At 41.8% G+C, this 115,343-nt stretch carries 93 protein-coding genes and 2 pseudogenes (1 of these 95 running past the window's edge); 30 read left to right on the top strand and 65 right to left on the bottom strand.

Annotated elements, in window-relative coordinates; all coding sequences use genetic code 11:
* Positions 1 to 896 carry the 3' portion of an acyltransferase family protein gene (locus tag ACQY4U_RS04260; protein ID WP_428328150.1) on the top strand. Its footprint begins 193 nt before the window's first position, so only the last 896 of its 1,089 coding nucleotides appear in the window; its start codon lies off the left edge, out of view; its stop codon occupies positions 894 to 896.
* Positions 897 to 956: 60 nt separating this feature from the next.
* Here ACQY4U_RS04260 and ACQY4U_RS04265 read toward each other — a convergent pair whose 3' ends face one another.
* From ACQY4U_RS04265 to ACQY4U_RS04285, 5 genes are all read right to left on the bottom strand, one after another.
* Positions 957 to 1,721 (bottom strand): SDR family NAD(P)-dependent oxidoreductase, encoded by a 765-nt coding sequence (locus ACQY4U_RS04265; RefSeq protein ID WP_428328151.1) that lies wholly within the window; start codon positions 1,719 to 1,721, stop codon positions 957 to 959.
* Positions 1,722 to 1,801: 80 nt separating this feature from the next.
* The gene (locus tag ACQY4U_RS04270) at positions 1,802 to 2,704 is read right to left on the bottom strand and encodes a glycosyltransferase family 2 protein (RefSeq protein ID WP_428328152.1); all 903 of its coding nucleotides are present in this window, start codon (positions 2,702 to 2,704) and stop codon (positions 1,802 to 1,804) included.
* 10 nt (positions 2,705 to 2,714) lie between these two features.
* Entirely contained in the window at positions 2,715 to 3,617 is a 903-nt protein-coding gene (locus ACQY4U_RS04275; protein WP_428328153.1) for a glycosyltransferase family 8 protein, read from the bottom strand.
* A gap of 180 nt (positions 3,618 to 3,797) precedes the next feature.
* Positions 3,798 to 4,217, bottom strand: a complete 420-nt coding sequence (locus ACQY4U_RS04280; protein ID WP_428328154.1) for a hypothetical protein — start codon at positions 4,215 to 4,217, stop codon at positions 3,798 to 3,800.
* Positions 4,218 to 4,269: 52 nt separating this feature from the next.
* The gene (locus ACQY4U_RS04285) at positions 4,270 to 5,781 is read right to left on the bottom strand and encodes an LruC domain-containing protein (protein WP_428328155.1); all 1,512 of its coding nucleotides are present in this window, start codon (positions 5,779 to 5,781) and stop codon (positions 4,270 to 4,272) included.
* 787 nt (positions 5,782 to 6,568) lie between these two features.
* Between ACQY4U_RS04285 and ACQY4U_RS04290 the strand changes: the two genes are divergently transcribed.
* Positions 6,569 to 6,730 carry a hypothetical protein gene (locus ACQY4U_RS04290; RefSeq protein ID WP_428328156.1) on the top strand — a complete coding sequence of 54 codons (162 nt, stop codon included), beginning with the start codon at positions 6,569 to 6,571 and terminating at the stop codon, positions 6,728 to 6,730.
* A 66-nt stretch (positions 6,731 to 6,796) separates the two neighbouring features.
* Here ACQY4U_RS04290 and ACQY4U_RS04295 read toward each other — a convergent pair whose 3' ends face one another.
* The 3 genes from ACQY4U_RS04295 to ACQY4U_RS04305 all read right to left on the bottom strand — a co-directional run bounded on the left by ACQY4U_RS04295 (position 6,797) and on the right by ACQY4U_RS04305 (position 11,716).
* The gene (locus ACQY4U_RS04295; protein ID WP_428328157.1) at positions 6,797 to 9,538 is read right to left on the bottom strand and encodes a family 78 glycoside hydrolase catalytic domain; all 2,742 of its coding nucleotides are present in this window, start codon (positions 9,536 to 9,538) and stop codon (positions 6,797 to 6,799) included.
* A gap of 146 nt (positions 9,539 to 9,684) precedes the next feature.
* Positions 9,685 to 10,329 carry an START domain-containing protein gene (locus ACQY4U_RS04300; RefSeq protein WP_428328158.1) on the bottom strand — a complete coding sequence of 215 codons (645 nt, stop codon included), beginning with the start codon at positions 10,327 to 10,329 and terminating at the stop codon, positions 9,685 to 9,687.
* Between the two features lie 193 nt (positions 10,330 to 10,522).
* Entirely contained in the window at positions 10,523 to 11,716 is a 1,194-nt protein-coding gene (locus tag ACQY4U_RS04305; RefSeq protein WP_428328159.1) for an anhydro-N-acetylmuramic acid kinase, read from the bottom strand.
* Between the two features lie 185 nt (positions 11,717 to 11,901).
* Between ACQY4U_RS04305 and nagB the strand changes: the two genes are divergently transcribed.
* From nagB to ACQY4U_RS04325, 4 genes are all read left to right on the top strand, one after another.
* The gene (gene nagB, locus ACQY4U_RS04310) at positions 11,902 to 13,821 is read left to right on the top strand and encodes a glucosamine-6-phosphate deaminase (RefSeq protein WP_428328160.1); all 1,920 of its coding nucleotides are present in this window, start codon (positions 11,902 to 11,904) and stop codon (positions 13,819 to 13,821) included.
* A 211-nt stretch (positions 13,822 to 14,032) separates the two neighbouring features.
* The gene (locus tag ACQY4U_RS04315) at positions 14,033 to 16,900 is read left to right on the top strand and encodes a M16 family metallopeptidase (RefSeq protein ID WP_428328161.1); all 2,868 of its coding nucleotides are present in this window, start codon (positions 14,033 to 14,035) and stop codon (positions 16,898 to 16,900) included.
* 124 nt (positions 16,901 to 17,024) lie between these two features.
* Complete coding sequence (locus ACQY4U_RS04320) at positions 17,025 to 17,885, top strand: alpha/beta fold hydrolase (protein WP_428328162.1); 861 nt, start codon at positions 17,025 to 17,027, stop codon at positions 17,883 to 17,885.
* A 49-nt stretch (positions 17,886 to 17,934) separates the two neighbouring features.
* On the top strand, positions 17,935 to 20,499 hold the full coding sequence (locus tag ACQY4U_RS04325) for a ligase-associated DNA damage response DEXH box helicase (RefSeq protein WP_428328163.1): 2,565 nt from the start codon (positions 17,935 to 17,937) through the stop codon (positions 20,497 to 20,499).
* A gap of 20 nt (positions 20,500 to 20,519) precedes the next feature.
* Here ACQY4U_RS04325 and ACQY4U_RS04330 read toward each other — a convergent pair whose 3' ends face one another.
* From ACQY4U_RS04330 to ACQY4U_RS04345, 4 genes are all read right to left on the bottom strand, one after another.
* The gene (locus tag ACQY4U_RS04330) at positions 20,520 to 20,708 is read right to left on the bottom strand and encodes a hypothetical protein (protein ID WP_428328164.1); all 189 of its coding nucleotides are present in this window, start codon (positions 20,706 to 20,708) and stop codon (positions 20,520 to 20,522) included.
* Between the two features lie 8 nt (positions 20,709 to 20,716).
* Positions 20,717 to 20,911, bottom strand: a complete 195-nt coding sequence (locus ACQY4U_RS04335) for a hypothetical protein (protein ID WP_428328165.1) — start codon at positions 20,909 to 20,911, stop codon at positions 20,717 to 20,719.
* A 61-nt stretch (positions 20,912 to 20,972) separates the two neighbouring features.
* On the bottom strand, positions 20,973 to 22,184 hold the full coding sequence (locus tag ACQY4U_RS04340) for a hypothetical protein (protein WP_428328166.1): 1,212 nt from the start codon (positions 22,182 to 22,184) through the stop codon (positions 20,973 to 20,975).
* Positions 22,177 to 24,546 carry a DUF2339 domain-containing protein gene (locus tag ACQY4U_RS04345; RefSeq protein ID WP_428328167.1) on the bottom strand — a complete coding sequence of 790 codons (2,370 nt, stop codon included), beginning with the start codon at positions 24,544 to 24,546 and terminating at the stop codon, positions 22,177 to 22,179. Before ACQY4U_RS04345 ends, ACQY4U_RS04340 begins: the two co-directional genes overlap by 8 nt.
* A 131-nt stretch (positions 24,547 to 24,677) precedes the next feature.
* On the opposite strand from ACQY4U_RS04345, the gene ACQY4U_RS04350 reads away from it, so the two are divergent.
* Positions 24,678 to 27,053: an alpha-L-rhamnosidase C-terminal domain-containing protein gene (locus tag ACQY4U_RS04350; RefSeq protein WP_428328168.1), complete on the top strand. Its 2,376-nt coding sequence runs from the start codon at positions 24,678 to 24,680 to the stop codon at positions 27,051 to 27,053.
* A 154-nt stretch (positions 27,054 to 27,207) separates the two neighbouring features.
* Here the strand turns inward: ACQY4U_RS04350 and ACQY4U_RS04355 are convergent, their stop codons facing one another.
* Positions 27,208 to 27,888: a response regulator transcription factor gene (locus ACQY4U_RS04355; RefSeq protein ID WP_428328169.1), complete on the bottom strand. Its 681-nt coding sequence runs from the start codon at positions 27,886 to 27,888 to the stop codon at positions 27,208 to 27,210.
* Positions 27,860 to 29,362: a sensor histidine kinase gene (locus ACQY4U_RS04360; RefSeq protein WP_428328170.1), complete on the bottom strand. Its 1,503-nt coding sequence runs from the start codon at positions 29,360 to 29,362 to the stop codon at positions 27,860 to 27,862. Before ACQY4U_RS04360 ends, ACQY4U_RS04355 begins: the two co-directional genes overlap by 29 nt.
* Before the next feature lie 121 nt (positions 29,363 to 29,483).
* Here ACQY4U_RS04360 and ACQY4U_RS04365 point away from each other — a divergent pair, with 121 nt between their 5' ends.
* The 8 genes from ACQY4U_RS04365 (at position 29,484) to pgl (ending at position 39,312) form a co-directional block, all read left to right on the top strand.
* Positions 29,484 to 30,677: a TIGR03435 family protein gene (locus tag ACQY4U_RS04365; protein ID WP_428328171.1), complete on the top strand. Its 1,194-nt coding sequence runs from the start codon at positions 29,484 to 29,486 to the stop codon at positions 30,675 to 30,677.
* Between the two features lie 268 nt (positions 30,678 to 30,945).
* Positions 30,946 to 31,701 (top strand): ROK family protein, encoded by a 756-nt coding sequence (locus ACQY4U_RS04370; protein ID WP_428328172.1) that lies wholly within the window; start codon positions 30,946 to 30,948, stop codon positions 31,699 to 31,701.
* A gap of 13 nt (positions 31,702 to 31,714) precedes the next feature.
* The gene (gene tkt / locus ACQY4U_RS04375) at positions 31,715 to 33,721 is read left to right on the top strand and encodes a transketolase (RefSeq protein ID WP_428328173.1); all 2,007 of its coding nucleotides are present in this window, start codon (positions 31,715 to 31,717) and stop codon (positions 33,719 to 33,721) included.
* 84 nt (positions 33,722 to 33,805) lie between these two features.
* A complete protein-coding gene (tal, locus tag ACQY4U_RS04380; RefSeq protein ID WP_428328174.1) occupies positions 33,806 to 34,903 on the top strand; it encodes a transaldolase in 1,098 nt (365 codons plus the stop codon).
* Positions 34,904 to 34,908: 5 nt separating this feature from the next.
* Positions 34,909 to 35,541: an HAD family hydrolase gene (locus ACQY4U_RS04385; RefSeq protein ID WP_428328175.1), complete on the top strand. Its 633-nt coding sequence runs from the start codon at positions 34,909 to 34,911 to the stop codon at positions 35,539 to 35,541.
* Positions 35,538 to 36,965 carry an NADP-dependent phosphogluconate dehydrogenase gene (gndA, locus tag ACQY4U_RS04390; protein ID WP_428328176.1) on the top strand — a complete coding sequence of 476 codons (1,428 nt, stop codon included), beginning with the start codon at positions 35,538 to 35,540 and terminating at the stop codon, positions 36,963 to 36,965. Before ACQY4U_RS04385 ends, gndA begins: the two co-directional genes overlap by 4 nt.
* A gap of 25 nt (positions 36,966 to 36,990) precedes the next feature.
* Positions 36,991 to 38,505: a glucose-6-phosphate dehydrogenase gene (gene zwf, locus ACQY4U_RS04395; RefSeq protein WP_428328177.1), complete on the top strand. Its 1,515-nt coding sequence runs from the start codon at positions 36,991 to 36,993 to the stop codon at positions 38,503 to 38,505.
* Positions 38,506 to 38,589: 84 nt separating this feature from the next.
* The gene (gene pgl, locus ACQY4U_RS04400; protein WP_428328178.1) at positions 38,590 to 39,312 is read left to right on the top strand and encodes a 6-phosphogluconolactonase; all 723 of its coding nucleotides are present in this window, start codon (positions 38,590 to 38,592) and stop codon (positions 39,310 to 39,312) included.
* 38 nt (positions 39,313 to 39,350) lie between these two features.
* Here pgl and ACQY4U_RS04405 read toward each other — a convergent pair whose 3' ends face one another.
* The 13 genes from ACQY4U_RS04405 to ACQY4U_RS04465 all read right to left on the bottom strand — a co-directional run bounded on the left by ACQY4U_RS04405 (position 39,351) and on the right by ACQY4U_RS04465 (position 59,499).
* Entirely contained in the window at positions 39,351 to 40,145 is a 795-nt protein-coding gene (locus tag ACQY4U_RS04405; protein ID WP_428328179.1) for a DUF4350 domain-containing protein, read from the bottom strand.
* Positions 40,142 to 41,359 (bottom strand): glycoside hydrolase family 88 protein, encoded by a 1,218-nt coding sequence (locus ACQY4U_RS04410; RefSeq protein ID WP_428328180.1) that lies wholly within the window; start codon positions 41,357 to 41,359, stop codon positions 40,142 to 40,144. Before ACQY4U_RS04410 ends, ACQY4U_RS04405 begins: the two co-directional genes overlap by 4 nt.
* Before the next feature lie 106 nt (positions 41,360 to 41,465).
* Complete coding sequence (locus ACQY4U_RS04415; protein ID WP_428328181.1) at positions 41,466 to 43,841, bottom strand: hypothetical protein; 2,376 nt, start codon at positions 43,839 to 43,841, stop codon at positions 41,466 to 41,468.
* Positions 43,842 to 43,898: 57 nt separating this feature from the next.
* Positions 43,899 to 45,062, bottom strand: coding sequence for a DUF4249 domain-containing protein (locus ACQY4U_RS04420; protein WP_428328182.1), 1,164 nt, complete (start codon positions 45,060 to 45,062; stop codon positions 43,899 to 43,901).
* Positions 45,063 to 45,069: 7 nt separating this feature from the next.
* The gene (locus tag ACQY4U_RS04425) at positions 45,070 to 46,185 is read right to left on the bottom strand and encodes a DUF4249 domain-containing protein (RefSeq protein WP_428328183.1); all 1,116 of its coding nucleotides are present in this window, start codon (positions 46,183 to 46,185) and stop codon (positions 45,070 to 45,072) included.
* Positions 46,186 to 46,286: 101 nt separating this feature from the next.
* Complete coding sequence (locus ACQY4U_RS04430; RefSeq protein WP_428328184.1) at positions 46,287 to 49,052, bottom strand: carboxypeptidase-like regulatory domain-containing protein; 2,766 nt, start codon at positions 49,050 to 49,052, stop codon at positions 46,287 to 46,289.
* A 1-nt stretch (position 49,053) separates the two neighbouring features.
* Positions 49,054 to 49,806 (bottom strand): hypothetical protein, encoded by a 753-nt coding sequence (locus ACQY4U_RS04435; RefSeq protein ID WP_428328185.1) that lies wholly within the window; start codon positions 49,804 to 49,806, stop codon positions 49,054 to 49,056.
* 291 nt (positions 49,807 to 50,097) lie between these two features.
* Positions 50,098 to 53,184 (bottom strand): translation initiation factor IF-2, encoded by a 3,087-nt coding sequence (infB, locus tag ACQY4U_RS04440; protein ID WP_428328186.1) that lies wholly within the window; start codon positions 53,182 to 53,184, stop codon positions 50,098 to 50,100.
* 62 nt (positions 53,185 to 53,246) lie between these two features.
* Positions 53,247 to 54,482 (bottom strand): transcription termination factor NusA, encoded by a 1,236-nt coding sequence (gene nusA / locus ACQY4U_RS04445; protein ID WP_428328187.1) that lies wholly within the window; start codon positions 54,480 to 54,482, stop codon positions 53,247 to 53,249.
* Between the two features lie 4 nt (positions 54,483 to 54,486).
* Positions 54,487 to 54,951 carry a ribosome assembly cofactor RimP gene (rimP, locus tag ACQY4U_RS04450; RefSeq protein ID WP_428328188.1) on the bottom strand — a complete coding sequence of 155 codons (465 nt, stop codon included), beginning with the start codon at positions 54,949 to 54,951 and terminating at the stop codon, positions 54,487 to 54,489.
* Between the two features lie 167 nt (positions 54,952 to 55,118).
* Positions 55,119 to 55,538: a hypothetical protein gene (locus tag ACQY4U_RS04455; protein ID WP_428328189.1), complete on the bottom strand. Its 420-nt coding sequence runs from the start codon at positions 55,536 to 55,538 to the stop codon at positions 55,119 to 55,121.
* A gap of 10 nt (positions 55,539 to 55,548) precedes the next feature.
* Positions 55,549 to 57,951 (bottom strand): prolyl oligopeptidase family serine peptidase, encoded by a 2,403-nt coding sequence (locus ACQY4U_RS04460; RefSeq protein ID WP_428328190.1) that lies wholly within the window; start codon positions 57,949 to 57,951, stop codon positions 55,549 to 55,551.
* 207 nt (positions 57,952 to 58,158) lie between these two features.
* Complete coding sequence (locus tag ACQY4U_RS04465; protein WP_428328191.1) at positions 58,159 to 59,499, bottom strand: FAD-dependent oxidoreductase; 1,341 nt, start codon at positions 59,497 to 59,499, stop codon at positions 58,159 to 58,161.
* Positions 59,500 to 59,588: 89 nt separating this feature from the next.
* Between ACQY4U_RS04465 and ACQY4U_RS04470 the strand changes: the two genes are divergently transcribed.
* Positions 59,589 to 60,113 carry a YfiT family bacillithiol transferase gene (locus tag ACQY4U_RS04470; protein WP_428328192.1) on the top strand — a complete coding sequence of 175 codons (525 nt, stop codon included), beginning with the start codon at positions 59,589 to 59,591 and terminating at the stop codon, positions 60,111 to 60,113.
* Positions 60,114 to 60,214: 101 nt separating this feature from the next.
* Here ACQY4U_RS04470 and ACQY4U_RS04475 read toward each other — a convergent pair whose 3' ends face one another.
* The 18 genes from ACQY4U_RS04475 to ACQY4U_RS04560 all read right to left on the bottom strand — a co-directional run bounded on the left by ACQY4U_RS04475 (position 60,215) and on the right by ACQY4U_RS04560 (position 76,489).
* Entirely contained in the window at positions 60,215 to 61,015 is an 801-nt protein-coding gene (locus tag ACQY4U_RS04475) for a hypothetical protein (RefSeq protein ID WP_428328193.1), read from the bottom strand.
* A gap of 12 nt (positions 61,016 to 61,027) precedes the next feature.
* Positions 61,028 to 61,531, bottom strand: a complete 504-nt coding sequence (locus tag ACQY4U_RS04480; protein WP_428328194.1) for a heavy-metal-associated domain-containing protein — start codon at positions 61,529 to 61,531, stop codon at positions 61,028 to 61,030.
* Between the two features lie 74 nt (positions 61,532 to 61,605).
* Entirely contained in the window at positions 61,606 to 61,992 is a 387-nt protein-coding gene (locus tag ACQY4U_RS04485; RefSeq protein WP_428328195.1) for an HYC_CC_PP family protein, read from the bottom strand.
* Between the two features lie 152 nt (positions 61,993 to 62,144).
* Positions 62,145 to 62,822 carry an OmpA family protein gene (locus ACQY4U_RS04490; protein ID WP_428328196.1) on the bottom strand — a complete coding sequence of 226 codons (678 nt, stop codon included), beginning with the start codon at positions 62,820 to 62,822 and terminating at the stop codon, positions 62,145 to 62,147.
* Positions 62,823 to 63,088: 266 nt separating this feature from the next.
* Positions 63,089 to 63,919 carry a DUF6515 family protein gene (locus ACQY4U_RS04495; protein ID WP_428328197.1) on the bottom strand — a complete coding sequence of 277 codons (831 nt, stop codon included), beginning with the start codon at positions 63,917 to 63,919 and terminating at the stop codon, positions 63,089 to 63,091.
* Between the two features lie 268 nt (positions 63,920 to 64,187).
* The gene (locus tag ACQY4U_RS04500; RefSeq protein ID WP_428328198.1) at positions 64,188 to 65,522 is read right to left on the bottom strand and encodes a sensor histidine kinase; all 1,335 of its coding nucleotides are present in this window, start codon (positions 65,520 to 65,522) and stop codon (positions 64,188 to 64,190) included.
* Positions 65,523 to 65,526: 4 nt separating this feature from the next.
* Positions 65,527 to 66,210 (bottom strand): response regulator transcription factor, encoded by a 684-nt coding sequence (locus ACQY4U_RS04505; protein WP_428328199.1) that lies wholly within the window; start codon positions 66,208 to 66,210, stop codon positions 65,527 to 65,529.
* Positions 66,211 to 66,213: 3 nt separating this feature from the next.
* Positions 66,214 to 67,098, bottom strand: a complete 885-nt coding sequence (locus ACQY4U_RS04510; protein ID WP_428328200.1) for a hypothetical protein — start codon at positions 67,096 to 67,098, stop codon at positions 66,214 to 66,216.
* 30 nt (positions 67,099 to 67,128) lie between these two features.
* On the bottom strand, positions 67,129 to 67,473 hold the full coding sequence (locus tag ACQY4U_RS04515) for a hypothetical protein (protein ID WP_428328201.1): 345 nt from the start codon (positions 67,471 to 67,473) through the stop codon (positions 67,129 to 67,131).
* A gap of 235 nt (positions 67,474 to 67,708) precedes the next feature.
* On the bottom strand, positions 67,709 to 68,653 hold the full coding sequence (locus tag ACQY4U_RS04520; protein ID WP_428328202.1) for an FAD:protein FMN transferase: 945 nt from the start codon (positions 68,651 to 68,653) through the stop codon (positions 67,709 to 67,711).
* Positions 68,654 to 68,875: 222 nt separating this feature from the next.
* Entirely contained in the window at positions 68,876 to 69,949 is a 1,074-nt protein-coding gene (gene prfA, locus ACQY4U_RS04525; protein ID WP_428328203.1) for a peptide chain release factor 1, read from the bottom strand.
* A 192-nt stretch (positions 69,950 to 70,141) separates the two neighbouring features.
* Positions 70,142 to 71,725, bottom strand: coding sequence for a M1 family aminopeptidase (locus tag ACQY4U_RS04530; RefSeq protein ID WP_428328204.1), 1,584 nt, complete (start codon positions 71,723 to 71,725; stop codon positions 70,142 to 70,144).
* 54 nt (positions 71,726 to 71,779) lie between these two features.
* Entirely contained in the window at positions 71,780 to 72,376 is a 597-nt protein-coding gene (locus ACQY4U_RS04535; protein ID WP_428328205.1) for a gliding motility lipoprotein GldD, read from the bottom strand.
* Positions 72,373 to 73,173, bottom strand: coding sequence for a shikimate dehydrogenase family protein (locus tag ACQY4U_RS04540; protein WP_428328206.1), 801 nt, complete (start codon positions 73,171 to 73,173; stop codon positions 72,373 to 72,375). The genes ACQY4U_RS04535 and ACQY4U_RS04540 overlap by 4 nt, the downstream gene beginning before the upstream one ends.
* A gap of 180 nt (positions 73,174 to 73,353) precedes the next feature.
* Positions 73,354 to 73,779, bottom strand: a complete 426-nt coding sequence (locus ACQY4U_RS04545; RefSeq protein WP_428328207.1) for a PIN domain-containing protein — start codon at positions 73,777 to 73,779, stop codon at positions 73,354 to 73,356.
* A gap of 2 nt (positions 73,780 to 73,781) precedes the next feature.
* Positions 73,782 to 74,030, bottom strand: coding sequence for a DUF6364 family protein (locus tag ACQY4U_RS04550; RefSeq protein ID WP_428328208.1), 249 nt, complete (start codon positions 74,028 to 74,030; stop codon positions 73,782 to 73,784).
* A gap of 126 nt (positions 74,031 to 74,156) precedes the next feature.
* Entirely contained in the window at positions 74,157 to 74,912 is a 756-nt protein-coding gene (locus tag ACQY4U_RS04555) for a phosphosulfolactate synthase (RefSeq protein ID WP_428328209.1), read from the bottom strand.
* 173 nt (positions 74,913 to 75,085) lie between these two features.
* On the bottom strand, positions 75,086 to 76,489 hold the full coding sequence (locus ACQY4U_RS04560) for a tetratricopeptide repeat protein (protein ID WP_428328210.1): 1,404 nt from the start codon (positions 76,487 to 76,489) through the stop codon (positions 75,086 to 75,088).
* A 237-nt stretch (positions 76,490 to 76,726) separates the two neighbouring features.
* On the opposite strand from ACQY4U_RS04560, the gene amaB reads away from it, so the two are divergent.
* From amaB to ACQY4U_RS04585, 5 genes are all read left to right on the top strand, one after another.
* Positions 76,727 to 78,268, top strand: coding sequence for an L-piperidine-6-carboxylate dehydrogenase (gene amaB, locus ACQY4U_RS04565; RefSeq protein ID WP_428328211.1), 1,542 nt, complete (start codon positions 76,727 to 76,729; stop codon positions 78,266 to 78,268).
* 106 nt (positions 78,269 to 78,374) lie between these two features.
* Entirely contained in the window at positions 78,375 to 80,012 is a 1,638-nt protein-coding gene (locus ACQY4U_RS04570; RefSeq protein WP_428328212.1) for a S8 family serine peptidase, read from the top strand.
* Positions 80,013 to 80,263: 251 nt separating this feature from the next.
* Entirely contained in the window at positions 80,264 to 81,247 is a 984-nt protein-coding gene (locus ACQY4U_RS04575; protein ID WP_428328213.1) for a pyruvate dehydrogenase complex E1 component subunit beta, read from the top strand.
* Between the two features lie 83 nt (positions 81,248 to 81,330).
* A complete protein-coding gene (locus ACQY4U_RS04580) occupies positions 81,331 to 81,846 on the top strand; it encodes a hypothetical protein (RefSeq protein ID WP_428328214.1) in 516 nt (171 codons plus the stop codon).
* Positions 81,847 to 81,864: 18 nt separating this feature from the next.
* Positions 81,865 to 82,083 carry an alkylphosphonate utilization protein gene (locus ACQY4U_RS04585; RefSeq protein WP_428328215.1) on the top strand — a complete coding sequence of 73 codons (219 nt, stop codon included), beginning with the start codon at positions 81,865 to 81,867 and terminating at the stop codon, positions 82,081 to 82,083.
* 45 nt (positions 82,084 to 82,128) lie between these two features.
* On the opposite strand, the gene ACQY4U_RS04590 is transcribed toward ACQY4U_RS04585, so the two are convergent.
* The 4 genes from ACQY4U_RS04590 to fumC all read right to left on the bottom strand — a co-directional run bounded on the left by ACQY4U_RS04590 (position 82,129) and on the right by fumC (position 85,401).
* Positions 82,129 to 82,563, bottom strand: a complete 435-nt coding sequence (locus tag ACQY4U_RS04590; protein ID WP_428328216.1) for a low molecular weight protein-tyrosine-phosphatase — start codon at positions 82,561 to 82,563, stop codon at positions 82,129 to 82,131.
* Positions 82,564 to 82,637: 74 nt separating this feature from the next.
* Positions 82,638 to 83,432 carry a S1/P1 nuclease gene (locus ACQY4U_RS04595; protein WP_428328217.1) on the bottom strand — a complete coding sequence of 265 codons (795 nt, stop codon included), beginning with the start codon at positions 83,430 to 83,432 and terminating at the stop codon, positions 82,638 to 82,640.
* A gap of 1 nt (position 83,433) precedes the next feature.
* A complete protein-coding gene (locus tag ACQY4U_RS04600) occupies positions 83,434 to 83,943 on the bottom strand; it encodes a fumarate hydratase (protein ID WP_428328218.1) in 510 nt (169 codons plus the stop codon).
* Positions 83,944 to 84,003: 60 nt separating this feature from the next.
* Positions 84,004 to 85,401 (bottom strand): class II fumarate hydratase, encoded by a 1,398-nt coding sequence (fumC, locus tag ACQY4U_RS04605; protein WP_428328219.1) that lies wholly within the window; start codon positions 85,399 to 85,401, stop codon positions 84,004 to 84,006.
* 190 nt (positions 85,402 to 85,591) lie between these two features.
* On the opposite strand from fumC, the gene ACQY4U_RS04610 reads away from it, so the two are divergent.
* Positions 85,592 to 87,418, top strand: a complete 1,827-nt coding sequence (locus ACQY4U_RS04610; RefSeq protein ID WP_428328220.1) for a sensor histidine kinase — start codon at positions 85,592 to 85,594, stop codon at positions 87,416 to 87,418.
* A gap of 1 nt (position 87,419) precedes the next feature.
* A complete protein-coding gene (locus tag ACQY4U_RS04615) occupies positions 87,420 to 88,175 on the top strand; it encodes a LytR/AlgR family response regulator transcription factor (RefSeq protein ID WP_428328221.1) in 756 nt (251 codons plus the stop codon).
* Between the two features lie 197 nt (positions 88,176 to 88,372).
* On the opposite strand, the gene ACQY4U_RS04620 is transcribed toward ACQY4U_RS04615, so the two are convergent.
* The 3 genes from ACQY4U_RS04620 to pdhA form a co-directional block, all read right to left on the bottom strand.
* Positions 88,373 to 88,888, bottom strand: coding sequence for a hypothetical protein (locus ACQY4U_RS04620; protein ID WP_428328222.1), 516 nt, complete (start codon positions 88,886 to 88,888; stop codon positions 88,373 to 88,375).
* A 163-nt stretch (positions 88,889 to 89,051) separates the two neighbouring features.
* A complete protein-coding gene (locus ACQY4U_RS04625) occupies positions 89,052 to 90,731 on the bottom strand; it encodes a 2-oxo acid dehydrogenase subunit E2 (RefSeq protein WP_428328223.1) in 1,680 nt (559 codons plus the stop codon).
* 48 nt (positions 90,732 to 90,779) lie between these two features.
* On the bottom strand, positions 90,780 to 91,775 hold the full coding sequence (gene pdhA, locus ACQY4U_RS04630; protein ID WP_428328224.1) for a pyruvate dehydrogenase (acetyl-transferring) E1 component subunit alpha: 996 nt from the start codon (positions 91,773 to 91,775) through the stop codon (positions 90,780 to 90,782).
* Between the two features lie 414 nt (positions 91,776 to 92,189).
* Between pdhA and ACQY4U_RS04635 the strand changes: the two genes are divergently transcribed.
* Both ACQY4U_RS04635 and ACQY4U_RS04640 read left to right on the top strand, forming a co-directional pair.
* Positions 92,190 to 92,771 carry a C40 family peptidase gene (locus ACQY4U_RS04635; RefSeq protein WP_428328225.1) on the top strand — a complete coding sequence of 194 codons (582 nt, stop codon included), beginning with the start codon at positions 92,190 to 92,192 and terminating at the stop codon, positions 92,769 to 92,771.
* A 55-nt stretch (positions 92,772 to 92,826) separates the two neighbouring features.
* Complete coding sequence (locus ACQY4U_RS04640; RefSeq protein WP_428328226.1) at positions 92,827 to 93,954, top strand: CapA family protein; 1,128 nt, start codon at positions 92,827 to 92,829, stop codon at positions 93,952 to 93,954.
* A 105-nt stretch (positions 93,955 to 94,059) separates the two neighbouring features.
* On the opposite strand, the gene ACQY4U_RS04645 is transcribed toward ACQY4U_RS04640, so the two are convergent.
* Entirely contained in the window at positions 94,060 to 95,931 is a 1,872-nt protein-coding gene (locus ACQY4U_RS04645; RefSeq protein ID WP_428328227.1) for a DUF3857 domain-containing protein, read from the bottom strand.
* A gap of 118 nt (positions 95,932 to 96,049) precedes the next feature.
* On the opposite strand from ACQY4U_RS04645, the gene ACQY4U_RS04650 reads away from it, so the two are divergent.
* From ACQY4U_RS04650 to ACQY4U_RS04660, 3 genes and pseudogenes are all read left to right on the top strand, one after another.
* Positions 96,050 to 97,429: a DUF1800 domain-containing protein gene (locus ACQY4U_RS04650; RefSeq protein ID WP_428328228.1), complete on the top strand. Its 1,380-nt coding sequence runs from the start codon at positions 96,050 to 96,052 to the stop codon at positions 97,427 to 97,429.
* A gap of 65 nt (positions 97,430 to 97,494) precedes the next feature.
* Positions 97,495 to 98,879 (top strand): annotated as a pseudogene (locus ACQY4U_RS04655) (DUF1800 domain-containing protein).
* Positions 98,880 to 98,881: 2 nt separating this feature from the next.
* Positions 98,882 to 100,081: a DUF1501 domain-containing protein gene (locus ACQY4U_RS04660; protein ID WP_428328229.1), complete on the top strand. Its 1,200-nt coding sequence runs from the start codon at positions 98,882 to 98,884 to the stop codon at positions 100,079 to 100,081.
* 57 nt (positions 100,082 to 100,138) lie between these two features.
* Here the strand turns inward: ACQY4U_RS04660 and ffh are convergent, their stop codons facing one another.
* From ffh to ACQY4U_RS04680, 4 genes are all read right to left on the bottom strand, one after another.
* Complete coding sequence (gene ffh / locus ACQY4U_RS04665) at positions 100,139 to 101,464, bottom strand: signal recognition particle protein (RefSeq protein ID WP_428328230.1); 1,326 nt, start codon at positions 101,462 to 101,464, stop codon at positions 100,139 to 100,141.
* A gap of 254 nt (positions 101,465 to 101,718) precedes the next feature.
* Entirely contained in the window at positions 101,719 to 102,732 is a 1,014-nt protein-coding gene (locus tag ACQY4U_RS04670; RefSeq protein WP_428328231.1) for a DUF3078 domain-containing protein, read from the bottom strand.
* A gap of 202 nt (positions 102,733 to 102,934) precedes the next feature.
* Complete coding sequence (locus tag ACQY4U_RS04675) at positions 102,935 to 103,678, bottom strand: hypothetical protein (RefSeq protein ID WP_428328232.1); 744 nt, start codon at positions 103,676 to 103,678, stop codon at positions 102,935 to 102,937.
* Between the two features lie 65 nt (positions 103,679 to 103,743).
* Positions 103,744 to 104,574 carry a glucosaminidase domain-containing protein gene (locus ACQY4U_RS04680; RefSeq protein WP_428328233.1) on the bottom strand — a complete coding sequence of 277 codons (831 nt, stop codon included), beginning with the start codon at positions 104,572 to 104,574 and terminating at the stop codon, positions 103,744 to 103,746.
* Between the two features lie 229 nt (positions 104,575 to 104,803).
* Between ACQY4U_RS04680 and ACQY4U_RS04685 the strand changes: the two genes are divergently transcribed.
* Both ACQY4U_RS04685 and polA read left to right on the top strand, forming a co-directional pair.
* Positions 104,804 to 105,361 carry a DNA-3-methyladenine glycosylase I gene (locus ACQY4U_RS04685; RefSeq protein WP_428328234.1) on the top strand — a complete coding sequence of 186 codons (558 nt, stop codon included), beginning with the start codon at positions 104,804 to 104,806 and terminating at the stop codon, positions 105,359 to 105,361.
* A gap of 130 nt (positions 105,362 to 105,491) precedes the next feature.
* Positions 105,492 to 108,302 (top strand): DNA polymerase I, encoded by a 2,811-nt coding sequence (polA, locus tag ACQY4U_RS04690; protein WP_428328235.1) that lies wholly within the window; start codon positions 105,492 to 105,494, stop codon positions 108,300 to 108,302.
* A gap of 99 nt (positions 108,303 to 108,401) precedes the next feature.
* On the opposite strand, the gene ACQY4U_RS04695 is transcribed toward polA, so the two are convergent.
* The 8 genes and pseudogenes from ACQY4U_RS04695 to rpmB all read right to left on the bottom strand — a co-directional run bounded on the left by ACQY4U_RS04695 (position 108,402) and on the right by rpmB (position 115,017).
* Entirely contained in the window at positions 108,402 to 109,475 is a 1,074-nt protein-coding gene (locus ACQY4U_RS04695) for an Ldh family oxidoreductase (RefSeq protein ID WP_428328236.1), read from the bottom strand.
* Between the two features lie 21 nt (positions 109,476 to 109,496).
* Positions 109,497 to 110,033: an RBBP9/YdeN family alpha/beta hydrolase gene (locus ACQY4U_RS04700; protein ID WP_428328237.1), complete on the bottom strand. Its 537-nt coding sequence runs from the start codon at positions 110,031 to 110,033 to the stop codon at positions 109,497 to 109,499.
* A gap of 50 nt (positions 110,034 to 110,083) precedes the next feature.
* A complete protein-coding gene (gene bshC / locus ACQY4U_RS04705) occupies positions 110,084 to 111,700 on the bottom strand; it encodes a bacillithiol biosynthesis cysteine-adding enzyme BshC (protein ID WP_428328238.1) in 1,617 nt (538 codons plus the stop codon).
* Between the two features lie 46 nt (positions 111,701 to 111,746).
* Positions 111,747 to 113,081, bottom strand: coding sequence for a 30S ribosomal protein S12 methylthiotransferase RimO (gene rimO / locus ACQY4U_RS04710; RefSeq protein ID WP_428328239.1), 1,335 nt, complete (start codon positions 113,079 to 113,081; stop codon positions 111,747 to 111,749).
* A 78-nt stretch (positions 113,082 to 113,159) separates the two neighbouring features.
* Complete coding sequence (gene ftsY / locus ACQY4U_RS04715; RefSeq protein WP_428328240.1) at positions 113,160 to 114,125, bottom strand: signal recognition particle-docking protein FtsY; 966 nt, start codon at positions 114,123 to 114,125, stop codon at positions 113,160 to 113,162.
* 200 nt (positions 114,126 to 114,325) lie between these two features.
* On the bottom strand, positions 114,326 to 114,484 hold the full coding sequence (locus tag ACQY4U_RS04720; RefSeq protein WP_078348017.1) for a DUF4295 domain-containing protein: 159 nt from the start codon (positions 114,482 to 114,484) through the stop codon (positions 114,326 to 114,328).
* Between the two features lie 38 nt (positions 114,485 to 114,522).
* Positions 114,523 to 114,706, bottom strand: a pseudogene (gene rpmG, locus ACQY4U_RS04725) (50S ribosomal protein L33).
* 77 nt (positions 114,707 to 114,783) lie between these two features.
* Positions 114,784 to 115,017 (bottom strand): 50S ribosomal protein L28, encoded by a 234-nt coding sequence (gene rpmB, locus ACQY4U_RS04730; protein WP_428329721.1) that lies wholly within the window; start codon positions 115,015 to 115,017, stop codon positions 114,784 to 114,786.
* Positions 115,018 to 115,343 lie beyond the last annotated feature (326 nt).

Here is a 115,343-nt window from a genome sequence, read left to right on the forward strand (position 1 = left end):
TTGTTATTGGTTATGCTTATGACGACCGGATAGGGAAAATGGGGGTGATTGAATTCTTTAAATCAAGGATAATCAGGCTGCACCCATTGGTAATTTTAGGTTCGGTATTGGGGTTGTTTACTTTCTTGTTCGATCCGTTTGGGGGGCCTGCTGCATTATACAGCGCCGGGAAAATCGCATTGATATTTTTGAGCTCGATTTTGATGATTCCGTTACCCATAATGGCCGAGCGATCATTTAACCTGTTCAGTTTTAATGCGCCGGCATGGTCGTTATTTTGGGAGTATGTTGCCAATATTTTTTACGCCTTTATCCTTTACCGGGTTAGCCGCAACTACCTGCTTTTATTAACGTTGGTTGCAGCATTTGCCCTTTGTTTTGTTGCCTACAGGGCAAGTGGATTAATGGGTGGCTGGGGTGGTCCAAACTTTTGGGATGGCTGCGCCCGGATCTCCTATTCGTTTTTAGCAGGGCTGCTGGTTTACCGCTCCAAATGGATCATTAAAAATAGATTGGGCTTTTTGGGGATAGCCCTGTTGCTCGTATTATCGTTCCTAATGCCCTATTTTAAATGGAACTGGCTGGTAGAAACGGGGGTGGTAATCCTTTATTTCCCATTGCTGGTAGCCTTAGGCGCAGGGGCCACATTAACGCAAGGCTTCAAAAAACTCTGTGTATTCTCGGGGAAGATCTCTTATCCTCTTTACATGACGCATTATGCAGCCATCTGGATGTTTTCAAACTATTACATCAGCCATAAACCTGCTGGCAGCCAACTGTTTTTTATTGTAACAAGCGGCGTGATCCTGTTAGTAGGCTTAGCCTATTTAGCAATGGTTTTATACGATATACCCGTACGCAGGTATTTAACTGCCAAAAGGAAACAAGGGTTATAACATAAACGGGGCGTAGGCTAATCAATAACCCTGTGCCCCGTTATACAATAAAGTTTAGTGTTATAATTGCATCCCACCGGATACTTCTATGCGCTGGCCATTAACCCAGCGTGCATCCTCTGTACATAAAAAAGGAACGACGCCGCCAATATCTTCGGCTACGCCTGGCCTGCCTAAAGCGGTTACATTGCTTATATATTGTTTTAGCTGTTCATCGTTCCTGAGGTGGCCTCCGCCAAAATCTGTTAATACAGCCCCGGGAGCAATAACATTTGCCCTGATACCGCGCGCACCTAATTCTTTCGCCTGGTATCGGGTTAAAATTTCGGTTGCGCCTTTCATAGATGCATAAGCCGAAGACCCTGGTACCGCAATACGGGTGAGGCCCGACGATACATTAACAATACCACCGCCATTGTTCATCAACGGCAGCATTTTTTGCGTTAAAAAGTAAACGCCTTTAAAATGAATGTTCAGCAATTCGTCAAACATATCTTCGGTTACATCGGCAATGGGGGCATACCCGCCAATGCCTGCATTATTAACCAAAAAATCGAAATGAGTTGCTTCAAATGTGTGTTGTAATACACCCTGCAGCTGCGAAGCAAAAGAAACAAAGCTTTTTATATCGCCGGTATTAAGTTGAAGCGTTGCGGCTTTTTGGCCGCTTTGTTGTATTTGTGCCACTACGTTCTGTGCATCATCAGCCTGGCTATTGTAGGTAAGGATCACATCAAGTCCCTTTTCGGCAAGGCGGAGTGCCATATCTTTGCCCAAACCTCGGCTGCCGCCGGTAACAAGCGCTATTTTATTTATCTGTTCCATGTTGATTACTTTTTATAATGCAAAGATGAAGAGATTAACCCGGCTTTAGTTTGTAGTAATCAATCCGTTATTTGCAAAAATCAAATTATTAATGTGTTGCGTTTGCTGCTTTTTAAACTCTTTTTATATTGCTCGGCAGTGCTTTTATCATAAACTGCCGGTTTTTTAAGATAGGTGGTTATGTTTAGCAGCCCTTCAACAATTCGCAAAAATACAGCGTTAAACAATCCCTTATTCTTGATGATAGTGCGCGTGCCTGTCCATATTTTATATCTATCTTCTTTTACAGGTATAACACTGCCAAACTGCATTAGCGAAAGTGTCAGCATGCCATCTTCACCCCTTAAATTTTCCATTATGTAACCCACCTTTAAGGCATATAACCTTACAAAACCCATCGTCATTCCAAGGCTATTTAAAAAGGGGCGGTGCTGGTGCCTTACTACAGCTATAACATCTTTCATTTTTTCGTAAATTGATAATTTCCACCTTGGTGTTATTTTATTGCCGATAAAAGAGTAACGCCCGTAAACACAAACAACATCAGGGCTTTTTAGTGCAGCAAGCATCCCATCAATCCATCCTTCCGGATAAATGCAGTCAGCATCAGCAGTTAATATATATTTCCCTTTTGCTTGTTCTAAGCCCAATTGCCGGGCCGGGCCACAGCCCTGGATAGTTTGAATAAAGGTTTTTACGTGTAGTTTCTCTAAAACCTCCTGTGTTCTGTCTGTTGAATTATTGTTTACCACTATAAACTCAACTGGAACCGAGGTAGTGCTATCAACAAGCGAACGGATGGTCGACAATAAATCTACTTCTTCGTTCCAAACAGAAATTATAATACTTACTTCAGGTTGCTCACTCGTTAATCTGTCAAGTTTTAGATTAATAGCGTTGTATAGTGTATCTGGAATTTCATCGATACAGGAGTAAGTGTTCATGTATTTTTTGAGCCAGCCGGGATTATTTAAACCATTCATAAAATAAAATTTAGAGGGTATTATAAATTAGTCGGCGTTGAATTTTAAATGCGATGTTTTTTAACTTTTTAACATATCTATTCAACTCACTTATTGGTTTGAAATTGTGCCATAGGGTAAGATTGAGGTAGTGGTTAAACAATAGCTTATAGGCAGTATTGTGGGTATAGCTTTTATAAATTGGTTTTCGTGAAATAAAATGAATCAGGAAAGGGTTTTTTATGTTTTCTGAAGCAAAGCAGTTCCAGCGGCTATCAAGCTCAAGCCATTGGTTAGCAAGCACTATATTAAGGGCATACTGATCGGGGTAATTAGCGTATTTTTTATTATTTGCCACGCAATCAATTGTCCGTTGCGTTATATTTAACGCTACCCACCGGGGTATATCAATTAATAGTAGCCCGGTATTGAAGTATTTAGTATCGGCAGGAAAACCCAGTTCTTTGTAGTTGGCAACGCCACCCCAGCTATTGCTAAAGGTAAGCAAGCGTGGATCCTGCACGGCGGCTATTATTTTATCTCCTAAATTTATTTTCCAAACCTTGCTTATATCTTCCAAAACAATCATGTCAACATCTAAATACAAGGCTTTTTGAGTGCCGGGCGCAACAATGTTTGGGATAAACAAACGCATATATATATTTAGCGGAAACGATGAATGATCAATAGGTAAACTAACCTCTGGAGTTATCGCATCTTTCATGCTGATCCACGATAGATCAATCATATTGCTATCAATCGAATTTTTCAGTTTGGTTTTACTTTTTGTTTTTACACCATCTGCTATAATATATAAGTGAATCTTTTCGCTGGTTTTATGAGTTGTTTCTATAGATTTTATCAGCGCCGCCAATAAAACAATATAATGCTCATCAGTTACTACAATTATGGATATTACGTTTGATGCAGGCATGTGTAATTTAATACTACGTGAAGAAACACTCACTTTCAGTTTATATAATGTTATGCGGCAGTTTAAAAACCTTCAACATATAATTAAATAGCTAATAGCTTCAGCTTAAAGTCAATGGATAATAAATAATAAGATAGCCTGATAATTACCAGGCTATCTTATCAAGAAAAAGTCTGAAACTTAAATACCGATAGAGGTAGTTAAATCGGCAGTGCCTACCTGAGCTATTTGTGTAGTAGTTGATTTATCAGGCGCAGTTTTAACTATATATACCTGTTTTATTAAGTTAGATAAATATATTTTGCTCTTAAATGCGATACTATTGGTAGCTGATCCTTTGGCAAGCAGGCTCGAACCTGTTGCAGGGTCGCCGTTATATACCGAAACTAAGTAAATACTGGCCGCAAATCTGGTATCGGTTACGTTTACAGTGAAATTTACGTTTCTTGAATTTTGCCAGTTAAAGCCTGCCGGCACACTTATGTTAGCTGTTGCTTTTACAGCTGATGTGCCAGATGTTGGTGTTACCTCTTGTGTGGTTTTACAAGCGCCTAAAGCAAATATACAAACTACGGTAAGGCTATATAATATTATTTTCATGTGGTTATTTTTTATTTATAAGTATTTTAAATGTTTGGTTGGTAAGGTGGTTTTATTGTATGTAAATCAAAGATTGATTTCTGTAGCCATCAGCTACATTTGAATACCAGTCAAGATATAATGTACCGCCTGATTGTGCCCAGTCGCCAAAGTGTAAATAAGCTGCAGTAATATCAGCACCCTCTATCGGGTAGTTAAATGTTGATGTAGGTACACTGATTGCATACGGTAAGCCGGTTTTTGTTACATAATATTTTCCTGTAGCTAAACTGGTATTGTCATCAACTGTTCCAAACACGGTTTTATCAGCCAGGTCTGTTGGCAATTTGCCGGGTAAATGAACTTCAAGGCGGGATGTGCCTGCAAGGTGATAAATAAATGGATTGTAATCAGTACCAAACGCGCTTAGTGTAGGGCCATTAGCTACATTAAAGCTAACTATATAGCTTAATGCCGGCACCTTAACGGCAGTTGGGATGGTATTCCATCCTTTCATTTCTGATCGCATGTTTGTAAACACAACAACAACAGCATTGCTTTGCCCGGCTTCTAAGGTTCCTCCTGTCATCCCGCTCACGCTTGAAGCAGGTATTGGGAATTGAACACCAAATCCGTTTCCGTTGTTACCACCGGTAGCCATTAAAGTGAAATAGCCTATAACCTGTACAACTACATTTTGTGCGTTGGTTATTACATTGTATTTATAAGCCATAACTAAATCGTTCATATCAAAATCGCCTTTTTTAGGCCATTGATCTTCAAAAGCAACGGTTGAGCCAAGGGCAGAAGAGTAATTGTTGTATGCTTTAGTAGGATCATTAGGATAATCGTCCAGGTTATCGGCAACACCGTCACCGTCTGAATCTTTTATCTGTAGCGCTAATGCAAATGCTGTATTAGTATCCATTGTTACAGCACCATTTAGCGCAAAAAGGCGTCCTGTTGTGGTTGCACCGGTTGTCATGGTAATACTTGCGGTAGCAATTATATTTCCTAAAAAGGTAGTATAGGTGCCAATAGTACCTGATGAACCTAATTGCCAGTAAACGTTAGGGCCTTTGCCACCGCTGCTCATAACAACTTTCGAGTAGCTGGCAGTAGTAAGTGTTGATCCTGCTTTAAAAATAAAAACAGCGTTAGGGTCGCCACCGTCATTAAGTGTTAGCGTGCCTGTTAGCTGTGCTGATGAGCTAAAGTTATAAACACCTGGTTTTAATGTTTTACCGCCCAGATCCTGACCTGTTAAATCAGTAGTAGTAGCCTGACCGGCAAGATTTGTGTAGGCAGCCTGCGCACTTACCTGTGCCGGGCCGGCTAATGAGGGTGCGCCAGAATAGAATTGGCCTGCTAAGATAACTCCGGGAAGGAATCCTGTTAAGGCAGATCCCGGGCTAACGCCAATATTGCCTGTAACCACTGTAGGGCCGGTATTTGTTACCGTTGAATAACCGAGTACAGCAAAACTTTGCGCTGCACCTAAAGAAGGGGCAGTTTGCGCAAATGCCATGCGGGTTGAGGCTGTACTTAAAAGTACAGCTCCCATTAAAATTGTAGTAAATTTCATAAAAGAAATTAATTAAGGGGGGTTGAAAGTTATCAGGCCAATAAAGCCTGCATCGCTTAGTGCGGACTGTTACGGATATAAGATTTATATGTTTCATTTATATATGCTTATATATAAATATATATTTTTTAGTCATTATTTAACGCTTCAGGTTACATACTGTAACACTTAAGCAATAAATGAGCGACTAAACGAAAACATTGAAATTTAAATATATGTGGGTTGTATAACAGGTTGGATTTATAAAGTGGAAATGCAATTTGACACTACAGATTATTAATATCAATAATTATATATTTATTAATATTATATTTTTTTAATATTGTTATATTATTATTAATTGATAATAATAATTGAAGGCTTACCTAAATCCTCTACAAAGGAGAGGATTTTAAAAGCAGGATGGAGAAACCCCTACCTTCCTTTCTCCGAGGAGGGAATTGAATATAATTTGTGTTAAATAACAATCATCGTTCCGCTCATAGCCGCGGGGGCTTTTCACTTTCCCTTAGATGGAATTAACCAAAGATCAAGTCAGAAAAAAGCTTCCCCGCTGCAGGCCATACGCCCATGCCCGCTCTTTCTGACAGGCCTTTACCTGCTTTTTGATTTTCATGTTTTTTAAAAGTACAGGGCTGTGCTTTTGAAAAGTTGTAAGATTAAAGCAGGTATAGGAATGTCAAAAAAAATAATTTCCGGAGTAATAATACGATCAACATAAAATAAATTACGCTACCTAAAACTTATTTCACTATTTAGATATTATATCACTTAAAAAAAACTAATTATGAAAAAGTTATATTACCCCTCCGCATTTTTATTATTGTTATGCCTTAGCAGCTGTTCTGTTATCGGCGGAATTTTTAAGGCTGGTGCCGTTGTTGGTATAATTGCCGTTGTTGTGGTTATCGGGATCATTATATGGATAGCCTCCATGTTCAGAAAATAGTATATAGAAATTTAGCTGGATGATGTTGCTCGCGAAAAGCATTCAACATCATCCAGCTAAATCAAATTACTGCAAGGGTGCAGCTGTACTAAATTTATAGCTGCCTGAGCCGGCATTTACCACCACATAGCCTGTTACGGGTTCGGCCATTGTAATGCCTGTGGCGGATGCTAATGGCTTGCCATTTTCCATAACAGTGCTGCCACTATTAGCAGGGATATAAATGGTAGCAGTTGTATTAGCCGGGATCTCCACATCAAGATTAAAATTACCGGCATCTAAATTCCAATGCGAGCTGATCTTACCGTAATTGGTTTCATAATCTGCCGAGGCGTTTTGCAGTTTGCCGCCAATGGTTGGCTTTATGATTATCTGTTTATAGCCAGGGCCTTCGTCTTTAGTATCAATACCTGCAATAACGCGGTACATCCAGTCGCCAATGGCGCCGTAGGCGTAATGGTTATAGGAGTTCATGGTGGGTGTTTCAAATGTGCCATCGGGGCGTATGCCGTCCCATCTTTCCCAAATAGTAGTAGCCCCCATTTTTACAGGATATAACCAAGATGGGTAAGTATCCTGCAATAAAAGCCGGTATGCAATATTTGAATAGCCAAAACGGCTTAGTACATGGCAAATATATGGTGTGCCTAAAAAGCCGGTGGTAAGGTGATCGCCATAGCGCCTGATATTATTTACCAGCCTGGTGGCTGCCTGTTGCCTTAAGTTTTCGGGCAGCATATCAAATTCAAGCGCAAGCACGTAAGCCGTTTGCGTATCTGACGAGATCAAGCCGTTTGGCGTAACATATTCCCTCAAATAAGCATCCTTAATTTTAGCAAGCAAAGCTGTATAATAGTTTTCATCATCTGTTTTACCCAATACTTTTGCCGTATTGATCAGCAATTGTGTTGAGTAGGCATAAAAGCATTGGGCTATTAAGTACTTATTGGTAATGGCCGAGCTGCCGTCCGTATCATCATTAAGGCTATAAAAAAGCCAGTCGCCAAAGTGATTGCCGGTATTCCACAAATCATTTTTGCTGCGTTGCTGCATATAGTTAACCCATGCTTTCATGCTGGTATACTGATCTTCTAATATGCGTTTGTCGCCATAAGCCACATACATATTCCACGGAACAATGGTTGATACATCTGCCCACCCGGTGCTTCCGCCAAGTGAGCCCCCGGTTGGCCTTAAAACATCCGGAATAACAAAGGGAACACTTCCGCTTGGGTATTGATCGGCAGCAACATCTTTTAGCCATTTGGCAAAAAAGTTATGGGCGTTCATATTAAAGGTAGCCGTGCGCGAAAATACCTGCGCGTCGCCGGTCCAGCCTAAGCGCTCATCACGTTGAGGGCAGTCGGTAGGTACATCTAAAAAGTTACCTTTTTGCCCCCATTGTATGTTGTGCTGTAACTGGTTGATGAGCGCATTTGAGCAGGAGAAACTTCCCATTGGCTTCATGTCTGAATAAAGCGCAACAGCGGTAAAATCCTCAGGCTTGAGGTCACCGGGATAGCCTTCAACCTTTATAAAGCGGAAACCCTGCCAGGTAAACTGCGGCTCAAAGCTTTCTTCGCCGCCTCCTTTCAGTATATAGGTATCCTGTGAACGGGCCGTACGCAGGTTCTCGGTATAAAAATTACCTTCCTTGTCAATTACCTCCGCATGCGAAATGGTGATCTTATCGCCAGCATGGCCGCTTACTTTCATCTGCACCCAGCCTACCAGGTTTTGTCCAAAATCAATTACCTGCTCGCCTTTTGGTGTTTTAAATATTTTAACCGGCTTAAATGTTTCATGCTTTTTTACCGGCTCATTATAGGTGGCTATCAATATATTTTTAGGGAAATCCTTTACCGTTACACCCGACCAGCTTTTATCATCAAAGCTTGCAGCCGACCAGTTTTTTTGCTGCATCCGGTTATCAACCGTAGCGCCATAATAGATTTCGGCAAAACGAACGGGCCCGGTTGAAGATTTCCAGCTATTATCAGATACGATAGTTTCCTTTGTGCCATCGGTATAAGTAACTTCCATCTGGAATAGCAGGGCAATATCTTTTCCATAAAGATTAGGTTTAGGGTCATAACCAAAATAACCACGATACCAGCCGTTGCCTAAAGTTGCACCAACGGCATTTTTGCCGGGCTGTAAAAGGCTGGTAACATCATAAACCTGGTATTGCAGGCGTTTGTTGTAGCTGGTCCAGCCGGGGGTTAAATAAGCATCGCCAACGCGGTGGCCATTTATTTGCGCCTCGTACAAACCATGCGAAGTAATATATGCCAATGCCGAAGCTACCTTTTTGTTTAGCGCAAACCCTTTGCGAAACAAGGGGCTTGGCCGGGTAAGTGAATCCTCCACATAGCCGGGGGTTATCCATTGTGCTTTCCAGTCGGCAGAGGTAAGCAGCCCCATCCTGAAGGTGGCGGGTTCACTCCATTCACTTGCTTTACCGCTATTATCCCAAACCTTAACCTGCCAGTAATATTTTTGTGCGGGCAATAACGTTTCGCCTTTATAGGGTACGTAAGCAGATTGATCTGACGTGATCTTTCCACTGTTCCAAACATCATGCTTTCCTTTGTTAAGCCCTGTAAAAGTGCTTACCTTAATTTCATAGGCGATTTGCATTACACCGCGTTTATCGGCTGCAAATAGTTGCCAGCTAAAGCGTGGGGTTAATGCATCAATACTGATGGGGTTGGGTTGGTTTTCGGTAAGTAAATGCTGCACTTTTACCTGCGCAAAACAAAATGCGGCCATAAATAAGGCAAGCAATAAAAGAGTTAACTTTCTCATTTGTTAGATAAAAAAAAGGTCTGTTTAAAATGGTTAGCCAAATTAAATATATGCTTTTTATTATCCATCCTGTACTATCTGTAATTGAGATTCAGGTCTTATTTAATAAGATAGGAAAATTGAAAGTTGCCTTACGCCTGTAAAGTTTAATTAACAATAAACGAAAGCCTTGCGTTTTTATAGACAGGCTTTTGTAATTGTATTTTAAGCTTTTTAAATATCTGTTGCGGGCCTTCGGTAGCAAACAGGTTAATAAGCCAGGCAGGCAGGGCGCCTCCCGGGTCTACATGCAGGGTGTAAACAACATTTATAATCCCCCCGGCAACGGGCGTAATTATCCATTTGCCTTTTGAATGTCCAATTCTTACTATCCCTGTCTTTTCGGGCACTAATCCGGGTATGGCCGGGCCATCAACAGTAACTATTTTAGTGACTGGGTCCTGAGTTATGGTTAAATGGGCTACAAAGTCGCGGTTTTGCAGGGGCCATGGCAGGTTTATTTCAGAGTAATAATACAGCTCATTTGGGGCAACCTGTTTTACCAGCGAGCATGATTTGGTGTGATAAACCCATTGCGGGCAAGACTTAACATCAAGCAGCAGGGTAACAAATTGTGATAGCGTACCCTCAAATTGACACTCCACCTTAACGGCCTTTATTTTTGATTCGGGTACTATACTGGTATATATTTTAATGCCGTCCTTATCGGTACTCAGCTTCCAGTCGGTTTGTGCCCATGCGGGGATCATCCTTAACCAAACAATAAAAAATATGAACAGAGCTTTATACATTGAATTAAACGCGATAAGGTGTTTTTAATTAAGAGATTAAAAATCCATTATTTAACGTTGTTTTTAGTCATGCCCGGGTCAATTGAAAAATTAATTACAGAATTATGAGATAAGCGCGAAGCATATATAAAGGATAATTTTATTTCCTTAAAAAGAAAAATGTAACAATAAATAGAAGTAAAGCTAAAAGCTATTATAAAGTAAAGCTGAATTTTCCCATTAAAACTGCGGAGTTACTACCTATGGCAATGGGCTCGCCGCACAAGGCCTCATTACCTAAAAGGGCAAATAATATGGCCTCTTTAGCATCCGGGTCAATGCCTAATGAGCTGGTATCGGTAATGGTAGTGTGGGCTAAGGTCTTTTTTAAATGATGGATGATGTAAGGATTTCTGGCACCACCACCGCTGGTAAATATTTTAATAGCATCAGCCTTAAAGTTTGCCGATATAAAATTGGCAATTGATCTGGCAGTGAAAGCGCTTAAAGTACAGATCAGATCATGGTTACTGATTGTTGAGGCGCCCGATTGCTGCATAGCGTTTTCTACATACGCTATACTGAATAATTCCGGCCCGGTAGTTTTGGGTAGCGGCTCATTAAAAAAAGGATGATCGAGCAAGGATTTTAATAAAGGTTCGTTTACATTTCCGGCTAATGCAATCTTTGAGTCTTCGTCATAAGGCACATTAAAATATTTGCGGCAGGCTGCATCTATCAGGGTATTCCCGGGGCCAATATCGGTACATAAAATATTGTTGTAATTCCCGTCGGCAGGCAAAAAAGTAAGGTTAGCAATGCCGCCAATATTAAGCAGTATGCGGTTCTCGCCGGGTTTGCTGGCTAACAATACATCGCCATAAAGAGCTAAGGGAGCGCCCTCGCCACCGGCGGCAATATGTTTCTGCCGGAAATCGCTGATAGTGAAGATCCCTGTTTTTACCGCCAGGTGATCGCCATCTCCAATTTGCAGCGTAGCGTTTGGATAGTTGGCTTGTTGGTGTAATCGCTTTGGGGCATGGTAGATAGTTTGCCCATGGCTGGCTATAAAATCAACTGCTGATGGTTGTATATTCCAGCCGGCAAGGGCCTGCAAAACTAATCCGGCATGAAAATTACCAATGTAGGCATTAAGAAGGCAAACTTTTTCAAGGCTGGTTTGCTTTTGGGCAAATACCTGCTGCACTTCCTTTTTAAATGCATTATTATAAGGAATAGTTATAAAGTTGAGCAGTTTAAAAGCTGTGTTTAAGCCGTTCCCGGTAAAGCTGCAAAGGGCAATGTCAAGCCCATCCAATGAGGTACCCGACATGAGGCCGATACCCAATTTTTCTGTTTTTTGGGCAATGCCGATAAGCTTTTGCAGGTTTTGATTCAAAGCTAACATGGGCTCAAATTAGTTAATTGTTAAGCGATGTACAAAAGTTAAATTAATAACCATAGTATCTAAACATATCTGATATATTTGTTTTCACCATTTTTTAAGTTATAAGTCTGAAGTCAGGGGTCTTTTCAAAAAAAGGCTTTTGGGTTGCAGCCGTATGACTTAAATTGATAACCAACAATTAAACCATGGCGCGATTAAATTTATTAGAAGAGACGCGGTACGAGAAGCTACCGGTAAGCGTGTACGAGAGCAGGGAAGCAGGCTCGAAGGCGGTAGCAGATCGGATAGCGAAGCTGATCAAAGACAAAGAGTCAAAAGGCGAAAAGACGGTACTTGGCCTGGCCACAGGGGTAACGCCGGTAGCGGTGTATGCCGAACTGGTACGCAAACACAAAGAAGAAGGGCTGAGCTTTAAGAACGTGATCACGTTCAACCTGGACGAATACTACCCGATGCAGCCGGATGCGGCGCAGAGCTATGTAACGTTCATGAACGAGCACCTGTTCAGCCATGTAGATATAGTAAAAGAGCATGTACATATCCCTGACGGGACATTGGATAAAGACGCAGTAGCAGCGTTTTGCCTGGATTACGAGCAAAAGATCACCAAATTAGGCGGGCTGGATTTGCAGATACTGGGGATAGGGCGTACGGGCCACATCGGCTTTAACGAACCCGGCTCGGCCCCTAACTCAGGTACCCGGTTGGTTACACTGGATGACCTGACGCGGAACGATGCCTCAAGAGACTTCGGAGGTAAACAAAACGTACCGACGAAGGCGATCACGATGGGGATCGGCACGATCTTCAAGGCCAGGGAGATCATCCTGATGGCCTGGAGCCTGAAAAAGGCACCGATCATCAAGAAAGCAGTAGAAGGCGAGATCTCGGGCGAAGTACCGGCAACCTACCTGCAATTATCCGACCATGTAGAATTTGTGCTGGATGCAGCAGCAGCCAGCTCACTGACCCGCTTTGATACCCCCTGGCTGGTAAAAGACTGCGTGTGGGAAAACACGCTGAAAAAGAAAGCCGTGATCTGGCTGGCCAATACGACGGATAAGCCGATCCTGAAACTAACAGAAGAAGACTACAATAACCATGGGATGGCGCAGTTAGCGGTAGAACAGGGCCCGGTATACAATATCAATATAGACATCTTTAACCAGCTGCAGCATACGATCACGGGCTGGCCGGGCGGTAAACCCGATGCGGACGACAGCCAGCGTCCGGAAAGGGCACAACCGGCACGCAAAAGAGCGATCATCTTCTCGCCGCACCCGGATGACGATGTGATCTCGATGGGGGGCACGTTCATAAGGCTGGTAGACCAGGGGCATGATGTACACGTAGCGTACCAGACCTCGGGGAATACAGCGGTATGGGATGATGACGTACTGCGCTTTGTAGAATTCGCGATAGACTTTAACCAAAGCATCGGGGAGGATAACAGCAGGCTGAAGAACATCTACGAAGAGATGCGGGCGTTTATCCCGACAAAACAACCCAACCAGGTAGATACAAAAGAGATCAGGGATGTAAAAGGGTTTATCCGGAAGACAGAAGCGATCTCGGGAGCACGCTATGCAGGACTGAGCGACGACCATATCCACTTTATGGCGCTGCCATTCTACGAAACCGGGAAGATCAAGAAGAACACGGCGGGAGAAGAAGACATCCGGCTGACGATGGAACTGCTGCAGCAGGTAAAACCGGAGCAGGTGTTTGCAGCGGGCGACTTTGCGGACCCTAACGGGACACATCTGGTGTGCTTCAATATCATCCTTGCGGCACTGCGCAGGCTAAGCGAAACAGAAGCCTGGGTAAAAGACTGCTGGCTGTGGATGTACCGTGGGGCATGGCAGGAGTTTGACACGTACGAGATAGAGATGGCCGTACCGCTGTCGCCGCAGGAGGTGATCCGGAAGCGGAACGCGATCTTTAAGCACCAGAGCCAGAAGGACAGGCCGGTATTCCCGGGAGATGATGCCAGGGAGTTCTGGGTGAGGGCAGAGGACCGTACCCGCGAAACGGCCAAATGTTACGACAAGTTAGGCATGGCCGAATACGAAGCCATGGAAGCGTTTGTAAGGTATAAATGGTAAACCCGGCCATAGCCATAGAATGAATTTTACAGATTACTGCCGGGGGGGGTATCAACCCTGGCAGTAATCTTATTGATAATACCGTACTATATAGTTGAACAGCCTTATTTACTTTAAATTGTGTTGCTTTTTAAATCCAATAAATCAACGGCTGCAACTTGTAACTAAGCTTTTCGTTTTGCATCTTAGCAGAATATACCCTGATTAAAAAATGAATTTAAACCTTAAAATCTCTATAGCTGCTTTTGCTTTGCTTGTTGCATCGGGCGGGGCAATGGCGCAGGTTAAAAAAAAGCCTGTTTCATCAGCTTCAAAAAAACCTGTTGCGGCACCTGCTGCAGAACAAAAGCGTCTTAATCTTTTACCTACTGATCCGGATGTGATCATTGGCAGGTTGCCAAACGGATTAACTTATTATATCCGCAAAAACACCGAACCTAAAAACCGCGCCGAATTATACCTGGTTAATAAAGTAGGATCGGTATTAGAAGCTGACGACCAGCAGGGCCTTGCTCACTTTACCGAGCACATGGCTTTTAATGGCACCCGTGATTTTCCTAAAAACGACCTGGTAAATTACCTGCAAAAAGCAGGCGTAAAGTTCGGTGCCGATCTGAATGCCTATACATCGTTTGATGAAACCGTTTATCAGCTGCCCTTGCCTACCGATACTGCTAAAGTATTTGAAAATGGCTTTGTTATACTGGCTAACTGGGCCTCATACCAATCGTTCGATACAAAAGAAATTGATGCCGAGCGTGGTGTAGTGTTAGAAGAGGAGCGGATGAACGGCAAAAATGCACAGGAGCGTTTGCGCAACCAAACCTACCCGGTATTGCTTAATAATTCACGATATGCACAGCGTATACCAATTGGTAAGGATGAAGTGCTTAAAACGTTTAAACCAGAAACTATAAAGAGTTTTTATCATGACTGGTACCGTCCTGATTTGCAGGCGGTAATTGCTGTAGGTGATTTTAATCCTAAGGACGTTGAAAATTTGATCATTGTAAATTTCGCTTCGCTCAGGGGCCCGGCGGTTGAAAAACCACGGATAAAATATACAGTACCCCCAACACCGGGTACGGTGGTTAAAATAGCAACCGATAAAGAGTTTCCTTATACGCTTGCCCAGATCATTGTAAAACATCCGGAAACAGTGGTTAGAACATCAGCAGATCTGTTAGAGAACATTCGCGTGCAATTATTTAACCAGATGCTGAACGATCGTTTAGGCGAACTGCTTCAAAAACCAAACCCGCCATTTTTATTCGGGCAGGCAAGTTACGGAGGCTTTATAGGCAAGCAGGATGCATTTACTGCAATAACCGTTTCAAAACCGGGTGGGCTGGAAGTAGCTGTAAAATCACTTACTGCCGAAATTGAACGTGCAAGACAATTTGGCTTTACCCTTACCGAGCTTGAGCGTGCAAAGCAAACGGCATTATTAGGTATTGATAATGCTTACCGCGAAAGGGATAAAACCAAATCGGTAAATTTTGTGAACGAATATTCACAGAACTTCCTGTCGGGCGAAGCCATTCCGGGTATCTCGTTTGAGTATAATTTTTATGTGAACAACATCAACAAGATCACCCTTGCCGAAGTAAATGCTATGGCAGGAAAGTTTGTGAGCGACCAGAACCGCGTTATTATTGTTGAAGCACCCGACGCAGAAAAACCTAACCTGCCAAATGAAAAAACACTGCTGGACTGGATTGGCAGCGCAGGCAAAGACCTTAAACCATATATTGATAATACAACTGATAAACCTTTATTAGATAAACTGCCCGTTGCGGGTAAAGTGGTAAGTGCCGTAGGCGATAGCCTGATTGGTGTAACTAACTTAGTATTGAGCAATGGCCTAAAGGTGGTACTTAAGCCCACTAAGTTTAAAAATGATCAGATCCTGATTAATGGGTACAGCTTTGGGGGTACCTCGCTTGCCAGCGATGAGGATTATACCTCGGCCGAATTATCAGGCGGTATTATAGGCAGCAGCGGGATTGAAGATTTTACGCAGGTACAACTAGATAAAATGCTGAGTGGTAAAAACGTTAACGTAACCCCATACATCAGCGATGTAGCACAAGGTATAACGGGCAGCGCAACCCCTAAAGATTTTGAAACTGCTCTGCAATTGATCTACCTGTATTTTACACATCCGCGTAAGGATGCTGATATATGGCAGTCAAACATTAGTCAGACCAAGGCAATTTTGGCCAATCGTGGCGTTGACCCGGGAAGTGTTTTTCAGGATACTATTTCATCAACCCTGAGCAACCATAATTTTAGAGAGATGGTAGTAACTGCCGATAGGTTGGATAAGGCCAGCCTTGATAAAGCATACGCATTTTACCAGGATCGTTTTGCCGATGCCAGCAACTTTACATTTACTTTGGTGGGTAACTTTACGGTTGCAGCGGTAAAGCCTTATTTAGAAGCATACCTGGGCAGCCTGCCATCAACAAACAGTAAGGAAACTTATAAGAATTTAAAAATTGTTCCGCCTGCCGGGCAGATCAGTAAAACTGTTTATAAAGGTATTGGTGATAAAAGTAACGTACAGTTAGTTTTTAGCGGTGCGTATGATTATAACGAAGCTAACAATATCCAGATAGATGCCCTTGAAGAAATTTTGCAGATAAAACTTACCGAGCGCCTGCGCGAAAAGGAAAGTCAAACTTATGCACCGGGGATAAGGGCCAACTATAGAAAGATCCCTAACAGCAGATATAGCTTTACCATATCTTTTGAATGTGCCCCAGCCAATGTTGACAAGCTGATTGCTGATGCACTTGACGAGGTAAATAAAATAAAACAAAGTGGTGCCCTGCAAACTGACATTGAAAAGTTTACCGCCGAAGAGGCACGTTCAACACAATTGCAGTTAAAGGAGAATGTTTTTTGGGCCGGGTATTTAGGTGCGGCTTCACAAAATCAGGATAACCCGGATGCCATATTGAACCACGTAAGCAGCTTAAGTGGCATTACCGTACAAAGCACTAAAGATGCAGCTAATAAATATTTAAGCGGCGATAATTTGATCAAGTTTATATTGCTTCCGGCCAAGAAGTAAAGGGAATTTGATCGGTGTAAAGGAGGGCCATTGTCAAACGGCCCTCCTTTTTTTGTTGACGTTAGTTTAGCAATGGGTATTATTTTTTATTTATGATAGATTTGAGTATCCTCCACTACATAGCATGAAAAAACTAAAGCAAATTATTGCACAGCTTACTACAGCTACGGATATGCCTGCAAATGAGCTTAATAATTTGCTTTGGCAATTTATATGCTACTCGCCTAAAATGCCGGTTCGTTTGTACCAGGAGCAGTTGTTAAACGAGGCCGAAAAATTCAGCCTTGTGGTTCCTGATGATTATTTTGCTAAAAAAGACCTGGTTTTTAACGGCTTTAAATGGGGTAATGGTTCGCGTAAAATCCTCATTACGCATGGCTGGGGTTCAAAGGCCGGCGATTTTACTGACATCATAACCGCACTAAAAACGATTGACGATGTGCAAATCATCGCCTTTGATGCACCGGGAAACGGCAGTTCGGAGGGTGAGCTTTCAAACCTGCTTTTATTTGTGCTATCGGTAAAGGCCATAATTGAAAAATATGGGGAGCCCGATGTTTTGATAGGCCACTCTCTGGGTGCAATGGCAAATATCATAGCCGTTAAGGAAATGGCGCTCAAACCTGAATTGTTAATTAGCCTTACGCCACTGGTGCGTCTTAAAGAGAATTTTGAGGATAGCATGCGAGCAGTAGGTATCCCGCAGGCAGCTCAGGTTGATTTTTTAAAGGATTTTGAACATAAATTTGGTAAGCCCGCTTCCTATTTTAACCTGAAGGATTGGCATGTGTTTGGTAAACCGCTTAACCACTGGCTGGCTTATGATAAAAACGACCGGATCTCGACCTTTAATTATATGGAAGATTTTTTGAACAGCAACCCAACCGTAAGGCATGAAAACTATGCAGATGCCGGGCACGACAGGATCATAAAATCGGAACAGTTAATTGCTGATCTGGTGAATGAGGTGAGGGCAGTAGTTTAAATTTTAGCAGCTTTATAACTTATTGCTTTTTGCATTGTATATTATTGGCATGGTTACAAAAGGGCAACAGGTTATTCAACAATGGTATCAGCAAAAAAACTGGGAGCAGTTTGCCTTTCAGCAGCAAATGGAAGATGCTTATCTCAAAGGCTATTCGGGTTTGTTGAATGCGCCTACCGGCAGCGGTAAAACATTTGCATTGTTTCTACCTTTTTTGGCCGATTTTATAAATAAACATCCCGATACCTATACCCGCCAAACCAATAACGGCTTGCTGATGCTTTGGATAACCCCGCTGCGGGCCTTAACCAATGATATTAAAAAAGCCATGCAGGAGGTATGCGATGAGTTAGGCCTGCCCTGGAAAATTGCAACCCGTACCGGCGATACCTCAGCCGCAGAAAAAGCCGCCCTTAAAAGAAAGCTACCCGAAGTTTTATTAACCACCCCCGAAAGCCTGCACCTGATGCTGGCCCAAAAGGAATATCCTAAAATGTTTAAAGGACTGGAAGTGCTGGTGGTTGATGAATGGCACGAACTTTTGGGCACCAAACGCGGCGTACAGGTGGAGCTGGGCCTATCCAAATTAAAAACACTTAGCCAGGATGCTTTAATCCCGGCTGAAAATAATAAAGCAGTTTCCCGGCTTAAAATATGGGGAATAAGCGCCACCATAGGTAATTTGGAGCAAGCTGCCGAAGTGCTTTTGGGAAATGATTTCCCGCCCGAAAGGATCAGGATGGTGCGGGCCAATCTGGATAAAAAGCTGCTTATTAAATCTATCATTCCTGATAATATTGAAAATTACTCATGGGCCGGGCACATCGGTTTAAAGCTTTTGCCGCAGGTAATGGATATTGTGGCGGTTAGCAAAACTACGCTGATATTTACCAATACACGGTCGCAGTCCGAGATCTGGTACCATGCTATTTTGGATAACTATCCCGAGTATGCAGGGGTAATGGCCATGCACCACGGATCGTTGGATAATGAGTTGCGCAACTGGGTTGAGCAGGCTTTGCATGCCGAAGCATTAAAGGTGGTGGTATGTACATCGAGCCTTGATCTTGGGGTAGATTTCAGGCCGGTTGATACCGTGGTTCAGGTGGGCAGCCCAAAAGGTGTTGCCCGTTTTATGCAGCGTGCAGGGCGAAGCGGTCACCATCCGGGTGCTGTATCCAAAGCGTATTTTGTGCCCACACACTCGCTGGAGTTATTAGAAGGGGCAGCCCTTAAGCAGGCCATTAAAGAGGGCATATTTGAAAGCCGTGACCCATTGTTGCTTACCATGGATGTACTGATCCAGTACATGGTAACGCTGGCCGTATCTGAGGGTTTCAGGGCAGATGAATTGTTTAGGGAAGTAAAAGGCACTTTTGCTTTTGCTGATCTTACCCGCAATGAATTTAACCAGCTGCTTGATTTTATAACCACCGGCGGAAAAACACTTGCCGAGTACGACGAGTTTTTAAAAGTGGAGGTTGAGAACGGCTTGTTTAAGGTAAACAACCGCAGGGTAGCCATGCGGCACCGCCCCAGCATTGGTACCATAACCAGCGAACTGAGTATCCGCGTTAAGTGGTTAAGCGGGGGCAGTTTGGGCACTATTGAAGAATCTTTTGTGAGCAAATTAAAACCGGGGAACACCTTTTGGTTTGCCGGGCGAAGCCTGGAGTTTGTGCGGATGAAAGAAATGTCGGCCTATGTAAAAAAGTCGAATGCTAAAAAGGGGCTTATCCCAAGCTGGGCCGGCGGGCGTATGCCGCTGTCGTCACAGCTATCGGCCGTGTTCAGGGATAAGTTAGATGAGGTGGCCCACGGTATTGAAAAGGATGAAGAGGTGATTGCCCTTAAACCCCTGTTTAACTTACAGGCCGAACTTTCGCACCTGCCGCAAAGCCATGAGTTTTTGATCGAATCGTTTAAATCCAAACAGGGGCACCATTTATTGTTTTACCCTTTTGAAGGGCGTTTGGTACACGAGGGGATGGCATCATTACTGGCCTATCGCATCAGCAAAATAAAAAATGCCAGCTTCTCCATCGCCATGAATGATTATGGCATTGAACTGCTTACTGATGAAGACATTCCTATTGAACAGGTGCTGGAAGATGCCAGCTTTTTTTCGATAGATAATTTGCTGGAAGATATTCAGCATAGCCTTAATGCCAATGAAATGGCCCGGCGCAGGTTCAGGGATATTGCCCATATCGGCGGGCTTGTATTTACGGGCTATCCCGGGCAGCCTATAAAAAACAAGCATTTACAGGCATCCACATCCTTACTATTTGAGGTGTTTACTGAATATGAGCCAGATAATTTATTAGTAAGGCAGGCTTATAACGAGGCCCTGGCTTTTCAGTTAGAAGAGTTCAGGCTGCGGATGGCCTTGCAGCGCATTATCAAACAAAACATTATTTTAAAAACCATTGAACGCCCTACGCCTTTTGCTTTCCCGATTATGGTTGACAGCCTTGGCCGCGAAAAACTAACTACCGAAACACTGGAAGAAAGGATTGCTAAAATGGCCCGACAATACGGTGCCGAAGGTGTTGGCGAAGCTGAGGACAGGAAAGCCCGTAAACCTGGAATAACCAGAAAAAAAGGTTTTTAGTAAACCGTTTTAAATTTGGCTTAGGATTTTGGCGGCGATTTTATTAAAATAATTACCAGCCATATAATGGATATTACCTGCACCATTATCATACTGCCCGATACCATTTGGCCGCCCGGCCAATGCATTATTTTCAATACCGTACCAAACATCATCCCTACAAAACTGAGGATAAAAAGAATAAGGGGGTATCTGAAATTGTAAAACATCGGCTTGGTTATTTAGCGCTTTTTTGTCGTTTGCTTTTAACATAAGCAATAATTGTAGGCAGTTTCACAATTAAAAAACCTATTGCAGCCCCGGCAATTAAGCTGGTCCATTTTTCAACAGCCGGATCAAAGCCTATAATGCTTACGCCTATCATTATAAGCGCCAAAAAAGCGACAAACACATAGATGAAGATCTTTCTCATACTACAAATGTATTGCTTGATTTAATGATTAATGCACTATTGTTAAAAATAGCTATAAACACTATGCCGCCGTATTTTTATTGTTCATCTCTTTGGTCATTTTTAAAGTAAGGAATAAGAGCAGTATTACCGCAATTATTATGGCTCCCCATATAATAGCCGTGTTATTATGCACCTGTTTTATAACAGGTTTTAAATAAGCAGGATTATCAATTACCGCTGCATGGCTGATGCCCGAAATTATACCGTGGATGCTATCCGTAAAAAATTTAAGATCATAACTGGGGGCATTTGCTTTTGTATTGCCTGTTAATAAATAGTAGGGTTGCCCGGCTTCCAGGTAGCTTACAATATACTGGTCTGTTTGGTATAGCTGTGCGCCCTTAACTATGAGCGGTAAGTTATCCTCGTTGTTAATTTTAAGCAGCAGTTTATCGGTTTTTGCAGATAAGAGCAGCGTAGGGTTAGCAGCCGAGTTTAATTCAGATTCGCTGATCAGCTCCGGATATTTTCCGCCGTCATCATAAACAGCAACCTGGCGCTTAAAATATTTAGGCCCGCTAATGTTTAAATGGACTTTATTGATAAGGTATTTATCGTTCAGCTTTATGGTAATGTACGAAGTGCTGCCACTATCGGCCTGCGTAACGGATACCGGTAAAATAGCCTGGTAATCATTGATCAGTACGGAACTGGTATAAACCCCCGCCTCCATAAATTTAATAGGCGTTTTGTTTTTATCGTTTACCAGGATTTTTAAGTAATGATAATTACTTGCCGGGAAACTTAGCGATTGTATATAAGTAGCGCTATTATTCAGGTCGGCCTGCTCCAGTGGCACGCCTTCTTCAATAGCAAACCACCGGTTCAGATCATCGCTGCCCGAAATGCTCATGGTACGGATTACGGCTGTGCTTTTAAGCCTGATCCAGATGCGGCTAATGGGTTGCTGAGCCTTATTTTCAACCACCATACTGGTACCACTGTCGGTTTGCAGCAAAACCTTAACCTGCGGAAATACCACAAAACTTTGCTGTGGTTTTACCGGCATATTTGCAGCATCCACATAAGGGATATAGTGCCCTTTGGCATCGGTTAAGCGCAGGTCGGTAAGGCCCTCATTGCTTTTGGCAACGATAGATGGTAGCAGGCTGATCTTGTAAAAACCGGCAGAGTCAATTTTTTGCACGCTTGCCCGGTACTTAAAACCGCTTTGTGCAAACGATACCAACGCCACAAAACAAAACAGGGGCAGTAATAATAATTTACTCATCCTTGGGTTTGGCCTCATCATCAACAATTATTTTTTTAACCTTTTGGTACATGAACGAAATGATCAGTAATAAGACCCCTAAACAAAAGAAAGCCGCAATTTTACCCGCAACCGGTATGTTATTAATATCAAACAAAAATAATTTAAGCAGCGTAACCGAGAACAAGCTTAATGAAATTATGCGGAGAACACGCTGTTTATTCCGCATCCCTATCCACATCAGTATAAATGACGATACCCCCCAAAGAATCGGCAGCCCGGTTTTTATATAAACGGTTTGAATTAAGTCGATAGAATCTTCCTTCGAGAAGAATATCACCTCGCTCATCAGGCATACCTCCAAACTTAAAAATGCAACAATTGCGCCGGATATTAACCACGCAGCAGTAACTATTAAATCCTCTTTAAAATAATTGCGGTATAAACCAACAAGCTGGTAAAACAACAGGCAAATAAACAAGGCGCTGATCCAATGTGCTGTAAAGTGCGATAAGGCAATTTTTTTATTTTCAAGTATTTCCTGTAACTGATCAAAATAAACAGGGTTAAGTACCAGGTAAACTATGATAATTATAATTACTAATACGGTGCTGATTGGCCAGATACTATCGGCGCCGTTTACTTTTGCCGATAGGATATTGTACACATAAATAAATGCCGGCGCATATAGCATCAGGTATATAATATTCAGGCTGCTATCCGGATAGTAATAACTAAACTGGTGATTGATCTCTAACACCCCGCTCAAAAACAACAGGATAAAGGCAATAATGCGGTAAATGTTTTTGTTGATCAGGATGCCATAAAACTCGGTAGCTTGATCCCTTTTCATCAGGATATATAACAGGTACGAACTGATTGCTGCAAACAATGTGGTAATAAAGCCCTTGTTGGCAATAATAGTAAGTTGCGTATCTGTATAGATATAGATCTGCACCAGATCGATAAACAAACTAAGGAACATTGCCAGCCAGATAAGCAGTGATGCCAGTTTCATTAACTTTATAGACGACCGTAAGTACAGCCAGTAAAGCAATACCGTTTCTGATGCCCAGAACAAGGTAATGTTGTTACCATGCAGCTGAATTGGGGCCGTAAGCGAAATAAAGGTTAGCGTAATGCCAATTAAAAGGTATAGGATATTAGGATCAACCTTCCGGTTTTTAAACAGCACGAACGATAATACTAAGTTTAAGGCGCCCAAGGCCGCGCTGAAAAGGCCCCGGTATTCGGTCATGTGCATTACGGTTAGCAGGTAAAGGCCCGCTGCAAAATAAAGTGCTGTATTGGTAAGCAGTATAGAAAAATCAATAGCCAGGAATTTCCTGTTCTCGCGCACGTTATTGATGATATTGATAATGAAGAATAGCAAATAAAATATACTCGCAAACCTGAACCCAATAATATAAGTAGCTGTAGTTAAGGTAAACAGTACAGTAGCAAATACAATAACTGATAATACAAATGCCGAAATATTAAGGATACGCCAGGCTTTAAAATAAGCTATTATTAATAGCCCGGTATTTAAAACTAACAGGTAAATAAACAAACCATTATAATTTGCTGAGCCGTTACTTACCATAAACGGGCTGGCAAAACCACCAATCAGGGCAATTACGGCAAGTTCCTGTTTATCATATAACAAGGACAACATCACCGCAAACAGTGTTATCACAATAAGGATAACAAGGGCAATGCCTTGGCTAAACAAATGAAATTCCTGGTAGGCCAGCGTAATGGTAAAATAAAATATGGCTAAACCACCACCCACTAATACAGAGCTAAAGGCTTTATAGCTGTTGCGCATCCGGTGGGCAAAGCCTACTAAAATACCGCCGCAAACTATCCCGATGCCCACACGGCCAACCGCACCAACCCAATTATTGTCTATAGCATATTTTACAAAAAAGCCGATGGCTAATACCAAAATAGCAATCCCTATTTTATTGATCAGGTTTTCGCCGATGAATTTTTCAAGATCGGGGTAACGCTCAAAAAACGAAAGTTCGGGTTCTTTAATTACCTGCGGAATAGGCTCGGGTGTTTTTACAGGTTTGCGTATAGCTGCAATATCATCGGCAATAACAACAGGTTGTTTTTCTTTAACAGGTTCCGGTTTGGGTATTTCGGGTTTTGGCGGTTCGGGTACTTTAACCTCGTCATGTGGCCAAACGGTGGGTGGGACCACAGGTGTTTCTTTGGGTGCAGAGGGTGTTTTATTCTCCGTTTCACGTTTCCTTAACAATGTTTGCAACTCCAGGATCCCGTGTTCCAGGTTATAGAGTTTTTGGTTCACATTGTTTTTGTTAACGATGATAATTATAATAAGTACAAGTAATAATATAACGGTTAGTACATCCATGTTTAAAGGTTAGTAAAATAAAGATAGCTGTATTTAGGGCTAATACAAGGCATCCGATAAAATTATGCCATCCGTGAGTTTAGCATAATGCAAATAAAACAGGTAATTTAAGGCACTCTATTATAAACACCATGAGATCATTTTTTACTGTTGCAATGCTGGCATTGGCCCTGTTGTTTGCAACAACAGCCCACGCACAAACTACAGACCGTACGGTATTAACCAAACAATGGAACGCCTACTGGATTGCTGCTGCCAATGATGCCGGCCGCGATTATGGGGTATATTATTTCAGAAGAAGTGTTGATCTGCCGGCAAAGCCTGCATCTTTTAAGATCCATGTATCTGCCGACAATCGCTATAAACTTTATGTAAACGGCACATTGGTTTCTTTGGGCCCTGCTCGCGGCGATACCTATTACTGGAATTATGAAACGGTTGATCTGGCTCCTTATCTTATTGCTGGTAAAAACACCATGGCTGCTGTTGTTTGGAACGATGGCATTTATCGCCCCGAGGCACAGATCTCCCTACGTACAGGTTTTGTATTGCAGGGAAACAGTGCGGCAGAAGAAGTTTTGAATACCGATAAAACATGGAAATGCATACAGGATAAAGCCTACCAGCCTTTAACCGGTATTGGCTATTATACCTATTATGTTGCCGGGCCTGGCGAAATATTAGATATGGGTAAAACTATAAAAAGATGGATGGCTGCTGATTTTGATGATAGCGCGTGGCCCAATGCTGCAAGTTTAGATCATGCTAAACCAAAGGGCGTGGCAGATGCTTTCGGCTGGATGCTGGTACCATCGCCATTGCCGCAAATGGAGTTAACCATGCAGCGCATCCCGGTTTTGCGCAAAGCGGATGGTATGAGTGTGCTCGAGTCTTTCCCGGCAGTAAAAACTTCTATAACTATCCCGGCTAACACAACGGCCACTTTTATCCTTGATCAAACGTACTTAACCAACGCCTATTTAACACTCAATTTTAGTAAAGGCAAGGATGCCGGAATCTCCATTACCTATGCCGAAGCACTGTTTGATAACATTAAAAAATACGGCTCCAGAAAAGGTAACCGCAATGATATTGAAGGCAAGGATTTTGCCGGAAGAAAAGACAGCCTGATAGCAAATGGCTCGGATGCCCAAACGTTTACCACGCTTTACTGGCGCACGTACCGATATATTCGCCTGCGGGTACAAACAAAAAACCAGCCATTAGTAATTGCCGATATTTACGGAACCTTTACCGGGTATCCGTTTAAACGCAATGCCGTATTAACTACAGACAAGCCCGAAATGCAAACAATATTGGATATAGGCTGGCGTACAGCAAGGCTTGATGCCATAGAAACCTATATGGACTGCCCTTATTATGAGCAACTGCAATATATAGGCGATACGCGCATACAGGCAATGGTATCTTATTATAACAGCGGAGATGACAGGCTGGCCCGCAATGCCATTAACCTGATGGATCATTCACGGATTGGTGAAGGCTTAACGCTGAGCAGGCACCCGTCTTTTAGTCCGCAGATTATCTCTACCTTCTCATTATGGTACATTGGCATGCTGCACGATTACTGGATATATCGTTCCGATAGCGGCTTCGTAAAAGATAAGTTGCCGGGATCAAGAGCGGTACTTGAATTTTTCAGTAAATACCAGGAATCCGACGGTTCATTGAAGGGTACCCCTTATTGGACCTTTGTAGACTGGGCGGCAAGCTGGGGATACGGTATGCCACCAAAAGGCAGCAACGGTAATTCTGCTATTCTGGATATGCAATTATTGCTGGCCTACCAGCAGGCCGAAGAAATGGAAACAAAAATGGGTCTGCCTGATTTTGCAAACCTATACCGAAAAAAGATAATCCAGCTAAAGCAAATCATTCAAAATAAATACTGGAACCCCGACCGAAAGCTGTATGCGGATACTGAGGACAAGAACATTTACTCGCAACATGCTAATTCGCTGGCTATATTAACCGGGTTAATAAAAGATGGTGCAGCCACGGATCTAAGTAAAAATATACTGGCCGATACCTCATTAACCCAATGCACCATCTACTTTAAATATTATATGCACCAGGCTTTGGTAAAAGCAGGTTTGGGTAATAATTATATGAGCTGGCTGGATGTATGGCGAAAAAACATTAGCATGGGCCTCACTACCTGGGCCGAGATCTCCGACTTGCCCAATAGCCGCTCAGATTGCCACGCCTGGGGGGCCAGCCCTAACATTGAATTTTTCAGAACCATATTGGGGATTGACAGCTACGCCTCCGGGTTTAGCAAAATAAGGGTTGAACCACATTTGGGCGATTTGAAAACCATAAGCGGCGAAATTCCGCATCCTAACGGAAAGGTGGCTGTTGCTTACGCGCAGGAGAAAGATCAATGGCACATAAAGATCTCGCTGCCCCAAAATACATCCGGCATATTTGTTTGGAAAGGGAAAACATACCCATTAAAGGCCGGCGAAAATTTGTTCAGGATATAGTGTTAAGCTGTAAGCTTAAAACATGCAGCCCACGAGTTACAAACTCGCGGGAGCGGTTCCATGCGGGCAAAGGCCACTGCGCCTATCCTTCGAGTACCTCAGCATGACACCCGATCGGAAAACTTAAAAAAAAAGGCCTGTCATTGTGAAAAGCTTACTCCGTTAACTTATACCCAACACCCCTAATATTAATGATCTCGATAGAAGGGTCGTGCAGCAGGTGTTTGCGTAGTTTGGTAATGAAAACATCCATAGTGCGAGTATTAAAAAAATTATCATCGCCCCAAAGCTTCAGCAAAACTGCTTTGCGGTCGAGCACCTGGTTTTTGTGCTGGGTTAACAGTGACAACAATTCATTTTCACGGTGCGAAAGCTTACAGAATAATTGGCCGTTTAACCAAAGCTCCTGCTTAGTCATATCAAAAGTATATTGCCCTATTGAAATACTTTGCGGTATTACCTCTGATGATCTGCGGCGTAAAAGCTCATTAAGCCGCAGTATCAGTTCTTCAAGGCTGAAGGGTTTTTTTAAGTAATCATTCCCGCCGGCTTCATATCCTTTTATTACATCTTCGGTTTGTGATCGGGCAGTTAAAAACAGCATTGGGATCTGTTTATTGGTTTTGCGCACCTCTTCCACAAACGAAAATCCATCCATAAATGGCATCATTACATCAACAATGCAAATATCCCAATCGCTTTTCCTGATAGCTTCCATCCCTAAAACTCCGTTAACAACATGCGTAACCATAAAGCCCCGCTTCCGGAGTGTTTCGCTTACAATTTTTGCTAACTGCAATTCATCCTCAAGCAATAGTACCCTGGCTGGCTTCATGATATATAAGTGGAATGCTGATGATAAATTCTGTTCCCTGGGTTTCTTTGCTGATGAGCGTTAGCGTGCCCTTATGCCGTTCAACAATGCTTTTGGCATAACTAAGTCCCAGCCCGTAACCCTTAACATTATGCACATTGCCCGCTGGTATGCGAAAAAAACGCTCAAATACTTTATCCTGGTATTGCAGGGGTATGCCCGGGCCATTATCTGCAATACTGATCAGGATAGTATTATTTTCTATTTTATGGTTAATGGTAACCTGTGTTCCTGTTCCTCCATATTTAAGTGCATTATCCAATAAGTTGGCAACCGCATTTTTTATTAAAGGCGCATCAATCATAACCATTGCATTTTTATCTGCCTGCTTGTAATTGATAGCCGCATTGATCAGGTTTGATTGTGGCTTATACTCCATTATCAATTGGTTTAGCAGGCTGTTAATATCCGTTTTTACTAAATTAATGCTGGTAGCTTCCTGCTCAATAACCACGCTCTTTAAAATCTGATCAATCAGGGTTGATAAATTAGCCGCCTGGTAACGGATAATGCCCAAATACTCATCAGCCGAATCTTTACTCAAATTAAAATCCTGAATGGCCTCCGCAGCTATATTAATAGTAGCAACCGGGGTTTTAAGCTCATGGGTCATGTTGTTAACAAAATCATCTTTCAGCTTTGCTAACTTATGTTGTGACAATAGCGTTTTAACCGTATAGGCAAAACAAAACAGGGTAATACCTATCAATAATAACGAGGTGATGAGCAGCCATTTCATCTGCCTGAAAAAATATGAGCCGGGGCTTTCAAACCCTGCAATAACAAACTCCTTTAAAAAGGGCCGGCGCAGGGCCGCGTTTACCTTTTGTGTTAAAAACGGATGCTGCTCATCATTATTAGCAGGATTTAACTTAAAGGTAGTGCTGATGTTTTTGGCCAGCAGCTCCTGCTTGTAAAGCAGGTTGAGCGAGGCTAAGTTTATATGGCTGGCATCATAAATTTTTGACAGGCTATCGCCCAATCTTTGCGTATAAAAATATACGATGCCTTTTTTAAGGTCTTCTTTAACTATAAAATCGCCAAAGTGGCTTATAAACATGGTTTTGGCTTTTGGCGTAATGTGTCTTAGCTTCTCTTTAAAATAAGTAAGCCCTAAGCTTATGCCCCGTTCACCCTTTGAATATGGATGCGTATCCTTCATATTAAAAACGGTGGTGCTGTCCCTGTTTTGAACATTACAGGTAATGGTAACAAATGAGGTATCTGCCATCCAGCGCTTAAATACAACAACCATTTTTTGCTGCCGCTGGTCCATCTCCCTGTCTACCGCTGTATTTAACGCGGCATTTATATCATGCTTAAAGGTAGCAACGGTATTTTTATAATTCTGATAGTTCCAGAACAACTGTAGCCCTGTGATGCCAGTAACACATAACGACATCAGTATCAAAATTAAAGTGATGCGCTTTTTCATGGATATAAAAGTAAGGCCTGTTTAACGTATTAACGAAAGTGTTAACACTAATTAACTGTGCTTAACTCGCATTAACTTTTTAACCGGCTTATTCTGCCGTTTTTTGAAATAAAAAACCCAGATGAAAAAATTAAGCCTCTTATTAATACTATTGGTTAATTGCGCTTTTGCGCAGGTAAAAAATGGAGAACCGGTACCCGATATTAATTTTACTACCATTTTAAATGCCCCGCTAAAAACCACTAAACTCAGCCAGCTAAAGGGCAAGGTAGTTTTGATAGAGTTTTGGGCAACATGGTGTGGATCGTGTATTGTGGCAATGCCGCATTTAAAGCAATTGCAGCAAAAATATGCCGGTAAGCTGCAAGTGATCACCATAACTGATGAAACGGTTAAGCGCACGCAGCAGTTTCTTTCTGTTAAGCCCTCAAATTTATGGTTCGCTGTCGATACGAGTAATACCATAGCCAGGCTATTCCCTCATCAGTTAATTCCGCATACGGTGCTTATTTCGGCAGATGGAAAACTAATTGCCAATACCAGTCCTGAATTGGTTACCGATAAAGTGATCGACAGCCTGCTAAATCAGCAGGAAGTGCATTTAGCCGAAAAGAAAGATAATACGCTCGATTACCACGCGATTATTAAAAAATATTTTTTTGCTGCCGATACTGTGAAAAGCAGGTTTATGATGCTGCCCGAAATTAAGGGCGCTCCAGGTTTCAGTACTACTTATTTAAACGACAGCACCTTTCATGGCAGAAGACTTACCGGCGTTAACCTTGACCTAACCACTCTTTATCGCATTGCGAATAATGATTTCCCTTACTCTCGCATGATTGATAAAACCGGGCAAGACAAAAATGCCCCCTCTTATTGCCTCGACCTTATAGTGGCTGATAAAGCCGATCTGTTACCGACCCTGCAAAAAGAGCTTGCCAAAAGATTTGACCTGCAGGCCAAAATTGATCCGCAGATGAAGGAGGTATACCTGCTGAAAATAACCGATGCGGAAAAGTTTAAAAGCATCAGCCGCAATACATCAGGTAAAAGAACCTACTATTCGCGCCATGGTGAAATTGACCAGCAAAATATGTCGATGCATGATTTTGCCGGCTACCTGGAAGATTACGGAACTGGCCGTTTACCTGTAATTGATGAAACCGGAAATACTGAAAAATTTGATATAAAGTTCTCTTTTCAGCCCGAAAACCCTACCAGCCTTACAAAAATATTGAGCGATATGGGCCTCAGTTTACAAAAGCAACAGCACACGGTTGATATGCTGGTGCTGTATAAACCTAACACCTTATAGTATATTTATTAATAACAGATTGATTATTAAACTACTAAGGAAAGCCCGTGAGGGCTTTTTTTATTGTTGATAAGTTTCATTTTGCAATTACATTGTCAAAAGCACCAAAGCATGACGAAAAAAAAACAATCACTTAATGGTTATGTTATTCTTATATTGTTTATTTGAGTTTTCATATATAGTGTATGGTATAAATAATTATTTTATGATATTTACACCACTAATAGCTTAATTCAAATATTCATTACATTCCTGCCAAATTAATTTAATGAAATCAACTCCTCCGCAATTAAAAATTCTCTCCATAGATATTGGGGGATCACACATTAAGGCAACTATCTTAAACCAAAAAGGTGAGTTACAAAAGGATTATGAGAAGGTACCAACACCAATGCCCTCAACTCCTGAAAACTTAATAAAGGCTACAAAAGGATTAGTAAAGAATTTTCCGGGGTACGATAAAATTTCTGTTGGCTTTCCGGGGTATGTAAAAAATGGGGTTATCAAAACCGCTCCAAATTTAGGTACTGATCAGTGGAAGGATTTTGATCTTCAGGCAAAACTAAAAGAAGAATTAGGCCAGGATGCACAGGTGGTAAACGATGCCGATATGCAGGGCCTTGGCGTAGTAAACGGTAAAGGCCTTGAACTGGTAGTTACACTTGGAACAGGCTTTGGAACGGCAATGCTGCTTAACGGCAATTTGCTGCCACACCTGGAGTTTTCGCACCAGCCTTTTGGCAAGTCAAAATCATACGATAAGTATATTGGCGAAGCTGCTCTTGAAAAAGAGGGCAATAAAAAATGGAACAAACGTATGCAAAAGGTTTTTGAAGTTTTAAAAACCGTATTCAATTACGATTATTTATATATAGGGGGCGGCAACTCCGATAAACTCACATTTAAGCTGGATAAGAACATGAAAATTGTTTCGAACGCTGACGGGATAAAAGGGGGAGCCAGATTGTGGGTAAATGATAATGCACCCGAAACAATCAACCCAATAAAAGCTCAAAAAAAATAAACTACTCACTACAATGAACGCAAATACAAAAGACATAGAAACCTTAGCAATTGATACGGTAAGGATTTTATCTGCTGATGCAGTACAAAAAGCAAACTCAGGGCACCCGGGAACGGCGATGGCCCTTGCACCAATGGGCCATGTGCTTTGGACACAGTTTATGAACTACAATCCAAAGAATCCGGATTGGGCAAACCGCGACAGGTTCATCCTTTCATGCGGGCACGCTTGTATGTTACAATACAGCTTTTTGCACTTAACAGGTTATGATCTTTCATTAGACGATATAAAAAACTTCCGGCAGCTTAATAGCAAAACAGCGGGCCACCCTGAATATGGTTTGGCACCGGGTGTTGACGTTACTACCGGGCCACTTGGCCAGGGTTTTGCAAATGGTGTTGGTTTTGCTATTGCACAAAAGCATCTGGCAGCCCGCTACAATAAACCAGGTTTTGAATTGTTCAATTACAAGGTATATGTAATTTGCAGCGATGGTGATATGATGGAGGGTGTAACTTCTGAGGCTGCTTCAATGGCAGGGCATTTGGAGTTAGGCAACATGATCTATTTGTATGATGATAACCACATATCTATTGAAGGCAGTACCGATATTACCTTTAACGAGAATGTACTTAAACGTTTTGAAGCCTACGGCTGGCACGTACAATCAGTTGATGATGTAAATGATACCCACGCTTTACAATTGGCAATAGTTAATGCTAAGGCCGAGGCACAAAAACCATCGTTAATTAAGGTACGTTCATTAATTGCCTACGGTAGCCCCAATAAATCAGGTACTGCAGGTTCACATGGTGCCCCTCTTGGTGCTGATGAAATTAAATTAGTTAAAGAAAACTTTGGCTTTGATCCTGATAAATCATTCAATATCCCTGCCGAAGTAGAAGAATTTTACCACAAAGCAGGTGCAAGAGGCGAAAAGACCGAAGAAAAATGGAACAAATTATTCAGCGATTATAAAGCCAAATACCCTGAGCTTGCTGCCGAATATGAATTACTAAGCAGCGGTCAGCTTCCTGAAGGCTGGAAAGATGCCTTGCCTGTATTTAAAGCCTCTGATCCTAAAATGGCTACCCGTATGGCATCAGGCAAAGTATTAAATGCAATTGCTGCCAAACTGCCAAACTTAATAGGTGGTGCTGCCGATCTTTCTCCTTCAACAGAAACAAACTTAAAGGAATACGATTCATTTACCTCTGAGAACAGGAATGGTCGTAATTTCCACTTCGGTATCCGTGAGCATTCAATGGGTTCTGCAATGGTTGGTATGTCATTAACAAAAGGTGTTATTCCTTTTGGTGCAACCTTCCTGATGTTCTCAGAATATATGCGCCCGCCAATCCGCCTGGCTTCTATCATGAAGATAAGCCCGATATTTGTTTACACACATGACAGTATTGGTTTGGGTGAAGACGGAACTACCCACCAGCCGGTTGAGCAATTGGCTTCATTACGTTCAATCCCGCGTATCACTGTGATCCGCCCGGCTGACGCTAACGAAACTGTACAGGCCTGGAAAGTGGCTGTTGAGCATAAAGGCGGTCCGGTTGTGTTGGTATTTACCCGCCAGGGCTTACCTATCCTTGATCAGGATAAATACGGTAAAGCTACCGGCCTTGAAAAAGGTGCTTACATTTTATCAGAAGCAAGCAAAACACCTCAGCTTATATTAATGGCAACAGGATCAGAAGTTGCTTTAATTATGGATGCACAGGTTAAACTGGAAGCCGAAGGTATTGCTACCCGTGTGGTAAGTATGCCATCGTGGGAGTTATTTGAAAAACAGGATGCTGCTTATAAAGAAAGCGTGTTCCCTAAAGCAATCAAAAAACGTTTGGCTGTTGAAATGGCCTCGCCAATGGGATGGCACAAATACACCACCGATGAAGGCGATATGCTGGGCATGACCACCTTTGGTGAATCAGCCCCGGCCGAAGAGCTTTACAAAGTATTCGGCTTCACTGTTGAAAACGTAGTTAACAAAGCAAAAGCTCTTTTATAGTATAACGCTCCCCTAAAACAGGGGAGCTTTTTTAATTAAAATCCCCCGGATGGGGTTAACCATATTAATACAGCAATAAATATCATGGAAACTAATAAAGTAAAACAAATACACAGCTTTGGTCAAAGTATCTGGCTGGATTTTATTGACCGTGCGATCATTTCGAGCGGAAAATTACAGAAACTGATTGACGAAGATGGTGTTAGAGGCGTTACCTCAAACCCTGCCATTTTTGAAAAAGCAATAACCAGCAGCTCTGATTATGATAATGACATACGCACCCTTGCCGATGGAGAAAAAACTAACGAAGAGATCTTTTTTGGTTTAGCTATCAGCGATATTCAGAATGCAGCAAAGCTTTTTGAAGGCGTTTATAACGAAGGCGTAGTAGGTGCCGATGGTTATGTAAGTTTAGAAGTATCTCCGTTTTTAGCATTAGATACCGAAGGTACAGCTGCACAGGCTGTTGATCTTTGGAAAAAAGTTGACCGCAAAAACGTGATGATCAAAATCCCTGGTACAAAACCAGGTTTAGCGGCTATACGCCAATCTATAGCAAAAGGTATCAACATCAACGTTACCTTATTATTTGGTTTACCACGTTACGAAGAAGTAACAGAAGCTTACATATCAGGCCTTGAAGATCATTTGGCTGCAGGGCATTCAATCGGACATATTTCATCAGTTGCAAGCTTTTTTTTAAGCCGTATTGATGTTTTGGTTGATCCATTGCTTGACGAAAAAGGCTTAGGCGAACTAAAAGGCGAAGTTGCTATCGCATCAGCAAAAAAAGCATACGAAATTTACAAAAGAGTGTTCAGCGGTGAGCGTTGGGAAAAATTAGCAGCACAGGGCGCTAAACCACAACGTTTACTTTGGGCAAGCACCAGCAGCAAGAACCCTGCATTTAAAGATACCAAATACGTTGAGGCCCTTATTGGCCCAGATACCGTTGATACCGTTCCTTTAGAAACTGTTGAAGCTTTCCGCGATCACGGTGTTGCAGCTAATACTTTAGAGCAAGGATTAGATAAAGCTACCGAAATATTGGAAAAGGTCAAAGCAGCAGGTATTGATATTGACAAGCTAACACAGCAGTTAGAGGATGAGGGTATTGAGAAATTCAATAAACCGTTCGAAAAACTGTTGCAGGCTATAGAAGACCAAAAAAGTAAAGTTTAAGCAGCGTGGAAACATTATCAGTCAAGTTCCTGTTCTTTGATATTGGGGGCGTTTTGCTTACCAATGGCTGGGGACATGAATCGCGAGAGGAAGCCGCCAGGAAATTTGGCCTTGACTATAACGAGGTAAAGGAGCTGCATACATTTATTTTTAATGTGTATGAAGCGCACGGTGTAGATCTGGACGAATACCTTGACACGGTAGTTTTTAACCGCCCCCGCGAGTTTACCCGCGAGGATTTTAAAAACTTCATGTTTGAGCAATCAAAGGAGCTGCCGGGTACCCTTGCCTGGTTAAAGGAATGGAAAAAAGATTGCGGGTTCAAAATCATGGCCATCAACAACGAAGGCAAGGAGCTGAACGATTACCGCATCAAAAAATTCAAGCTGCATGATCTGTTCGATTCATTCGTATCATCCTGCGAGGTAGGCATCCGCAAGCCTGATCCGGCTATATTTAAGCTGGCTATGGGTATTGCTATGGCACAACCGCAGGAATGCGTTTATTTTGATGACAGAAAGATGTTTGCACTTGCTGCTGCAAAATTAGGTATGCAGGCACACCAGCACACCAGTTTTGAAACTACCAAAGCAATATTAGAAAATCTAAAAAAAGAAAATCAACCCCAAGTAAAATGAGTGCAACACCAAATAAATATGCTTTTGGCATGATAGGCTTAGGCGTTATGGGCCGCAGTTTACTACTTAACATGGCCGATCACGGTTTTGCCGTGGCCGGGCACGATAAAGATGCCACCAAAGTAGCATCATTAAATGAAGAAGCAGGCGGCAAAGACGTTAAAGGCTTTGGCGATGTTAAGGAATTTATTCAAAGCCTTACCACCCCGCGTGCAATTATGATGCTGGTTCCGGCAGGTAAAATTGTTGACAGCGTTATTGAAGAACTAACCCCGCTTTTAGAAAAAGGCGATATATTGATAGATGGCGGTAACTCGCACTTTACCGATACCAACCGCCGTGTTGATGAGCTGGAGGCTATTGGCCTGCACTTCTTCGGTATGGGTGTATCAGGTGGTGAAGAAGGTGCCCGCCGCGGCCCAAGCATGATGCCGGGTGGCGATAAGGATGCCTACAATGTAATGAAGCCTATATTTGAGGCCATTGCTGCTAAGGTTGATGGCGTGCCATGTGTTACCTATATTGGTCCGGGTGCATCAGGTCACTTTGTTAAAATGGTGCATAACGGTATTGAATACGGTTTAATGCAACTGATAGCCGAAACCTATGAGGTATTGAAAAAAGGCCTTAAAATGGATAATGTGGCTATACAAAAAGTATTTGCCCAGTGGAACAAAGGCAGGTTACAATCCTTCCTGCTGGATATTACCAAAGATATATTTGCCTTTAAAGCGCCTGGAACAGATCACCTTTTATTAGATGATATTAAGGATGAAGCCCGTGCTAAAGGAACCGGTAAATGGACATCACAGGTAGCTATGGACCTTCAGGCCCCTATCCCTACTGTTGATACCGCGGTATCCATGCGCGATCTGTCTAAATACAAAGCTTTACGCGTTAAAGCTGCCGGCTTATACAGTAAAGAAGCCCCTGTTTTAGAAGCCGATGCAGCAGAACTGCTTACCGCTTTAGAGCAGGCCTTTTATTTCACCATGATAATGAGCTATGCGCAGGGTATGCATTTACTATCCAACGCATCTGCAGAATATAAATATGACCTGCACCTGGGCGAGATTGCCAAGATCTGGAGAGGTGGATGTATTATCCGTTCAGAGTTTTTGAACGATATATTCAACGCTTACCAAAAGGATGCAACCCTGGAACATTTACTGTTAGATTCAAACGTACAAGCACTTGTTGAAAGCACAGTGCCGGGTATAAGGGCCGTATTATCAAAAACTATTGCAGCCGGTATTGCTACACCTGCTTATGCTGCATCATTAAGTTACTTCGATGCTTTCCGCAGCGAAAGGATGCCATCAAACCTTACCCAGGCTCAGCGCGATTATTTTGGTGCGCATACTTATGAGTTGATTGGTAAAGAAGGGGTGTTCCATACGCAGTGGACCAAAGCAGAAGAATAATATTTACATTTAATACCTGATCAACATGAGCACAAGCACTAAATCAGAGCCTACTATATTTATCATTTTTGGCGGAACGGGCGATTTAAACTCCCGCAAAATTGCGCCGGCTCTTTATAATCTATTTTTAGATGGCTGGATGCCTAACCAGTTTTCAATAATCGGCACAGGCCGTACTAAACTTACCGATGACCAGTTCAGGGATAACCTGCATAAGGATATTAACCAGTTTTCGCGCAGTGGTAAAGCCGACGATAAAAAATGGGCAGAGTTTGTAAGCAACATTTACTACCAGGTATCTGATGCAACCGATGCTGAAACCTACAAAGAATTTGGCAAACGTATTGACAAGCACAACGCCGAATGGAAAACTAAGGCTAACGTATTGTTTTACCTTGCAGTAGCACCTAACTTTTTCCCGATAATTGCAGCCAATATATCAAAAGCTAAACTTGCCGAAGATAAAAAACGCGTAAGGATCATTATTGAGAAACCATTTGGTCATGATCTGGAAACAGCGAAAGAACTGAACCAGTTATTGAAAAGCATTTTTGATGAGTGCCAGATCTATCGTATTGACCATTACCTGGGTAAAGAAACTGTTCAGAATATTATGGCTTTCCGTTTTGCAAACTCCATTATGGAGCCGCTTTGGAACCGTAATTATATTGAGCATGTACAAATTTCGGTTACCGAGCAGTTAGGCGTTGAAGAACGCGGTGATTATTACGATGGCTCAGGCGCTATGCGCGATATGATCCAGAATCACCTGCTGCAATTGCTTTGCCACGTGGCAATGGAGCCACCTGTTAGCTTTAATGCCGATGAAGTACGCGACCGTAAGGTTGATGTATTAAAGGCCATGCGCAGGTTTGGGCCAGAGGATGTACGTAATTCGGCCGTTAGAGGCCAGTATGGCAGCGGATGGATGAAAGGGAAAGAAGTTGCCGGCTACCGCGAAGAGCCTAAGGTTAACCCCGAATCAAATACTGAAACATTTGCAGCCATTAAGTTTTTTGTGGATAACTGGCGTTGGCAGGGTGTGCCTTTCTATTTACGAACCGGTAAAAGAATGCACCAGTCATCATCAGTTATTACCATTCAGTTTAAGGATGTACCGCATTTAATATTCCCGACAGAGGCCGCCGAAAGCTGGCAGCAAAACAGGCTGATCATTAGCATACAGCCTGAAATGAGCATCCGCTTGCAGGTACAGGCCAAACGCCCGGGTATTGATATGGTATTAAACGCTGTTGATATGGTGTTTGATTACAAGGGTACATATACTACACAGGCTCCAGAGGCCTATGAAACCCTGATACTGGATACCATGCTCGGCGATCAAACGCTGTTTATGCGTGGCGACCAGGTAGAAGCCGCATGGGAATTGGTTATGCCGATACTAAGCACCTGGCAAAATAAAAAGAGTTTAAACTTCCCTAATTATTCTGCCGACTCATGGGGGCCAGAAGCTGCCGAGGCATTAATTGCCCGCGATGGTTTTAATTGGTTTACCTTACCGGTACAGGGAAAGAAATAATTATAATGATGGGCGGTTAAATTTTTATCTCTGCAACGAGCTACTATTTAACCGCCTGTTATTTAACAATAAGAGTTACATACCATGTTAAATATTTTTGATACCGATAATGAAGTACTAACGGCACTGGCCGAATACCTTATTATAATAGGCGGCGAAGCTATTGCCAAAAACGGCAAATTTTCAGTAGCCCTTTCGGGTGGCAGTTCGCCAAAAAAGCTGTATGAATTGCTGGCTACCTCTTTTAGCGATCAGTTAGAGTGGGATAAGGTTTATTTCTTTTTCGGGGATGAGCGCAACGTGCCCCAAACCGATAAAGACAGTAATTACCTGATGGCAAAAACAGCTTTGTTTGACCCTTTAAACATCAGCCCGGCTAATATTTTTGCTGTAGATACAAGCCTGCCACCAAATGAGGCAGCTGCAAAATACCAGGAAGAAATTGAGCAGTTTTTTGATGAGGTTGAATTAAGTTTTGACCTTATACTGCTTGGGCTGGGTGATAATTCACACACGGCTTCATTGTTCCCGCATACCCCGGTTTTACACGACAGGGTACCAGGTGTAAAGGAAGTGTTTTTACAGGATCAGCAGGTATACCGCATTACACTTAATGCCCCGTTAATTAACGAAGCGCAAAACATTGCCTTTTTAGTTTATGGCGAAGGCAAGGCAATAGCCGTACATCATGTAATTGAAGATGATGAAGACATTGAAGAATATCCTGCCCAGTTAATAGAGCCCATAGTAGGCGATCTGCAATGGTTTTTAGATGAAGCAGCAGCAGCTAATCTTAAAAATAAATAAACAATCTAATTATGGCGCTCCCTGTAAACCAGGGAGTGCTATAAATGCTGGCCAATCTCGGCCTCGTTCAAAAGCCAGTGGGCTATATCATTTGCAGCCTTATCATTATCAAAAGTAGCAGGCAGGCGGCCATTAGTATATTCGTTATACAACCAGGGGTCGCCAACGGCAAAAACAGTTCCCTTTCCATAAACAGCTACGGCTATAACTGTTGAATTGCTGCTATTCTTTAACCGTGCTTTAGCCGGACTTTTTATGCTGATAGAGCATACATCCTTCATGAAAACTTTACGGGCATTTCTAAACATCGGGTTATCTGCGGTGCTGATAGCGCCATCCTCAAAGTGAGCATCGTCTGTAACATGATTTTGCAGGTCATTATTAAAATGCATCCCGAATTTTGCAGCCAGCATATTAAAATGAGGCAATTCAACATTGGCACTATCATTAGCCATCATTACCAATACGCCGCCTTTTTTTACCCATTTGGCAATCTCCTTGATATCCTTCGGCATTATATAATTAGGGTTAGGGCTTTCTTTTTTTGTATCCGGATCAACAATAATATATACTGCCGTTCCTTTAAGATTAGCACGTGTTGGTGCAGCCCCTAAAGTATCAAGCGTGGCGCCAGCCCTTATAAAAGCATCGCCAAAGGCCGAAAAACCTGTGCTGGCCTTATCGTCCCATAAATAATGATATCGCTCGGTTGTACCTGATGTGGTTGTATGTACTTCGTGATTAAAGTAATAGTCAAGGGTTACTTTTTGCGCATTTGCGCTCATAAAAAAGCCGCTCAGGGCTAACAGGGGTATGTAAAATTTAGTGCTCATTGGGTTGTAAAGTCCTTATATCTTTCCATTGCCTCTACAAAATAATAATCGGCATAGGTAAGGGGTACGTCTATTTCAGTTTTGTTTGGCATGTGGCCAACGCTGTGCTTTAAAATAAAGCCGCCATTGCTGCCGGGCGCCGCTAAGTAAGCTGGTGATAATAATGTTTTAATAATGGTTTGTGCGGTATTAAAATAGATAAGCCCGTCTTTTTTATCGCTGTACCTGCAAAGTTCCAGCAGGGCCGAAGCCATAATTGCCCCTGCAGAAGCATCGCGCAAAGCAGCCGGAATGTTTGGTGCATTAAAATCCCAATAGGGGATGCCATCAGCCGGGAGGTTAGGGTTAGTTAAAATAAAGTGAGCAATATGCTGCGCCTGCTCCAAGTATTTTTTGTTCTTTGTTTCACGATACATTACCGTAAAACCATAAAGCCCCCAGGCCTGCCCGCGTGCCCATGCCGATTCATCGGCGTAGCCCTGTGCCGTTTTCTTTTGCAATACTGCGCCGGTTTGCGGGTTATAATTTACCACGTGGTATGAACTGTAATCGGCCCGGTAATGATTTTTCATGGTGGTATTGGCATGGGTTACCGCTATTTTGTAAAAGCTGGAATCCCCGGTTTCCCTGGTTGCCCAAAACAATAGCTCAAGGTTCATCATGTTATCAATGATCACCAAAAAATCTGTCGGCTTTGAATCCCATGATTTGATACAGCCTACCGCCGGGTTAAAACGGGTTGCCAATGATTTTGCGCTATTGATCAGGATCTGTTTGTATTCGGGCTTTGGCGCTATACGGCTGGCTGTACCAAAGCTGCAATACATCATAAAACCTAAATCGTGCGTGTGGGTATTGTACTGCTCTTTGTCAAGGCTATCTAACGAAAGATTTGCTTTTTTTAGCAGCTGCGTATCATAAGTGGCTTTATATAAATTTAATAAAGTACCCGCATAAAAGCCGCTGCACCACCAGCCCGAATTACTTGTTTCAAATTTCCCGGTTGCGGGTTCATAGGTTTTGGGGAACCGGCCGGGTGTAAGCGCCTGTGCCATTAACTTATACTGGCGCGCATCTGCATTAAAATTAAGGTTGATAAGATGAAGCAGTTCCTTTTGCGGTTTAAAATTGCCCGTTGCCTGGGCAAAACAGCTTTGTTTTATCCCGGTTAGGGCCAGTGCAACTGTGAGTATAAGTAAGTACCGTGGTTTCATATAAAACTTTCAGGGCCAAATTGGGCAACAAAGTTAGGTTATAAAAAAGGATAATAAGCCGAAACTTATTATCCCATAAAAATTATTGCAGTTTGTTTTTTTAAGCCTATTTAACATCGAACGAAAAATACTGACTACCAGCCTCTCCGTTTGTAGTTATACCTTGTATTACGCCAACATATTTACCCGGCTGATCTGAAGTATAGAATGATACTGCAGCCTTGCCAAGGGTATTTACCGAAGGCGACCAGTAAAGCAGGTTCCTGAAATCAGGCATCCGGCTGGAGGCCTGCACCGCCGAATCATATACGGGAGAGTAAAATTCCCTGTGCAGCTGTAGGCCTTCGTAATCAATTACCACCGCTTTTGGGTCAAGTTCAACACCGCCTAAGTCGCCTTTATAGGTTGTAAAGCTAAAAACGCCTTCCTCTTCTGATGGGCCATAGTAGTACCTGTCGCGTACCACCTCAAGCTTTCTAACCTTTAGCGGGTCAATAGCCATTATTTTGTCGGTATTAAAAACAGGGATACCATCAACAATGGTAAGCGGGTCGCCATCTAAAAACCCACGATCATTCAATACCTTTATATGAAACCTGCCGCTGCGCTTTACAATATTATCTTCTGATACATATTCCCTTAATACCTCTTCCATGGTGGTGAAGCGGGTATAATCATCAAGCTTATAAGTTTTATAGGGTTTGCCATAAAAGGCGCTGCTGTCAATTACCGGCTCGTAAAACTTTTTAATGTTATTACCCGCATAAATATTTGATACCTGCACGCCTAAACTGTGCACCTGTAAGGCATTGCGTAAACCATCGGTTAACTCAAATTTCGGGATAGCTGTTTTTGAGTATTGTTCTGAAAACGGACTTAAAATATCTATCCGGTAGGTGCTGTCAACCTGTTGATTGGTTTGGGCTACAATTTCATTCGGGCCATAAAAGTCTTTAGTGTCATACAATAAATGCCCTGATGAATCACTTTGTGAAGTATATAACTGTACCCTTTTACCCGGAACACCAACATAAGTAACCACGTTTTCAACTGTTCCCCCGGGTTGCGTGCTGGTTATTTTACCGGTAATAATATGGCCGCTATACTCCGGTAAAAAGCTGAACGATGCAGCCTTGTTTTCCAGCAGCTGGCTCCAGCGGAACCTGCTCCAGCCCTGTGTAAGCATCAGGTTATCTAAAGCGGTATTGCTTTCGGCATCTGTATTTTTAAAATAATAATCGGCAGATTCGATACTTCCTTTCAGATCAGAGCTTAACCACAGGTAACTGAAAATAGTGCTATGGTCAATCGCCTGTAACGAATCGACGCGGTAAACGGCCATTGACAGGCTTGCACTGATTGCCTGGCCTGATGTGCTTTTTGCCGATAGGTTAATATTTACTTTTTTACGCAGATCGTATTGCTGCTGATCGGCATTTGCATCAATCAATAATTGCTGCGCAGGGCGTTTAAAATAAAGCCTTTCGCAAACCGGCTGTTTTGCATTATTGAAAATAGTGATATGCGATACCCCATCACCTAAAGCACTTTTATTAATGGTGAAATGCGCTGTCCCGTTTGAGGTATTGGCAGTTTCGGCAGCCTTTATGGTTTGGCGTGTATGGGCAAACATAAACAGGTTGCCATCGGCAATCCCAGCTACTTTAACGGTTACTTCCAACTGATTGCCATTGTCGGTTAGCTTTAATGCGTAACCCTGGCTATTAACTTCGGGCAGATCTTTAGCAAGCACCTTGCCATCGCTGCCTTTTACTAAGGCTTTATAAGTATTGCCGGCAACGGGCGTAAGATCGAAATTTCCCATACCAAATTTTAACGACTTAAACCTTGCAACGGTATCTTTATGCTGATCAATAATAGCACCGGTAACATTTACGCCTTTACCACTCAGGCCAAGAGCTTTAAACGCAACCTTGCTGCTGGTGCCGCTTAACAAATTTCCCCCTTCAGGAAAGAATTGAATATCGTAGCCTGTGGAGGCTGTTTTTGCCGAACTTTCAGGAACTTTTATCGGATTAAGCAACGTTATGGTTTTCTCAAAATAATAATCGGGGCTAAAGTTTTTCATCCAGCTGGTATAGGCACGCAGCTTATAATTGCCATTACTAACCGATACCGGGATATAAATAGAGCCATCGCCCAGTCCGTTCTTCATTGCTATTTTTGCCTGTGAAATGGGGCTGTTGGCATTATCCAAAAGCTCAATATAAGTAACCTTGCTTAGATTAAGTGGTTTATGATCGTTGCCATCAACACAATAAATTTTAAACCATAATATTTCGCCGGGTAAATAAGTGCTTTTATCGGTATGTACAAATAGCTTCTCCTGCAAGGCACTCTGCTTGTAAGCATTGAAGCTATTTTGCACCTCCTGTATTACCTGGGCCCGGCTGTTTAAAAATAGCAGGGTAAGCATGCCTGTTAGCAGGGTTACTTTTATGGCTTGTAGGATATTTTTCATAATCAGTACTTTTTATATTATCAGCCTGTATCATCAGGCTAAAGTTTCTTTATCTTTTTACTTCCAGAAGGCCGGTTGCGTTTTAGTGCCCCTTAATGTACAGTCAACACACTCAACCGATGATGATAAATATCCTACAGGTGATGGACTCCCCTGTGCAAAAATACCGCTTACGGGTATTTCTGCAGCGGGTAAAGGGATCAAATAAGCGGCTACACCATTAAAGTGGCTGTGCGGTGTATCATACCAGATTGAATCCTGCGAGCAGGTTGCATCGGGATAAGCCGGCAGCCATGTTTGCGGCAGTTGTGTATAGCTTATAAATATTCTTTTGGAGGATACTGTTCCGGCGCTGATATAACCAACAACAGGCTCTGCAGGTTTAGCAGTATTGTGGATGTTACCACTTATTTGCGAGGGCTGTGCATCAAAAATACTCCCTAATTGTTCGGTGTTCTTTTTTAAGTTATCCCAAAACTTGTAAGCATCGGCAGTTAAGGCATATTCGCGCAGTAAAATACTATACTTGGTTTCAATTTTTTCTGATGTGGATATGATATTGGTAACTGGCTGCTGGTACAAAACATCAGCTGTTAGCTTGGCTGTTGAACCTATAATTATGGTGCTCGATACATCACTGGCAAAGCAATGGTAAATATCCTGGTCGGCAGTACGGCCCTCTATAGATACTCCATTAGATACATAATTAGAAAAATATTTAGAATGAAACTGCCAGGTTTCATCATAATCAAAACGGTAATAGCGGGTACTGTTTTTAGGATCGTGCGTGTTGGCATATATTTGCAATCCGTTACCTGTAGTCGTAAAGCCAACACTATCAATTGGTGGGGTAACCTTCACCGCGACAAAATCCGACAGGTATTCCTGATTATCCGGGGTTTTTATCCGGAGGCGGTATTTATGCGTATTATCCAGCGGAAATCCACCAAAAGCATATTTACCGGTAACTATTTCGTTCAGGCTATATGTATCGTTGGCGTCGCTTTCAATGGTAAGCACTGCATTGCTTACAGGGTTAGTAGTTACTTTGCTTGATAGGTTAACCGTGCGGCTCAACTTAACAATTGTTGAATCGTTGGTGTTGATCACGCCCTCTACCACCAGATAACTATTGGGCGCAGTAATTGCCGGAGGGTTGTAAGCTTTTTTACAGCCGGCAAAAATTATAGTGAGCAATAATATTTGTTTCCAGTTTCTCATTCTTTTTTTATTTCCAAAAAGCAGGCTGTGTTTTAGTTCCCCTTAATGTACAATCCACGCACTCATTAACGGCCGCTAAAAACCCTGCCGGGCTAACACCCCCATCGTAAAAAGCATCTACAGGGATCTGTACAAATGGCGACGGCACTAAGTAGGCAGCAACCTGGTTAAATCCATTAGGTTTTGCTTTATAAAAAACAGAATCCTCCTCGCACGAATAAATTGGTGCCGGCCGCCATTGTTGCGGCAGTTTTGTGTTATCAATAAATATACGTTTTGATTGTACGGTACAGGCACTTATATACCCCACAACCGGCTCCTGTGCATTGCCGGTATTATGAATATTACTGGTGCTTTGGGATGGTTGTGCATCAAAAATACTCCCTAATTGTTCGGTGTTCTTTTTTAAATTATCCCAAAATTTGTAGGCATCGGCGGTTAGTGCATACTCATATACAATAATGCTGTACCGCGTTTCAACTTTTTCGGATGTGGAGTCAACAGTTGTTATCGGGTTTTGAAAAAGCACATCCTGAGTTAGCTTTGCCGATGAGCCTAACACAATAGTGCTTGACTTATCATTACCAAAACAATGATAAATATCCTGTTGCGGGGTGCGCGGAACAATTGCTGTCCCATTCGATAGCCATGCCGAAAAATACCGGGAATGAAACTGCCAGGTTTCGGCATAATCAAAACGGTAGTAATGGGTGTTGTTTTTAGGATCGTGCGTGTTGGCATATATTTGTACACCTTTGCCTGCGACTGCATAGCCCAGGCTATCGATGGGTGGTGTAACTTTTACCTCTACAAAATCCGAAAGATACTCCTGGTTGGTAGATAATTTTATCCGCAAACGATATTTGCGTGTATTATCAAGAGTAACACCACCTAAAGCATAGTATCCGGATGAAACCGGGCTTAGGGTTAGTACCTGGTTAGCATCGCTTTCAATAGTTACAGCGGCGTCATTTACCGGGTTGGTGGTGCTTATGCTGGTAAGGTTAACTGTACGGCTAAGTTTTATAATGGTTGAATCCTGCGTGTTTATTACCCCTTCAACCACTAAGTAGCTATTGGTAGTGGAGGTAGCAGGCGGATTGTAAGGTTTTTTACATCCCATAAATAGTATCCCTATAAATAATAGCCTCTTCCAGTTACGCATCTCTTTTCTTTGTATCAAAATCACAAATCCGATTATTATTCCCTGTGCCTTACTAATTTTTAAAACCTGATGTTATAGTTAACAAACGGAATTGGCGAAGCAAATATTGACAGTTTATACCCACTGATAACCCCGCTTTGTTCGGTAAAGAAAGTAGAGTAAGCATTTTGCCTGCCTGTTAAGTTATAAACACCAATGGTCCATGAGTTATGGGTAAGCTGGTGTACTTTATGATTACCCTCTATATTAAATGAAAAATCTGAGCGGAAGTAATCCGGGATCCTGTATTGATTCCTGTCTGAGTAAAATACCCTTTCTGATCCTGCATATTCATATTTGGCTATTGGCAGGGTAATTGGCCTTCCGGTACTGTAAGCAACATCCAGCGATACACTGAACCTGTGCGAAAAGCGGTAATTACCCGTAAAATTCACGTTATGCGGTTTATCATAATTAGCCGGATAATATTTGCCTTCGTTTATAAACTCGCCTGCGTTAGGGTCATCCTGTTTCAGGAAGGTGCGCGAGTAGGTGTAACTCATCCAGCCATTTAATTTTCCGGCCGTTTTTTTAATCAGGAACTCGGCTCCATAGGCTTTGCCCTGGGTATTAATTACATCCTGTTCAATATTATGGTTCAGCAATAGTACGGCACCGCTTTTATAATCAAGATAATCACGTAATCTTTTGTAATAAACCTCTACCGACATTTCTATCGTGTTGTTCTTGACGTTCTGAAAAAGCCCTAATGATACCTGGTCGCCTTTTTCTGGCTTAATGTTAGGGTCACTCAGTTTATAAACATCAGTTGGCGAAATAGAGGTTGAATTTGATAACAGGTGTATATACTGGTGTAAAGTATTGTAGCCTGCTTTAATCGACAAGTTATCGCCCAGTAAATAACGGGCCGAGATCCTGATGTCGGGTGCGATATAGGTCTTTATTATTTTACCACTGCCATAAGTAGTGCTGTCGGTAACGTTAGCGGCATCTTTAGGCAAGTTTGGCGCGTAGGTATTAACCGTTTGCGGGCCTAAATAATTGTATATATTAAGCCTTACCCCGGCGCTTATTGAAAAATTGGTTGATACATCGTACTTGTCACCCAGGTATAAAGCACTCTCCAAAGCTTTTTCAGGTGCAACTACATCAGGTGCAACCAATGATTTGGGGCCGTTTGGCTCAAATGTACCCGGGTTTATTTTGTAAAGGATAGAGCTTAAACCAAAGTCAATAGTATGCTTGCTGTTTAAGTAGTAGGTGAAATCAGTTTTAAAGTTCGATTGGTTGATGTTAAAGCCCAGATCGTAAGCATTTATGGGGTTGGCGGTGCTTGCTACATCATACTGATACCTGTCAATACCCGCCGAGATCACACTGTATAACTTATTGTTAAAATTATGCTTCCATTTTATGATGATGCTTTTGTTACTGTAAGAGTAATCGGTATCACTATTCAGTTTAAACTTATCCTTACTGATATAGCTCGATAGGTAAAGGTTATTTTTATCATCAATTTGATGGCTTACATCAAAGTTAAAATCATAAAACGAAGCCGAGCTATGTTTGTAGGCTTCGGGTAATAAGTGCAGCAACCAGTCTGAATAGGTTGTACGGCCGCCAAAAATAAACGATGTTTTATCTTTTACAATCGGGCCCTCAATATTAAGCCTGCTGGTTAAAAGGCCTATCCCCGCCGATCCGGTAAATTTCTTTTTATTACCCTCGCGGTTGGTTATTTCTAATACTGACGATAAGCGCCCGCCAAATTTTTCGGGGATGCTGCTTTTGTAAAGTTCAATATCCTTCACTATATCGGGGTTAAAGGCTGCAAAGAAACCAAAAAAGTGCGCGGCGTTATAAATGGTAGCACCATCAAGCAATATCAGGTTTTCATCGGCTGCACCGCCGCGAACGTTAAAGCCTGTGGTAGCTTCGCCAACCGAGGTAACACCGGGTAGGGTTAAAACTACTTTTAAAACGTCGGCTTCGCCAAATGCCGTGGGGATCTGTTTAATATCCTTAATATCTAAACGGGTAACACCCAGGTTTACACTGCGCACGTTGGCAACCTTATCGGCCGATATTTTAACCTCTTTAAGGCTGTTTACCTGCTCCTGCATTTCAATGGTTAGTTTACCATCGGTATATAAAATAATCTGGCGCCGGGTATCACGCATACCTAAGCCGCGGATATTTAATATATGCCTGCCACGCGACATTGACATGGTGAAATATCCAAACTGATCTGTTGCTACGCCGCTTTTTGTACCTGCAACATAAATGCTTGCCCCAACCACAGCCTCGCCCGATTTAATGTCACGTACATATCCGCTTAAAATAGCGTTCCCAGTTTTTAATGTATTTGACCGCACGCCAATTTCGTAGGTTTTATTTTCGGTTGTAGCATCCGGAATCTTGCTGTCAATTTCTTGTGTATAATCTGCAGCTACTGCCGCCGGTTGCACCGTGCCTATGCTACTTGGTGTAAAGCCGGGGGCCAATTCAGTTTTTATTTGCCTGCCTTTTGTTAAAAATACCTGCAGCTGCGGCGTTATGGCATAATAAAACTTAGTGTTTTTTAGAGCCATATCTAATATAGTCTCCAACGGTTTGTCGGTAACTTGAAGGGTAACTTTCAGGCTATCTAACTGTGCAGGGTCATAATAAAAATGGTAACTGCTTTTTGATTCAATTTCGGTAACAAACTGGGCAACATTGGCTTGCTGAAAGTTTACACTAAACAGTTTTACATTATTTTGCTGCGCAGATGCGGTATGCAACAAAAACACAAAACAAAAACTTAAGAGGTAAATATTTCTCATATTAGTTTGTTAAATGGTCATAATAAGTTGCAATTTTGACCATCGCCTCTTCGGGGTTATCGCGGTACGCGATATCATTAGCTCTGATGTATTGCCTAAGCTCTTTCTTTTTATCTTTCAAAATATTTAATATAGATCCCTGGCTGCTGCCTATGCTATAGTAAACATTATCTTTTTTGATGTAATAATCTTTTGATGAAGTGAAAAAGGTTTCGATAGTTGATCCGCCGGCACTGGTTTGTATGCTTTTTGACCGTTTGACCAATATTTGTGTTTTGCCATTATAAAGCTGATCGTAAAAGCCGGATTTTAAGGGGGTATTGGGACTTAGGGTATCGGTATTTATATTTATAAAATGATGGCCCAGGTAATCAAAGTTCTTGACCCGTTCTTTTACCAATGAAAATTTTGAGATGTGTTTGGGCAGCAGTACAACAACCTGGTCAAGGTTAAGATCATACAACATACTTACGTTTTTGTATAATGCCCTGTCGTAATAAATATTGCCGGGTGTAAAGCCGTTGTTCTCTAAAAAATAAGCATTGCCTTTTATATGCGGATCGTAAAAATAGTATTCGGCCCCGGTATAAATGGGTGCTTGGTTGCCAATTGCTGCATTATAAAGCCCTACGGCATTATTTAATGCATTTTGCTGCGAACTGCTATCAATAGACGCTATTTGTGCCTGTGCATTTTGTGAAACGCATAGGCAGGCAAGGTACACTGTGAGGAACAGGTAGAGAGGTCTTCTCATGAACTTAGGTTAAAGATGAAAATTACATGACTTTAAGTTAAAAAGCAAGGGGATTTTTTTTTATCACCTAAATAAATAGTTTTTGCAGCTAACAGTATCCGTAACAATTTTATTACAACATGAATTTCAGGCTTGAAATGCCGCCACGAAGCCTTTATCCTTATTTGAAGGGACTTAATTAAAGAGGAATGAAAAAGAATTATTTGACGGGCAGCGTATTATTGCCAACAGCTGTAAAACAAAAAAGGCTTCCTGATTACCAGGAAGCCTTTTTTAGTATTTGTATTAAGCTTAAAGCTTGCGTTTTACTTCTACATTTTCGTAAGCTTCAACAATGTCGCCTACTTCAATATTATTAAAGTTGTTGATGTTCAATCCGCACTCGTAGTTAGCGCTAACTTCTTTAACATCATCCTTAAAGCGTTTTAGTGAAGCAAGCTCGCCGGTGTATATAACCACACCTTCGCGCACTATACGTATCTTACTGTTACGGTTTATCTTACCATCAAGTACCATACAACCTGCAATGGTACCCACCTTGCTGATCTTGAATGTTTCACGTATCTCAACATTTGCAACAATCTTCTCTTCAAACGTTGGTGCAAGCATGCCTTCCATCGCTGCCTTAATCTCATTTATGGCGTCATAAATGATAGAGTAAAGCCTGATGTCTATCTGCTCAGCCTCGGCTAATTTACGGGCACCACCTGAAGGGCGTACCTGGAAACCGATGATGATCGCATCAGATGCAGAAGCTAACAATACATCAGATTCAGAGATTTGACCAACTGCTTTGGAAATAATGTTAACCTGTATCTGCTCGGTAGAAAGTTTCAGCAATGAATCTGATAACGCTTCGATCGAACCATCCACGTCACCCTTAACAATAATATTAAGTTCCTTAAAGTTACCAACTGCCAAACGGCGGCCAATTTCATCAAGTGTGATGTGTTTCTGTGTACGTAAACCTTGCTCACGTTGTAATTGTAAACGTTTGTTGGCAATTTCACGGGCTTCAACTTCACTTTCAAGCACGTTGAATTTATCCCCTGCTGTTGGTGCGCCCTGCATACCTAACACCTGTACAGGTGTTGATGGCCCTGCCGATTCAACCCTCTGGCCACGCTCGTTAGTCAATGCCTTAACACGACCACTGTAGCAACCTGCCAAAATAGGATCACCCACCTTTAAATTACCTGATTGTACCAATATAGTGGTAACAATACCACGGCCCTTATCTAAAGCAGCCTCAATAACTGTACCTACGGCACGTTTGTTAGGGTTGGCTTTTAACTCAAGCAATTCGGCTTCAAGCAATACTTTTTCTAATAACAGCTCAACATTTAAACCTGTTTTAGCCGAAATCTCTTGTGACTGGTATTTTCCGCCCCACTCTTCAACCAAAATGTTCATGGCTGATAGCTGCTCACGGATCTTGTCCGAATTAGCACCCGGCCTGTCTATTTTATTGAAAGCAAAGATGATTGGTGCGCCGGCAGCCTGTGCGTGGTTTATAGCCTCGCGGGTTTGCGGCATCACGCTGTCATCGGCAGCAATAACTATAATTACAATATCTGTTACCTGTGCACCCCTTGCACGCATAGCGGTAAACGCTTCGTGACCCGGTGTATCCAGGAATGTTATTTTTCCTTTGTTATCAGGCAATGTTACTTCGTAGGCACCAATGTGCTGGGTTATACCCCCTGCTTCGCCGCCTATTACGTTGGTTTTGCGGATAAAATCAAGTAATGAGGTTTTACCGTGGTCAACGTGACCCATAATGGTTACGATAGGTGCACGTGGAATTAAATCTGCCGGATCATCAGGTTGGTCAAGGCTGCCCTCTTCATCCTGTGGTTTAACAAATTCTATCTGGTAGCCAAACTCATCAGCAACAATGCTTAATGTTTCGGCGTCAAGCCTTTGGTTAATGGATACAAACATACCAAGGCTCATACAGGTTGAGATGATCTGTGTTACAGATACATCCATCATGCTTGCAAGTTCATTGGCCGTTACAAACTCGGTAACCTTTAATACCTTTGATTGTAACTCGTTCTCCATTGCCAGTTCTTCGGCAGTTGCAGCAACATCATCACGTTTTTGACGACGGAATTTAGCACGCTGCGCAAACTTACCCGACTTACCTGCTCCGCTTAAACGGGCAAGTGTTGCCTTGATCTGGTCCTGGATATCTTTTTCTGTAGGCTCTTCTTTAGGGCCTGTATTTGGCGTAGTGTTACGGTTGTTCCTGAAATCGGGACGGTTGTTGTTGCCTCCACCCTGATGGTTACCACCACCGCCGCCTTGCGGCGTATTACCCCTGTTCCTGAAATCAGGACGGTTACCACCATGCGGTTGCTGTGTTCCCGGAGGATTAGCAGCCTGCTGGCCCGGTGTATTACCCGGTGTGCCGCCCTGGTTATGTCCAGGTCCCTGGTTGTCTTTGCGCTTGCGTTTTCTTTTATGATCGGCAGCGTTGTTGGTATTTGATGATGAAGCTACTGGGTTACGCTTAGGCGCATTAACCGGTAACTGTATCTTACCAATAACGTTAGGGCCGGTAAGGCGCTCGGCCTTGGCTCTTATTACATCAGGCTCCTGATTTTCATCAGCAACGGCAGCAGGTGGCGTTGCTGCCGTTGTTTGAACCGGGGCAGCAACAGGTGCTGCCGGCGTTTCTGCCACTGGTGCAGCAACGGGGGCCTTAACTTCTGCTTCTTCTTTAGCAACAACAGGTACTGGCGCAGGTGCTTCAGCCTTAACCTCTACAGGTTTTGGTGCTTCAGGAATTACTTCCTTAGGCGCTTCTGCAACAGGCTCAGGTTTTGGAGCCTGGGCTGGTTCCGGTTTAGGAACAACTACCTCTGGTTTAACTGCAACAACCTCTTCTTCTTTTTTCTCAACAGGTTTTTCAACTTGCTGCGGTTTAGCGTTAAGGTTATTTAAATCAATTTTACCTACAACTTTTACACCTGGCAAAACTTCGTTATGCTCCTCTGGCTTTTCAACCTTAGGTGCTTCAACTGGTTTTGGTTTTTCAGGCTGTGGTGCGCTGTAATGGTGCCCGGTATTTTTAATAAGGATCTCCTCATTTTCAAAATCCCTTGAGCGGCGTTGTTCAACAGGCTTTTCAGGAAACTGCGCAGGTTCTTCTTTTCTGATCTTTCCGATACTGATCTGCTTAGCTTCCTCCTTAATAATTTTATCCACAGCAAACTCTTTCAAAAGAGCACTGTACATGTCGCTATCAAGTTGGGTAGTAGGGTGCTTTTGTACCTTAAACCCTTTTTTCGCTAAAAAATCAACGATCGTACCTGTACCGATGTTCAGCTCTTTTGCTGCTGTAAATAATTTTATGGATTTGTCTTCTGACATTTATTATATTCTTTCTCTGCTATTTTGTGCAAAAATACGATTTTAATTTTGGTTATCACCGCTTATTCAAACTCAGCTTGCAGAATTGATAAAACTTCTTTAACAGTTTCTTCTTCTAAATCTGTTCTTTTAACCAATTCACCAACGGTTAATGCTAATACTGATTTGGCGGTATCTAAGCCAATGCGCTTAAATTCGTCCAAAATCCAGCTATCAATCTCGTCAGAAAATTCTTCTATATCCACATCCTCATCCTGCTCATCTGCTTCGCGGTAAACATCAATTTCATAACCGGTTAATTTTCCGGCTAATTTAATATTGTGTCCGCCACGGCCAATTGCTAATGAAACCTGATCAGGTTTTAAGTAAACTGCGGCTGTTTTTTTCTCATCATCAAGCTTAATAGATGTTATTTTAGCTGGTGACAAGGCACGCTGAATATAAAGCTGTAAATTATTAGTGTAATTAATTACGTCAATATTTTCGTTTTTAAGCTCACGTACTATACCGTGTATACGTGAACCCTTCATGCCCACACAGGCACCTACCGGATCAATACGATCATCGTATGATTCAACAGCTACCTTGGCTCTTTCGCCCGGTTCGCGTACAATTTTCTTGATAGTTATCAGTCCGTCAAAAATTTCAGGAACTTCCAATTCAAACAAACGCTGTAAAAATTCGGGAGCTGTACGTGAAATTATGATTTTAGGATTACTATTCAGCATATCAACCTTTGATACAACTGCCTTAACGCTATCACCTTTTTTGAAATAATCGGCAGGGATCTGCTCTGATTTTGGTAGCAATAATTCATTGCCTTCGTCATCAAGCACCAAAGTTTCCTTTTTCCAAACCTGGTAAACCTCGCCGGTAACAATTTCGCCTACGCGATCTTTATACTTTTTGAAGATCTCATCTTTTTCAAGTTCTAAAATTTTAGATACCAGCGTTTGGCGGGCAGCTAAAATAGCACGGCGGCCAAAGCTCTCTAAAGTGATCTGCTCAATATGCTCATCACCAACTTCAAGCGTTGGGTCTAACGTTTTTGCTTCTTTCAGTTCAATTTCAAGGTCATCGTCTTCGCTAAAGCCATCTTCCATAACCTTACGGGTACGCCAGATCTCTAAGTCACCGTTGTCGGTGTTAACAATTACGTCGCAATTCTCGTCCGTTCCATACTTTTTTCTGATCATGCTTCTGAAAACGTCTTCCAGTACACTCATCATCGTAGGGCGATCGATGTTCTTGAAATCTTTAAATTCCTGAAAAGAATCAATTAAATTAATATTGCTCATTTTCTTACTTGAATGATATTAAAACTTTTGTTTCTGTTATTTGATCAATGGGGATAACGCTTTCAACAAGTTCGGCTTTTTTCCCTTTTTCTTTTATTTTTTCTTCAATTACTATAGCGTCTTCGGTAATGCTTGTCAGCGTTCCCTCTCTTTTGGTGCCATCAGCCATTTTGATGCCCAGGTTGCGGCCAATGTTTTTTACATATTGCCTTATAGCTGTTAGCGGTGTATCAATACCAGGCGATGATACCTCCAGGTTATATGCATTTTCAATTACGTTCTCTTCTTCTAAATGAAAACCTACATGCCTGCTTATTGCCACACAATCATCAATCCCTATTCCTGTATCACCATCAACCAGTATCATCAGCTTACCGTTGGAGTGCATTTTTATATCCACTATATACAGGTTAGGCTTATCCGCTATCTTCTCTTCAACCAGTTGTCTTACTTTTTTTTCAATATTCATTATCTTTCTTTCTCGTCCGGATGTTGCCGGAATAATTTGATCGATAAAATAAAAGAGGGGACAAATGCCCCCTCTTTTTTAATCAGATGCAAATGTAATGATTATTATTTGAATTTTTCAATAGTAGGATTTGTTTTTCAGGGGATTGAGGTAATGCAGCGTATTTTCTATTGCTTAAAAACCAAATCAACGTGATGGATGGTTCCGGGTTTGCTGGTGCCCTTAATTAAATCAAGAGCGCTTTGGCCCCGGCCAAACTGGTAATAGCGTAAAAAGTAGGTTTTGCCGGGTGTGAACGGGGTATCGGGCGTAAAAACTACAATGCTATCTTTTAGCTGGTAAATACCGGGTTGCGCATGCTGGTAGTTTTTAAGATCAGTATCAGCAGGCATCCTGAAAACCGGGATAAGGTATTGCCAGGTGGCTTGTGCCGAATCGCGGCCGATCTCGCCCAAAATGGCACCATCAAGTCCGCTGAATTTTACCGACCGATTATTATTTACCAGGCTGATATGAACCACCGGCACTTTAGGCCCAGATGAACAGGCAAAGCAAAACAGCAATATTATCCATCCGGAACTTTTCATATTTATTATTTTATTTCTTCAGCGTAGTTTCAAACAGCTTATAGATGCGTTTATACTCATCCGTCCAGCTGCTTGGCTGTACAAAGCCATGATCTTCTACCGGGTACGATGCCAGCTCCCAGTTTTCTTTATGCAGCTCTATCAGCCTTTGGCTCAGGCGGATAATATCCTGGTAGTTCACGTTCTGATCTATCATGCCGTGCAGCATTAGTAAGTTACCTTTTAAGCCGTCGGCAAAATAGATAGGCGAGCTTAAGCGGTATGATTTTTCGTCGTTGTAAGGCTCGTTCAAAATATCGGCAGTATAACCATGATTATAATGTGCCCAATCGGTTACTGAACGGATAGCGCCGCCGGCTGCCCAAACATCAGGCTCGGTAAACATGGCCATCAGCGTAATAAAACCACCGTACGATCCACCATACAAACCAACATGTTTAGGGTTTACACCATATTTATCCACCAGCATTTTTACGCCGTCGGCCTGGTCAGTAAGGTCCTTGCCGCCCATGTGGCGATAAATGGCGGTGCGCCAGTCGCGGCCGTAGCCAGCGCTGCCGGAATAGTCCATATCCAATACGGTATAACCGTTATCGGCCAGCATATTGTTTAACATATATTCGCGGAAGTATGAGCTCCACCAGTAATGCGCATTTTGCAAATAGCCTGCACCATGTACAAAAACTACAGCAGGTTTGGCCGGGTCGGCATTTTTAGGCAGATACAAACGCGCGTATACATCACTGCCATAACGGTTTTTAAAGGTGATAACCTGTGGCTCGCGCCAAGGGTATGATTTAAACTCTTCGGTAGTTGAGCTGGTAACCTGCTCGGCCTTGGCACCCGGCTTATTTGGCTGAATGTAGAGCTCCCAGGGTTTGTTGGAATACGAATAACGGATAGCCAGCCATTTTTCATCGGGAGATAATGAAACCTCGTTGCCGCCTTTCATGGTGGTTATTTTAACAGGCTCGCCGCCACTTACCGGGATGCGGTAAAAATGGGTTATGCCCGGGTGCTCAACGTTAGCCGTAAAGTAAAAAGTTTTTTTATCGGTTGATAGCTGCAGGGTCTGTACTTCCCATTTACCGCTGGTTAACTGTTTTTTGTCTCCGGTGGCAGCATCTATCATGTAAATGTGGGCGTAGCCGCTGTTTTCGCTTTCATAATAAAAGTGGGTTTTATCGGCCCAACCTAAATTTCCCTGGCCGGCACCGCCAACCCATGCATCGTTATGTTCCCTGTCCAGCAGTGTTAAAGCGCCGGTTGTTGGGTCAAGCTTCATAAACCATTTGTCTTTATTATCCTGTGCCGATACCTCAACTATGGCGTATTTTCCGTCTTCGCTCCAATAAGTTTCGCTTACTCTTACTTTCCTGTCTTCATTGCGCTTGGTACGCTGCTCTAATTGCTTCGGATAATCCTTTACATAATCAGGCAAATCCTTTATCCCCGGGATAGCAGCGGTGATAATTTTATAAACGGTATCTTTTTGGGTATCGAAAATAAACGACTCGGAGGTTGATTGCGGGCCGCCCACCTTTTCGCGGTTTGGAATATCCTCGGTAAAGCCCGATGCAGTTACATATTCGGGCACAATGGTTCTTTTTTCACCTTCGGGATATTTGGTTAGACGGTAGCTAATATAACGCCCGTCAGGGCTAAGTATTACACCGCTCACCGAGCGGTCGTCGGTTGGGATCTCTCTTAGTTTTTTTACTTCAAATTCTTTGCGTTGTATGGAATCAAGCTTACGATCCTTATCCCGTACCTTAATAATATCAAACAGTTCTAACTGCTCACCCTTTAGCCATTTTTCCTGGTCGTTACCGGCAGCGGCAATGTCGGCACCACGGCGCGGAGTACCGCCTCGTCTGCCTGCCGCTTGAGGTGCCGGCGTGGCAGATGCCGAATGCGAAAAGTTGGTAAGCTGTACCAACTCGCCGCTGTTAAGTTTTAATGAATACAGGTTTTCGCCACGGGCAAATATGATCTTGCTTTCATCACCGCTAAATGATGGGTTGCTTTCGCGGTCGGTAGTGCTGGTTAGCTGTTGCAGTTTACCTGTTTTTGGATCTGAAAGCCAGATATCACCATTTTTTTCAAATACTTTTTCAGTGTGCTTTTTGTTCCAGTCGCCATTTTCGGGGATAAAGGCGCGTTGTTCATCAATGCTTACTTTAACCGGTTTAAGGTTATTGGGGCTAATGGCAAACAGCTCATCGCGTTCCGTATTATTAGGGTTCCAGCTAAAATAGATCTTCTTGCTGTCATCGCTCCAATGGATATTTGAGGGCGATACACCGATCCATTTCGGATCGCGCATTATTTTTTCTATGGATAGTGTTTCCAGTTTTTGTGCAAATGCACCGGTACAAATATGGAGCAGTAAAAGCGTAAATATTTTTTTCATGTATGGGGTCAATATTCAACCTGCAAGTTAACAGTTTAGCTAATTATTAAAAGAGCAACAATTGTTTTGTTACAATGGGTAGATCAAACTCAGGTCTAAAGACTTTAAGCTAATGCCCGTAATAGCAATATGTATTGATCTTCAGCTTGTTTTTGAACAGACGGCAGTAATTAATCATAAGGTTAATTTTAACCCGGTGTTTCCTGATTAATTCACCAGTCGTCCGCTTAAATCAACTGTCCTCACAAAAGGATTTAAAAATTGGTTCATCAACAGGGTAAACTCTAAGCGGGTTACAGGGCGGTTGGTATCAAAGGCAAGGGTAAACTTATACTTGGTTTTCCAGTTTTGCTGTAGGGTTTTTTGCAACACCTGCGGATCGGTTAAAGTATAATCGCTGATGAGCGAAACTGTATTGCCAACGGTAAACGCTTCGCCCGGCTTTTCTTTATTGAACCATAAAAAAGCACGGGTATAAATTTCTGTTAAAACCGGCTTAATCTCGGAAGTGGTCACTCCCGAATCAGGCATAAATAAAAATTGAGCATGGCCGTTGTATACTTTCTGCTTTCCTCTCAGTAAACCGGTTGCACAAACCTGTTGTATGGCTCGCCAGGTTTGGCTTTTTTGAGATACATCTGCAAAGGGCAGCAGGTAACCTTTAAAATCTAAAAGCTCTCCTTGTATAGCGCGTACATTCAAGTTCTTAGTGGTGGTTTTAAAGAAAGCGCAATAGGCCGCAATGGTGCCAACACCCTGCCCCAATTGTAATTGAATAGGTAAATAATCACTGCTTTTTTCGCCGGGTAGTGCCTTTTCTGTTATCAGGATATTCTCTGCATCCCGAACTATCACCGTACTTATTGGGATGCAATATGCCGGGTATTGCGGGTAGTTATTTTGTGGATGTTGAGCATCGGTATATAACTGCCCGGGTATAGCCACGCCAGCAGCAATAGATGTGCGGTAAAGCATAAGGCCGCCATTGTCTTTAAAATTATCAAAAGCTACAGGCAATTTCCCACCAGCTTGTATGGCTATGTCACCATTTGGGGTAGCATCAATTAGTACACGGGCTTTAATAGTTAATGTTTTTCCATTTTGGGTAAAGTTAACTCCCCAGCGGTCGCCATCCTTTTTAATGCTGACAAAGGGGGTGTTTAAATAGATGGACAGATTTTTTACCGTGTCTGTCATGCTTTTTAATACAGATGCACCCATACCCGGCTCAAAAGTGAGCTGATTATTAATCGTATCGGCGCTTTTGGGTTTCTTCTCCATATCCAATACCCGGGTACGAAACTCATGCCAGGTACCTGTATTAACGTTGTTGCTTTCATCAATAGTGATCATTCCTGTTTTAGGGAATGCCCCAAGTTCAGTAGCATCTGTAACTAAAATAGTTTTTACCTTGCTGTGTGCGCATTGCAGCGCCGCCGCCGTTCCGCTTGCTGTGCCGCCGATAACCAGCACATCCGTTTTAAAGGTTTGGGCATATATAACGGAGGTATTAAAAACCAGCAGGACAAGGATTAACTTTTTAAGCATAGGGGCTTTTTATCAGGTTCAAAACGCTAAATTATGGTAAAAGCTTGTTGCCGATTAAAATATTGCCTAATTTAAATTTTTTAAGCACTATGACAGACGAAGAAATGAAATACCCTATCGGGAAGTTTAAAGCCCCGGTATCGTACACAACCGAAGATCAGCGGAAGTGGATCACTACGATAAAAGAATTGCCGGGCAGACTGCGCCAGGCCACTATGGGATTGAGCGAAACAAAGTTGGATACCCCTTACCGTACGGGCGGGTGGTCCTTAAGGCAGGTGATACACCATGTTGCGGATAGCCACATGAACTCCCTGATGCGGTTTAAATTAGCCTTAACCGAAGAAAATCCAATTATAAAACCTTACGAGGAGGCCGATTGGGCACTACTGCCTGATTATAGGCTACCAGTAGAATCATCACTAAAAATGCTAGAGGGCATTCACCTGCATTGGGCAACCATACTTGAAAATCTTACCGAAGAGGAGTGGGGCCGCACTTTCACCCATCCGGCATCGGGCGAAGTGATCCCGCTTAAAAAAGCACTGGGTTTGTATGCATGGCATAGTAAGCACCATTTGGCACACGTAACAGAAACGATCAAGAAATTTTAGGAAGGCGTAGAGGCTGCTAACCTATGCATCGTCAATATAAAAAAGCAGTCCCGTGATACAGATCAGAGCTGTATAACGGGATTGCTTTATAGTATGCTTGGTTACAGGTTAAATATATTATACTCCAGCCTTACCAAATACATTCTTTCGGTATTGCGCACCATTGAATTGTACAGCGGTACCCGGTACGAAAAATCAACCCTTAACAAGGTGTTGATTATCAGCTGAACAGCGGGTGCGGCATCCAGGTAGCTTTGCCCGTAACCTGGGTTTACCTTGCCCAATAGCTCGGCATATACATTTACATTCAGCTGTTTGTAATCCCGGTAGGCTTTTGGTAATAATAGATAGCCCGAAGACAGTGTATAAGCAATAGCATCTTTAGCGTTAACTGACGGCAGGTTATTGCCACCCGTATTATCCCAGGCATGCAGGTAACTTACCGAGCCCGATAGGGCCAGTTTATGCAAAAGCTGTGTAAAAACAACTCCGCTTTGAAAGCCGGAGTTATCGCCCTCTAAGCTGATCTCCTGGTTTATTACCGGGTTATTAATGCTGGATAGCTTGGCAAAAAATGCCCCGCGAAAATGCTTCTGCACCGAATCGATTGACAGAAAACGGTACTTTGCATATACACTGCCGCCTTCAAAATGCTGATTATTCTGATAATAATCAGACATGTATAACGACCCATGCAGCATTAAATGTTTGCTGGCACCATACATTACCTCAAGCGTGCTGCGGTTTTTATAGTCAGGCCTAAAATAGCCCTGGTTCTCTAACCGGATCCCTAACGAATGGGTTGCCATATTGCTGGCAGGTTCGGTATTCACATATAGCTCCTGCGCAAAAGCAGTGCATGCCACAGCCATAAGGCTTATGGCCAATATTAAACGCTTCATAAAATATAAAGCTTAAATTGCTACGTGATAGGTTCTGCCTGTTTTTGCCGGGCTCAGATCAGCTACCTGGCCCATGTACTTTTTAGATACTGACTTTGGTGCAAAACCCTTATCAACAATGGTTACGGGCACCTGGCCATTCAATGTTTTATCGGCACCGCTCATCACCTTAAAGGTATCGCCACCGTAGCTAAAAGCATTATCTGCAACCTTTACATTATCAAAATTGAAGGTAGCTTTAAGGCTGTTTACAAAGAAACCGGCATCCTGAACTTTTTTGCTGATCAGATCAAAATTAACGGCTTCGCCATTTTTAAAGGTTAGGATATACAGGTTATGCATCAGGTCGGTTTTAATTTCGCTGATGAAAGGAAGTGTTCTTAATGATTTTTCTGTGGCTTTGGCACATAGTGCGCAGGTAAGGCCGCTAACCTGTAGTTCGGCTTTGGTAAATTGAGCTTTGGCAATACCTGTAGTTAAAACCAGCAGGGTAATAAATATTTTAAGGGTTTTCATTGTGGATCAAATTAATCGTAAAAAAATTAAATAAATAATAGTTCCTGCCGCTAAAAGCGGTTGATTAATAATGATCAGATACGCAGAATGCAGTATTTAATAAACGCGATGACACCGTTTATAGGTGCATCGGGCGGGTCTTTATCAAAGGTGCTTTCAAGCAGGTGCTGCTTTACAGCAACAAAAACACTTGCAAAAGAAAGCTTTGGTAGCTGGAACGGGAAAATCTTTGTTAAAAACGATGATGGCTGTGTTTCATGCGCATCTTTAACTTTTACTTCGATGTGCCTGTCCTGGCAGCATTTCATTTTGCCAGCCATTAGTTTGCTGCAACTTTTTGCAGGGGCATTGATGCTAACCGAAGCAATATGACTAAAGCAATAATGCAGATTGAGCGCAAAGCCTGTGGCTGTAACTAAGTACAGCAAGGTTAATAAAAGTGCGCCTGATCTTTTAATCATGTACAAATGTAAGGTTTAACTTACTGATCACAAATAGTTTTATGCGGAATATATTAAAAGAAAGGATAGTCTTGATTTTAATGCTAATATTAAAACAGCCCGTACGAATTAACGCACGGGCTGTTCCGTAATAAAGTTTATACGTATAATGCTTATTGACCGTTTTGTGCCTGTGCTTTCATTTGATCGTTAGCAACAATTACAATTTCAACACGGCGGTTTTGTGAGCGGCCATCAACTGTTGTGTTATCGGCAATAGGTTCGGTTTCACCTTTACCCTGTACGGTTAAACGGGCATCACTTACATTATCGGCAGTAATAATTGATTTAACAGCCTGTGCACGTCTGATAGAAAGATCCATATTGTGAGCTGCAGTACCGGTATTATCGGTATGGCCAACAATTAATATATTGGTTTGCGGGTTGTTTTGTAACGATACAGCTAATTTTTGCAGGTTGGTTTGCGCATCAGGTTTTACGTTAGCCATATTGGTATCAAACAATATGCCCGAATCAAATTTTACCAAAATACCTTCGCCTTCGCGGGTAACGGTAGCACCGGGTACAGTTTGTTTAATTTCAGCAGCCTGTTTATCCATCTTATGGCCAATTAAAGCACCTGCGGTACCACCAACAGCACCACCAATAAGTGCACCAACGGCAGTATTACCGGCTGCTTTACCTATTAATGCACCTAAAAGCCCACCACCGCCTGCACCAATTGCAGCACCTTTTTGCGTTTTGGTAAGTGAATCACAGCCTGTGCCTAAAATAATAATGGTTGAAAGGGCAATACCGATAGTAGCTATTCTTATTTTTAAAGTTCTCATTGTTATAAATATTTTAATGCGAAGTTACAAAGCGGATGCCAAAAAATAATAATTAGATTATTTGATGATATTTTGGATATTAATTAAACAAACCTAATATTAAAACGATATTTATTTAACATTGATGAAAAAGAACAGCATATAAATAATATTAAAAAAAAATATGTCGCCTGTTATTTAATACACTTTAATAGTTAATAAAGCATAAAATAAAAAGTCCCCTGTTTGGCAGGGGACTTTCAAAATTATATCAAACGTATTGGCAATTAAATACCTTTCTCGTCGTCGGCCGGCAGGCTTGCAATACGGTAACCAGTATTACCATCAGGTCCGGTTACTTTTTCGTAATAGATGCCATTTGGCGATACATAAAATTTCTTTCCGTTTAAGGATACCTTACGGCAATTATCAGGGAGTTGATTTACAACATCGCCAATTTGCGGAGCCGCCACACCTGCATTAGGGTCGGTTACTTCGTCGCCTGTATTTAAAACGCCGTCTTTTCCGGCTACTACATATATCTTTTTGCCTTTATCATCAACGGTTTCTTTGTAATACACGCCGTTAAGCTCGTAATACTGTATGCCGTCAATTTTAATAGCTTGTGCATTATCAGGCAATGATGGTACGCCTGCACCAATAGGAGGCGCAGTTACCTGGTAGCCACCATCATCGTACGGGCTGTAAAACACACCGCCGTAATAATAATAAAGGGATGATCCCCAATAAAAAGGATAATAACCAAAAGGTAAAATACCAAGATAAAATCCAAGATGAGGATAGCCATAATAGCCAAAACCTGCCCTGTAAAAAGCACCGCCCTGGTAACCTGAGCCTGCACCGGTATAACCACCCGTACGGCCCCTGTATGCTGCTACACCTGAGTTTACCCGTGCATTTACGCCAACACCGGTAGCACTACGGCCGCCACCAACACCAACGACGCCGCGAAAGCCACCGCCTCCGCCACCAACACCGATCCTCATACCACCACCGCCGCCCCTGGCGCCACGCTGTGCGCTGGCCGGAGCAATCATCGCCGCTGTAAGCAATCCGGTTAACAATAAACCAGATGCATATTTTAAAGCCCTTTTCATATTTTTAATAAAAGTATTTAACAGATTTTTTTTATTTTAAGTATATCACCCGCTTAAAATAAATAATTCACATTATTAGACAAACCAGCCTTGTAAAGGTTTAATTGCTATATCAAATTTATTAATAAATTTTTGATCTTTTTATTTAACAATCAGCACGCAACTGCTTTGTGACAAAGCGGTTAATAATTATTACAGTATAAAGTTAAAAATACAATTTGTGATAACCATGCAGCGCACCCTGATTGGCCTGCCTGAATGTTTCATGTTATTTTATTTCGACGGCACCCGGCGGAAAAATCAGCTTAAATATGCTTCCTGTTCCCTTTTCTGATACAACTTCGATCTCAATATTATGAAACGCCGCAATTGATTTTACTATAGGTAAACCTAACCCAAAACTATCCTGCTGTAACGATTGCCTGAACTTTTTAAAACGGTTAAAAATGTATGGTAAAGCTTCGGCTGTTATACCTATCCCGGTATCAATAATACTGATAGAAAAATTGTTGTTTTCAAGGCTTGTTTCTATCCGTATGGCACCATCTTCGTTATTATATTTAATGGCATTATTGATCAGGTTAAAAAACAGGTTAAAAAGTAAAAACTTATTTACCTCAACCAATTGCCAGTTTGCAGGTATAGTTGCTTCGTAGCTGATGTTCTTATCCTGCAGGCGGATGGAGATCTCGTCATAAACTTCCTGTAACAGGTCCGATAACGGGATCTTGTCCTCCTTTAAAAACTGCTCGTTCTCAATCTGCGATATGAGTAAAAGCGTTTTGGTGATGCTTTTGAGGCGGTTCAATATCTTCTGCATCTCCAGCAGGCGCGTTTTTAGTTCATCTACTATATCCTCGCGCTCAAACATGTTCTCAATTTTTGATTGCAGGATTGATATGGGCGTCATCAGCTCGTGCGAGGCATTGGAGATAAATTCACGCTCTTTCTGAAACGTGCTTTCAATCGTTTCAATCATCTTATGGATACTTATATCCAGGTGCTGAAAATCAGAAGTGCTGGTTTTTACTTCTTTATAAGAGCCAAAATTTGGAAATTTCTGACCAATGAGTTTTGTTTTAATAATAAGGCCCAAGGGCTTCAGCACATAATTTGAATACAGCTGATCGGCCATAATGGTAAGCAATATCATGCCAACTAAAACCTGGAAAGCAAGACTTTGCAACGGGCGCGTAGTTTCGGTTATGGCGTCAGCACTTATGGCAATCTCCAACAGGTATTTTTTTTTGCCGGCCATAAAGTTATGGCTCAATATGCGGTATTCAATAGTGTCGCCTTGTAATATACGCTTGTCGTTACGGATGGTATCCAGGTATCCCGGTACTGAATCAATATCTAAACTAACATAATCCTCTTTAAGCGGGGTATAGTAACTGGCGTCACTCTCGCCATTGTGTATATAGCTTTGTATACCCTGGCTGTTTACAATTTTAAGCAGCTTTTCTTTTTGCTTAATGAGCTTGTTATCGGTATAGTTTTGGGTTATATTTTTTATAAGGCGTGGCAAAAGCAACACAAAAATGGTTACAATTACCAGTTTTGATATGGTATTAAACAGCGTAAGTTTGGTTTTAAGTTTCAAATACTTAAGCGTTTATTTTAATTTTATAACCTAAGCCTCGAACGGTTTCGAGCCAGTCGGGCGATGCATGGGCATTTAGTTTTTTGCGGATGTTTTTGATATGCGCATCAATATAGTTTGAGTCGTAATCGTCATTAATAATGCTTCCCCAAATGTGCTCGCTCAACTGTGAGCGGGTGAGCGTTCTGTTTTTATGTAAAATAAGGTAAGCAATCAGGTCAAACTCTTTTTTGGTGATGGTATTGATCTCCGTATCCAGGTAGGTAATGGTACGTTCTGTTAAATTGATCAGGAAACCACCCAGGTCAATCAGGTTTTGCTTTAAGCCAAAGCGCCTGCGTATAATGGCCTGCATACGGCTTTGAAGCTCTAATAATGAAAACGGCTTGGCCAAATAATCATCGGCCCCTAAATCAAGACCCTTTATGCGGTCATACACCTCTGCGCGGGCAGTTAGTATAATGCAAATAGCTTCGGGGTTATACTTTTTAGCTTCTTTAAGCAGGTCAAGGCCATCATAATCAGGCAGCCCCAGGTCTATCAATATAAAATCGTAAAGGTTTACCGCTATTTTTTCAGATCCCGAGGTGCCATTAAAGCAGATCTCGCATATATAGTTATAGTTAGTCAGGAAAATTTCCAGTTCGTCGGCAAGGGCCTTTTCGTCTTCAATAACTAAAACATTCATATTCTAAAAAAAGAGATAGTAAAATGTCATATTAAAAAAAAGCTCGTGCCTGTTCTTTAACTCGCCTTCCACATTAACAGGGATGGAGTATTTCCACGATGCCTCAAAAGTATAATGGGGCCTGTTATAGGCTATTGGCAATTTAACGCTGTAATTAAGGGCATTAAAGCGGCCATTATCGTAATTAGGTAAGCGATGTTCGGCACTTATATCGGAAATATAATCTAAGGATAACTTACCGGGATGGTCTGCCGAAAACTTTTGCACAAAATTTTGGGTACCCATTATGGCACTGATAGTTGGGTTAAAGGATAAATAATCCTTATCGTCAAAAACGCTCCAGTTGGTTTCTATGTATTTTGAAGTGCTGAACGTCAGGAAAAAATCACTTGATTTACCAAAAAGATAATCAACCGTAACACTTGATTTTGCAAACTTCCAGTCGTACGAGTTTTTAAAATCAATATCATTTGATGATGCTGATTTAATTACCTCGGCAGCATCTTTGTTAAAAAAGAAACGGCTGTAGCTGAGGGTTCCGGTTAAATTTTTTGTGTATTTGTGCATGTAGCCTGCACCCAGGTCAATTTCATCAATCAGGGGGTTGTAGCCTAATACCTTTGTGCCTGAGCCGTAAATAAAAAAGCCATTTTTGGTATTGTAAACAACATCGGTTGTAATAAACGGATATTTGATAGGGCCAGTACGGCCAAAAAATAAAACATCGCTGCCATAATTTACACCTATTGAAACCGATTGCTTCCTGACCACAGTATCCGTATCCTTTGCAACAGTTTGCGGAAAACGGGTAAGTAATGGCAGTTTTATTTCAGCAGCATTTACAGCAGTACAAATTACAAGGAAAAGCATTATGAAATAATATTTCATTGATGGTGAGTAAATTGTGGGTTGAGTTTATTAGTTGCCATTTCTCCTTGGTATTTCGGGTGGTCTTTCCAATCCTTCAGGCCTTCGCTGTCTTTTGGGCCTTTGTTTAGGTTGAGTAGCCTGGTTATCTACAGGTTCAATTTTCTCTGGCTTTGGCTGTCTTTTGGCTTTGGCTACTTCTTTAATCTTCTTCTTATCTTCCTGATCTTTCTTATCGTTTTTTTTGAGTGAGGTGTCAACAGGCATTGCACCCAGGGACAAACTTATCCCCAATTTATCAGAAACAAAACTAAAATGCTTATTTTTTATTTTGGCAGATGATAAACATGGTGCTAATATTAATAAGAAGACAATATACGCAAACCACTTTATCATTGAGAAGCAGAAAATATTAAAATTACTTTCAAATAGTTTAAATTAAACTTACTCACTAAATTATTGAGCTTTACCCATGTTATAAAATATAACGCAGCGGAATTTTAAACTAATTGAAATGGTTTAACAGGGGGTTTATATAATAGCATTAGTGATAGTTGTTACAAATACACTGTACTATACTACAATAACAGCTAAATTAACATAATTAAAGCTATGCAACCAAATGCAGGCTTTAATTAAGATTTATATCCTTTGAAGTGTAAACACGGTCATGATCGTCAATAACCACACAGGCAACCTGGTTTAACTGATTGATCAGGTAAAGGCCCGCATTAATGCCCATTGCCATTACCGGTGTAGCCATAGCATCGGCAAATTCGGCACGGGTGCTTATGATACTTACACTCTTGATTTTACTAACCGGGAAACCTTTTTTAGAGTTTACAGCGCCCAGGTTCTTTTTATTACTGATAGCAGCATATTTTTCGGCATTTAATGAGGTAGCTATAGCCATGTCACTAATCTGCACATTTGCAAAAGGCTGATCCTGTTGTGATGGATCGGCAGTTGCAATGGTCCATTGCTCTTTATTGGGCTGTAAGCCCCAGGTAAGCAGATCGCCGCCGGCATTAATAACACCATTGCTTACACCGTTTAACTGTAATATATATTTTGCCCTGTCGGCAGCGTAACCTTTTCCGTTAGCGCCAAAGCCAATGCGCATTCCTTTTTCTTTCAAAAAAACGGTTTGTGAAACAGCATCAAGCTCAATGTTTTTATAGTTTACCTTTTTAACAATTGCTTTAGCTATAGTAGCTGTATTTTGGTCGTTATCAAAAGATAAGGTTTCTTTATCGGCCGTGTAATAGGTTATATCAAAAGCCCCGTAGGTTAAGGCAGATATTTGTACCGATCTGTCAACTAATTTAAAGATCTCAGGATTTGTTCTTACTGCTTTAACACCGGCGTTGCGGTTAATCTCGTTAATGTGGCTTTCATCACTAAACGCACTTAACAGCTTTTCAACACGGCTTATCTCAGCTACAGCCTCGTCAATCCGTTCTTCCGCCCATGATGGGTTATTTCCAACTACACTAATTTCAAACTGATTACCCATCAAACGAACTGAACGTCTGAAGATGATTGTATTGTGGGATATGGTTTTTATAGCCAGCATACGCAGATAGATCTAAAAAGCATTAATTAATAAACTCCATTAAACTTATTTAACACTCCATTAATAAGGGGAAAAGGCGTGTTGTAAAAGTTTACAGAACTAAATTACCGGCGCTTTATGAAAATAACATGAAAAAGACTTTTCCATATATGTAAAAAGCCGCTATGCGCGGCTTTGTGACAATATCGTTATAATTGTAGTTTTTTTACTTTAAAACCAGCTTTAAGCTACAGTGCCTTCTTTTAGTTTTTCAGCATTCTCTGCAAATTGCAGGGCTTCCATAATGTCCTGCAGATCACCGTTCATAACACCTGTTAGGTTGTAGATAGTTAAACCAATGCGATGCTCGGTTAAACGACCCTGAGGATAATTGTAGGTGCGTACTTTGGCCGAACGATCGCCGGTTGATACCATTGTTTTACGCTTTTTTGAGGTTATTTCCAGGTGCTTTTGCAGCTCCATTTCGTAAACCCTTGAACGTAACACCTGTAATGCTTTATCGTAATTTTTTAACTGTGATTTCTGATCCTGACATTGTGCAACAATTCCGGATGGAAGGTGCGTTAACCTTACCGCAGAATAAGTTGTATTTACCGACTGCCCACCCGGACCAGATGCACAGAAAAGATCTTTACGAATATCACTTACCTGTAAGTCAATATCAAACTCATCAACCTCGGGCAATACCACTACCGTTGCAGCAGATGTATGCACGCGGCCCTGTGTTTCGGTATCAGGCACACGCTGTACGCGGTGAACGCCCGATTCGTATTTTAAATTACCGTAGGCATCCTCGGCATTTATATTAAATACAATTTCTTTGTACCCGCCTGATGTACCTTCGGTATAATCAACAAGCTCGGTTTTCCAGCCGCGTTTTTCGCAATAGCGCATATACATGCGGTAAAGGTCGCCTGCAAAAAGGGCTGCCTCATCACCACCTGTACCACCGCGGATCTCCACAATGGCATTCTTTGAATCTTCCGGATCTTTAGGGATCAGCATTAAACGGATAATCTCTTCCATTTCATCCTGCTTGGCTATCAGTTCGTCCAGCTCCATCTTGGCCATTTCACGAAACTCTTCGTCTTTTTCGGTAGCTAAAATTTCTTTGTTGCTATCTATATTGCTCATAATGTTGCGGTATATATTATACTGGTCAACAATTTTGGCAAGGTCTTTATATTCTTTATTTAATTGGGCAAAGCGTTTCATGTCAGCCATGGCGTCAGGGCTGCTTAACTCAGTTTCAACATTTTTCCAGCGTTGGAATATCGCCTCTAATTTCTCTAACATAATATTTTTTGAAGATCAATTGCAAAACCCCGGTTCACCCAAAACAAAAAACAATAAATACAGATGGAACCCGGCCTGTGCAAAAAGCGCACAAAAATACGGAATTTTAAGCAATAATTTTTTCATCAGGGTGTAAAGAGTTATAGGTTACACCTAACAGCCATTTTGTTTGCCGGTGCATGGCCGCAATTGCTACTGTTTTACTATCTCAAAATCTGCCAGTAAATTTACATTAGGGTCAATGGTTACCGTATATGGTCTTTCTTTAATCTTGAAAATTATGCTGGTGCTCTTATCTTTTATGTTGATGGTTTTCAGTTCATCTCCCAGGGCAATTTGCAGGGGCATTTCATAAAGCATATCCTGTTTCTGCTCAATCTGGAAAGTAACGGTTTGGTTTTCGGCTTCGTATTTATAAGTGATGCCTAAGTGCGGGTGGCCCGGTGTATAGATCCATTGATGAAAAAACTGTTTCAGATCCTGGCCGCTGGCCTGCTCCATTATGGTTTGCAGGCCGCTGGTGTAAGCATTGCCGCCATTGTATTTGGCATAATATTTTTTGATGCCTGTCCAAAAGGCAGAATCACCTAACTTCCTGCGCAGCATGTGGAGTACCCAGCCGCCCTTTTGGTAGCTGTTGGCATTAAGCAACTGCATATAGTTTGATTTTACTGCAGTATCAACCACAGCGGTATGCCTTGTTTTTTCAAAGTTAAATACCATTTTCCGGTCGCCTACCAATCGTTTTTTCAGGGTATCGGCTCCATATTTATTTTCCAGATATAGATTGGTCATATAGGTAGCAAAGCCTTCGCTTAACCAAACATGGCCAAAGTTACGTTCGCTTGCTGCATCGCCAAACCATTGGTGGGCTATTTCATGCGCCATCAATTCTTCAATCCCCGGCGAGTTCACAGAGTTTTCGAAGTAGAAGATAGCCCCTGCATTTTCCATGCCGCCAAATATGGTTTTTGATTGTACATTGGCTAACTTTTTATAGGCAAATGACCCAACATTTTTTATGTAGAAGGGTAATATCTCAGTTGCTACCGCATAATTTTTAAAGCCGGCCTCCTTATTCTCCGGGAACACATAGGTATATACAGGCACACTCCCAACATCACCGGGATGGTCAATGGCAAAATCGGCAACGCCTATAACCATTACTTTGGTGGGCAGTTGTGCGGTTTCTGCCCAGCGGGTTAGCTTTAAATGGTTTGGCAGGGCCTTTTCTTCTGTTTTTAAGCCGTTGGCTATTACGCCGTAATGATCCGGGGCGGTAACTATAAAATCAACCGGTGCTTTATCGCCGGGCAAATCAACGCAAGGCAGCCAGTTGTGAGCGCGGTTGGGCCAATTGTCCCCAAAAAAAGTTCGGTGACCGTATTTGTTGGTGGATATGATCAACCCATCAGCCGGGATACCTGAATACGTTATGGTATAACTGTGTAAGCTGTTGCTTTTTACTTTTGTACTGATGGTTACCGCATCGCTATCCTGCATAAAAGCTACCGCCTTACCGCCCTCTTTAATGGCTGACACCAGCATACCTTTACCCTTGCTGTTCTTTTTCACCAGGTCGAGCTGAAAGCTGCCTGCATCTTTCAGGAATTTTACCTTAACTATGGCCTCTCCCTTAATTACATCATTATCATCATTGATCCGGATAGCGAAGCTATAGTGCTGTACATCAATAACCGGGGCCGCTGTTTGTGCTTTTAAAGACAGGCAGCTAATTAACGACAGGGCAACAAAACTTGAAAAGGCTTTATACATAGCGGTTGTAAATTATCGAACTAAAAATAAAGAAAAACTTTTAAACCGGTCAGCTTACTTCCAGCGGAAACTTTTAATCATCAGGTCTACATCTTTTTTTACAAAGCTGAGTACCGGCTGGATAGAATCAAGCTTTGGCTCCGAGTTAAAGTAAAGTGCCCCGCGGATATAATTACGGGTGCTATCGGTAAGGTAAAACTGAATAGACGAGGCTGCATTACCATCAATAGTATAATAAATACCATAAACCTTATGGTCGGGGTAATAAATGGTTCCCTGGTCAATGCCGGTTGCTTTAATGGTATGCTTAAACGCGAAGGCGTGCGCATCTTCAATCAGCTCGTTAAATACTTTTTTTGAGGGGATGCTTTCATAGCTTAAATGCAGTGTGCCATTAAATTGCGGAAACTGCATATTTAAAAGGCTTTTCATATTTAAAAGCTTAGCCGATCTGCGCGATGTTTTATCGGTATCAATAACCGCGTATTTGGGGTACAAAAAGGTAAATGGCCCGTTGCCTTTATAAGGCTGATAATCTTTTTTAGGGAAAACAATGCGGTAATAACCCCGGGGTTTTGGCGAATAATCATGATTGCCATCGCAGGCAGCAAAAAGCAGCAGCATTAAAACGGGTAGTACTAATTTCCTCATGGATGTTTTTCCTTTGATGTCCATATTTCCCATGATTTTTCGGCTTGCAACATCAGCATTTCGTAGCCATTTTTTATAGCAGCACCCTGTTCTTCTCCCTTTTTTAAAAATAGTGTTTTTTCGGGATTATAAACCAGGTCGAAAAGCAAATTTTGGTCTGTAATAGCTTCGTAAGGTATTGGCGGGCACTCATCCACATTTGGTGCTGTACCCAATGGCGTGGTGTTGATAATAAGCGGGTAATGTTTAATGTGGTGGGGTTTTAACTCGCTGAACAGTAAATTACCCGGATGCGGTTTGCGGGTAACTATTTTATAATCTATCCCTAAATTTTCCAGCGCACATTTTACGGCCTTTGCTGCTCCGCCATCGCCCAATACCAACGCTTTATCGTGCTGGTCTTTTAACAAAGGTTTTAATGAAGTTTCAAAACCATAAATATCGGTGTTATAACCTTCCAGCCTAAAATCATGCCCTAATACGCCTAATTCACCGGTAAATGCAGCTTCTAAGGGGCTTTCGGCAATAACTCGGATGCAATTTACCGCACCTGCTGTTTTAGCATTGCCTTCAATCCAATCCAGGTATTTAAGTACGGATATTTTATGCGGAACGGTAACATTAAGGCCGCACAGGTCAGGATGTTTATCCAGCAGATCTTGCAGGTCTTTAATACTTTCCAGCGGATATAGCTCGTATTCGGCATCGGTAATGCCTTCCTTTTTGAACTTGGCGGTAAAATATTTTTTTGAAAAAGAATGAGAAAGCGGAAACCCGATAAGCCCGTAATGTTTCATTTTGTTTTTTATAAGATATAGATATTAAAAGCACCAGTTAATTACTTAAACAGGCCTCAAATACATTAAAGCGTAATATTAGCAAGAAAACGGCCAAAAATGGTAATGGATGTTTAAAGATGTTTAATTGGATGTATAAATAAAATTTACATGGAGTTAGGGACACTTTAGATGGACTTATTATAAAGCACTTTTGAGCGCACTAACAGCTTCGGCAGTAGTTAAAAAAGGCAGGTTGCTTTTTTTAAAATCTTTAGTGTTTCGGGTAACAATAAAATCAATGTGAGGGATGCTGAGTGCGCAATAATATTGAATGGCATCTTCATAATCTTTAAAATCGGTTTTTAATGACTGCCTGATTATCGCACTGTTTACATCAGCTATTTCGGTTATATCCGCTAATTCTTCCAATAGTTTGATAGCAGCATTATTGCTTAAAGATTGTCTAAGGATATAATAGATGTTATTATACGAAACTGCCGAAATGTAGACCGTTACCTTCCCTTCAACAGCCAGGTTAAAAAGAAGTGCGGCATCCAATGAAAATGGTTGTCTGTTGGCTAAAAAATCAATAACAACATTGATATCCATAAAAACATGTTTCATGACTATTGCTTGTGTTTTTTTACCAAAGCCTTTGTAAGTTCTTTTTTATAATCAAAATCATCCGGTAATTGAATTACACCCATTAACCGGCTTACTTTGGGCGATATCTCTTCTGTTGTTCCCTGGTGAGTGGTAATTGATTTCAGATAATTCTCCACTATGTCGGATAGGCTTCGCCCATTTTGGCGGGCGTATTTTTTGGCTGAATCAATTACGCCATCTTCCATTGTTAGCGTGAGTTTGGTTGTCATTACACGTGTGTTTTTATATATAAAGATACGTGTGTTTGTTTAATAATTCAAAACTAAATCGTCCTAAAACAAAAAAAGCCCCCGGAACTAATTCCGGAGACTTGATATGATAACAATTGTTGGTTTTTACAAAAAATGATCGAAGGTATCGCTGCGGATCCCTAAACGAAGTGTTTCGAGCGGGATAACATCTGCCGGGGCAATGTTACCAAGGCTTACATTTGAGCCGATAAGCTTAATAAACCATACCTGCTGTGCCTTTTGCGGGGCTTCCCAAATAATAGTTTCTTCGGGTATCTGGGTCAGGATCTCATCAACCAAGCCCTGTCTAACCTCTCCCGAATCGCGGTAGATGCCTACATTTCCGCTTTCGCGGGCTTCGGCTATTACCTTCCATGAGCCAGCCTCAATTTCGGCCTGCATCAGTTTGATCCATTTATAGGGGGCAAATATTTTTTGCACATCCTTTGAACCTACTTCTGATATTACGGTTATCTGTTTGGAGAGCTTTTGGATATAATCGCACTTAATATCATGCTCCAAAGTGATGGAGCCATCTGATACTTCGGCATAATCCATTTTAAAAGTATCCAGCATGCGGCAATAATCGTCAAACTGGCCGCGTACTATCATGGCTTCAAATAAGGTGCCGCCAAAGTATACGGGGATACCGGCATCGCGGTAAAGTTTTAGTTTTTCGGTAAGGTTAGGGGTAACGTATGATGTTGCCCAACCAAGTTTTACCATATCGGTATAAGTGCCTGCAACCTCAATAAAATCCTCAACCTGGCGTAAACTAAGCCCTTTATCCATTACCATGGTAAGGCCGCTGTTTCGGGGTTTTTGAGTACGCTCCGGTAGGTTATTGATCTGGTAGTTCATAAAAACACAATATGGTTATAGACTATAACTAAAAGTTTTAATGGCGCAAATGTCATAAAAAAAACCCAAAATTTGAAGCAAATTCCGGGTTTTAAATTGATATGCTTGATTAGGTGAGTGGTTAATTAAAAGTTTCATAGCCCACTCACTTAATCTGCCTGATTAACAAGATACTATTTGGTATACCTGTTAATTATATCAACAATAACTTTATTTTTTTGCAGCTGCGGCAGGTAATCAAACAGGATATAATGCTTCTCCGGATCTGATGACAAGGCCATTTCTAACTGAACCAGTGCTTCGTTATACTCGCCCTTGGCAAACAGGTAAGCTACCATTCGGTAATAAAGTTCTGCTGCTTCGGGGTTATTTTTTATAGCCTGGGCAATTACCTCGGTAGCATCAACCAGCCTTTGCTGCTCATATAATATCGACGAATAATCAAGCCATGCATCAATATCAAGCGGGTTAAGCTCTACTACTTTTTCGTAAGCACTTTCGGCTTCGGGCATGTGGCCAAGCTTGTATTCGGCATCGGCAATGGCAAACCAGTAGTCGCCGTTGGCAATATCCAGGTCGAGTGCTTTTTTATAAAAGTGCAGGGCCTCAAAGTAGCGCTCTTCAAAATCAAGGGTTACACCAATCCCAAACCAGGCATCGGCCAGCTTAGGGTCCATTTTAACCGATTTTTTGTAAAATGCACGGGCATCGTCCATTTGCTCCAGCTTTTCATAGCATTCGCCAATGGCGCAATAGGTATCGGCATTAGGCTGTTCATACTCAAAAGTATGGCGGTAAACGTCAATAGCTTCGGCATATTTTTCCAGGTTAACCAATGCATTACCCTTATTAAAGTAGGCCGATGCAAAGTTGTCCTTAATTAATATGGCGTAATCATAAGCATCAATTGCTTTTTCAAACAAGCTTAGCTTGGTAAACGCATTACCTAAGTTATACCATGCGGCATAGCTGTAGGGTTCGTTATCAATATATTGCTGATAAAAAACCACACTTTCCTGCTGGTTGTCCAGTACGTCGTAGCAAAAAGCAAGTTCGTAAAGGGCATCCTGGTTTTCCATATTTTGCTTTAAGCAAAGCTTCAGATAGGTGATGGATGTTTCATAATCGCCCATGTTTTGGTAAACGTAGGCTATGTGAAGCAGTACTTCATCCGTTTCTTCGGCAAGGTCAAGTGCTTTCTCGTAGTTTTCAAGGGCTTCGCCATAGCGTTCCATACTCTCGTACATATTACCGCGTATCAGGTAAATGTCCGGGTCTGATGCTTCCAGCATGGCTGCTTTTTCAAGCGCCTCAAATGCCTCGGGTACCTTGTTGGTAACCACTAAAAGCTGGGCTTTTTTAATTAAAAAAACTGCTGCAAAAGGATGCTGATTTTTAGCATACTCTGCAACCTGTAAGGCTTTTGGCGGATCGTTCTTTTCGATATAGTAGTCGATAATGTTCTCAAACGCCTGGGCATCAAAAAAGTACTGGTCATGATTACGAATCATTTCTTCGTACCGCTCAACCGAAAACTTTGGATCTTCGGTAAAACCAAATTCAAATTCTTCTTCCATTCAATTTTGTTTCAGAACACATACTCAGTTATTGCCGTCGAAATCGCTTTTGGAGCTTAAACTGAGTTTAAATTACAAGTAATAACACCCATAATTCAAATTAGTTATCAACATTCAAACATTGTTAACAGAGCGATTTACAAAGCCTTGATAATTAATGCAAATCATTTTGCCGGCAAGGGGTGAGTTGATAATAAATTGCCTTAAAGATTTTTACCTTTGGCAAAAGTAACAATTATGAGCCTTAATATTTCAGATATTCTTGATCGTTTACATATTAACGACATAAACGAAGCATTTAGTACAGGCAGCACATGGGGCAGCAGTGAGGGTGCAATTGTAAAAGACATCGTATCGCCAACCAATGGCAAAAAGATAGCAGTCGTTAAGTTTGCAACCGCCGATAACTACAATACCGTTGTGGAAAAATCGGCAAGGGCATTTATAAACTGGCGTACCGTACCCGCACCAAAGCGTGGTGAAATAGTACGCGAGATAGGAAACGCACTGCGCAGTAAAAAGGAAGATTTAGGCGCGTTGGTATCCTACGAGATGGGCAAAAGCCTTCAGGAAGGTTATGGCGAAGTACAGGAAATGATTGACATTGCCGACTTTGCCGTTGGCCTGAGCCGCCAGTTATATGGCTTAACCATGCACTCCGAAAGGCCGCAGCACCGCATGTATGAGCAGTATCATCCGCTGGGCATTGTGGGTGTTATATCTGCATTTAATTTTCCGGTTGCGGTATGGAGCTGGAACGCCATGCTGGCCTGGGTTTGCGGAGATGTATGCATCTGGAAACCATCTGAAAAAACACCATTAACAGCCATAGCCTGCCAGCATATTGCGCAGCAAGTTTTTAAAAAGCATAATGTAGAAGAAGGTGTATCATGCCTAATAATTGGCGACCGCGAGATAGGAGAACTGATGGCAAATGATACCCGTGTGCCATTAATTTCGGCAACGGGCTCAACCCGGATGGGTAAGGCAGTTGGCGCGGCAGTTGGCGCAAGGCTGGGTAAAAGTTTACTGGAGCTTGGCGGTAATAATGCCATCATTATCAGTGAAAATGCAGATTTGGATATGGCTTTGGTAGGTGCAGTATTTGGCGCCGTAGGTACTGCCGGGCAACGGTGTACCAGTACCCGCAGGCTCATCATTCACCAAAGTGTTTATGATTCATTTATCCAAAAGTTAATTAATGCTTACAAACAGATCCGCATTGGCGACCCGTTGGATGAAAATAACCACATGGGCCCGCTGATTGACCAGGAAGCGGTTAAGCTTTACCTTGATTCGATTGAGAAATGCAAGGCTCAGGGTGGCCGGTTTGTTGTTGAAGGCGGTCAATTAACAGGGGAGGCCTATGCTTCGGGCTGTTATGTAAAGCCATGCGTTGCCGAAGTTGAAAACCATTACCAGATAGTGCAGCACGAAACGTTTGCACCCATTCTTTATTTAATTAAATACAATACGCTTGACGAAGCCATCGCTTTACAAAACGGCGTACCCCAGGGCTTGTCATCAGCTATAATGACAGGAAATTTGCGCGAGGCAGAACAATTTTTAGCTGCCGGTGGTTCTGATTGTGGAATTGCAAATGTTAACATAGGTACATCAGGTGCGGAAATTGGCGGGGCTTTCGGTGGCGAAAAGGAAACCGGCGGCGGTCGTGAATCTGGTTCTGATGCCTGGAAAGTTTACATGCGCAGGCAAACAAATACTATTAATTATTCAAAAACGTTACCCTTGGCACAAGGAATTAAATTCGATCTGTAAATTAAAAACTGAGTGGTTGATTGTTTTACAAGCCTCACCTAAATCCTCTCCGGGGGGAGAGGACTTTAAAAGAATCAGCCATTTAATAAATCAACTTAAAATATAAATGTACAATATCCGCAAATTCGCCATTAGCACCCTGATGTGCGGCGCTTTATTTATCAGTGCAAACAGCTACGGACAGCAAGCCCCTAAAAAAGATCCCGAACCGCCAAAAAACTGGCATGCAATGGATCTTAAAACAGATGGTTTTTATGGGATAAGCCTTAACCAGGCCTACCAGTTTCTGAAAGGGAAAAAAAGCAAAACAGTTGTAGTAACCACTATAGATAGCGGAATTGATACCCTTCAAAATGATTTAAAAAGTATTTTATGGGTAAATACCAAAGAGATTCCGGGTAATGGCATTGATGACGATCATGATGGTTTTATTGATGATGTGCATGGCTGGGATTTTTTAGGCGGCAAAGGTGGCAAGGTTGATTTTACCGAAACTACCGAAGAGGTGAGGCAGTACTTTAAGCTGAAAAGCAAATACGCCAGCGTAACAACTGCACCTGCCGGGCAGGAAAAAGAGTATGCCTACTGGCAAAACGTTAAGGCTAATTATGATACCACCATGAGCAAGGCACAGGCCGAAATAAAAGACCTGAGCATGGAGGTAAACGTACTTACAGCTACAAATTATTATATAAAAAGAGAGTTGAAATTAAACTCAGATCAAACCTTTAACAAGGCTGATCTGGATAAGTTAAAAGCAGCAAACGATACCGTTACCCAAAGCAAAACAGTTTGGGAATCAGTTTTTACGCAGATAGGTGAAAATACCGATAACTCAAAAGTATTGAAGGACCTTACCGAGTATTATGCCAAGCAGAACAATACCATTACCCCTGACCTGGAATCACGTGCGCGTATTGTGGGCGATGATCCGGATGTGAACGATGGTAAGCCTTACGGTAATAATATCCTGAAAAATGCCGATGCATCGCATGGTACAGGTGTGGCCGGTTTAATTGGCGCTGTACGTAACAATGGTTATGGTATTGACGGCGTTGCCGATAATGTAAGGATCATGTCGATCAAAGCTGTTCCTAATGGCGATGAGTATGATAAGGATATTGCTAACGCGATACATTTCGCGGTTGACCACGGCGCACAGGTAATTAACATGAGCTTTGGTAAAAAGATATCTCCGCATAAGGATTGGGTTGACGAGGCCTTTAAATACGCAGCAGCAAAAGATGTGCTGCTGGTAATGGCATCAGGTAATGACAGCCAGGATGTGGATGCCAAGCCCGAGTTTCCGAATGATACTTATCTGGATGGGACAACTACTGATAACGTAATTAACGTAGGTGCATCGGGCCCAAAGCCGGATGATAATCTGGCTGCTGAGTTTAGTAACTATGGTAAAAAAAATGTAGATGTTTTTGCACCGGGTGTTAAAGTAACCTCAATTGATACCGATGCTGAATTTAATACAGCTGATGGTACCAGTTTCGCATCACCAATTGTGGCAGGTGTGGCTGCTTTAATATTAGAGTATTACCCTGATCTAAGCGCGAAACAACTGAAACAAGCAATAATGGAAAGCGCAACACCTATAAAAGGTAAAATGGTTATTAAACCGGGTTCAAAAACGGTTAAGGTTGATTTTGCTTCGCTATCACAAACGGGTGGTATTGTTAATGCCTATAAAGCATTGGAAATAGCTTCGAAGATGAAGGGCGAGCGAAAATAAGTTGACGGTGTAAGCGTTCCAATTTTTCTTATTAAAGTAACGTTAGTAACAACTACCGGTAAAAATTGGTAAGATTGCTATTTATATAAATGTCAGAGAGAGTTTTGCAGTGGGTTTTACCATCAATATACTAAACTTTTGTAAAATAATTGTCGTTAAAGGCATAAAACAGAACTGTTAACCGTATGGGATTGCAAATAACACTTAAGTGATTATATTTGCGTTCGCAAAAAAGCATATTTTATAATACGATGAGAGAAATACAATTCAGAGAAGCGCTTCGTGAAGCAATGAACGAAGAAATGCGCAAGGATGATAAAATATACCTGATGGGTGAAGAGGTAGCAGAATACAATGGTGCCTACAAAGTTAGCCAGGGAATGCTGGACGAATTTGGCGCTAAGCGTGTTATTGATACACCTATCTCTGAGTGTGGTTTTACCGGTATCGGTATAGGTTCAGCAATGAACGGTCTGCGCCCTATTATTGAGTTCATGACCTTTAATTTTTCGTTGGTAGCTATCGATCAGATCATCAACGGAGCAGCCAAGATCATGTCAATGAGCGGTGGCCAGTTCTCAGTGCCAATCGTTTTCCGTGGTCCTACCGGTAATGCAGGTATGCTAAGCTCGCAGCACAGCCAGTGCTTTGAAAGCTGGTATGCTAACTGCCCGGGATTAAAAGTGGTTGTACCATCAAATCCTTATGATGCAAAAGGCTTATTAAAATCAGCAATTCTTGATCCAGATCCGGTTATATTTATGGAATCTGAATTAATGTATGGCGATAAAGGCGAAGTGCCCGAAGAAACTTACTACATTGAAATAGGTAAAGCAAACGTTGTTAAACAAGGCACCGATGTTACATTGGTAAGTTTTGGTAAAATAATGAAAGTGGTTATTGCCGCTGCTGCCGAGCTTGAAAAAGAAGGCATCAGTGCCGAAGTAATTGACTTACGTACTGTGCGCCCAATTGATTACGATACCGTTATTGCTTCTGTTAAAAAAACAAACCGTTTGGTAATTGTTGAAGAAAGCTGGCCTTTAGGTTCAATAGCTACGGAAGTTGCCTTTAAAGTACAAAAGGATGCATTTGATTATTTAGATGCCCCGGTACTGCGCATTATGGGTGGTGATGTTCCATTGCCTTACGCTCCAACTTTAATCCAGGAGTACCTTCCAAACGCTGAACGCGTTGTTAAAGCTGTAAAAGAAGTAATGTACGTAACCAAGTAATTTGGGTAAACGAAAATATTTACAAGCCTGCTACCAAAATAGCAGGCTTTTTTATTTATTTTGACCCATCTTTTATCATTACCATGAAAAACTTAAATATAAACCACTACTTCAGGAGATCATTTTTGCTGGCTGCCTTTATTTGCGGCAGTTACTTTTATGCAGCCGCACAAACAGCAGAACCGGCTGCTGCAGCAACCGCCAAGCCAGCTGTTGTTACAGTTAAAGGCGCAACAAGCCTGGTTGATGCTTTTTTTAAAAAATATAAAGACGATGGCTCGGGCCCGGCAATTGATTATATTTTTGGCACCAATAAATACTTTAGTAACAGCGCTGGTATAACACAGCTTAAAGGCCATCTGGATTCACTTCGTCAAAATATAGGCGCTTACCTGGGTAAAGAGCTTATCGTTCAAAAAAACGCCTCAAACAGCCTTGTGTTGTACAGCTACCTGGTAAAGCATGAGGTACAGCCCATCAGGATCACCTTTATGTTTTATAAACCTAAAAACGACTGGGTATTGTACCGCTTTAAATATGACGACCAGATAGATGCTGAACTGGAAGAAGCCGGCAAGATCAATAACAAACGCCCTTAGTAATAACACATCCATATATTGGAAACATCGAACGTAAAAGGCAGTAACGGTAACACGCTTAATGAAGGCGATTCAGTATCGCTGATAAAAAGTTTAAAAGTAAAGGGCTCAACTACCACACTTAAGCAGGGCACAACTATAAAAAAGATCCGCCTGACTGATAATGACGAAGAGGTTGACTGTAAGGTTGATGGAATGAGCGTTGTGCTTAAAACCTGTTTTTTGAAAAAGAAATAATAGTCGTTAAGCAGGGTTGATCTGCATCGGGGGAAACACAAAGGATTATTTAAGCTTTTGAATGATCTCTTTACAGCCTTTTTCAATCATCTGGAAAACAGGCTCAAACTGCGTATCATCATGGTAAGGATCAGGGACTATCGCGTCGCCCAATAGCAACTTTACTTTTTGAGCATCTGCTGCGTTGCGGGCTTTGGCCAATATATCGCTCAGGTTGCTTCTGTCCATTACAAAAATGTGATCATATTCGTCAAAATCGCTGATCCTGAATAATCTGCAAACCTGTTTGCTGATGTCAATACCATGCTCCCTTGCTGTGCGGGTTGAGCGGCGGTCTGGTCCTTCGCCAACATGCCAGTTGCCTGTACCTGCCGAATCTACCTGCCAATCAAGGCCATTCTCTGCTGCTAAATGCTCCAAAATGCCATGCGCCAATGGCGAACGGCAAATGTTACCAAGGCAAACCATTAATATTTTCATTCTATGGGATGATGGGATAAATTGATAAGGGCCTGGTAGCTGAAACACGATCAGTTGCCAGGCCCTTCAAATAATTATGCGAAGATCTGATTCAGGATACCTGCCAACCTAACGCCAGCCTTAAGCATTTGCTGGTTAACAATTTCAATGTGGCTAAAGTTGTATTTGTAGTTCAGCGTATCGCCCGGTTTTATCTCGGTATATAGCTTTTCGGCAATCTGGTTTGATTCAAATAACCATTTGCTGATAGGTGCTTTTTGCCACTCGTTACGTTGTGACCATGTTGTATGGTTAATAGCTGTAGCATATTCAGTATAGCTCAATTGCTGAAAATCTATCAGCTGTGAATCCCAAACCGAATGCAGGTTGGTTGGCGTGCTGAACCAGTTTACCTTAAAATCATTACCACCTTTATCATCAGTATGTGCAGTATGCATCGGCTGGTGCACATCTTCAATAATATGGATCAGCATACGCAGGTAAAGTAATTGATTCTCTTTGGTCAAATCCTTTTTCTTTAGCTCGGCTATTAAAAAAAGCATCTTGGTGTAAGCGTCAACTTTGGTATCCTGCTCTAAATAGGTCTGCATTTCGGGATAGGTATAAGCCTTATCAAAATCAATAAAATGCCAGCTGTATAAATAGCTGTAGTTTGGGTCTGATTTTATAAAATCGGCCCAGTTGCTGGTCATGGCAATTGATTCGTTGCCTAAAATCTCCTTTATGGCTAAACGCGCTTTGGGGCTTAAATAGCTTTCGGCAATCTGTCCGCAAATGCGGTGACCTTGTGTTCCCCAGGCCATTGATTGCAGCGGGGCATAAATTATGGCTAAGCCAAATATCAGTTTCTTAAAAAAATTTGTTTTCATATTATAGCGGTTTGGGGTTACAAGATGTTTTTTTAATTAAATGAGCATCAATTGGAATTACGTTTGATGTGCTTGCAAATTGGGCCTGCTTATCTGTTTTTTTAGTTACCTTAAAAATCTCCTCATAATCACCCGCTCTGAAACAGCTTTTCTCGTCCTTTATCGACATATCGGCATTAACAAACTGGCCTTTAAGGTGCAGTGTGTCTTTTACCTGCACGTAAGTTCCTTTGCAATACTCTGTCCAGCGGCCGGTACTGGTGCAACTGTCAGCGCCGGTGTTTACTTTGCTAAAAGTGCTTATCGATACAAAAAAAGAATCGCAGCTAAATTTAAGGTGATAAAGCGAGTAGCTTACTAATTTATTTTGCCCGGTAATGGTATCCTGCTGCCACTCGCCCTGCAAATAACCTTCGCCCGGTTTTTGCATATCGGGGTTAAACTTACAGGCCGAAAGACTGAAAGCTATCAGTAAGGCTAAAGTATAAAAAGCGAAAATAGGTTTTTGCATTCAGACCGTTTGTTAAATTTTCCCTCCCTAAAAGAGAGGGGAGTAGCTTGTGGCTTTCATTTATTTTAAACTGCCAATCATATCTTCGGGGCGTACCCATTGGTCAAACTGCTCATTGGTCAGTAAGCCAAGGCCAAGGGCTGCTTCGCGTAACGATTTATTTTCCTTTAGGGCAGTTTTAGCAATTTTGGCCGCATTTTCGTACCCTATGTGCGGGTTAAGTGCAGTAACCAACATTAACGAGTTTTCAAGGTGCTTTTTGATACCGGCATAATTTGGTTCAATACCAACGGCACAATGATCATTAAATGAAGAGCAGGCATCGCCAATTAAACGGGCCGACTGTAAAAAGTTGGCTGCCATAACCGGTTTAAATACATTCAGCTCGTAATGGCCGTTTGAGCCGCCTATTGAAATGGTAACATCATTACCCATAACCTGTGCAGCTACCATTGTAACGGCTTCGTTTTGGGTTGGATTTACCTTGCCCGGCATAATTGATGATCCCGGTTCGTTATCAGGGATGTGGATCTCGCCGATACCTGAACGCGGGCCTGAAGCCAGCATGCGGATATCGTTAGCAATCTTCATTAATGAAACGGCTATCTGCTTTAATGCACCGTGTGATTCAACAATGGCATCATGCGCAGCCAAAGCCTCAAACTTATTTTCGGCCGTGCGGAAAGGCAGGTTGGTGAATTTGGCAATGTATTCGGCCACCTTAACATCATAACCCTGTGGGGTATTGATGCCGGTACCAACAGCTGTACCACCAAGGGCCAGTTCAGAAAGGTGATCTAACGTGTTTCTTAAAGCTTTTAAACCGTGATTAAGCTGCGATACATAGCCAGAAAACTCCTGGCCTAAGGTAAGCGGCGTAGCATCCATTAGGTGGGTACGGCCTATTTTAACCACGCTTTTAAATGCTTCTGATTTTGCCTGTAAAGTATCACGCAGTTTTTCAATGCCCGGTATAGTTACGTCCATTACCATTTTGTAGGCGGCAATGTGCATAGCAGTAGGGTAAGTATCGTTTGATGACTGTGATTTGTTCACATCATCATTAGGGTGGATAAATGTTTTGCCCTCGCCAAGTTTATTGCCTGCCAGTACGTGTGCACGGTTAGCAACTACCTCGTTAACGTTCATGTTTGATTGCGTACCCGAGCCTGTTTGCCATATTACCAGCGGAAACTCTCCGGCTAAGTCACCGGCAAGTATCTCATCACAAACCTGTGCTATCTGGTCGCGTTTCTCGGCAGGTAAAACGCCGCAATCCGTATTGGTATAAGCGGCAGCTTTTTTAAGGTAAGCAAAAGCAGCAATAATTTCCTTTGGCATTGAAGCCTCCGGACCAATTTTAAAGTTATTGCGTGATCGTTCTGTTTGTGCTCCCCAATATTTATCGGCAGGTACCTGTACCTCGCCCATGGTATCGTGTTCGGTTCTGAAACTCATGGAATTTGTATTTTTTGCAGGGGCAAATTTAGGGTTTTATGTGGTTTAATGTTAGCTGCCATAAAATTAATACATTGTATTTTTTGATGCCTTATGCGCCGCATACTAAGCGGCAAAGGTTGTTTACTGTTTGGTGCTTGTGTATATTTAGCAGGATGGGCAGTTTTACAGCAACAAACCGTATTTAAACATGAAAACAATAAAACTGCCATTAAAAAATATAGCCCTGCTGTTTATGCTAATCCTTTATAGCTTAACTGCATTTTGCCAGGAAGGGATCACCGCTATTGAAGGCCAGGGTCAGCTAAAAATTTATGAAAATCAAAAGCTGATAGATACTTTGCATGCTACATATGCACAGCTGGCAAAGGTGCACCAGGTATTAAGGGTAAAGCAAATGGTAAAAGATCATTACTACTTTGATTTTCCTTTTGCCCGTAACCTGGGTGTCCGGTTTAAAAGTACCGACAGTACGAAAAGCAAAATATACGAGGGCCTTGACTGGGGCAGCGGCAATTTTTTTAAAAGCATTATTATTGATGGTAATTGCGCCATTGAGATGGCCGCTTTGGATATAAATGAGCATAATGCTGGCGATTACCGCTACCGGGTTATCCAAAATGATAACAGAGAACTGGTTTCATGGACCCAGCCATCCGTTTTTAAATACACCAGCGATGGGCGATACAAGTATGCTTACCTGGGCCTGTTTAAATTTGTACCAGGGCAAGTTATAAAAGTAGAGATCTACAATACTAAAAATTACCCGCAGCAGGATGCTATGCTGATAGACTGGCGAAAGGTTGAGGCGCCAAAGGTTGATGGGAATATTCAATACATCAGCAAAAGTTTTCGGCTGCCCGATAATGGGCTGCTCTCTTCAGATATGAATGAAATTAAACACCCGCGGAAAGAGTATAAACGGAAGATATTAGGGCAGCTAATCACTTCTTTTACCCCGGCATCATTCAACTTTATAGAAACCACCTCGTTAAACGATATTAAGTTCCGGTTGGCAGATTCCTTACAAAACCTGAATTTTAATATCGGCAACGGCAAAAGATTATATAATTACAGGATCAAGCTAAAAAGAGAAATTGACGGGCATACTGACAGTATTGATTTTGGCGAAACCAATACCCGGTTTGATCTTTACAAAGAGTTTTGGAAAAACCCGGGCAAGTATAAAATAACCTTTACTCCCAAAATCTATAAGCATGGCGGCCAGCCCATATTTTTACTGCATAACCTTGCTACCAGCATCAGCTTTACGGTATTACCTGCTTTAAATGTTGAACACAGCATCCCGGTAAAAACGGCATCTTACATCATACTTATTCTCTTAACCACTGCCGCTTACATGTTTGTTAAGTATCGTGAGCATCAGAAACGCATTATCGCTAAAGAAGCACAAAAAAGAGAGATAGCTACGCTGAAATTACAATCGGTACGGGCGCAGCTTAACCCGCACTTTATTTATAATGCCCTTGCGGGGATCCAAAACCTGATGAACAAAAACGATATTGAAAATGCCAATAAATACCTCTCGAAATTTGCACGCCTAACCCGCAACGTGCTGGATGACGGTCAAAAGGAACTTACCTCCATAGAGCAGGAAACAGCGCTTTTGAATGATTATCTGCAAATGGAGCAGCTGCGCTTCGGCTTTAAATTTAGTGTGGAGCTTGATAATGATCAGATTGACCAGCAAATAGAGATCCCCGCCATGCTATTACAGCCATTTGCCGAAAACGCGGTAAAACATGGGGTATCTGCCTTAAAAGACAAAGGGATAGTTACCATCAGCATAAAAAGAAAAGAAAACGATTTGCTGATGACTGTGCATGATAACGGCAAAGGGTTTAGCGGCAACCCAACGGAAGGGAAGGGAATAAAGCTTTGTGAAGACAGGGTAAAACTGCTGAACAGCATCTATAAAAATACAACTATATTGCTGCACAAAACATGGGGCACTGAGGGCACATTGATCACTATTGAATTAAAGAACTGGCTATAGCATGAAAGCAATTATTGTAGATGACGAAGCCGCCAACTGCGAAAACCTGCAGCACTTGTTGCAAACCTACGCTCCTGATGTACAAATAGCCGCCATTGCTGAAGATGTTGACACGGCCCTAACCGCAATTAAGCACCACAGGCCCGAATTGGTTTTTTTGGATATTCAGCTGCAGGCGCAATCGGGTTTTGACCTGTTGAAACAGTTAGGGGAGATCAATTTCGAGCTTATTTTTGTTACCGCTTATAACCAGTATGGTATACAGGCCATAAAGTTTGCCGCACTTGATTATTTACTAAAGCCAATAGATATTGATGAGCTGACCGCAGCTATTGAGAAGGCCCGTAAAGCCATCAGGCAAAAACAAAAAAACGACCGCCTCAACTACCTGCTCGAATATTTAAAGGACGATAACCAAACCAGGCCCCGCATTGCCCTACCGCTTTTTAGTGAAACACGGTATGTGAACATCAGCGATATTGTGCGCTGCGAAGCCGATAATACCTATACCCTCTTTATGCTCAACAGCGGGGAGCAGATAATGGTATCAAAAACACTGAAAGAATATGCCGATATGCTGCTCAATTACGGCTTTCTGCGCAGCCATCAGTCGCACCTGGTAAATATCGCTTTTATAAAAAGCTGGCTTCGCGAGGATGGGGGCAGCCTGTTTTTGTTTGATGGCACCAAAATCCCCGTATCAAAACTAAACCGCGAAAAGGTAAAGAGTATTTTAACAGCACAGTTTAAGTTGTGAATTTTGTTTCTGATTTTCTCCATGTAGTGGTGCGATAAGCCACTTCTAAAGTTAACTATATGTGAGTTGGGACAAAGACTTGAGTAAATTTTTATTCCTTAAATTATTTAAAAAAAAATAAATATTGTGCATTTACATTAGTTATTCTCCGATTACCAAATTAGTATGGTTCGGAACTGAAAAGAAGGAGGGATATATTACCAGTTAAACTTATGGCTATAAAAATGATTCGCCATATTTTGTATGCAATTTATAATATTACCAAAGGTTTGTTCATCATAATCAAGTGGCAAAACGGCATCTTTTATTTTTATAAATCTTATTGTATTTTCTTCTTTTTCGATATGACTTAATAAACCGTCTTTTTCAAATAACATCCTATGTGCAAATATATTTCTATGCTCAGCCATTTTGACTAAATCGGAATTTAAGGGTATTCTGCCTTTTTTTCGATCATCGTTAATAATTGAACTATATTCAAGAGCCCAATCCTTTGTATAATTAGATATTATATATTTAACTATTTGAATTTTAGCACCTAAATTCATTCTTTCATCACCTAATATTAACTTATGAAAATCAACTTCTCTATTTACATCCCTGCAAAAAAACTCCATTAAAAATATATTTAATCCGGTTTCCAAATTTATAATTTCATGAAGTAGTGTTCCTCTGTATTCTATAGATAGTTTAACGTTTTCTTCGGGGGGCATGGATTCTCAGCTTTTAGTTAACTAATCTACAATACTATTTTAAAATAAACTTGTCCCATATTGATATATCCCAATACTTTTAAAGTTTCCCCAAACAAAAACAGCGATGAGTTTTAACTCATCGCTGTTAATTATTAAACTACCTGGTGGTAATTTGTAAAGCTTATATTAATAACCTTACGGGTTCTTCTAATAATGATTTTAGTGTTTGCAGGAATGCAGCACCCGATGCGCCGTCAACCACGCGGTGATCACAACTTAAGGTAACTTTCATTACGTTGCCTGGTACTACCGCGCCATTTTTAACAACCGGAACCTGTGCAATACCGCTAACGGCAAGGATACAAGCATTTGGTGTATTAATAATAGCCGTAAACTCATCAACACCAAACATACCTAAGTTTGATATGGTGAAGGTTGAGCCTTCCATTTCGGCAGGTTGTAATTTTTTAGATTTTGCTTTTCCGGCGAAGTCTTTAACCTCAACAGAGATGCGGCTTAATGATTTGCCGTCAGCAAATTTTATAACCGGTACCAGCAAACCTTCGTCAACTGCAACAGCTACACCAATGTGTACATGTTCGTTGATGCGGATCTTATCACCTAAGAATGATGAGTTAATTGCAGGGTGTTGTTTTAAGGCAACGGCACAGGCTTTTAATACAAAATCGTTAAATGATATTTTAACCGGGGCAACATCATTGATGCGGGTACGGGCTGCAATAGCCTGGTCCATATCAATGCTCATGGTTACGTAAAAGTGCGGAGCGGTAAATAAGCTTTCAGATAACCTGCGGCTTATTGCTTTACGCATTTGGGTAACCGGTTTCTCGGTGTATTTTTCTTCGCCCGTAAATGCCGGCAATGCTACCGGTGCAGGTGCGCTTGCAGCCTGAGGGGCAGCAGGAGCCGGAGTTGCAGCAGGTGCAGCAGCTGCCATAACTGGCGCTTTTGCAGCAGGTACAAACTCTTCAACATCTTTTTTAATGATACGGCCGCCTTCGGCAGATCCTTTTACATCATTAAGGTTGATGCCTTTTTCTTTAGCTATTTTACGGGCTAATGGTGATGCTTTAACACGGCTGTCATCAGCTGATGATGTTTCGGCGCTTTCTTCAGCAGCTTCTTCAGCAACGGCAGTAGTTGCCGGGGCTGCTTCGGCTGTTGTAGCGGCGGCTGCAGGCTCATCGTCAGATAATAATGGTGTAATGTCAGTACCAGCTTTACCAACAATGGCTATAATGCCATTTACCGGGGCTGCTTCACCTTCTTTAGGGCCAATATATAATAGGGTACCGGCCTCATAACCCACAACTTCCATAGTAGCCTTATCGGTTTCTACATCAGCTAATGAATCGTCAGACTTTACCGTATCACCTACTTTAAAGTTCCATTTATTTATTACGCCTTCCGTCATGGTATCGCTCAATGCGGGCATGCGGATAACGGTTGCAGGGATACTGCTTTTATCAACCTTAGGTTTAGCTTCAACAGGTGCGGCAGGCTTTTTATCTTCTGCGGCAGCAGCAGGTGCAGCCGCTGGGGCTTCTTCCTGTTTAGCAGCAGGCGCAGCGCCTGTAGATATAGCAGCCTTGTAATCTTCACCTTCGGCACCTAAAACAGCAATAATGGTATCAACCGGAACAGCCTTGCCTTCCTCTACTCCAATATAAAGTAAAGTGCCATCCTGGTACGATTCAAAATCCATTGTGGCTTTATCAGTTTCAATTTCGGCCAATACATCGCCTGATTTTACCTTATCACCAACTTTTTTATGCCATTTAGCCAATACCCCTTCGGTCATGGTATCGCTCATTTTAGGCATTTTAACTACTTCGGCCATATATTATTTGATTCAATAGTTGTATAAATTCATTATTCAGCTAAATAATTAGCTCATTATATAAGGATAATCCTTTTGCACATAAACATCAGTATAAAGCTCTGATGCTTCAGGCCATGGTGATTCTTCAGCAAATTTAACTGATTCATCAACCTCTGCCTTAACTTTAGCTTCGATCTCTTCAAACCATTTTTCATCAGCATAACCTTCTGTAAGGATGGTGTGCTTGGTAAGCTCAATAGGATCTTTTGCTTTGTATGATTCCAGCTCCTCTTTGGTACGGTACTTCTGAGGGTCAGACATAGAGTGGCCTTTGTAACGGTAGGTACGCATTTCAAGAAAGGTTGGTCCTTCGCCTGCACGTGCGCGCTGCGCAGCTTCGTCCATTGCTTTGTGTACCGCAGCAGGGTCCATACCGTCAACAGCTGATGAAGGGATACCGTAAGGCAAGCCTAATTTATAAATATCAGTTTGTACGGTAGTACGTTCTAACGATGTACCCATTGCGTAGCCATTGTTTTCGCAAACAAAAATTACAGGCAATTTCCAAAGCGCAGCCATGTTAAAGGTTTCGGTAAGTGCGCCCTGGCGTACCGCACCATCACCCATATAGGCAACGTTTAAAAAATCAGTTCCCTTGTATTTTTCAGCAAAGGCAATACCTGCACCAAGTGGAACCTGTCCGCCAACAATACCGTGACCGCCGTAAAAATGTTTTTCTTTATCAAACATGTGCATAGAACCACCCTTGCCTTTTGAGCATCCGGTAGCCTTGCCGTAAAGTTCGGCCATGATTGAGTTTGAGGTAACACCTTTGGCAATAGCGTGAGCATGATCGCGGTAAGCGGTTATCATACTGTCTTCTTGTTTCAATACAGACATTGCTCCGGCTAATACAGCCTCCTGCCCTATATATAAGTGGCAAAAGCCCCTTATTTTTTGTTGTCCGTATAACTGTCCTGCTTTTTCTTCGAACTTTCGCATCAAAAGCATTGACTCGTACCACATCAGGTAAGTGTCCTTATTTATTTCGATTGAACCCATGTATTTTTAGACGATGAATTTTTATAAAGCGCAAATCTAATTATATCCTTCAAATATAGAAACTGCTTTGCTGCTGTTAAACGCTGATTTTGTTAAAAAGATTTGTAATATTTTGAATATTTGCCTTAATATTGCCCCCACACTACAATAAAGCGGGTAAAAGGCGCCTCATTTTTTCTCGTTGGGATTGAAAATAAATATACTGTTTACAGCATATACATTATTAAAAAAGCATCAATTTTTTAATAATGTGAGTTTCAAGCTGCATGATTTTGCAAATGCATACAATTGTTGAAAAAAAACAGTCATTTGCTTGCAATTTTAAAAAAATTGAATAGTTTTGTAGCGAACAATAGACAGGGTGTCCAATTTAATAAACAATTTGTTGGTCAAAACAGCAAACTAATTGATTAAATGAAGAAAATTACTATCGTTATTGCATTATTTTTCAGCGTATTAGCTGTACAAGCGCAAACAAAAATCAGTCCAACTCCTACGGACGCGAAATCTTCTGACGATCAGGAATCATTAGCAAAAGATTATTTATCACAAATAATGGGCGTTGCATTATCGGCAACCTCAAATATGAAACTTTTTCATTTTGTTTACGACTGGATTGGTACCCCGTACCGTTTTGGCGGAAGCTCAAGAAATGGTATTGATTGCTCGGCATTTACCAAAGAATTATACAGCAAGGTTTTCGATATGGATATTGAGCGCAGCTCGCGCGATATTTTCAGTATGGTTAACCCGGTTAGAAGAGATGATTTAAAAGAAGGCGATTTAGTTTTCTTTAAAATACATAGCCGTCGTATATCACACGTTGGTATTTACTTAGGCAACAACAGGTTTGCTCATGCATCATCTAGAGGTGTTGCGATCAGCAGTTTGGATGATGCTTATTACAAGCGCTATTTTTACCGCGGTGGCCGCATGCTTGAATCTTTCAAGGCCGAGCTTGAAAAGCAGGGCACTGATAATGATAATAAAAACTAAAATATTATAAACCCGATTAATTAATCCTTTCAATTATGAAAGGATTTTTTTTTGAATGATTCTGCGCTTTTTTCTTTTCATAGCCCTGTTAAGTAGCTGTTTTGCGGCCTGCCGGGAGGCACAACATCCGCAACAGGAATATCACCCTAAAAAAAAGACCGTTAAAAAAGTAACTGCCGTAAAGCAGGATACCACGCAGCGCGATTCTTTTTGTATTGCTGCCGTTGGCGATATTATGCTGGGCACTTCGTATCCTGATAATAAAACCTTACCGCCCGACAGTGCAAAAGGCAGCTTTAAAAACGTTTTTAACGAACTGCGTAACGCCGACGTGGCCATTGGCAACCTGGAAGGTACGCTGCTTGATACCGGAGCACCTGCCAATTACCGTCTGCACCAGTTACAAAGGCCATGGTTGTTCAGGATGCCGGTAGCTTATGGCGGTATTTTAAAAGATGCCGGTTTTAACCTGCTGAGCCTGGCAAATAACCACATTGGTGATTTTGATGATGCAGGCCGAAAAAGCACCATGCATGTGTTAGATAGCCTGGGCATAAATTACGGTGGGCAGGTAAGCCACCCTACATCAGTTTTTAAAGTTAATGGGGTAACCTACGGCTTTTGCGCCTTTGCACCTAACGGCTATACATTGCCCATACTTGATCTTAAATATGCGGGCAGGATAATTCAGCAGCTTAAACAGCGGTGCGATATTGTAATTGTATCGTTTCATGGCGGGGGCGAGGGTACGGCCTTTGAGCATGTGCCTTTTGGAATGGAATTATATGTGAACGAGAAGCGCGGCGATGTAAATGCTTTTGCCCATAATGCCATTGATGCCGGGGCCGATATTGTTTTGGGGAATGGGCCACATGTATGCCGGGCTATGGAGCTTTATAAGGGCCGGTTGATAGCCTATAGTTTAGGTAATTTTTGTACTTACAGGTGTGTTAGTGTTATAGGTGTTTGCGGAATGGCCCCGCTGCTTAAAGCCTATGTAAATAAGAAAGGCGAATTTTTAAGCGGACGAATTATTGCCAACATACAAAGCCATAACCATGGTTTAGAACCCGACAGCCTCGGCCGGGTAATAACGCGTATTAAAATGCTCACCGAAACCGATTTCCCTGATGCTGGTTTAACCATTAGTGATAACGGGTTGATCATGCCCGTAAAGGAATAGAAATGCAGATAGCCAATAATCCTATTCAACCTCGAATTCTCTGGATACGCCTGGTAAAATAACGAGAGCGGGCAGAACGCAAAGTGCTACGCAGTTGTAGCTATTCTATGTCTTTTTTAAAACTATTTGTTCATTTATCATTTCGAACATTTTTTTTGAAAATTGGCGCAGGGCGGGATATTCGTCTTTAAAAAAATAAGATTTCCGGTATTCAATTATAAAATGAACAATGATGTAACCATCCTGCTCGGCTGTAATTCGTTTAAAGCTGATGCTTTTATCAGGCATTATTAAATTAATATCAGGAGGTAACCCATCAGCATTATATCCAGCTGGCTCTTTATATCTGCCGGCTACTGAATAGTATTTATTAAACTTTAGGTCTACTGCTGAATACCTGGTTTCGCTTAAAAACGGATTATTGCGCAATAATGAAAACAGGTTAGGATTAAAATACATATACTTATCATCAGTAGCCTGAAGTGTTTGTTCAAAAACAATATCCTGCGTTAAAGGCAATGACAATGAATCCGCATTTTGTAATTTGAATGATGTTATTTTTAAATTGTTGTCACCATCAAGTAGCAATTCGTTATACTTTTTTTCGCCAATTAGCTTATATATTAAAAGCTTAGCGTCTTTATTATAATTGAAGCTATTAATTTGAGCTGTGCCGCTAATTTTGCCATTAGGAATGATTTGAGCATTAATTGAAACTACATCTCTTGCAGGGTTACTGTCTTTAATAAAGATTAAGCCTGCTGATGTGGTACTTAAATTCATATATAAACCAAAAGTATTTAACAGGTAATAAGGAATCTTATCCCATGAATTGGATTTTTCAGAAGCATCAAGGATGTACTCTTTATTATCATTTGTTTTAACATAAGCCACCGTTCTGTCCAGGTTTGTGAATATGGCATTTTTTGGATTTATTCTGTGATCAACATCTGTGCTAACTGCAAGCGGACACGTAACTACCCCGGCCTGGTTTAACAAACGGCACACTATTAAATTAATTTCTGTAGCGTTACCTTTGTTTTTATTCCAAGCAACCGGAATACCCCAGCCACCTGTTTGCAGGCTTTCATCATCAGTACACTTCATTGTACTTTTAACCAGTTTAAAAATAAAGGCTATTTTTCCTTCCGTCGATAGGTTTTTGACTTCATCAGTTATATAATCCTCCCCTTTAATTTTATTATTTAATTGTTGGCCATAGCGGGCATTAAATAATAAATCGGCGCCAATTTGTGGCCAGGTAGTTTCCTTATTATAACTTTCACCCTTACCGTCATAAGATGTCAGCATAAACGTTACGGAAGCAAGGTCGGCATTATATGAGTCCATAAAAGGCTCCTCAGGAAGCGACGGTACATTTTGAAGCGCAACCTGTGTTTTAGTATTTACAACTGGAATTTGATTTGTATTAAACAGACTTTTAAATGTGTAGCCCTTGGGCACCGATAAATTGCATTCGCTGTATCTTACCGGAAGCCCACCTTGAAAATACCAGTCGGGTAGAATATTAAATACAAGGTTAATGGGCCTGCTATATGAATATTCAATAACTGACCCTGCTTTAACGGCAGGGAAAGAAAATGAGATACGGATATTACCCTTATCGATTTTTAGTTTATAAATATCCTTTCTGTTTACTTTGGTAATCTCTATTTTATTGTCATTAAGGTTAATGGTTTCAGCGCGTAAATCATTTATTTCTTCTATATTGTTATCTGTTGCACAATCAATTTTCATATTAGCAAGTTCCCGGGCGTTGTTGTTGAAAATTTTTAATCGTTTATGATACTCAAAAACTATTTTATTATCTTTTGAGTAATGAATAGTGCATTTATTAAATAGCATCATCGCGTTTGCATCTTTTTCAAAGCTGCACGAAGCCATTCTCAGATCGGCTGTATCGATTATCCCATACGGTAATGTTTGTGCATCTACAGATGTAGCAAATAAATACATCAGAGCAGTAATTAATAAGAAGGTTTTCAATTGATAAGGATTATAATATCTAAAAATAATAATTAACTGATCAGCCTGCAATTAAACCTATCACTATATTTATTGTCATAGAAATATCATGGACAATATAAAACAGCTTAAGCATTTATTTGCCCGGGCGGGCTTCGGGATGCGCTTTGCAGATATGAAGGATTTTGAAAATACCTCTGTAAAAAGCGCGGTAAGATGCCTGCTTAATGCAACGGACGATGAACAAGCCATTAATGTTGTACAAGGCGATACCGATTATACCGCCGTAATGAAAGGCGATGTACTTGCCCGCAAAATGTTTTTACAGCAACAGCGCCAACAGGAAAAAGACCTGAACGTTGCCTGGGTAAACAAAATGAGCACTACCGAAGCTCCGCTTCGCGAAAAAATGACCTTGTTTTGGCACAATCACTTTGCCTGCCGTACCCGCAACGCCAAATTTGCCCAGCAGCTCAATAATATTCAACGTGATAATGCATTGGGAAACTTTCGCACCTTGCTAACCCAGGTTGCAGAATCACCGGCCATGCTGCAGTTTTTAAATAACCAGCAAAACTTAAAAGGCCACCCCAATGAGAACTTTGCCCGCGAGCTGATGGAACTTTTTACAATAGGCCGGGGTAATTACTCGGAAACGGATGTAAAAGAATCGGCCCGCTCTTTTACAGGGTATGGCTTTAACAAAGGCGGCGATTTTGTGATGCGCAAGTTTGTGCATGACGATGGCGTGAAAACCTTTATGGGCAAAACCGGAAACTTTGCCGGGGCCGACATTATGAACGCCCTGTTAGCCAAAAGAGAAACGGCACACTTCATCAGTAATAAAATATATAAATACCTGGTAAATGAAACGCCGGATGCCGCGCATGTAAACGCGATGGCCGATGTGTTTTACAAATCCGATTATGAGATAAAGCCCCTGCTTGAATATGTATTTACGGCCGATTGGTTTTACAGTGACAAAAACACGGGCAATGTTATAAAGGGCCCGGTTGAATTTTTGGTAGGCTTAAACAGGCAGTTTTATATCACCTACCAGCGGCCCGAAGTTTTGCTGCAATTTCAGCGGGTATTGGGGCAGGTATTGTTCTATCCGCCAAATGTGGCCGGATGGCCCGGCGGGCGAAACTGGATTGACAGTTCATCATTAATGTATCGCCTTAAAATACCATCAACCTTATTAAACGGCGGCTTGATTGATTTTACGGGCAAGGCCGATCCGGAAGATGAGGCCTATTTGGCTACTGTTCGCAACCAGCAGCAATTTGTAAATACCAAGGTGCAGGCACAGCCCGACTGGGATAAGTTTTTTCAAAGCATCCCTAAAAATACATCGAAAACAGAAATAGCAGCGTTTATACTGGAACCAAAATTGAGTAAGATATTGTTAGATAACATTAGCAAGGATACTGATGTAAAAGCGATGATAATTGAGCTGGTATCAACACCGGAATATCAGCTAACCTAATGTTTATTAATTTTTAATTAAACTTTTTCATTTTTTAGCTGTCATAACTAAAATACCCCTGTGAAATGAATAATTCAAGACATATAAAGCACCTGTATGCAAGGGCTGGTTTCGGTATCCGCTTCGAGGATTTGCACGACCATGAGAATTGGTCTATCAAGAAGGCTGTGCGCAAGTTGTTCAAAGCTTCTGAAAAACAGGAACCCATCACTGTGCTTACCGAAAATATAGATTTAAGGCCACATCCTGCCACGCAAACCGAAGATGAAAAAAAGATGGTGCAGGAGGAGCGTAACAAGCAGGAAAAGGCCCTTAACAATGCCTGGATAAAGCAGCTAAGCGAAACAGATGCCCAGCTACGCGAAAAGATGACTCTTTTTTGGCATAACCATTTTGCGTGCAATATTGGCAATGCCTACTACGAGCAACAGTTAAATAATATTGAACGGGTTAATGCGCTGGGCAATTTCAAAACACTGCTGTTACAGGTATCACAAAGCCCGGCTATGCTGCAGTTTTTAAATAATCAGCAAAATCAAAAAGGGCACCCCAATGAGAATTTTGCCCGAGAGCTAATGGAACTTTTTACCCTTGGCAGGGGGCATTATACAGAGCAGGATATTAAAGAATCAGCACGGTCATTTACCGGTTGGGCATACGATGGTAAAACAGGCGATTTTGCCTTAAACCCAAAGCGCACGACGATGGCATAAAAACCTTTTTAGGCAAAACGGGCAATTACTGCGGTGAGGATATTGTTGATATGATAGTTGCCAACAGGCAAACTGCCCTGTTTATAAGTGCTAAGCTGTATCGCTTTTTGGTTAACGATGTGCCCGATAATAATCATGTTAATCAGATGGCTGATGTGTTTTACAATGCTAATTACGAGATAAAACCATTGCTGGAATTTGTGTTCCTGTCGGATTGGTTTTATGAGGATAAAAATATAGGTAACCTGGTAAAATCGCCGGTTGAGTTTTTAACCGGGCTTAACAGGCAGTTTTATATCAGCTACCAAAACCCCGATGTGCTGATGCAGTTTCAGCGCACCTTAGGGCAGGTATTGTTCAGGCCGCCAAATGTAGCCGGCTGGCCAGGCGGCAAAAGCTGGATTGACAGTTCATCGCTGATGTACCGGATGAAGATCCCGTCAACCATATTAAATGCCGGCTATATTGATTTTACCGGCAAGGCTAATCCTGAGGACGAGGCCTACCTGGCATCGGTTCGTAAGCAGCAACTGAACGTAATAAAAAAGGTACAGGCACAACCTGATTGGGATAAGTTTTTTCATGACATCCCGGAGGATACCTCAAAAGTGCAGATAGCAGAATTTATGCTTGAACCCAAATTAGATAAAACCGTAACCGATGAGGTAAATGCCGCACCGGATATGAAGACCACCATTATACAAATAGTTTCGACACCGGAATATCAACTTTGTTAATCATGAGAAGAAGAGATTTTTTAAAAAATACAGCACTTGCATCGGGTGCGTTTTTGATCCCATCCTTTTTAAAACCGCTAGAAGCTATGGCAATGGGCGATATTACCGGTTATAAAAATCTGGTGATCATTCAGCTATCAGGTGGTAATGATGGTTTAAATACCATTATTCCTTACGGTAACGATATTTACTATCAAAAGCGTAAAACCATCGCCATAAATAAGCCGGATATAATTACGCTGAACGATATGCAGGGTTTAAACCCTAACCTGTCTGCCTTAAAAGAAATATACGACCAGGGTTGGATGAGCATTATTAACTCGGTAGGTTATCCAAATCCTGACAGGTCGCATTTCAGATCGATGGATATATGGCAAACCGGGAGCGATGCTAACCAGTTTTTAACCACCGGATGGATAGGCCGTTACCTTGATTCCAACTGCCAGACCTGTAAAAACCCTTATACGGCTATTGAGGTTGATGATACGTTGTCGCTTGCTATGAAGGGAGCAAACATGAAAGGTATTGCCGTACAGGACCCTTATAAGCTTTACCAAACCACACGCGAACCATTTTTTAAAGATTTAGTGCACGATCATGGGGATGCTAATTTGAATGAGGATAATTTGGGCTATCTGTATAAAACAATGATCGAAACCTATTCGTCTGCGGATTATATCCAGAAAACCTCCAAAACTTATAATGTAACGGCACAATACCCGGCAACGGGATTAGGTAACCAGTTAAAAACGGTATCTAAATTTATAAACTCGGGTTTGCAAACAAGAGTTTACTATGTATCACTAAGCGGGTTTGATACCCACGTGGGGCAGCAAAATCAGCAGGGCAGGCAGCTTAAAATTTATGGCGATGCCGTAGCTGCTTTTGTAAAGGATCTTAAACAAACCGGAAAATTGGATGATACGCTGGTGATGACCTTTTCAGAATTTGGCCGCCGTGTAGAACAAAATGCCAGCAACGGTACCGACCACGGCACAGCCAATAATGTAATGATATTTGGGGGCAAGCTTAAAAAGGCAGGCATCTATAACGATGCACCGGATCTGGCCCAGTTAGATAATGGCGACCTTAAATACCAGGTAGATTTTAGGGATGTATATGCCACCCTGCTTGATAAATGGCTGGATATGAACAATAGCCAGGTACTTACAAAGAATTTTGCCGGGCTAAGTTTTGTATAGATTTTTTAAAGGGAATTATTAAGCTTATGCTTCACAATTCCCCTTTAGGCTCTATAATTATTTAGGCATCCTGCGCATCATGTTGGCCATGGCGGCGGGGTTGCTCATTTGCTTCATTACTTTACGCATATCCTCAAACTGTTTTATCAGGCGGTTAACTTCGGCAAGGTTAGTGCCTGATCCATTGGCTATGCGGTTACGGCGGCTTTGGTTAATGCCATCAGGGTTTTCCTTTTCAAATGGTGTCATTGATTGTATAATGGCCTCTATTGCTTTAAAGGCATCGTCGCCAACCTCCACATCCTTCATCATTTTACCAACACCGGGTATCATGCCCATCAAATCCTTCATGTTACCCATTTTTTTGATCTGCTGTATCTGGCTGTAAAAATCGTTAAAGTCGAATTTGTTTTTGCGGATCTTCTTTTGCAGTTCGGCTGCTTCCTTTTCATCAAACTGTTGCTGGGCACGCTCAACTAATGAGATCACATCACCCATACCCAAAATACGGGAAGCCATACGATCCGGGTGGAAAACATCCAGTGCTTCCATTTTTTCGCCGGTACCAATAAACTTGATCGGCTTGTTTACTACCGATTTGATAGATAGGGCGGCACCACCACGGGTATCACCATCTAACTTGGTTAGCACAACCCCGGTAAAATCCAAACGATCGTTAAATACCTTGGCGGTGTTCACGGCATCCTGCCCGGTCATGGCATCAACCACAAATAATATTTCGTGTGGTTTAACGGCATTTTTTACCTGCTCAATCTCCACCATCATGGCCTCGTCAATAGACAAACGGCCCGCGGTATCAATAATGACTACGTTGCTGCCATTTTGCTTGGCAAGTGCTATCCCCTCGCGGGCAATAGCAATCGGGTCCTTTGATTCGGGATTGGCGTAAACGGGTACATCAATCTGCTTACCTAAAACCTGCAATTGCTCAATAGCGGCAGGGCGGTAAATATCATCGGCAACTAATAATACCTTTTTGTTTTTTTGTGTTTTTAAAAAGTGGGCCAGCTTACCGGTAAAGGTTGTTTTACCCGCACCGTTTAAGCCCGCAATTAATATAACGGTTGGGCTTGATCCAAAGTTTAGCTCGGCAGTAGTACCACCCATCAGCTCGGTCAGCTCATCATTCATGATCTTGGTGAGCAACTGGCCTGGAGAGATGGAGGTCAACACATTTTGACCCAATGCCTTTTGCCTTACCTCATCTGTAAAAGCTTTGGCAGTTTTATAGTTAACGTCGGCATCCAGAAGGGCTTTGCGTATTTCCTTCATGGTTTCGGCCACGTTTATTTCAGTAATAGTTCCTTGTCCTTTTAATACTTTAAAGGCCCTGTCGAGTTTATCCGAAAGATTTTCAAACATAGTGCGTTCCCGGTTATGAGGTTACAAAGTTAAGATTTTGAAACAAATTGACTGAATGAGATTTCAGTCTTTCTAAACATCCAAAAAATGCCTAAAAAATTGGGCTTTTCTGGACGGGATATTAATAGTTAAACGGGCTTTTGGGTGTGTTGTCCGCATTTCAGCTAACAGGCTGGCCGTAATGATTTTTAATTTTTCGTTCATAAAGCCAAGCATGAGTAAGGAACACAATATATAAAAATCTTCCCTATCAATTACGGAAACTTATACACTACCCCAAGGGCCAATCCTTCTGTGCCCTGTACGGCATTGCTGGTATGTTTATCATACAAAAAAGTACCATTCATGGTTACTGCTATCAGGCGGCTTACTTTGGCGGTAAGGGTGGCATCCACACGGTGGCTCATGTATACAAAAGGTTGTATATAAGGAATGAACAAAGCGTAACGTGCATTGATATGGATATTTTTTGAAAGATCTTTATCAATAGCAGCTACTACCTGCACCGCTAACTCATTATAAATGGTATGGCCTATAGGTACGCCATAGTTGCTGGGCTGATTATGGTAAATGGTGGTATCAAGCACAAAGGTTTGGCGGGCGGTACCTGTACCAAAACGCAAATCGAAATATTTGGTGGGCTTATACTCAAAACCTAATGACTCCGTCAAATAACCCGGCGACATAAAGTTCGAGATCAAATATGGGTTCTGTGCCTCGGTACCATCGGCATTGCTGTAGTTAAAGCCCTTATCAAACTGCGATTCGAAGGTTAATGATCCATAAAAGAACCAGTGTTTGGATAGCTGTGTAGCTAATTTATTATCAAAAAATATCCTGTCGTTTGTTTTGCGCGATCCCTGGCCTTTGTTTTTTGAGATGCCGTAGATGAGGTTTAATTCAGACGTAAAATCACGTGGTGATTTATTATATTCAAGTTTATAATCAAAATTTGAGCCCAATGCTATGGCATTTACACCACCCGCACTGTAGTTATTACTAAAGGCCGACTGGCTAAAGTTTAAACCGAAAAGCACATTTTTATGCCAGTAGCTCACCTTATAATCAAGCAAGTTTACCGGAACCAGTTCCTCTTTGATCTGTATAGGCCTGAAACGAAAGGGCAGGGCATTCTTGCCAGGCTCAATCCGGTATTTGTTTAACAGGTTGGTATCAACTTTAAGGGAGTCTGTTTTTTGCGCTTCCGCGGATATTGCTATCCCAAAAAATAACAGCAAAAAAAGCAACTTAAGTAAGGGTTTAAACATATCGGGCAAACGTTTTAAGGCTTAAAGCAAAGTGCTAAAAGCATAAAGCAATTAAAACTATCTGTTTAACAGATTTGCGGCAAATTTATTATATATAGTGAATAATGAGGCAGGTATAATTCATAAAAAATTCATTAAGCACAAATTTTTGTTGCAGATACTGCTGATAAGGCTGGCCTACTCGTTAAATAAAGGTTAAATGCTATTTACTGATCAACGGCTGCAAATTGTATTGCTGCCTGTGGGGGAAACGGGTAAAGCGTTTATAATTTGCCCGTATCATTGATACAAACTCATACTCGCTTGCTGTTTTGGTAATAAAGTAGCCGGGCCTGTAGCGGTTCATAAACTCGGTAAGCTTGGCATCTTTAAGCCCGGTAATGTTACCAACGTAGGTGCGGTTAAAGCGGTAATCAATCACGTTTTGCTCATAATCGCTTTGGATAATCTGCCTTAGGTGTTCGGCATTTCTGCCGCTGCGGCTTATGGAGTTCCAAAGGGCATCAATGCTTAAGCCCGCTCCGCCGCTTGATGGGGTGCTCAGCATATCGCGGTACGCTAATGAGCCATAAATTTTAGTATAATCGTTTTTAGTAGCTTCCAGTCGTTTTTCCGGCGATAACAGGGTATCATGCACGGTTACTTCATGCAGCTGAATAGCCAGGCGCACCATATATATGGCCAGAGCATCGTTATTAAGTATTTTAACAGTATCGGGTTTGTAATCCTGCCGGGTAAAAATCAATACATCACCTGCGCGCGCCAGTATTTTAAACTCGCCTTTCAGGTTGTTGTAGACAGATATATTTGTGGTAATGTTGTGGATGCTTACGCTTGCCACACGTTCTTTGTTCTCTTTTTCAAACACAATCCCTGCAACTGTCTTCTCCTGCGAAAAGCATTTAAGGGTAATCAGCATAAAGCACAAGAACGGCAACCATTTCATTGAAGCATTAAAATTACACCATCCGCACTTCTTGAACATATTTTTTAACAATAATTAACACCGTACTATTTAGCTACTACAAGCTTCTGGCCAATTTTTATATTATTATCGGCCATGTTGTTCAGCGTTTTTAAATCATCAACGGCTAAGCCAAAACGTTTGGATATATTATATAGTGTATCGCCTTGTTTTACAGTGTAGGTTTTGTCAGCCGGGGTGTTTTGTACGGTCGAATCCTGCTGTATTTTATCTTCCTTTTTATCTATCTGGGTAAAAACACGATCAACCCTTTTTATTTTAGCTATTTCACCCTCTGGCCTGTCATATTGATCAAGGTTATATTTCTGGATGATGCTGATAAGCAGTTGCGGATATTTAGGATTGGTAGCATAACCTGCTTTTTTCAACCCGTAAGCCCATCCCTGGTAATCATTTTTATCAAGCTCAAAAAGCTTGGTATAGTTTTTCCGTTTCAGGAATTCTGAATGGTCGCGAAAGGAATCTTCCGGTTTATTATACACGCGGAAACAATCGTTCACGTTATTATCATCCTTATAATAGCTTTTGCCTTTCCAGTCGAACGTGCACTTAATGCCGAAGTGGTTATTAGCCACCCGTGCCAGCTCGCCGTTGCCGCTGCCCGATTCAAATAACCCCTGCGCCAGTGTAATACTTGCCGGTATGCCGTATAAGTTCATTTCCTGTATAGCTATGCCCTTAAACTTATCAATATATTGTAATGATGTAAGCGGCGTGTACCCGGCTATTGATTGGCTGTTATCTTTTTGGATGCTTTTATTGTTTTTATGGGCCTGCCTGTTAGAAATTAAGCTTTTATGTGCCGAGCATGAGCTGAATAAAATCAATCCAACAAATAAATAAAATATTTTACGCATTAGTATAAAGAATTTGGTGCCGGGCTCAAATCATACCGGGCAAAATTAAAATAATAAACTGTTGTACGTACAATGCGCGCTACAAGTTTATATTAATAAGCATTGCTGTTTATAACGGCAATAAAACAGATAGTTTATAATGCCGAACAATATTCACCTCAATTGTTACACAATATTTTTGCGCATCGTATCAGAATAACAATAGGGTTATAAACCTTACCTTTAAACCATGCAACCTCAAGAAATAACCCGCTGCCACTGGCCCGGTACCGATGAGCTATACCTTAAATACCATGATGAAGAATGGGGTAAAGAAGTTAAGGACGATAAAGTTTTATTTGAGTTTTTAATTCTTGAAGCAGCGCAGGCAGGCCTGAGCTGGATAACCATTTTACGCCGCCGCGAAGGCTACCGCAATGCTTTTGCCGGCTTTGATGTAAAAAAAGTAGCCGAATTTACCGATGAGGATGTGGCCCGCCTGTTGCAGGATGCCGGGATAATCCGTAACCGTTTAAAGGTTGCTGCCGCTATCAGCAGTGCTAAATTATTTATGGAAGTACAAAAGGAATTTGGATCGTTCTATAAATACCTGTACAGTTTTATGCCCGGGGGTAAGCCAATTAATAACCATTCGGGTAGTACGCCTGCAAGCAGCCCGATTTCTGATGTTATTAGTAAGGATATGAAAAAGCGGGGCTTTAAGTTTTTTGGTACAACCATTTGCTATGCCTTTATGCAGGCAACCGGTATGGTAAACGATCATATCCCGGCGTGCAGTTTTAAATAATTGCGCACAAAGTTTTCAGCGGGTTTTGTGCTGTTAGTGTATTACTTAATTCTATTTTTGCAATAAGCCATTGGCACCATTACCGGGTTATCTGCGTTTTTGGTCCAAGTAGTTTATATTGTTATATATCATGAAAAAATTATTTCTTCTGGATGGTATGGCCCTTATTTACCGGGCTCATTTTGCGCTAAGTAAAAATCCGCGTTTTACCTCAAACGGGTTAAATACTTCGGCTGTAATGGGTTTTACCAATACATTGCTCGAGGTGTTAAAAAAGGAGAAACCTACGCACATGGCCGTGGTATTTGATACTGATGCGCCAACAGAACGCCATACAGAATTTGAAGCCTACAAAGCACACCGAGAAGCCATGCCCGAGGATCTGTCAAAAGCGCTGCCTTATATATTTAAAGTTGTGCTTGGCTTCAATATTCCGCTCATTACATCTGATGGGTACGAGGCTGATGACATTATAGGCACCCTTGCCAAAAAAGCCGAGGCCAAAGGTTACCAGGTTTACTGTATGACACCTGATAAGGATTTTGCGCAGTTGGTATCTGAAAACATCTTTGTTTACAAACCTGCCCGCATGGGTAATGATATGGAAATATTAGGTGTAAAAGAAGTGCTTGAAAAATGGGAGATAGCGCGTGTTGAGCAGGTTATAGATATTTTAGGCCTATGGGGAGATGCGGTGGATAACATCCCCGGTATCCCTGGCATTGGCGAAAAAACTGCTAAATCGCTCATTAAGCAATATGGTTCGATGGAAGAAATTATTGCCCACAGCCATGAGTTAAAAGGCAAGCAACGCGAAAATGTAGAAGCCTTTGCCGAGCAGGGGCTGTTATCAAAACGACTGGCTACCATTAACCTGAATGTGCCTGTTGAACTGGACGAAGCTGGTTTGGAAATGTGCGCCCCAAGCAAGGATCTGTTAGAGCCGCTTTTTGCCGAGTTAGAGTTCCGTACTTTAGGAAGGCGTGTTTTTGGTGATGATTTCAGCATTACCGAAACCCGCGCAGTATCTATCCAGACAGATCTTTTTGGTAACCCGGTTGCTGAAGGCCGCACCACCATGACTGTTGATGTGGAAGACATTTATGAACCACCGGTACCTGTAGAAATAAAAAATATCAGTACCGTTCCGCATAATTATTACCTGGCCGATACTGCTGAAAAACGTACAGAGCTGATCGCCCTTTTAAAACAACAAAAAAGCATTTGCTTTGATACCGAAACTACAGGGACTGATGCTAACCATTGCGAGCTGGTAGGTTTATCATTTGCCGTTAAGCCCGGCGAGGCATGGTACGTACCGGTACCTGTTGACCAGGAGCAGGTAAAAAGCATTGTGAATGAATTTAAGTCATTGTTAGAAGATGCTACTATTGGCAAAATAGGGCAAAACCTTAAATTTGATATACTGATGCTGAAATGGTATGGTGTAGAAGTACAGGGCGACCTGTTTGATACCATGATGGCCCACTACGTGATAGACCCGGATACCCGCCATAATATGGATATCCTGTCTGAAAATTACCTGAGCTACAAACCTGTTTCCATTACCGAGCTGATAGGTGCCAAAGGCAAAAACCAGGGCAGTATGCGCGATGTGGAAATTGAAAAGATAAAAGAATACGCCGCCGAAGATGCAGACATTACCCTGCAGCTAAAAAACGTTTTTGAACCCAAGCTGAAAGAAGTAGAAAGCGAAAAGCTGATCCATGAGATTGAGCACCCGCTGATCTACGTTTTGGCCGATATTGAATACGAAGGTGTGAAAATTGACCACGATACGCTTAAAGAGTTTTCGAAGGAGTTGGAAATTGATATTGCGAAGCTGGAAAAAACAGTATTTGAAAAAGCAGGCGTAAGGTTCAACATTGCATCGCCAAAGCAATTGGGCGAGGTGCTGTTTGAGAAACTAATGCTTGATCCAAAGGCAAAAAAAACCAAAACAGGCCAGTACCAAACCGGCGAAGATGTATTGCTGGCCCTTGCTGCAAAAAGCGATATTGTGCGCGATATTTTAGATTACCGCCAGCTGCAAAAGCTAAAATCAACCTATGTTGATGCTTTGCCAACTATGGTAAACCCTAAAACAGGGCGGGTGCATACTTCTTATAACCAGGCCGTGGCTGCAACGGGCCGTTTAAGCTCCACTAATCCGAACCTTCAAAATATCCCGATCCGTACAGACAGGGGCCGCGAGGTAAGAAAGGCATTTATTCCGCGCGATAGCGGCCATACCATTGTATCTGCCGATTATTCGCAGATTGAGCTGCGCATTATAGCCGAGATCAGCAAGGATGCCAATATGATGGAGGCCTTTGTTAAAAATCTCGACATTCACACGGCAACAGCAGCTAACGTTTACGGCATAGCCTTAGATGAAGTGACCAGTACCCAGCGCCGTAATGCCAAGGCGGTTAACTTCGGTATTATTTATGGGCAGTCGGCATTTGGCTTGTCGCAAAGTTTGGGTATCCCGCGTAAAGAGGCTGCCGAAATTATTGACAACTATTTCCTACAATTTCCCGGAATAAAGAATTACATGGCCGATACCATGAACTTTGCCCGCGAAAACGGTTACGTAACCACATTGATGGGTCGTCGCAGGTACCTGCGCGATATTAATTCGGCCAATGCAACGGTGCGTGGCTTTGCCGAGCGAAATGCTATAAATGCCCCAATACAAGGTTCGGCGGCTGATATGATCAAGATAGCCATGATCAATATTCACCGTGAGTTTAAGGCCCTGAAGCTTGATGCGCGTATGACGATGCAGGTACATGATGAGTTGGTGTTTGATGTTCCGCACCACGAGGTGGAGATTGTAAAGCCCATCATTATGGAAAACATGAAAAACGCCATTAAAACAACCGTACCTATTATGGTTGAAATTGGCACCGGCTTAAACTGGCTGGAAGCGCACTAAAGATCCAGGTAGAAAGGAGCACAAAGTATGGAGTTGCTATATAACTTATTAATTATGCTTTTTGTAGCGACACAATATTTTGTGTCGCTTAATATTATATTATAATTTTTTGATCCCGAATTTTTGGGCCAGTCCATTTAAATCATTTACAACGGCATCAACTAAAGGGATGCCGTTTTTGCGTCTGTCTGTTTCCGCTGCTAATTCGGGTTCGCCGGGGATAATTACTTTTTGATCAGGATCAACCGTAGTAGATGATTTAAACCGCGAAACCCAGTTATCCAAATGCGATTTAAACTCATCAACCGGGCGAAAGCCATCAACACGCATAGCGCCTACAAAATGCCCTATGCCCAAGCCAACAGGATCGGTAGGCGGTTCTAAAAACGCAACAAAAGGCGGTACCCAGGGGCCATAATTAGCCCCTGATAATACAGCCGAAAGTATATCAACCGTAGCACCCAAGCCAAAACCTTTGTGGCTGCCATGCTCCTTGTCGCTGCCCAACGGCAGTAATGAGCCACCTGTTTTTAAGGCATGCGGATCGGTAGTAAAATCGCCGTTTGCATCCTGGATCCAGCCTTCGGGCACTTGTTTGCCTAAACGCTGGGCTATTTCAAGCTTACCATTTGCCGCAGCCGAAGTAGCCATATCAACAACAACCGGTGGGTATTTTCCTGCCGGGAAAGCATAGCACATGGGATTAGTACCCAACAGACGCTCATTCGAAAAAGTTGGTGAAACCAGCGGACTGGCATTAGTCATGGCAAAACCGATCATATCTTTTTGTACAGCCATTAAAGCATGGTAACCCGCAATACCAAAATGGTTGGAGTTGCGTACCGCAACCCAGCCTGAACCATATAGTTCAGCTTTTTTGATAGCTAACTGCATAGCGAAGGGGGCAACAACCAGGCCTAAGCCTGCATCGCCGTCAACGGTGGCAGTAGTTGGTGTTTCATGTACTATGGTGATGTTAGGTTTGGCATTGATGCGTTGCTTTTCCCAGAGGCGCACGTAACCCACCAGGCGCGCTACCCCATGCGAATCTATTCCACTCAGATCAGATAGTAATAAAACATCGGCTGCAAGTGCAGCGTGTTCGTCACTGCAACCCATTGAAAGAAATATATTTTGGGTGAATGCACGTAAGGCAGATTCGGAGATTAGCATGCGCAAATATAGTAATGTATGTTACTGATCTAACTGCTTCAATATTTGTAGGCCTGCATCCCAGTTGCCGAAGCCCGATGCCGCGTTGATATGGCCTGCATCACCAATGCTGATCAATTCGCTACCCCAGCTATCAGCAAATAATTTTGTGCGGCTTTCAGTTACATAATAATCGTTAGTGCTGGCAACGGTGATAGATCTGAAAGGTAGTTTAATTAAAGGTACAGGCTTAAACCCTGTTGTTCCGGCAGGGTAAGTATCGGCTTCGGTATCGCTTGGGGCAACCAATAAAGCACCTTTTATTTTAATATTGAATTTTTGCGCCCAGTAGGCTATGGTTGTACAAGCTAAGCTATGGCCAACTAATATAACATCGGCAGGGTTATGTTTTGATACTTCTTTATTAACGGTTTCTATCCAATCGGCACAAATTGGTGTTTCCCAATCTGCTTGTTCCACACGGATAAAATTGAATTGTTTTTCCCAGATAGATTGCCAGTGCTGCGGCCCCGAATTACCAAGACCGGGGAGAATAAGAATGGTAGATTGAAAAGTCATCCCGTAAAAATAGCAGTTTTATAAAGCTGCATCAATAATTCACTGCGAATTTACTTTTCTGTTAGTACCGTAAACTTAAAGTCGAGCGGTTCAAAGTGGTTTATCAGCTCATCAATAAAGCGCTGTCCCCATTTTACATAGAACAAGCCAAAGTTCTCGCTACGTTCCTGTAAGCTGTTTTTTGGGAAAATATCGGCTTTAATACTTTCTACCTGCTCAAGGCGGGTATGATAGTTGCGCTTTTCGGCTTTTATCAGCTTTTTTTCAAGGTTATCAATTGCATGTTTAAGCCTTGTCTGCACGGCATCAGCCGATGGGGCCAATGTGCTGTCTATTTTATAAGCACGAAGCTTTATTTTTTCAAATACACTGCTCAGCTCGCGCCATTCTTCGGTAAGGGTAAGGTTGTGTTTGCTATGTTTGGTGATCCAGTGGCTTTTAATCTGATCGGCAGTTTTAAACAGGTCTGCAGGTTTCAGTTCCATTTTAGCAATCTTGGCAGCTGTTTCCTTACCTATCACCAAGCCCGAATTACGCAGGATGAGGATAGGGAAATCTACCTTATAATGGTCGAAATTTGATTTAAGCTCCAGCCAGTAAACTACTTCGGCACCACCGCCTATATAGGCGATGTTGGGCAAAATACACTCCTGATATAGCGGGCGCATTACCACGTTAGGGCTAAACCTCTCCGGATACTGATTGATCTCAGCCCTTAGTTCTGCTTCTGTAAAGCTGATCTCACTGTTCAATACCTGGTAACGGCCATGTTCAAAAACAACGCGCTCGCGCAAGCCATCCAGCAAATAAAAAAAGTTGATCTCGCGTGGGTTTACCTGTATGTGTACACCTAATTGTTGTAATTTCTCGTTGGTAGCAGTGATGTTGTTAAAGCTATTCTGCTCAATAATATCCTGCTCAATGATGGGGGCAAATTGTTGTTTAAACTGGTGATCGTCGGCATCAATAATAACCAAGCCATACTGCCCGAAAAGTGCATTTACCAAATAGCGGGTAGCATCGGCGAGTTTATCAAACTTGGCATACGCAGTTTCTACAATTGCGGCAAGCTCTTCAGCATGGTGATCAATCCCTAATGCGCCTTTATACTGGTTAAGTGCCTGGCGCATGGTATCCGGGTTGATACGGCCCGTAGCACCCGAAGCCTCGTACCACCAATGTACCTTTTTACCGCCGATGTTGGTGTAGTTGATCTCGGCAAAGTCATGGTCTTCTGATGCCATCCAGTAAACAGGCACAAAATCTTTATCAGGAAATTGTTGTTTGAGCTGGCGCGACAGTTTTATGGCAGTAACTATTTTATACAGAAAGTAAAGCGGGCCGGCAAATATGTTAAGCTGATGACCGGTTGTTATAGTATAGGTATTACTTTGAGCAAGCAGATCGATGTTATTTAATACGGCATCAATACCTAAAGATTGACGAACCGCTGCGCTGCCCGACTCAAAGGCGTATTGTTTTTTTAAAACGCTTACCAATATGTTGCGGTCGGCAATTACTTTTTTGCTTTTAAGCAGTTGGGTAAAGCCGTCAAGATCTGGTCGTTGGCCATAAAATGGTGCAAGTGCCGGAAGGTTTTCCAGGTAATCAATAACCGTTGGGGAAAAAGATCCCGTGTCTTTATAATCTATACAGGCAGCGTCCATTGGTCCAAATGTAAAATCATTAGTCTGATTGAACGCCAAATTAGTATTATTTTACAATATGTCCATAAAGGTCAAAGTCTTCGGCAGTATCAATCTTCACATTAACAAAGCTGCCTACGGTGGCATAACCAATGCTGGCATCAATTAAAACTTCGTTATCAACTTCGGGCGAATCATATTCCGTGCGGCCAACAAAGTAATTGCCATCTTTTTTATCAACCAATACTTTATAGGTATTACCTATTTTTTCCTGGTTCTTATCAAACGAGATTCCCTGCTGAATTTCCATTATGGCATCGGCGCGGTCTTGTTTTACATCGGCAGGCACATCATCAATTAATGAGTGTGCATGGGTTTTTTCCTCGTGCGAGTAGGTGAAGCAGCCTAAACGGTCAAACTTGGTTTCTTCAACCCATTGCTGCATTTCTTCAAAATCCTGCTCTGTTTCGCCGGGGTAACCGGTTATCAGCGTGGTACGCATGGCAATACCAGGAACCTTATCGCGGATCTGGTTCACTACATCAATAGTTTTTTGCTTGGTAAGGCCGCGGCGCATTGATTTCAGCATATTATCGCTGATATGCTGCAATGGCATATCCATGTATTTGCAGATATTGTTTCGCTCGTTCATAACATCAAGGATCTCCATCGGGAAACCTGATGGATAAGCATATTGCAGCCTGATCCACTCAATGCCGTTAACATCAGATAAACGGCGAAGCAACTCATCTAAATTGCGTTTGCCATATAGGTCCAGGCCGTAATAGGTAAGGTCCTGTGCAATCAGTATTAATTCTTTGGTGCCGTTTTTAGCTAAGTTTTGTGCATCCTTTACCAACTGATCAATCGGCTGGCTCATATGTTTACCACGCATTAATGGGATAGCACAAAATGAACATGGGCGGTTACATCCCTCGGCTATTTTAAAATAAGCAAAGTGCGATGGCGTGGTTAGCATACGCTCGCCTATCAGTTCGTGTTTGTAGTCGGCACCTACTGATCGTAACAGGTTTTGCAGATCATTGGTGCCAAAATAGGCATCAACATTGGTGATCTCTGCTTCTAACTCTGGTTTGTAACGTTCAGAAAGGCAACCCGTAACAATCACTTTTCCAACCTTGCCTTGTTCTTTAAGCTCGCTGTACTGTAAAATGGTATCTATAGATTCCTGCTTGGCATTATCAATAAAGCCACAGGTATTGATAACGATAATATCATCACGACCCACCTTTTCCGATTCATGCACCACATCAAAGTGGTTGCCTTTTAGCTGGCCCATTAGGATCTCAGAATCGTATATGTTTTTTGAACAGCCTAAAGTAACCACGTTGATACGGGGTTTTACTGTTTTTACGGGCTGATAAATTTCTTTTGTTTTCATAATAATTAAGCGTCATTGCGAGGAACGAAGCAATCCCCTGTTTACAGAGCGATCCGTACAATCACGGCTTTTTAATTTTTAGCTTTTAAACAAGGAATCAACAAATGCCTGCCTGTCAAACAGTTGCAGATCATTCATGCTTTCGCCAACACCTATATATTTTACCGGGATCTTAAACTGATCAGAAATCCCTATCACTACACCACCTTTGGCCGTACCATCAAGCTTGGTTAGGGCCAATGCATTTACTGCGGTAGCCTCGGTAAACTGTTTGCACTGCTCAATAGCGTTTTGCCCGGTTGATGCATCAAGCACCAGTAATATCTCATGCGGGGCACCCGGAACAACCTTTTGCATTACGTTTTTAATTTTGGTAAGCTCATTCATCAACCCTACCTTATTATGTAAACGCCCTGCGGTATCAATAATTGCAACGTCATCGCCATTGGCAACTGCCGAACGTAAGGTATCATAAGCCACCGAAGCAGGGTCTGACCCCATAGCCTGTGCTACCACCTTAACGCCCACACGCTCGCCCCATAACTGGATCTGCGCAACAGCCGCCGCACGGAAGGTATCGGCTGCGCCTAATACCACCTGGTTGCCTGCCTGTTTCAGTTTATGTGCCAGCTTGCCAATGGTAGTAGTTTTACCTACACCATTAACACCCACTACCATAATTACATAGGGCTTTTGGGTGCCGTACTCAAAACTTGTAAAATCGTTACTGTTATTTTCGGCAAGCAGCTTCTGGATTTCGTCTTTCAGCAGCTTGTTCAGTTCGGATGTGTTTACGTATTTATCGCGGGTAACACGTTCCTGGATGCGCTCAATAATTTTCAACGTGGTTTTAACACCAACATCTGATGTTACCAGCACTTCTTCCAGCTCATCAAGCACATCATCATCAACGGTTGATTTACCGGCAATTACCTTGGTTATTTTTGAAAAAAAGTTATCCTTTGTTTTTTCTAAACCAGTGTCCAGCGCTTCCTGCTCCTGCGGGGTGCTTTCCTTTTTTTTGAAAAAATCAAATAATCCCATAGCCTCACTTAAATCACCCTTTGCAGGGCAGATTGTAATTAAAATTAGATTAAAATAAGAACTAACCCCATCATCAATTTAGCTAACCCGCTGTTTGGGCAAATATAATTTGCTGTATAAACCGGACTAAGGGCTAACAAAAAAAGCCTTCTCGTAAAACAAGATGGCTTTTATATTTTTTGATCGAACTGATCCGAATATTATTTTCCGGCAATCGCATCCTTAACGTTATCGTTAGGTACGATTTGTTCTTTAAACGAGTAAGCACCGGTTCTTGGTGATTTCACCATAGTGATCACTTTTGAATATTCCTTGCCTTTACCTGCTACTTTCAGTGTTGCAACTACTTTCTTTGCCATGTTTTTTTTAAATTACTGTTATCAGTAAATAATAACGATTACTTAATCTCTTTGTGAACAGTCACTTTTCTTAAAACCGGGTTGAATTTTTTCATCTCCAGTCTTTCAGTTGTATTCTTTCTTGTTCTTGGTGGTAATATAACGGGACATACCAGGCATGCCGCTTGTTTTATGCTCGGTGCATTCTAATATTACCTGAACTCTGTTGCCTTTCTTAGCCATTTTCTTATATTGTTATGCGTTACTAATTGTATTTTGCAAGCACACTTCGGTAACCTGCATTATTCAATCTGCAACTATTAAATGTATCCTTTTTTTACAAATTTATTGATACAAGCAGTAATACCATTTTTGCTGATGGTTTTAACAGCTGAAGTAGATACCTTTAAGGTTATCCATCTATCTTCTTCAGGAATATAAAACTTCTTAAGTTTTAAGTTTGGATGAAATCTGCGTTTAGTTTTAACGTTTGAGTTAGAAACGTTATTACCAACCAAAGATGCTTTTCCTGTTAGATCACAAATTCTTGACATGACAAATCTTTTTAATTCTCCCTTTTTGTAAAGAGTTTGCAAATATCAGGATTTTATATCAAATAGGCAATACCGTTTTCAATTATTTTTCAAATTCTTTTATTTAGATAAAAAGGGCAACTATCAGCGGCTGTTAAACTTAAGTAATACTGTTAATATATTGTATCTCTTTCTTTTTTGAGCATAGGTGAAATTGTTGGATAATTCAGCTCATGCATATATAGATAACGGTATAACACCAACTTCTTAAAATATTTTAAAAAGATTTATTCAGTTGTTTGCTTAATATAAAAATTCACTAATTTACGCCACCAATTAAATCATCT

Source organism: Mucilaginibacter sp. (assembly GCF_965277465.1).
Taxonomy (GTDB): domain Bacteria; phylum Bacteroidota; class Bacteroidia; order Sphingobacteriales; family Sphingobacteriaceae; genus Mucilaginibacter.

Excerpts from the sequence above, each read along its gene's own strand:
- ACQY4U_RS04370 (WP_428328172.1), top strand. The coding sequence starts at position 30,946 with ATGAAATCAACTCCTCCGCAATTAAAAATTCTCTCCATAGATATTGGG.
- ACQY4U_RS04695 (WP_428328236.1), bottom strand. The coding sequence starts at position 109,475 with ATGCTAATCTCCGAATCTGCCTTACGTGCATTCACCCAAAATATATTT.
- ACQY4U_RS04545 (WP_428328207.1), bottom strand. The coding sequence starts at position 73,779 with ATGAAACATGTTTTTATGGATATCAATGTTGTTATTGATTTTTTAGCC.
- pgl (WP_428328178.1), top strand. The coding sequence starts at position 38,590 with ATGTTAAATATTTTTGATACCGATAATGAAGTACTAACGGCACTGGCC.
- ACQY4U_RS04490 (WP_428328196.1), bottom strand. The coding sequence starts at position 62,822 with ATGAGAACTTTAAAAATAAGAATAGCTACTATCGGTATTGCCCTTTCA.
- ACQY4U_RS04460 (WP_428328190.1), bottom strand. The coding sequence starts at position 57,951 with ATGAAAAAAATATTTACGCTTTTACTGCTCCATATTTGTACCGGTGCA.
- tal (WP_428328174.1), top strand. The coding sequence starts at position 33,806 with ATGGAAACTAATAAAGTAAAACAAATACACAGCTTTGGTCAAAGTATC.
- ftsY (WP_428328240.1), bottom strand. The coding sequence starts at position 114,125 with ATGGGATTATTTGATTTTTTCAAAAAAAAGGAAAGCACCCCGCAGGAG.
- ACQY4U_RS04265 (WP_428328151.1), bottom strand. The coding sequence starts at position 1,721 with ATGGAACAGATAAATAAAATAGCGCTTGTTACCGGCGGCAGCCGAGGT.
- ACQY4U_RS04330 (WP_428328164.1), bottom strand. The coding sequence starts at position 20,708 with ATGTTTTACAATTTCAGATACCCCCTTATTCTTTTTATCCTCAGTTTT.
- gndA (WP_428328176.1), top strand. The coding sequence starts at position 35,538 with ATGAGTGCAACACCAAATAAATATGCTTTTGGCATGATAGGCTTAGGC.
- ACQY4U_RS04610 (WP_428328220.1), top strand. The coding sequence starts at position 85,592 with ATGAAAACAATAAAACTGCCATTAAAAAATATAGCCCTGCTGTTTATG.
- nagB (WP_428328160.1), top strand. The coding sequence starts at position 11,902 with ATGGCGCGATTAAATTTATTAGAAGAGACGCGGTACGAGAAGCTACCG.
- ACQY4U_RS04560 (WP_428328210.1), bottom strand. The coding sequence starts at position 76,489 with ATGGAAGAAGAATTTGAATTTGGTTTTACCGAAGATCCAAAGTTTTCG.
- ACQY4U_RS04660 (WP_428328229.1), top strand. The coding sequence starts at position 98,882 with ATGAGAAGAAGAGATTTTTTAAAAAATACAGCACTTGCATCGGGTGCG.
- nusA (WP_428328187.1), bottom strand. The coding sequence starts at position 54,482 with ATGAGCAATATTAATTTAATTGATTCTTTTCAGGAATTTAAAGATTTC.
- ACQY4U_RS04640 (WP_428328226.1), top strand. The coding sequence starts at position 92,827 with ATGATTCTGCGCTTTTTTCTTTTCATAGCCCTGTTAAGTAGCTGTTTT.
- ACQY4U_RS04405 (WP_428328179.1), bottom strand. The coding sequence starts at position 40,145 with ATGAGCACTAAATTTTACATACCCCTGTTAGCCCTGAGCGGCTTTTTT.
- ACQY4U_RS04455 (WP_428328189.1), bottom strand. The coding sequence starts at position 55,538 with ATGAAAAGTTCCGGATGGATAATATTGCTGTTTTGCTTTGCCTGTTCA.
- ACQY4U_RS04530 (WP_428328204.1), bottom strand. The coding sequence starts at position 71,725 with ATGTATAAAGCCTTTTCAAGTTTTGTTGCCCTGTCGTTAATTAGCTGC.
- tkt (WP_428328173.1), top strand. The coding sequence starts at position 31,715 with ATGAACGCAAATACAAAAGACATAGAAACCTTAGCAATTGATACGGTA.
- ACQY4U_RS04275 (WP_428328153.1), bottom strand. The coding sequence starts at position 3,617 with ATGCCTGCATCAAACGTAATATCCATAATTGTAGTAACTGATGAGCAT.
- ACQY4U_RS04620 (WP_428328222.1), bottom strand. The coding sequence starts at position 88,888 with ATGCCCCCCGAAGAAAACGTTAAACTATCTATAGAATACAGAGGAACA.
- ACQY4U_RS04280 (WP_428328154.1), bottom strand. The coding sequence starts at position 4,217 with ATGAAAATAATATTATATAGCCTTACCGTAGTTTGTATATTTGCTTTA.
- ACQY4U_RS04650 (WP_428328228.1), top strand. The coding sequence starts at position 96,050 with ATGGACAATATAAAACAGCTTAAGCATTTATTTGCCCGGGCGGGCTTC.
- ACQY4U_RS04325 (WP_428328163.1), top strand. The coding sequence starts at position 17,935 with ATGGTTACAAAAGGGCAACAGGTTATTCAACAATGGTATCAGCAAAAA.
- bshC (WP_428328238.1), bottom strand. The coding sequence starts at position 111,700 with ATGGACGCTGCCTGTATAGATTATAAAGACACGGGATCTTTTTCCCCA.
- pdhA (WP_428328224.1), bottom strand. The coding sequence starts at position 91,775 with ATGGGTTCAATCGAAATAAATAAGGACACTTACCTGATGTGGTACGAG.
- ACQY4U_RS04645 (WP_428328227.1), bottom strand. The coding sequence starts at position 95,931 with ATGTATTTATTTGCTACATCTGTAGATGCACAAACATTACCGTATGGG.
- ACQY4U_RS04345 (WP_428328167.1), bottom strand. The coding sequence starts at position 24,546 with ATGGATGTACTAACCGTTATATTATTACTTGTACTTATTATAATTATC.
- ACQY4U_RS04700 (WP_428328237.1), bottom strand. The coding sequence starts at position 110,033 with ATGACTTTTCAATCTACCATTCTTATTCTCCCCGGTCTTGGTAATTCG.
- amaB (WP_428328211.1), top strand. The coding sequence starts at position 76,727 with ATGAGCCTTAATATTTCAGATATTCTTGATCGTTTACATATTAACGAC.
- ACQY4U_RS04520 (WP_428328202.1), bottom strand. The coding sequence starts at position 68,653 with ATGCTGGCTATAAAAACCATATCCCACAATACAATCATCTTCAGACGT.
- infB (WP_428328186.1), bottom strand. The coding sequence starts at position 53,184 with ATGTCAGAAGACAAATCCATAAAATTATTTACAGCAGCAAAAGAGCTG.
- ACQY4U_RS04515 (WP_428328201.1), bottom strand. The coding sequence starts at position 67,473 with ATGATAAAGTGGTTTGCGTATATTGTCTTCTTATTAATATTAGCACCA.
- ACQY4U_RS04685 (WP_428328234.1), top strand. The coding sequence starts at position 104,804 with ATGCAACCTCAAGAAATAACCCGCTGCCACTGGCCCGGTACCGATGAG.
- ACQY4U_RS04350 (WP_428328168.1), top strand. The coding sequence starts at position 24,678 with ATGAGATCATTTTTTACTGTTGCAATGCTGGCATTGGCCCTGTTGTTT.
- ACQY4U_RS04295 (WP_428328157.1), bottom strand. The coding sequence starts at position 9,538 with ATGAGAAAGTTAACTCTTTTATTGCTTGCCTTATTTATGGCCGCATTT.
- ACQY4U_RS04670 (WP_428328231.1), bottom strand. The coding sequence starts at position 102,732 with ATGTTTAAACCCTTACTTAAGTTGCTTTTTTTGCTGTTATTTTTTGGG.
- ACQY4U_RS04540 (WP_428328206.1), bottom strand. The coding sequence starts at position 73,173 with ATGAAACATTACGGGCTTATCGGGTTTCCGCTTTCTCATTCTTTTTCA.
- ACQY4U_RS04410 (WP_428328180.1), bottom strand. The coding sequence starts at position 41,359 with ATGAAACCACGGTACTTACTTATACTCACAGTTGCACTGGCCCTAACC.
- ACQY4U_RS04720 (WP_078348017.1), bottom strand. The coding sequence starts at position 114,484 with ATGGCAAAGAAAGTAGTTGCAACACTGAAAGTAGCAGGTAAAGGCAAG.
- ACQY4U_RS04435 (WP_428328185.1), bottom strand. The coding sequence starts at position 49,806 with ATGAGAAGACCTCTCTACCTGTTCCTCACAGTGTACCTTGCCTGCCTA.
- rimO (WP_428328239.1), bottom strand. The coding sequence starts at position 113,081 with ATGAAAACAAAAGAAATTTATCAGCCCGTAAAAACAGTAAAACCCCGT.
- ACQY4U_RS04580 (WP_428328214.1), top strand. The coding sequence starts at position 81,331 with ATGAAAAACTTAAATATAAACCACTACTTCAGGAGATCATTTTTGCTG.
- rimP (WP_428328188.1), bottom strand. The coding sequence starts at position 54,951 with ATGAATATTGAAAAAAAAGTAAGACAACTGGTTGAAGAGAAGATAGCG.
- ACQY4U_RS04495 (WP_428328197.1), bottom strand. The coding sequence starts at position 63,919 with ATGAAAAGGGCTTTAAAATATGCATCTGGTTTATTGTTAACCGGATTG.
- ACQY4U_RS04420 (WP_428328182.1), bottom strand. The coding sequence starts at position 45,062 with ATGAGAAACTGGAAACAAATATTATTGCTCACTATAATTTTTGCCGGC.
- ACQY4U_RS04290 (WP_428328156.1), top strand. The coding sequence starts at position 6,569 with ATGAAAAAGTTATATTACCCCTCCGCATTTTTATTATTGTTATGCCTT.
- ACQY4U_RS04510 (WP_428328200.1), bottom strand. The coding sequence starts at position 67,098 with ATGAAATATTATTTCATAATGCTTTTCCTTGTAATTTGTACTGCTGTA.
- rpmB (WP_428329721.1), bottom strand. The coding sequence starts at position 115,017 with ATGTCAAGAATTTGTGATCTAACAGGAAAAGCATCTTTGGTTGGTAAT.
- ACQY4U_RS04575 (WP_428328213.1), top strand. The coding sequence starts at position 80,264 with ATGAGAGAAATACAATTCAGAGAAGCGCTTCGTGAAGCAATGAACGAA.
- ACQY4U_RS04635 (WP_428328225.1), top strand. The coding sequence starts at position 92,190 with ATGAAGAAAATTACTATCGTTATTGCATTATTTTTCAGCGTATTAGCT.
- ACQY4U_RS04360 (WP_428328170.1), bottom strand. The coding sequence starts at position 29,362 with ATGAAAAAGCGCATCACTTTAATTTTGATACTGATGTCGTTATGTGTT.
- ACQY4U_RS04320 (WP_428328162.1), top strand. The coding sequence starts at position 17,025 with ATGAAAAAACTAAAGCAAATTATTGCACAGCTTACTACAGCTACGGAT.
- ACQY4U_RS04340 (WP_428328166.1), bottom strand. The coding sequence starts at position 22,184 with ATGAGTAAATTATTATTACTGCCCCTGTTTTGTTTTGTGGCGTTGGTA.
- ACQY4U_RS04355 (WP_428328169.1), bottom strand. The coding sequence starts at position 27,888 with ATGAAGCCAGCCAGGGTACTATTGCTTGAGGATGAATTGCAGTTAGCA.
- polA (WP_428328235.1), top strand. The coding sequence starts at position 105,492 with ATGAAAAAATTATTTCTTCTGGATGGTATGGCCCTTATTTACCGGGCT.
- ACQY4U_RS04555 (WP_428328209.1), bottom strand. The coding sequence starts at position 74,912 with ATGAACTACCAGATCAATAACCTACCGGAGCGTACTCAAAAACCCCGA.
- ffh (WP_428328230.1), bottom strand. The coding sequence starts at position 101,464 with ATGTTTGAAAATCTTTCGGATAAACTCGACAGGGCCTTTAAAGTATTA.
- ACQY4U_RS04570 (WP_428328212.1), top strand. The coding sequence starts at position 78,375 with ATGTACAATATCCGCAAATTCGCCATTAGCACCCTGATGTGCGGCGCT.
- ACQY4U_RS04535 (WP_428328205.1), bottom strand. The coding sequence starts at position 72,376 with ATGAGGAAATTAGTACTACCCGTTTTAATGCTGCTGCTTTTTGCTGCC.
- ACQY4U_RS04600 (WP_428328218.1), bottom strand. The coding sequence starts at position 83,943 with ATGCAAAAACCTATTTTCGCTTTTTATACTTTAGCCTTACTGATAGCT.
- ACQY4U_RS04285 (WP_428328155.1), bottom strand. The coding sequence starts at position 5,781 with ATGAAATTTACTACAATTTTAATGGGAGCTGTACTTTTAAGTACAGCC.
- ACQY4U_RS04550 (WP_428328208.1), bottom strand. The coding sequence starts at position 74,030 with ATGACAACCAAACTCACGCTAACAATGGAAGATGGCGTAATTGATTCA.
- ACQY4U_RS04480 (WP_428328194.1), bottom strand. The coding sequence starts at position 61,531 with ATGAAAACCCTTAAAATATTTATTACCCTGCTGGTTTTAACTACAGGT.
- ACQY4U_RS04300 (WP_428328158.1), bottom strand. The coding sequence starts at position 10,329 with ATGTATAAAGCTCTGTTCATATTTTTTATTGTTTGGTTAAGGATGATC.
- ACQY4U_RS04465 (WP_428328191.1), bottom strand. The coding sequence starts at position 59,499 with ATGCTTAAAAAGTTAATCCTTGTCCTGCTGGTTTTTAATACCTCCGTT.
- ACQY4U_RS04590 (WP_428328216.1), bottom strand. The coding sequence starts at position 82,563 with ATGAAAATATTAATGGTTTGCCTTGGTAACATTTGCCGTTCGCCATTG.
- ACQY4U_RS04415 (WP_428328181.1), bottom strand. The coding sequence starts at position 43,841 with ATGAAAAATATCCTACAAGCCATAAAAGTAACCCTGCTAACAGGCATG.
- fumC (WP_428328219.1), bottom strand. The coding sequence starts at position 85,401 with ATGAGTTTCAGAACCGAACACGATACCATGGGCGAGGTACAGGTACCT.
- ACQY4U_RS04485 (WP_428328195.1), bottom strand. The coding sequence starts at position 61,992 with ATGATTAAAAGATCAGGCGCACTTTTATTAACCTTGCTGTACTTAGTT.
- ACQY4U_RS04425 (WP_428328183.1), bottom strand. The coding sequence starts at position 46,185 with ATGGGATGTAAAAAACCTTACAATCCGCCTGCTACCTCCACTACCAAT.
- prfA (WP_428328203.1), bottom strand. The coding sequence starts at position 69,949 with ATGTTAGAGAAATTAGAGGCGATATTCCAACGCTGGAAAAATGTTGAA.
- ACQY4U_RS04305 (WP_428328159.1), bottom strand. The coding sequence starts at position 11,716 with ATGTTAGCTTTGAATCAAAACCTGCAAAAGCTTATCGGCATTGCCCAA.
- zwf (WP_428328177.1), top strand. The coding sequence starts at position 36,991 with ATGAGCACAAGCACTAAATCAGAGCCTACTATATTTATCATTTTTGGC.
- ACQY4U_RS04675 (WP_428328232.1), bottom strand. The coding sequence starts at position 103,678 with ATGAAATGGTTGCCGTTCTTGTGCTTTATGCTGATTACCCTTAAATGC.
- ACQY4U_RS04505 (WP_428328199.1), bottom strand. The coding sequence starts at position 66,210 with ATGAATGTTTTAGTTATTGAAGACGAAAAGGCCCTTGCCGACGAACTG.
- ACQY4U_RS04430 (WP_428328184.1), bottom strand. The coding sequence starts at position 49,052 with ATGAGAAATATTTACCTCTTAAGTTTTTGTTTTGTGTTTTTGTTGCAT.
- ACQY4U_RS04625 (WP_428328223.1), bottom strand. The coding sequence starts at position 90,731 with ATGGCCGAAGTAGTTAAAATGCCTAAAATGAGCGATACCATGACCGAA.
- ACQY4U_RS04335 (WP_428328165.1), bottom strand. The coding sequence starts at position 20,911 with ATGAGAAAGATCTTCATCTATGTGTTTGTCGCTTTTTTGGCGCTTATA.
- ACQY4U_RS04595 (WP_428328217.1), bottom strand. The coding sequence starts at position 83,432 with ATGAAAACAAATTTTTTTAAGAAACTGATATTTGGCTTAGCCATAATT.
- ACQY4U_RS04615 (WP_428328221.1), top strand. The coding sequence starts at position 87,420 with ATGAAAGCAATTATTGTAGATGACGAAGCCGCCAACTGCGAAAACCTG.
- ACQY4U_RS04680 (WP_428328233.1), bottom strand. The coding sequence starts at position 104,574 with ATGCGTAAAATATTTTATTTATTTGTTGGATTGATTTTATTCAGCTCA.
- ACQY4U_RS04470 (WP_428328192.1), top strand. The coding sequence starts at position 59,589 with ATGACAGACGAAGAAATGAAATACCCTATCGGGAAGTTTAAAGCCCCG.
- ACQY4U_RS04475 (WP_428328193.1), bottom strand. The coding sequence starts at position 61,015 with ATGAAGCGTTTAATATTGGCCATAAGCCTTATGGCTGTGGCATGCACT.
- ACQY4U_RS04315 (WP_428328161.1), top strand. The coding sequence starts at position 14,033 with ATGAATTTAAACCTTAAAATCTCTATAGCTGCTTTTGCTTTGCTTGTT.
- ACQY4U_RS04365 (WP_428328171.1), top strand. The coding sequence starts at position 29,484 with ATGAAAAAATTAAGCCTCTTATTAATACTATTGGTTAATTGCGCTTTT.
- ACQY4U_RS04270 (WP_428328152.1), bottom strand. The coding sequence starts at position 2,704 with ATGAATGGTTTAAATAATCCCGGCTGGCTCAAAAAATACATGAACACT.